The organism is Litorivivens lipolytica, from assembly GCF_014191715.1.
In the GTDB taxonomy this organism is placed as follows: domain Bacteria; phylum Pseudomonadota; class Gammaproteobacteria; order Pseudomonadales; family Spongiibacteraceae; genus Litorivivens; species Litorivivens lipolytica.
Genome location: NZ_JACHWY010000001.1, coordinates 1,495,438 through 1,610,780, shown reverse-complemented (window position 1 = coordinate 1,610,780; position 115,343 = coordinate 1,495,438). Strand labels below are relative to the sequence as shown.

Annotated in this window: 104 protein-coding genes, 4 tRNA genes and 1 pseudogene (2 of these 109 only partly in view); 65 read left to right on the top strand and 44 right to left on the bottom strand. The window is 56.0% G+C overall.

Annotated elements, in window-relative coordinates; all coding sequences use genetic code 11:
• The 4 genes from FHR99_RS07405 to FHR99_RS07390 form a co-directional block, all read left to right on the top strand.
• Positions 1-903: the 3' portion of a cytochrome-c peroxidase gene (locus FHR99_RS07405; protein ID WP_183409867.1), read on the top strand. 294 nt of this gene lie to the left of the window's left edge; 903 of the gene's 1,197 nt are visible here — the last part of the coding sequence; its start codon lies beyond the left edge, outside the window; its stop codon occupies positions 901-903.
• On the top strand, positions 900-2,345 hold the full coding sequence (locus tag FHR99_RS07400) for a parallel beta-helix domain-containing protein (protein WP_183409866.1): 1,446 nt from the start codon (positions 900-902) through the stop codon (positions 2,343-2,345). The genes FHR99_RS07405 and FHR99_RS07400 overlap by 4 nt, the downstream gene beginning before the upstream one ends.
• Positions 2,346-2,421: 76 nt before the next feature.
• The gene (locus tag FHR99_RS07395; RefSeq protein WP_183409865.1) at positions 2,422-4,677 is read left to right on the top strand and encodes a TonB-dependent receptor; all 2,256 of its coding nucleotides are present in this window, start codon (positions 2,422-2,424) and stop codon (positions 4,675-4,677) included.
• 28 nt (positions 4,678-4,705) lie between these two features.
• The gene (locus FHR99_RS07390; protein ID WP_183409864.1) at positions 4,706-6,361 is read left to right on the top strand and encodes an HAD family hydrolase; all 1,656 of its coding nucleotides are present in this window, start codon (positions 4,706-4,708) and stop codon (positions 6,359-6,361) included.
• A 39-nt stretch (positions 6,362-6,400) separates the two neighbouring features.
• On the opposite strand, the gene FHR99_RS07385 is transcribed toward FHR99_RS07390, so the two are convergent.
• Positions 6,401-7,795: a caspase family protein gene (locus FHR99_RS07385; RefSeq protein ID WP_183409863.1), complete on the bottom strand. Its 1,395-nt coding sequence runs from the start codon at positions 7,793-7,795 to the stop codon at positions 6,401-6,403.
• A gap of 203 nt (positions 7,796-7,998) precedes the next feature.
• Here FHR99_RS07385 and FHR99_RS16635 point away from each other — a divergent pair.
• Positions 7,999-8,201, top strand: a pseudogene (locus tag FHR99_RS16635) (hypothetical protein); the annotation flags it as partial.
• On the opposite strand, the gene FHR99_RS07380 reads toward FHR99_RS16635, so the two are convergent.
• Positions 8,146-9,210: an AraC family transcriptional regulator gene (locus FHR99_RS07380; RefSeq protein ID WP_183409862.1), complete on the bottom strand. Its 1,065-nt coding sequence runs from the start codon at positions 9,208-9,210 to the stop codon at positions 8,146-8,148. The pseudogene FHR99_RS16635 and the gene FHR99_RS07380 overlap by 56 nt on opposite strands.
• A 142-nt stretch (positions 9,211-9,352) precedes the next feature.
• On the opposite strand from FHR99_RS07380, the gene FHR99_RS07375 reads away from it, so the two are divergent.
• From FHR99_RS07375 to FHR99_RS07340, 8 genes are read left to right on the top strand one after another with little or no spacing between them, the layout of a single operon-like run.
• Positions 9,353-10,234, top strand: coding sequence for a metal-dependent hydrolase (locus tag FHR99_RS07375; protein ID WP_183409861.1), 882 nt, complete (start codon positions 9,353-9,355; stop codon positions 10,232-10,234).
• On the top strand, positions 10,231-11,046 hold the full coding sequence (locus FHR99_RS07370; protein WP_183409860.1) for an SDR family NAD(P)-dependent oxidoreductase: 816 nt from the start codon (positions 10,231-10,233) through the stop codon (positions 11,044-11,046). The genes FHR99_RS07375 and FHR99_RS07370 overlap by 4 nt, the downstream gene beginning before the upstream one ends.
• Before the next feature lie 25 nt (positions 11,047-11,071).
• Positions 11,072-12,574: a flavin-containing monooxygenase gene (locus tag FHR99_RS07365; RefSeq protein ID WP_183409859.1), complete on the top strand. Its 1,503-nt coding sequence runs from the start codon at positions 11,072-11,074 to the stop codon at positions 12,572-12,574.
• Positions 12,571-13,599, top strand: a complete 1,029-nt coding sequence (locus FHR99_RS07360; RefSeq protein WP_183409858.1) for an alpha/beta fold hydrolase — start codon at positions 12,571-12,573, stop codon at positions 13,597-13,599. The genes FHR99_RS07365 and FHR99_RS07360 overlap by 4 nt, the downstream gene beginning before the upstream one ends.
• Entirely contained in the window at positions 13,596-14,900 is a 1,305-nt protein-coding gene (locus FHR99_RS07355) for an MFS transporter (protein ID WP_183409857.1), read from the top strand. The genes FHR99_RS07360 and FHR99_RS07355 overlap by 4 nt, the downstream gene beginning before the upstream one ends.
• Positions 14,901-14,936: 36 nt before the next feature.
• Positions 14,937-17,294: a TonB-dependent receptor gene (locus FHR99_RS07350; RefSeq protein WP_183409856.1), complete on the top strand. Its 2,358-nt coding sequence runs from the start codon at positions 14,937-14,939 to the stop codon at positions 17,292-17,294.
• A 54-nt stretch (positions 17,295-17,348) separates the two neighbouring features.
• On the top strand, positions 17,349-18,044 hold the full coding sequence (locus FHR99_RS07345) for an SRPBCC family protein (RefSeq protein ID WP_183409855.1): 696 nt from the start codon (positions 17,349-17,351) through the stop codon (positions 18,042-18,044).
• A 58-nt stretch (positions 18,045-18,102) separates the two neighbouring features.
• Entirely contained in the window at positions 18,103-18,423 is a 321-nt protein-coding gene (locus FHR99_RS07340) for a nuclear transport factor 2 family protein (protein WP_183409854.1), read from the top strand.
• Between the two features lie 92 nt (positions 18,424-18,515).
• Here FHR99_RS07340 and FHR99_RS07335 read toward each other — a convergent pair whose 3' ends face one another.
• Genes FHR99_RS07335 through FHR99_RS07325 form a run of 3 tightly spaced genes read right to left on the bottom strand, consistent with a single transcriptional unit; the run spans position 18,516 to position 21,582 of the window.
• Entirely contained in the window at positions 18,516-20,195 is a 1,680-nt protein-coding gene (locus FHR99_RS07335) for a putative bifunctional diguanylate cyclase/phosphodiesterase (RefSeq protein WP_183409853.1), read from the bottom strand.
• On the bottom strand, positions 20,182-21,165 hold the full coding sequence (locus tag FHR99_RS07330) for an ATP-binding protein (protein ID WP_183409852.1): 984 nt from the start codon (positions 21,163-21,165) through the stop codon (positions 20,182-20,184). Before FHR99_RS07330 ends, FHR99_RS07335 begins: the two co-directional genes overlap by 14 nt.
• A 3-nt stretch (positions 21,166-21,168) precedes the next feature.
• Positions 21,169-21,582, bottom strand: a complete 414-nt coding sequence (locus FHR99_RS07325) for an STAS domain-containing protein (protein WP_183409851.1) — start codon at positions 21,580-21,582, stop codon at positions 21,169-21,171.
• 286 nt (positions 21,583-21,868) lie between these two features.
• On the opposite strand from FHR99_RS07325, the gene FHR99_RS07320 reads away from it, so the two are divergent.
• Positions 21,869-22,690: an SDR family oxidoreductase gene (locus FHR99_RS07320; RefSeq protein ID WP_183409850.1), complete on the top strand. Its 822-nt coding sequence runs from the start codon at positions 21,869-21,871 to the stop codon at positions 22,688-22,690.
• Between the two features lie 238 nt (positions 22,691-22,928).
• On the opposite strand, the gene FHR99_RS07315 is transcribed toward FHR99_RS07320, so the two are convergent.
• Positions 22,929-24,050, bottom strand: a complete 1,122-nt coding sequence (locus FHR99_RS07315; protein WP_183409849.1) for a GGDEF domain-containing protein — start codon at positions 24,048-24,050, stop codon at positions 22,929-22,931.
• Positions 24,051-24,537: 487 nt separating this feature from the next.
• Between FHR99_RS07315 and FHR99_RS07310 the strand changes: the two genes are divergently transcribed.
• Genes FHR99_RS07310 through FHR99_RS07300 form a run of 3 tightly spaced genes read left to right on the top strand, consistent with a single transcriptional unit; the run spans position 24,538 to position 28,077 of the window.
• The gene (locus tag FHR99_RS07310) at positions 24,538-25,179 is read left to right on the top strand and encodes a paraquat-inducible protein A (RefSeq protein ID WP_183409848.1); all 642 of its coding nucleotides are present in this window, start codon (positions 24,538-24,540) and stop codon (positions 25,177-25,179) included.
• 59 nt (positions 25,180-25,238) lie between these two features.
• Positions 25,239-25,796: a paraquat-inducible protein A gene (locus FHR99_RS07305; protein WP_183410203.1), complete on the top strand. Its 558-nt coding sequence runs from the start codon at positions 25,239-25,241 to the stop codon at positions 25,794-25,796.
• Positions 25,789-28,077 (top strand): PqiB family protein, encoded by a 2,289-nt coding sequence (locus FHR99_RS07300; protein ID WP_183409847.1) that lies wholly within the window; start codon positions 25,789-25,791, stop codon positions 28,075-28,077. The genes FHR99_RS07305 and FHR99_RS07300 overlap by 8 nt, the downstream gene beginning before the upstream one ends.
• Positions 28,078-28,102: 25 nt before the next feature.
• On the opposite strand, the gene FHR99_RS07295 is transcribed toward FHR99_RS07300, so the two are convergent.
• Positions 28,103-28,513, bottom strand: a complete 411-nt coding sequence (locus tag FHR99_RS07295; protein WP_183409846.1) for a nuclear transport factor 2 family protein — start codon at positions 28,511-28,513, stop codon at positions 28,103-28,105.
• 201 nt (positions 28,514-28,714) lie between these two features.
• On the opposite strand from FHR99_RS07295, the gene FHR99_RS07290 reads away from it, so the two are divergent.
• From FHR99_RS07290 to FHR99_RS07275, 4 genes are all read left to right on the top strand, one after another.
• Complete coding sequence (locus FHR99_RS07290; protein WP_183409845.1) at positions 28,715-29,755, top strand: TIGR03857 family LLM class F420-dependent oxidoreductase; 1,041 nt, start codon at positions 28,715-28,717, stop codon at positions 29,753-29,755.
• 64 nt (positions 29,756-29,819) lie between these two features.
• On the top strand, positions 29,820-30,887 hold the full coding sequence (locus FHR99_RS07285; protein ID WP_183409844.1) for a phosphotransferase: 1,068 nt from the start codon (positions 29,820-29,822) through the stop codon (positions 30,885-30,887).
• A gap of 85 nt (positions 30,888-30,972) precedes the next feature.
• On the top strand, positions 30,973-32,568 hold the full coding sequence (locus FHR99_RS07280; protein ID WP_183409843.1) for an AMP-binding protein: 1,596 nt from the start codon (positions 30,973-30,975) through the stop codon (positions 32,566-32,568).
• A 70-nt stretch (positions 32,569-32,638) separates the two neighbouring features.
• Entirely contained in the window at positions 32,639-32,791 is a 153-nt protein-coding gene (locus tag FHR99_RS07275) for a hypothetical protein (RefSeq protein WP_183409842.1), read from the top strand.
• 16 nt (positions 32,792-32,807) lie between these two features.
• Here FHR99_RS07275 and FHR99_RS07270 read toward each other — a convergent pair whose 3' ends face one another.
• Both FHR99_RS07270 and FHR99_RS07265 read right to left on the bottom strand, forming a co-directional pair.
• Positions 32,808-33,350: an aromatic-ring-hydroxylating dioxygenase subunit beta gene (locus tag FHR99_RS07270; RefSeq protein WP_183409841.1), complete on the bottom strand. Its 543-nt coding sequence runs from the start codon at positions 33,348-33,350 to the stop codon at positions 32,808-32,810.
• Positions 33,347-34,636 (bottom strand): aromatic ring-hydroxylating oxygenase subunit alpha, encoded by a 1,290-nt coding sequence (locus tag FHR99_RS07265; protein WP_183409840.1) that lies wholly within the window; start codon positions 34,634-34,636, stop codon positions 33,347-33,349. Before FHR99_RS07265 ends, FHR99_RS07270 begins: the two co-directional genes overlap by 4 nt.
• A 74-nt stretch (positions 34,637-34,710) precedes the next feature.
• Here FHR99_RS07265 and FHR99_RS07260 point away from each other — a divergent pair, with 74 nt between their 5' ends.
• The gene (locus FHR99_RS07260) at positions 34,711-35,325 is read left to right on the top strand and encodes a TetR family transcriptional regulator (RefSeq protein ID WP_183409839.1); all 615 of its coding nucleotides are present in this window, start codon (positions 34,711-34,713) and stop codon (positions 35,323-35,325) included.
• Between the two features lie 224 nt (positions 35,326-35,549).
• Here FHR99_RS07260 and FHR99_RS07255 read toward each other — a convergent pair whose 3' ends face one another.
• Positions 35,550-36,131, bottom strand: a complete 582-nt coding sequence (locus FHR99_RS07255) for an outer membrane beta-barrel protein (RefSeq protein ID WP_183409838.1) — start codon at positions 36,129-36,131, stop codon at positions 35,550-35,552.
• A gap of 60 nt (positions 36,132-36,191) precedes the next feature.
• The gene (locus tag FHR99_RS07250) at positions 36,192-37,133 is read right to left on the bottom strand and encodes an AEC family transporter (RefSeq protein ID WP_183409837.1); all 942 of its coding nucleotides are present in this window, start codon (positions 37,131-37,133) and stop codon (positions 36,192-36,194) included.
• A gap of 364 nt (positions 37,134-37,497) precedes the next feature.
• Between FHR99_RS07250 and FHR99_RS07245 the strand changes: the two genes are divergently transcribed.
• From FHR99_RS07245 to FHR99_RS07230, 4 genes are all read left to right on the top strand, one after another.
• Entirely contained in the window at positions 37,498-38,178 is a 681-nt protein-coding gene (locus FHR99_RS07245) for an SDR family NAD(P)-dependent oxidoreductase (RefSeq protein WP_183409836.1), read from the top strand.
• Between the two features lie 158 nt (positions 38,179-38,336).
• Positions 38,337-38,657, top strand: coding sequence for a 2Fe-2S iron-sulfur cluster-binding protein (locus FHR99_RS07240; RefSeq protein WP_183409835.1), 321 nt, complete (start codon positions 38,337-38,339; stop codon positions 38,655-38,657).
• Complete coding sequence (locus tag FHR99_RS07235; protein WP_221200393.1) at positions 38,654-39,874, top strand: NAD(P)/FAD-dependent oxidoreductase; 1,221 nt, start codon at positions 38,654-38,656, stop codon at positions 39,872-39,874. The genes FHR99_RS07240 and FHR99_RS07235 overlap by 4 nt, the downstream gene beginning before the upstream one ends.
• A 195-nt stretch (positions 39,875-40,069) precedes the next feature.
• Complete coding sequence (locus FHR99_RS07230) at positions 40,070-41,524, top strand: NAD-dependent succinate-semialdehyde dehydrogenase (protein ID WP_183409834.1); 1,455 nt, start codon at positions 40,070-40,072, stop codon at positions 41,522-41,524.
• A gap of 27 nt (positions 41,525-41,551) precedes the next feature.
• Here the strand turns inward: FHR99_RS07230 and FHR99_RS07225 are convergent, their stop codons facing one another.
• Positions 41,552-42,376: an acyl-CoA thioesterase gene (locus FHR99_RS07225; protein ID WP_183409833.1), complete on the bottom strand. Its 825-nt coding sequence runs from the start codon at positions 42,374-42,376 to the stop codon at positions 41,552-41,554.
• Between the two features lie 219 nt (positions 42,377-42,595).
• On the opposite strand from FHR99_RS07225, the gene FHR99_RS07220 reads away from it, so the two are divergent.
• Positions 42,596-43,723 carry a CaiB/BaiF CoA transferase family protein gene (locus FHR99_RS07220; RefSeq protein WP_221200392.1) on the top strand — a complete coding sequence of 376 codons (1,128 nt, stop codon included), beginning with the start codon at positions 42,596-42,598 and terminating at the stop codon, positions 43,721-43,723.
• 17 nt (positions 43,724-43,740) lie between these two features.
• Here the strand turns inward: FHR99_RS07220 and FHR99_RS07215 are convergent, their stop codons facing one another.
• Entirely contained in the window at positions 43,741-44,811 is a 1,071-nt protein-coding gene (locus tag FHR99_RS07215; protein ID WP_183409832.1) for a PepSY-associated TM helix domain-containing protein, read from the bottom strand.
• Positions 44,812-45,005: 194 nt separating this feature from the next.
• Between FHR99_RS07215 and FHR99_RS07210 the strand changes: the two genes are divergently transcribed.
• From FHR99_RS07210 to FHR99_RS07140, 15 genes are all read left to right on the top strand, one after another.
• Positions 45,006-45,764 (top strand): SDR family NAD(P)-dependent oxidoreductase, encoded by a 759-nt coding sequence (locus tag FHR99_RS07210; protein WP_183409831.1) that lies wholly within the window; start codon positions 45,006-45,008, stop codon positions 45,762-45,764.
• Positions 45,765-45,860: 96 nt separating this feature from the next.
• Positions 45,861-47,117: a glutamate-5-semialdehyde dehydrogenase gene (locus tag FHR99_RS07205; RefSeq protein ID WP_183409830.1), complete on the top strand. Its 1,257-nt coding sequence runs from the start codon at positions 45,861-45,863 to the stop codon at positions 47,115-47,117.
• A gap of 1 nt (position 47,118) precedes the next feature.
• Positions 47,119-47,754: a nicotinate-nucleotide adenylyltransferase gene (gene nadD, locus FHR99_RS07200; protein ID WP_183409829.1), complete on the top strand. Its 636-nt coding sequence runs from the start codon at positions 47,119-47,121 to the stop codon at positions 47,752-47,754.
• A 13-nt stretch (positions 47,755-47,767) separates the two neighbouring features.
• Positions 47,768-48,115: a ribosome silencing factor gene (gene rsfS, locus FHR99_RS07195; RefSeq protein ID WP_183409828.1), complete on the top strand. Its 348-nt coding sequence runs from the start codon at positions 47,768-47,770 to the stop codon at positions 48,113-48,115.
• Positions 48,105-48,572 carry a 23S rRNA (pseudouridine(1915)-N(3))-methyltransferase RlmH gene (gene rlmH / locus FHR99_RS07190; RefSeq protein ID WP_183409827.1) on the top strand — a complete coding sequence of 156 codons (468 nt, stop codon included), beginning with the start codon at positions 48,105-48,107 and terminating at the stop codon, positions 48,570-48,572. Before rsfS ends, rlmH begins: the two co-directional genes overlap by 11 nt.
• A 20-nt stretch (positions 48,573-48,592) precedes the next feature.
• Positions 48,593-50,479, top strand: a complete 1,887-nt coding sequence (gene mrdA, locus FHR99_RS07185; RefSeq protein WP_183409826.1) for a penicillin-binding protein 2 — start codon at positions 48,593-48,595, stop codon at positions 50,477-50,479.
• Positions 50,476-51,621: a rod shape-determining protein RodA gene (gene rodA, locus FHR99_RS07180; RefSeq protein WP_183409825.1), complete on the top strand. Its 1,146-nt coding sequence runs from the start codon at positions 50,476-50,478 to the stop codon at positions 51,619-51,621. Before mrdA ends, rodA begins: the two co-directional genes overlap by 4 nt.
• Positions 51,622-51,649: 28 nt before the next feature.
• Complete coding sequence (mltB, locus tag FHR99_RS07175) at positions 51,650-52,627, top strand: lytic murein transglycosylase B (RefSeq protein WP_183409824.1); 978 nt, start codon at positions 51,650-51,652, stop codon at positions 52,625-52,627.
• Positions 52,624-53,457, top strand: coding sequence for a septal ring lytic transglycosylase RlpA family protein (locus tag FHR99_RS16450; protein ID WP_183409823.1), 834 nt, complete (start codon positions 52,624-52,626; stop codon positions 53,455-53,457). The genes mltB and FHR99_RS16450 overlap by 4 nt, the downstream gene beginning before the upstream one ends.
• A gap of 56 nt (positions 53,458-53,513) precedes the next feature.
• Positions 53,514-54,677, top strand: a complete 1,164-nt coding sequence (locus FHR99_RS07165; protein WP_183409822.1) for a D-alanyl-D-alanine carboxypeptidase family protein — start codon at positions 53,514-53,516, stop codon at positions 54,675-54,677.
• Positions 54,677-54,946, top strand: coding sequence for an HP0495 family protein (locus tag FHR99_RS07160; RefSeq protein WP_183409821.1), 270 nt, complete (start codon positions 54,677-54,679; stop codon positions 54,944-54,946). The genes FHR99_RS07165 and FHR99_RS07160 overlap by 1 nt, the downstream gene beginning before the upstream one ends.
• A complete protein-coding gene (lipB, locus tag FHR99_RS07155) occupies positions 54,946-55,620 on the top strand; it encodes a lipoyl(octanoyl) transferase LipB (protein WP_183409820.1) in 675 nt (224 codons plus the stop codon). The genes FHR99_RS07160 and lipB overlap by 1 nt, the downstream gene beginning before the upstream one ends.
• A 3-nt stretch (positions 55,621-55,623) precedes the next feature.
• Positions 55,624-56,628, top strand: a complete 1,005-nt coding sequence (gene lipA, locus FHR99_RS07150) for a lipoyl synthase (protein ID WP_183409819.1) — start codon at positions 55,624-55,626, stop codon at positions 56,626-56,628.
• A 16-nt stretch (positions 56,629-56,644) separates the two neighbouring features.
• Positions 56,645-56,983 (top strand): HopJ type III effector protein, encoded by a 339-nt coding sequence (locus FHR99_RS07145; protein WP_183409818.1) that lies wholly within the window; start codon positions 56,645-56,647, stop codon positions 56,981-56,983.
• A gap of 130 nt (positions 56,984-57,113) precedes the next feature.
• Positions 57,114-57,521, top strand: a complete 408-nt coding sequence (locus tag FHR99_RS07140; protein WP_183409817.1) for a periplasmic heavy metal sensor — start codon at positions 57,114-57,116, stop codon at positions 57,519-57,521.
• 22 nt (positions 57,522-57,543) lie between these two features.
• On the opposite strand, the gene FHR99_RS07135 is transcribed toward FHR99_RS07140, so the two are convergent.
• Together FHR99_RS07135 and FHR99_RS07130 are read right to left on the bottom strand one after the other, a co-directional pair.
• Complete coding sequence (locus FHR99_RS07135) at positions 57,544-58,779, bottom strand: alpha/beta hydrolase (RefSeq protein ID WP_183409816.1); 1,236 nt, start codon at positions 58,777-58,779, stop codon at positions 57,544-57,546.
• 49 nt (positions 58,780-58,828) lie between these two features.
• Positions 58,829-59,527 carry an EthD domain-containing protein gene (locus tag FHR99_RS07130; RefSeq protein ID WP_183409815.1) on the bottom strand — a complete coding sequence of 233 codons (699 nt, stop codon included), beginning with the start codon at positions 59,525-59,527 and terminating at the stop codon, positions 58,829-58,831.
• Positions 59,528-59,830: 303 nt separating this feature from the next.
• On the opposite strand from FHR99_RS07130, the gene FHR99_RS07125 reads away from it, so the two are divergent.
• From FHR99_RS07125 to FHR99_RS16580, 4 genes are all read left to right on the top strand, one after another.
• Positions 59,831-60,790, top strand: a complete 960-nt coding sequence (locus tag FHR99_RS07125; protein ID WP_183409814.1) for a hypothetical protein — start codon at positions 59,831-59,833, stop codon at positions 60,788-60,790.
• 121 nt (positions 60,791-60,911) lie between these two features.
• Positions 60,912-62,411: an FAD-binding protein gene (locus tag FHR99_RS07120; RefSeq protein ID WP_183409813.1), complete on the top strand. Its 1,500-nt coding sequence runs from the start codon at positions 60,912-60,914 to the stop codon at positions 62,409-62,411.
• Entirely contained in the window at positions 62,408-62,794 is a 387-nt protein-coding gene (locus FHR99_RS07115) for a c-type cytochrome (protein WP_183409812.1), read from the top strand. Before FHR99_RS07120 ends, FHR99_RS07115 begins: the two co-directional genes overlap by 4 nt.
• 3 nt (positions 62,795-62,797) lie before the next feature.
• The gene (locus FHR99_RS16580) at positions 62,798-63,649 is read left to right on the top strand and encodes an EamA family transporter (RefSeq protein WP_183409811.1); all 852 of its coding nucleotides are present in this window, start codon (positions 62,798-62,800) and stop codon (positions 63,647-63,649) included.
• Here the strand turns inward: FHR99_RS16580 and greB are convergent.
• Positions 63,621-64,121 (bottom strand): transcription elongation factor GreB, encoded by a 501-nt coding sequence (gene greB, locus FHR99_RS07105; RefSeq protein ID WP_183409810.1) that lies wholly within the window; start codon positions 64,119-64,121, stop codon positions 63,621-63,623. The two genes, FHR99_RS16580 and greB, sit on opposite strands and share 29 nt — an antisense overlap.
• 53 nt (positions 64,122-64,174) lie before the next feature.
• Between greB and FHR99_RS07100 the strand changes: the two genes are divergently transcribed.
• From FHR99_RS07100 to FHR99_RS07075, 6 genes are all read left to right on the top strand, one after another.
• The gene (locus FHR99_RS07100; protein ID WP_183409809.1) at positions 64,175-64,987 is read left to right on the top strand and encodes a M23 family metallopeptidase; all 813 of its coding nucleotides are present in this window, start codon (positions 64,175-64,177) and stop codon (positions 64,985-64,987) included.
• A gap of 48 nt (positions 64,988-65,035) precedes the next feature.
• Positions 65,036-65,221, top strand: coding sequence for a Trm112 family protein (locus FHR99_RS07095; RefSeq protein ID WP_183409808.1), 186 nt, complete (start codon positions 65,036-65,038; stop codon positions 65,219-65,221).
• Between the two features lie 272 nt (positions 65,222-65,493).
• Complete coding sequence (gene alaS / locus FHR99_RS07090; RefSeq protein WP_183409807.1) at positions 65,494-68,085, top strand: alanine--tRNA ligase; 2,592 nt, start codon at positions 65,494-65,496, stop codon at positions 68,083-68,085.
• Positions 68,086-68,193: 108 nt separating this feature from the next.
• A complete protein-coding gene (locus FHR99_RS07085; RefSeq protein WP_183409806.1) occupies positions 68,194-69,420 on the top strand; it encodes an aspartate kinase in 1,227 nt (408 codons plus the stop codon).
• A 76-nt stretch (positions 69,421-69,496) separates the two neighbouring features.
• A complete protein-coding gene (gene csrA, locus FHR99_RS07080; protein ID WP_183409805.1) occupies positions 69,497-69,703 on the top strand; it encodes a carbon storage regulator CsrA in 207 nt (68 codons plus the stop codon).
• Between the two features lie 132 nt (positions 69,704-69,835).
• Positions 69,836-69,925: transfer RNA gene (locus FHR99_RS07075), tRNA-Ser, on the top strand.
• Between the two features lie 207 nt (positions 69,926-70,132).
• On the opposite strand, the gene FHR99_RS07070 is transcribed toward FHR99_RS07075, so the two are convergent.
• The gene (locus FHR99_RS07070; protein WP_183409804.1) at positions 70,133-72,007 is read right to left on the bottom strand and encodes an amidase family protein; all 1,875 of its coding nucleotides are present in this window, start codon (positions 72,005-72,007) and stop codon (positions 70,133-70,135) included.
• Positions 72,008-72,574: 567 nt separating this feature from the next.
• On the opposite strand from FHR99_RS07070, the gene FHR99_RS07065 reads away from it, so the two are divergent.
• The gene (locus tag FHR99_RS07065) at positions 72,575-74,983 is read left to right on the top strand and encodes a TonB-dependent receptor (protein WP_183409803.1); all 2,409 of its coding nucleotides are present in this window, start codon (positions 72,575-72,577) and stop codon (positions 74,981-74,983) included.
• A 117-nt stretch (positions 74,984-75,100) separates the two neighbouring features.
• Positions 75,101-77,482: a TonB-dependent receptor gene (locus FHR99_RS07060; RefSeq protein ID WP_183409802.1), complete on the top strand. Its 2,382-nt coding sequence runs from the start codon at positions 75,101-75,103 to the stop codon at positions 77,480-77,482.
• An 18-nt stretch (positions 77,483-77,500) separates the two neighbouring features.
• Here the strand turns inward: FHR99_RS07060 and FHR99_RS07055 are convergent, their stop codons facing one another.
• From FHR99_RS07055 to FHR99_RS07040, 4 genes are all read right to left on the bottom strand, one after another.
• Complete coding sequence (locus FHR99_RS07055; protein ID WP_183409801.1) at positions 77,501-78,052, bottom strand: acyloxyacyl hydrolase; 552 nt, start codon at positions 78,050-78,052, stop codon at positions 77,501-77,503.
• A 73-nt stretch (positions 78,053-78,125) separates the two neighbouring features.
• Positions 78,126-79,415: a flavohemoglobin expression-modulating QEGLA motif protein gene (locus FHR99_RS07050; protein ID WP_183409800.1), complete on the bottom strand. Its 1,290-nt coding sequence runs from the start codon at positions 79,413-79,415 to the stop codon at positions 78,126-78,128.
• Positions 79,412-80,521, bottom strand: coding sequence for a peptidase C39 family protein (locus FHR99_RS07045; protein WP_183409799.1), 1,110 nt, complete (start codon positions 80,519-80,521; stop codon positions 79,412-79,414). The genes FHR99_RS07050 and FHR99_RS07045 overlap by 4 nt, the downstream gene beginning before the upstream one ends.
• Positions 80,518-81,600, bottom strand: coding sequence for a DUF2817 domain-containing protein (locus FHR99_RS07040; protein WP_183409798.1), 1,083 nt, complete (start codon positions 81,598-81,600; stop codon positions 80,518-80,520). The genes FHR99_RS07045 and FHR99_RS07040 overlap by 4 nt, the downstream gene beginning before the upstream one ends.
• 143 nt (positions 81,601-81,743) lie before the next feature.
• Here FHR99_RS07040 and FHR99_RS07035 point away from each other — a divergent pair, with 143 nt between their 5' ends.
• The 4 genes from FHR99_RS07035 to FHR99_RS07020 all read left to right on the top strand — a co-directional run bounded on the left by FHR99_RS07035 (position 81,744) and on the right by FHR99_RS07020 (position 88,789).
• A complete protein-coding gene (locus tag FHR99_RS07035; protein ID WP_183409797.1) occupies positions 81,744-83,213 on the top strand; it encodes a RimK family protein in 1,470 nt (489 codons plus the stop codon).
• A 248-nt stretch (positions 83,214-83,461) separates the two neighbouring features.
• Positions 83,462-85,894, top strand: a complete 2,433-nt coding sequence (locus tag FHR99_RS07030; protein ID WP_183409796.1) for a TonB-dependent receptor — start codon at positions 83,462-83,464, stop codon at positions 85,892-85,894.
• 127 nt (positions 85,895-86,021) lie between these two features.
• A tRNA-Arg gene (locus FHR99_RS07025) sits at positions 86,022-86,098 on the top strand.
• Between the two features lie 219 nt (positions 86,099-86,317).
• The gene (locus FHR99_RS07020) at positions 86,318-88,789 is read left to right on the top strand and encodes a TonB-dependent receptor (RefSeq protein WP_183409795.1); all 2,472 of its coding nucleotides are present in this window, start codon (positions 86,318-86,320) and stop codon (positions 88,787-88,789) included.
• Positions 88,790-88,837: 48 nt separating this feature from the next.
• Here the strand turns inward: FHR99_RS07020 and FHR99_RS07015 are convergent, their stop codons facing one another.
• The 18 genes from FHR99_RS07015 to FHR99_RS06930 form a co-directional block, all read right to left on the bottom strand.
• On the bottom strand, positions 88,838-89,173 hold the full coding sequence (locus FHR99_RS07015) for an Hpt domain-containing protein (RefSeq protein WP_183409794.1): 336 nt from the start codon (positions 89,171-89,173) through the stop codon (positions 88,838-88,840).
• A 23-nt stretch (positions 89,174-89,196) separates the two neighbouring features.
• Positions 89,197-89,568, bottom strand: a complete 372-nt coding sequence (locus FHR99_RS07010) for a response regulator (protein ID WP_183409793.1) — start codon at positions 89,566-89,568, stop codon at positions 89,197-89,199.
• The gene (locus FHR99_RS07005) at positions 89,565-90,821 is read right to left on the bottom strand and encodes a two-component system response regulator (protein WP_183409792.1); all 1,257 of its coding nucleotides are present in this window, start codon (positions 90,819-90,821) and stop codon (positions 89,565-89,567) included. Before FHR99_RS07005 ends, FHR99_RS07010 begins: the two co-directional genes overlap by 4 nt.
• A gap of 272 nt (positions 90,822-91,093) precedes the next feature.
• On the bottom strand, positions 91,094-91,882 hold the full coding sequence (locus FHR99_RS07000; RefSeq protein WP_183409791.1) for an SDR family NAD(P)-dependent oxidoreductase: 789 nt from the start codon (positions 91,880-91,882) through the stop codon (positions 91,094-91,096).
• Between the two features lie 152 nt (positions 91,883-92,034).
• Positions 92,035-93,294, bottom strand: a complete 1,260-nt coding sequence (locus FHR99_RS06995; protein WP_183410200.1) for an aspartate aminotransferase type Ic — start codon at positions 93,292-93,294, stop codon at positions 92,035-92,037.
• A 127-nt stretch (positions 93,295-93,421) separates the two neighbouring features.
• Entirely contained in the window at positions 93,422-94,954 is a 1,533-nt protein-coding gene (locus FHR99_RS06990) for a DUF1631 family protein (protein WP_183409790.1), read from the bottom strand.
• Positions 94,955-95,135: 181 nt separating this feature from the next.
• Complete coding sequence (gene cmoB, locus FHR99_RS06985; protein WP_183409789.1) at positions 95,136-96,101, bottom strand: tRNA 5-methoxyuridine(34)/uridine 5-oxyacetic acid(34) synthase CmoB; 966 nt, start codon at positions 96,099-96,101, stop codon at positions 95,136-95,138.
• Entirely contained in the window at positions 96,098-96,826 is a 729-nt protein-coding gene (cmoA, locus tag FHR99_RS06980; protein WP_183409788.1) for a carboxy-S-adenosyl-L-methionine synthase CmoA, read from the bottom strand. The genes cmoB and cmoA overlap by 4 nt, the downstream gene beginning before the upstream one ends.
• Before the next feature lie 47 nt (positions 96,827-96,873).
• The gene (locus tag FHR99_RS06975; protein WP_183409787.1) at positions 96,874-97,437 is read right to left on the bottom strand and encodes an outer membrane beta-barrel protein; all 564 of its coding nucleotides are present in this window, start codon (positions 97,435-97,437) and stop codon (positions 96,874-96,876) included.
• Between the two features lie 257 nt (positions 97,438-97,694).
• Positions 97,695-97,771, bottom strand: a tRNA-Met gene (locus FHR99_RS06970).
• 60 nt (positions 97,772-97,831) lie between these two features.
• Positions 97,832-98,923 carry a redox-regulated ATPase YchF gene (gene ychF, locus FHR99_RS06965; protein ID WP_183409786.1) on the bottom strand — a complete coding sequence of 364 codons (1,092 nt, stop codon included), beginning with the start codon at positions 98,921-98,923 and terminating at the stop codon, positions 97,832-97,834.
• A 2-nt stretch (positions 98,924-98,925) separates the two neighbouring features.
• On the bottom strand, positions 98,926-99,510 hold the full coding sequence (gene pth, locus FHR99_RS06960; protein ID WP_183409785.1) for an aminoacyl-tRNA hydrolase: 585 nt from the start codon (positions 99,508-99,510) through the stop codon (positions 98,926-98,928).
• Between the two features lie 12 nt (positions 99,511-99,522).
• The gene (locus FHR99_RS06955; RefSeq protein ID WP_183409784.1) at positions 99,523-100,176 is read right to left on the bottom strand and encodes a 50S ribosomal protein L25/general stress protein Ctc; all 654 of its coding nucleotides are present in this window, start codon (positions 100,174-100,176) and stop codon (positions 99,523-99,525) included.
• Between the two features lie 92 nt (positions 100,177-100,268).
• Complete coding sequence (locus FHR99_RS06950) at positions 100,269-101,213, bottom strand: ribose-phosphate diphosphokinase (protein ID WP_183409783.1); 945 nt, start codon at positions 101,211-101,213, stop codon at positions 100,269-100,271.
• A gap of 336 nt (positions 101,214-101,549) precedes the next feature.
• Positions 101,550-101,624: transfer RNA gene (locus FHR99_RS06945), tRNA-Gln, on the bottom strand.
• 10 nt (positions 101,625-101,634) lie between these two features.
• A complete protein-coding gene (gene ispE / locus FHR99_RS06940; RefSeq protein ID WP_183409782.1) occupies positions 101,635-102,474 on the bottom strand; it encodes a 4-(cytidine 5'-diphospho)-2-C-methyl-D-erythritol kinase in 840 nt (279 codons plus the stop codon).
• A complete protein-coding gene (gene lolB / locus FHR99_RS06935) occupies positions 102,471-103,022 on the bottom strand; it encodes a lipoprotein insertase outer membrane protein LolB (RefSeq protein ID WP_183409781.1) in 552 nt (183 codons plus the stop codon). Before lolB ends, ispE begins: the two co-directional genes overlap by 4 nt.
• Positions 103,019-104,770: a tetratricopeptide repeat protein gene (locus FHR99_RS06930; RefSeq protein ID WP_183409780.1), complete on the bottom strand. Its 1,752-nt coding sequence runs from the start codon at positions 104,768-104,770 to the stop codon at positions 103,019-103,021. The genes lolB and FHR99_RS06930 overlap by 4 nt, the downstream gene beginning before the upstream one ends.
• Positions 104,771-104,920: 150 nt before the next feature.
• Here FHR99_RS06930 and hemA point away from each other — a divergent pair, with 150 nt between their 5' ends.
• The 6 genes from hemA (at position 104,921) to rhlB (ending at position 111,136) form a co-directional block, all read left to right on the top strand.
• Entirely contained in the window at positions 104,921-106,186 is a 1,266-nt protein-coding gene (gene hemA / locus FHR99_RS06925; protein ID WP_183409779.1) for a glutamyl-tRNA reductase, read from the top strand.
• A 9-nt stretch (positions 106,187-106,195) separates the two neighbouring features.
• Positions 106,196-107,281 (top strand): peptide chain release factor 1, encoded by a 1,086-nt coding sequence (gene prfA / locus FHR99_RS06920; RefSeq protein WP_183409778.1) that lies wholly within the window; start codon positions 106,196-106,198, stop codon positions 107,279-107,281.
• A 13-nt stretch (positions 107,282-107,294) separates the two neighbouring features.
• Positions 107,295-108,140: a peptide chain release factor N(5)-glutamine methyltransferase gene (gene prmC / locus FHR99_RS06915; RefSeq protein ID WP_183410199.1), complete on the top strand. Its 846-nt coding sequence runs from the start codon at positions 107,295-107,297 to the stop codon at positions 108,138-108,140.
• On the top strand, positions 108,130-108,894 hold the full coding sequence (locus FHR99_RS06910; protein WP_183409777.1) for a HesA/MoeB/ThiF family protein: 765 nt from the start codon (positions 108,130-108,132) through the stop codon (positions 108,892-108,894). The genes prmC and FHR99_RS06910 overlap by 11 nt, the downstream gene beginning before the upstream one ends.
• Positions 108,895-108,940: 46 nt before the next feature.
• On the top strand, positions 108,941-109,651 hold the full coding sequence (locus tag FHR99_RS06905) for an HvfX family Cu-binding RiPP maturation protein (protein WP_183409776.1): 711 nt from the start codon (positions 108,941-108,943) through the stop codon (positions 109,649-109,651).
• Between the two features lie 123 nt (positions 109,652-109,774).
• The gene (gene rhlB / locus FHR99_RS06900) at positions 109,775-111,136 is read left to right on the top strand and encodes an ATP-dependent RNA helicase RhlB (protein WP_183409775.1); all 1,362 of its coding nucleotides are present in this window, start codon (positions 109,775-109,777) and stop codon (positions 111,134-111,136) included.
• A 9-nt stretch (positions 111,137-111,145) separates the two neighbouring features.
• Here rhlB and cysZ read toward each other — a convergent pair whose 3' ends face one another.
• Both cysZ and FHR99_RS06890 read right to left on the bottom strand, forming a co-directional pair.
• Positions 111,146-111,880 (bottom strand): sulfate transporter CysZ, encoded by a 735-nt coding sequence (gene cysZ, locus FHR99_RS06895; RefSeq protein ID WP_183409774.1) that lies wholly within the window; start codon positions 111,878-111,880, stop codon positions 111,146-111,148.
• Positions 111,870-112,124, bottom strand: coding sequence for a cysteine-rich CWC family protein (locus FHR99_RS06890; protein WP_183409773.1), 255 nt, complete (start codon positions 112,122-112,124; stop codon positions 111,870-111,872). Before FHR99_RS06890 ends, cysZ begins: the two co-directional genes overlap by 11 nt.
• A 79-nt stretch (positions 112,125-112,203) precedes the next feature.
• Between FHR99_RS06890 and smrA the strand changes: the two genes are divergently transcribed.
• On the top strand, positions 112,204-112,785 hold the full coding sequence (gene smrA / locus FHR99_RS06885) for a DNA endonuclease SmrA (protein ID WP_183409772.1): 582 nt from the start codon (positions 112,204-112,206) through the stop codon (positions 112,783-112,785).
• Positions 112,786-112,881: 96 nt separating this feature from the next.
• On the opposite strand, the gene FHR99_RS06880 is transcribed toward smrA, so the two are convergent.
• The 3 genes in view from FHR99_RS06880 to gatA are tightly spaced (at most 22 nt apart) and all read right to left on the bottom strand, a layout consistent with a single transcriptional unit that may run on beyond the window.
• Complete coding sequence (locus FHR99_RS06880) at positions 112,882-113,172, bottom strand: PA4642 family protein (protein ID WP_183409771.1); 291 nt, start codon at positions 113,170-113,172, stop codon at positions 112,882-112,884.
• Positions 113,173-113,194: 22 nt separating this feature from the next.
• Entirely contained in the window at positions 113,195-114,640 is a 1,446-nt protein-coding gene (gatB, locus tag FHR99_RS06875; RefSeq protein ID WP_183409770.1) for an Asp-tRNA(Asn)/Glu-tRNA(Gln) amidotransferase subunit GatB, read from the bottom strand.
• 10 nt (positions 114,641-114,650) lie between these two features.
• Positions 114,651-115,343: the 3' portion of an Asp-tRNA(Asn)/Glu-tRNA(Gln) amidotransferase subunit GatA gene (gene gatA / locus FHR99_RS06870; RefSeq protein WP_183409769.1), read on the bottom strand. The gene runs 762 nt beyond the window's last position; only the last 693 of its 1,455 coding nucleotides appear in the window; the start codon falls outside the window, past its right edge; the stop codon is at positions 114,651-114,653.

The window sequence follows — 115,343 nt, the reverse complement described above, 5'->3', positions numbered from 1 at the left end:
TGTGCCAGTTGCCACCAACCCGACAAGGGCTTTACGGATGGTCGCGCCTTGAGTCGCGGTATTCATGGTCAGATTGCCGAGCGTTCGGCACCGAGCCTGTGGAATGTGGGCTTTCTCGACACCTTGTTCTGGGATGGTCGAGCCAAGTCGCTTGAAGAGCAGATGTTGGGGCCGCTCTACGCCGAGCATGAAATGGGCAATACCCCTGAACAATTGATGGCCAGCCTGTCGGCCAACCCGACCTACGTGAAGCTCTTTAAACAGGCTTTTCCGGAACGGGGATTGACGCTGGATACGGTGTATATTGCGTTGGCGGCTTTTGAGTCCTCGCTGATTTCTCTGAATAGTCGTTACGATCTTTATGCCCACGGTTTTCATGATGTTCTGAATCAAAATGAAATCGAGGGGATGAATATTTTCCGTTCCTTCGTGGCGCGCTGTGGTGAATGTCATACGCCGCCGCTGTTTACCAATCGGGAATTGGCGGTGCTGGGTACACCTGAGCCGACCGGACGACCGTTGGATATCGGCGCCGAGGGTCCGACTGGTGATCGTTCATTGCGCGGTGGCTTTAAAGTACCAACCCTGCGCAACATTGAACTGACCGCACCCTACATGCACTCCGGCCGCTTCAAAACCTTGCGCGAAACCGTTGAGTTTTACACCAAGGGCCGCGGCCATGCCGTGCCTGAAGGTGAACACCTGAGTATTCACTGGCATATCTGGGAGCCCAAACTCACGGATGCCGAACTGGATCGGCTGGTGGATTTTCTACTGACGCTGACCGACCAGAGCTTTATGCCGGTTATTCCTGAGCGTGTACCCTCCGGTCTGTCGGTGGTCGACGCGCTTAATCATTCCGAAATAACTACTACCCCTGTCGCAATGGGAGACACCCCATGAAGAAAATAACACTCCTGCTCAGCCTGCTGCTGTGCCTGCCTGCTATGGCGAAAGACATTATCGTCAAAGACGGCGATTCCATTCAGGCTGCCGTTAATGAAGCTGTCAGCGGCGATGTGATTCTGATTCACCCCGGCACTTACCGCGAGAGCGTGTATGTCGACAAGGACAACATCACCCTGCGCGGTGTCGTTGTGGAAGGCGAGTGGCCGGTGATGGAAGGCGACCACAAACTGAATGACGCCATCCTTTACTCGGGAAATAACTTTACCGTCGAATGGCTCAAGATCGTGCACTACAAAGGCAACGCGATCATGGGGCAGTCCGGTAACAACTACGTGATCCGCAACAACTGGGTTGTGGATACCGGGGTGTACGGCATCTTCCCCCAGTACGGTAAAAACGGCTTGATCGAATACAACGTGCTGAGCGGCATTGAAGATGCCGCGATTTACGTGGGCATGTGCGACAACGTCGATGTAAAACACAACGAAGTTTTCGACAGCGTTGCGGGTATCGAAATTGAAAATACCCGTCACGCGCTGGTGGAGAACAACTACGCCCACAACAACACTGCTGGCATTCTGGTATTTATCACCCCCGGTCTGCCGATTAAAACGGCTTACGACATCATTGTTCGCGACAACTTTGTGGTGAACAACAACACCCCCAATTTCGGTGCGCCGGGCTCTATCGTGTCTAAAGTGCCGGTCGGGGTTGGTATTGTTGTGATGGCGGCGGACGATGTGAAAATCGAAGGTAATATCATCACCGGCAACCAGACAGCGGGTATCGTTATTACTGACTTGGCCTTTGTAACCGATGTGGCAAGCGACAAGGAAAGCGAACCGAACCCCGACAACATCAAAGTGCTGGACAACCTGATGTTCAATAACGGTTTTGATCCGGTAGCCGAAGTGAAAGCGGCCATGCTGACCAAGTTCAAAACCACCGGGCCGGATATTCTCGCCAACATCGGCAGCGCTCAGGAGCCGGATAACTGCATTCTGAATGCGGAGCGCTATACCTCCTTCGGTATTGGCAAGTGGAGCAAGTGCGAACTCACAACCACTGCCGATGTAACCACCTACCTGTTACCGGCAGATGCAGCACCACGTGAGATTGAAACTGACGCCGATCGCGTGGCGCGTTTGTACAAGGGCATTTGTGCCGGCTGTCACGCCTACAACCTGCGCATGATCGGTCCGCCGGCCATGGCAATTCAGGCGCAGTACTACGACAACCCACAGGGTATCGCCGACTATCTCGCCAACCCGGTGAAGAAGCGTCCGGATTTTCCGCCCATGCCGTCACAGGGGCATCTGTCAGAAGAGCTGCGTTTGAAAGTGGCTGAATATATGCTGTGTCTGTCACCTAAAAACCTTGAAGCCGTTGCGGCGAATCAGGGGCAGGTGGCCAAGTGTGAAAAAATGTCCAAATGATCGACGCGTGAAGGGACTTACCCTCTCCCTGGGGGAGAGGGTCGGGTAAGGGATGCCCGTTGCTGGAGAACTCATAATGAATAAACACTCGGGCAGCATTGCCTTTCTGCTTCTCGCCACCGCCATACCCACCGTCGCTAAAGACCTTTCACTGGAAGAGGTCGTGGTTACGGCCCAAAAGCGTGAACAAAACGCGCAGACGGTGCCGGTCACGGTCGATACTTTTACCTCAACCGATGTGGAAAACACCGGCGCCCTGATTCTCGAGGATATGCAGGATTACATCCCCGGTTTTCAGGTGGGTGATGACGTTCACGGCGGCGGGATAACCCAGTCTCAGCTGATCGTGCGGGGGGTAGAGGGCTCCAATATCAGTACCGGTGGCGACCCATCGGTGGCGACCTTTTACGATGAAGTCTATTTGCCGAAAGCGGCAACTACTGTCGCCTTTTCTGATATGCAGCAGATCGAAGTATTGAAAGGGCCACAGGGAACCTTGTTTGGTCGCAACGCCGCAGCCGGCGTGGTGAATATGATTCCCAACGCGCCGAGTGAGGAAACCGAGGCGCTGCTCAGTGCGCGAATCGGTAACTATAACCTGCAGCGCTACGAAGCCATGGGCAATATGGCGCTGGGTGGTTTGGCGCTGCGCGTTAATGCCTTGACCAATCAGCGCGATGCGGTGGTTGAGAACTTTGGTCCGTCACCCAATGACCCTCGTGAACAGGATAATCAGGCAGCTCGACTGGCCGCCCGCTGGGATGCCCTAGACTGGTTGACGCTGCAACTGGCCTATGACTACGACAAGGTTGATAACGGCCCGAAAGCAGTACTCGGGGTACTTAATGACCGCACGAACTTTCCCGATCCTCAAGAACGTAAACTGAATACCGATGTAATTGAGGGGCGCGAAAGTCGTGGCATGGATGCATGGACCGCCAAGGCCCTGTTCGATATTAACGAGCAGTGGGCGGGTAAATTCATCACCAGTTATCGCCAGTTTGAGACCTTTAATCTGCAGGACGAAGATGGAACCTCGGACTACGACGTCTACGTTGATACCAACAACATCGAAGACTCGGATATTTTTTACAACGAGCTGCAGTTCAACTTTACCGGTGAATATCTCGATCTGGTGTTTGGCCTGAACTACAGCGAAGAGGATACCTTTCAGCGGACCGACTTGCGCTTCAGTACGGCCGCTGCCGCTTCGTTGGCATCGGCCCAAGTCGGTATTCCGCCTACCTTGATCAATACACTGGCGGGTCCTGCCTATGAAGGCACCTACGGTCAGGAGAGCATGATCAACACCGGCAACTTCAAAAACTATGGTTTTTACGGTGATGCAGACTTTACCCTCAACGACCAGTGGAATCTGATTTTCGGCCTGCGTTACTCCAAGGATGAAAAGGCCTTTACCTGGCACGCCCCGCTGTCGGATTTCGTTATTGCTCAGGCGATTGGTGAAAACCTGATCTTCAACACCGAGAATAACGAACCGGAATCCGCCGAGGATGAGTGGAGCAAGGTCACCGGGCGCGCGGTGGTCAACTATCAGATCACTGAGTCGGCCATGACCTACCTTTCCTACTCGACGGGTTACAAGTCTGGCGGCTTTGATTCTCTCAATCCTAATACCGGCAAGGTACCGCTGGAGCCGGAAGAAGTGACCAATATTGAGCTGGGTATTAAAGGTGACTTCTTTGATCGCCATGTGCGCACTCAGGTCGCGCTGTTCTATATGGAAATTGAAGGGCGTCAGGAATCCATTGAATCCCAAGAGCCGGGTTCCGGTGCGGCGGTGCCGACGGTCATTAACACAGACGAAGAATATACCGGCACAGAGATTACGGTTGACTGGCTGATCAGCGATCAGCTGCGCGCAGGTTTAATCTACACCTACCGTGAGCAGGACTCCGAGCGAGAAGCTCATTTCGATTCTCAGGCGCAATTTCAGGGGGCGCAGCAGGTCAATACCACTGCGCCTCAGGATTACACTCTGACCCTCGATTGGTCGCCTGAGTTGTCGTTCGGCTCAATTCTGTTCCATATGGACTACGTGTTTAAAGACAATACCCAGCCGGAAGACGAAGATCATCAGGACCGCTTTTTCCAGGTGCCCGGTTACGGTGACGATTCCAAGCTGCTGAACGCGCGTATTCTGTTTGTGCCGGTAAATACCCGGGTAGAAGTCGCGCTGTGGGGGCGGAATCTGCTGGATGACAAGGGTATTTCCCAGCCGGGTGGGCTCACCGGTGATCTGTTGGGTACTTACCACGTGGGTGTACAGGACCCGACGACCTACGGTGTGGATGTGAAGTGGGTCTATTAATCCGTCGCTTTCACGCTATGCTTGGAATATGAGCAGTGAAATCCCGCGACTGATTCTATTTGACTGGCACGGCACACTGGTGGATACCAGTGATGCCATGTTCAGCGCCATGGCCGATATGCTGCCGTTGCTGGAGGAGCTGGGGCTGGTTAAAGCTCTGCTGCCCGAGGCAGAGTGTGCCACCGAGGCGGATGCCCGGCTGGTGCGCTATATCCGTATATTCCGGCGTTTGCACCCGCGCATTCTCGCAGAGCGAAGAGTGTCGCGCACGGAAATCTTCAACGCCATTTTTGGCGACAACAAAGAAGCCAAACGCATTGCTCACGATGCCTACAATCACTGTTATCGCGATCACTTTGGCAAGGTCAAACCCTTTCAGGAAGGTATTTTTGAATACCTGACAGCCCTGCGTACCGCCGGCATTCGCCTGGGTGTGGCGACCAATCGCAGCCGCGAGTTTCTGGAATATGAGCTGGCAACGGTGGATGGTGGGCGTTGGCAGTCGCTATTTGATACGACGGTCTGTGCTGATGATGTCAGCGCTTACAAACCCGACCCGGAAATGCTACAGCGCGCGATGGCCGATGCTCAAGAGGCGAATGGCGAGCAGGTCTGGTATGTGGCCGACAGTATGGTGGATATGCAGTCCGCCAAGAATGCCGGTGTGCAAGGCGTATTTTACAACGGTGGTTTTTGGGAAGTGCCCGCCCTGCGACTGGCTTTCAGCGGCTACAAGCCCCGTGCAGTGATCGCGAGCTTTGATGAGCTGTTCGATATCCTTGAGCCGCTGGATGCTTCACTGATCAAGGCTGTACGACCGCCAGCGTTCCCGGCGCCTCAGCCGCCGCCACCGCGCATTGAACCGGATTGGAACCCGGCGGTCGCTAAACTGCATACACCCGATGTCATCCTGTTCGACTGGCACGCCACGCTGGTGGATACGCTCGACGCCATGTATCACGCGGTCGACGATATGCTGCCTGAGTTGGCCAGTCTCGGTCTGTTGGAGCGCTTGGTACGCCCGGAAGACAGTCGCTCCCCGGAAGACGCCAAACTGGTGGAGTATGTACAGAGTTTTAATCGCCTCCACCCTAAAGTGCGCGCCGACCGCAAGATCTCACGCACGGATATCTTTGAAGTGCTGTTTGGCAAAGATGAAGAAGCCAAGCGAATCGCGCATAAAGCCTTTAATGCTCATTACCGCAACCACTACGGCGAGGTAGAGCCCTTCGAGCCGAAGGTGCGCGCCATGCTGGAAGGGCTGCGCAAATTACCCTTGAAGATCGGGGTGATTACTAATCGTGACCGGGAGTTTTTCGAACACGAGCTGGCGGCGGTGGAAGGCACGGGCTGGGCGGAATTGTTCGATACCGATGTCTGCGGTGACGATACCCCTCTGCGCAAACCTCATCCCGATCAATTGCTGCTGGCCGCAGAAAAGGTTGGCGCAAAGGCGGATCGCAAGGCCTGGTATGTGGGCGACAGCACCACCGATATTGTTGCGGCCAAGCGGGCGGGCATGACTGCGGTATTCTTCAATGGTGCCCTGTGGGATCTGCCCTGGCTACACAAAATCTTCCCCGGCACCAAGGCCCATCCCCATAAGCCGGATGTGGTGGTTAACGATTTCTCCGAGTTCTGGGCATTGACCCTGGCCTGTGAGCGTCACCGGGGCGGCGAATAAACGATCGCCGCTTTGGGGGAGTAAGGCTGGAGAAGCGGTTTATTGGGCGCGGAAAAATACGAAATCTCCGCCGCTATGTCCGGAGTTCCGTATGACTTTGTATTCCGGGATCTGTTCGGCATTCCCGGCGACCGGCTCGCGGATGCCTCGAGAGAACAATTCGTTGGCGGTAAAGATGGATTCCGACGTTTCATTCATCGCTTTCAAAAACGCATTGGCGAAAACGGAGTGACTACCGCCGCCACCGTCTTTCACCGGTTCCTTTCCACCGCTGGAGATCAAGACTCTGGACGGTCGGCTTTTCATTTTTTGAATATAGCGCGCACGCGTGTCAGCCCCCTCCAGACTTGTGTCTGCGCTGCGGGTGATGGTTCCGGAAAAGCAGCTGTCAGCGACCACCAGAATGCTGCGGGCGGAGATCAGTTTGAGGTGATCCGTGATGGCCTTGGATTCGAGCCACTGGGTATTGTCATCTTTACGTGCGTTGTAGGGCAGCCAATAAGAGGCGTCGGTGGATTCAATAAACTGGCCGTGCCCGGCGTAGTAAATCAGTAAATTGTCTTGGGGAGTCAGGCTTTTGCGTGCCTCGTTTAGTGCGCCCAGTATGGTTTCCCGGCTCGCTTCCTTATCCAGTAGCACACGCGTTTCAAAGTTATATTGGCTGGCAAGGGTTTGGCTGACGGCAATTGCATCGGCAACAGCCGTGTTCAGTGGTTTGAAGTGCTCGTAGTCGTTGATACCAATAATCAACGCGTAGTTTCGACCTTGTAATCCATTGAGCCCGGAGCGGTCAGTTGAGGTGTCTTCCTGTTGGGAAGTGTCCTCATTTGCATCGGTCGAGCCGGACGAGAAGTTGGAGTCGTCCTCGTCCATGATGTCGTTGAGTTGCTGATCGCGAACTGTGCGTTTACAGCCGTAGCCGGTATTGCGGTCGCAAGGGTTGCTACTTCGCTCACCCGTGTCTTCATCCTCGGAACTTGAGCTGTCTTCACTGTCATCAGAGGCAGATGAGAAGTTGGAGTCGTCCTCGTCCATGATGTCGTTGAGCTGTTGATCGCGAACCGTGCGTGTACAGCCGTAACCGGTATTGCGGTCGCAAGGGTTGCCACTGCGCTCACCGGTGTCTTCATCCTCGGAGCTTGAGCTGTCTTCACTGTCATCAGAGGCTGATGAGAAGTTGGAATCGTCCTCATCCATAATGTCGTTGAGCTGTTGATCACGAACGGTACGTTTGCAGCCGTAGCCTGTATTTCGGTCACAAGGGTTGCCACTGCGTTCGGTATCGCTTTCCTTGTCTTCAGGCTTTTCTACGCGGCCTTCGCGTTGTGCTTTGAAGGCTTCTGCTTGTTGCTGTTTGTATCGCTCAAATTCATTCGCAAGACTTACCGAGGGAACCAGTGCCAAGATAAGGCTGATAAGGATTATTGTTCTCATTGTGAGTGTCCGAATCGAGTGAAGTTTTAAGGATACCGTCACTGTGACGAGGAAAACAGCCGCCTGGAATAGTTTCGGCCTGGCTAACGGGAAAGCCTGCGCAACAGGAGAGTATGCTAATAGCGCGGTAAATTGGCTTTGAGGCTCGATATAACGGGTTGGTATGTGGGCAACATGCCGATATTTTTTCGTCAGAAACGGGCGGGATTACCACGGTATTCTTTCTGGTGCCCTGTGGGATCTGCCCTGGCTGCACAAAATCTTCCCCGGCACCGAGGCACATCCCCACAAGCCAGATGTGGTGGTTAACGATTTTTCCGAGTTCTGGGCCTTGGTATTGGCCTGCACATTCAGGTCAGACGCAAAGTCATGTAGTCCTTGGGTGAGTGCCCCGTCCAACCTTTGAAGGCCTTGCTGAAATTGCTGGCGTTGGTATATCCCAATTCCCAGGCGATGCTCTCGACCGTCAGTTTTCCCTCTTCCAACATGGCGATGGCGCGGTTAAAGCGCTCGGAATTTTTGATTCGCTGGAAGCTGGTGTCGTCCTGCCCCAGTTTGCGTTTGAGACTGGTGGGCGACATAAACAACGCAGCCGCCACTTCTTCCACACTGAGCCAGTGCTTGTCGGCTTCGTTGTATAGCAGTTCCCGCACCTGATTACTTAACGTAATGCCCCGCGCTTTCATCGCATCCAGTTCTTCCGCGCACTTGGCCAGCGCTGCCCGGGAGAGTTCCGGATTGTGCAGTGCCGGTTGCAGGTTCAACAATTCAGCGGGACACACAATCGCATTGCAGTCGGCGTTAAATTCGATGTCTAGGGGCGGTTGTAGCGAGCGATTTTTCACACCGCGATCCGGAAAAACAGTCAGTATGCGGATGTCGCGATCATCGTGGAGCCGGCCGATAAACTGTTTCGCCATCAGCGCAAGACAACTGAGCATGGTCAGGGTGAAAAGCTCGGCAATCGCCGGGTTAAGTTCCATAACAGCCTCGGCAGCAGGTTCATCGCTCCCACCCAGAACAACGCGACTTAGCGGCGCATCAAGCTCCGGAATCAGGCGCATGGTTTCCACCCGAATGCCGATATAAACACACAGCAATTCAATGGCCTGGCGCAAATTGCTACAGCTGCTTATGGCGAAACCCAGCGTGCCGTGGCGAGACAGGGTCAGGCGCCGCGCGTAATCGTAAGGTGTAAGAGGGTCGTTCAGCAGAGCCGGACAATTAACGATCACTTGCACCATGGACTCACTGCCGATTTTTACCTGATCACGGATAAATACATCCATCGGCAGGCCTGTGCCCGCCAGCACCTGTTGCGGTTCGATGCCGCGCTCAAAAGCCAGTTCCTGCAGGGCGGCGAGGTATTCCACGGCAATCAGTTTGTCGCCTTTGCCCATGGCGTTTACAGACATTCAGGCATCCCGTTGTTGTTATCCAGCGGCCAGATTGGTCCGAAATCACCACAAGCTGGCACGTATTCATCTGTGTGAGCCCTAATCATCGCTCTAAGATCAGCCTTCAATCAAGGTTAATACCCTGTCGAGGAGAGTCTACATGGAGCAGCGCGATCAACGGTCTGCTGAATTACCGGCAGAAACACCGGAATCCGGGATGGCGAAAATTCTGCCACGCAATGTGCAGTTCGATTTCAATCTGGAGATGGACAAATACTGGTACGGCGGCAACAGCTTGCTGACGGCCTGGATGTGCGCGCTGTCGGCGATGTTTCCGCCGGGCGAAAAGGAATTTATCCGCTCCATCCGCGCCTACGAGAAACTGATTCGCGATCCTCGCCTGAAAGCCGATATCAAGGGTTTTATCGGACAGGAAGGCTTTCACCAGATCAACCACAAGCGTGTAAACGTTTTTATCGAGAAAAAGAGCGGTCTGCGGGTTACGGATCTGGAGCAGGGCGTTGCCGATCATATTGCCGATATGCTGAAAACGGCCAAGCTCAGTGATGCGCAGTTGTTGGCCTCAACCGTCAGCCTGGAGCATATCACCGCCATCATGGGTGATTGGCTGCTGTCGAATAAATCGGCCACCGAACCGGCGCCAAAGATCTTTGGCGATCTGATTCTGTGGCATGCGGTGGAAGAACTGGAACACAAATCGGTGGCCTTTGACGTTTACATGCAGTGCGTAGGCGATCGCAATCTGCTGCGCCGTGTCATGTTTGTAACCACCCTCGGTTTTTGTTTTTCGCTGTTGCGTATGCAGTGCAAGTTGTTGTGGTGGGAGAAAAAACTGCCGTCGCCACGCGATATCTGGGGAATGCTCAAATTCAATTTTGGCAAGAGCGGCGTTATCCGCAACGTTTTTATTCCCTATCTGGCGTTCTACAAGAAAGACTTTCACCCAGACAACACTGACGAATCTCACCTCATTCGAGAGTGGATTCAGGCCTATCCCGAGTTGGCGGGGGCCAGCAAGTGAAGCCCTCGGCACCGGTCGTTGCAATCAGTGGTGCGGCCTCGGGGATTGGTCGTGCTCTGGCGCATCACTACGCCAGTCGTGGGGCCAGACTCTCGCTGTCTGATGTAAGCACACTGGAGGTTGTAGCGGGCGAATGCCGGCTTCGCGGCGCAGCCGATGTGTTATGTGCCACGGTTGATGTGAGTAACCGGCATCAGGTTCAGGCCTGGGCGGAGCGCAGCCAGCGCCACTTCGGTGTGATCAATATTGTGATCAACAACGCCGGAGTCAATCTCAGCGGCTGTTTTGAACAAATGGAACGCGAAGACTTTCACTGGCAAATGGATATCAACTTCTGGGGCGTGGTTAATGGCTGCGAAGCCTTTTTGCCCTGGTTGAAGCAGGCCCCGTGGGGGCATGTGGTCAATGTGTCCAGCCTGTTTGGACTGATCGCGATGCCCAATCAGAGCGCCTATAACGCCTCCAAGTTTGCGGTAAAGGGTTTTACTGAAAGCCTGGCGCTGGAGATGGCGCAAAGCAGTTACAACATTCAAGTCAGTACGGTTCATCCGGGCGGCATACAAACCAATATCGTTAACAGCGCCCGTTTTGGCTGTCCGCAAAAGGGTGTGCTGGATATCGACGAAGCCAAGCAAACCTTCAATACCAAACTCGCGAGAACCACAGCGGCAGAGGCCGCAGCCATCATTGTGAAAGGCATCGAGCAGCGCAAGCGCCGCATTCTTGTGGGCAGGGATGCCCGCGCCCTGGATGTTGTACAGCGATTGTTGCCCGCCCTCTATCAGCGACTCGTGTTGCGTTACGTCCCCTGACTGCTGTTGTCGCAAGGAAAACGTTATGAAAGAAGAGAACGCCAAGGTCATTATCATAGGTTCCGGTTTTGCCGGCCTGGGTATGGCGATCAATCTGAAAAAGGCCGGGGTGGATGATTTCATTCTGCTGGAAAGGGCAGAGGACGTGGGTGGCGCTTGGCGCGACAACCACTATCCTGGCTGCGCTTGCGATGTGGAAAGCTTGCTGTATTCCTTTTCGTTTGAACCCAAGCGCGACTGGACACGCAAATTTGCAGAGAGCGGCGAGATCTACGATTACCTGCGTCACTGCGCGCGCAAGTACGGCATCTATCCGCATATCCGCTTTTCCCGCAGCATGGCCAGCGCCGAGTTTGACGAGCACAAGGCGCGGTGGAATCTTCGCGACGACAACGATAATCGCTATAGCTGCCAGTTTCTGGTGTCTGCGCTGGGCCCCTTGAGTAATCCCGTTATTCCGGATTTCAAGGGTCTGGAATCCTTTGGCGGGCCAGCGTTCCACTCGGCTCACTGGGATCACACAGTCGATCTCACCAACAAGCACGTTGCCATCGTGGGCAGTGGCGCCAGTACCATTCAGTTTTTGCCCAAAGTGGCGGAGCAGGCGGCCTCCGTTACGCTGTTTCAGCGCACAGCACCGTGGGTGATGCCGAAGCTGGATCGTCCGTTTACGGAGCGTGAACATCGGCTGTTCCGAAGGTTTCCGCTGTATCAAAAACTCTGGCGAAGCTTTATCTATTGGCGCGCGGAGTTGTTCCTCAATGGCTTGCTTAACACGGATAACTGGTTGCACAAGCGTGCAGAAAAGCTGATCGGCAAGTATCTGGCGCATCAGATACCCGATGCTCAGTTGAGAGAAAAAGTGCGCCCGAAATTTGCGCTGGGTTGCAAGCGCACCTTGCTGAGCAACGACTACTATCCTGCCCTGATGCGCGACAATGTGGCCGTGGTAGATCGCGGTGTGCAATCCGTGACAGCCACCGGTGTGGTTGATGCAGACGGTGTGGAACACAGCGCCGATGCCATCCTGTTTGGCACCGGGTTTCGGGTAGACGATCCGCTTTCCGGTATCAGTGTGCGAGGTCTGGACGGTCGCAATCTGAACGACGAGTGGCGCAGCAACGCCTTTTCCAGTTACTACGGCACCACCGTCAGCGGCTATCCGAACCTGTTGGTTCTGGCCGGGCCCAATACCGGGATCGGGCATACCTCGCTGGTGTATATGCTCGAACAACAGATCGGCTACGCCATGAAATACATCCGATTGGCGGACTCAGTGGAAAACGGTTATCTGAATGTGAAGCCGGACGTGCAGCAGCTTCACCAGGAGAACCAGCAGGCCAGTTTCAAGGGAACCGCCTGGGCGTCTGGCTGCGATAGCTGGTATCTCACCCAGGGCGGTAAAAACTTCACGATCTGGCCGACCTTCACGTTTCGCTACGCACGTGCGCTGAAACAACTGCGCAGACAGCATTATGTGTTGCACAGCGCGAGCGGCATTACCGGGCAGGAGGCGCTGGCACAATGAGTGTGCTAACGATTGTACGCGTGCTGGCCGCGGGTGTTTTTGTTGTCGCCCTTCTGGCTTCGCTTGCTGTGTGGGGATTACCGCGACAAACCACCGAGGTCCTGGCCAAGGTTCAGCGACTGCAGGCAGGCGCGAAGTATGGTGAGCAAAAACTGGGAAGCGGGGTAACCCTGTCCTATCTGGACAGTGACCCGCTGGCCGAGGCCAAGCCGGTGCTGTTGCTGGTGCACGGTATTACCTCCAACAAGGATATCTGGCTGCCCCTGCTCAAGCGATATCCCGAGTATCGGGTGATTGCTGTCGATCTTCCCGGCCACGGTGACAGCCGCGAGCCCGCCGGATTTGATTACCGGGTGGAAAACCTCGCGGCACAGTTGGCGGGGTTTGTGGAAGCGCTGCAGCTTGGCGATATTCACCTTGTGGGCAATTCACTGGGCGGCCTGGTAAGCGGCTTGTACAGCGCAGACCATCCGGACAAGGTTGCTTCATTGGTATTGATGAATACCGCCGGTATCGATGCCCCGGTAAAAAGCGATTTCATGCAGCAGGCGCTGGGTGATGCCGGGCGTCACTTCAATCCCCTGTTGGTAAAAACCGCAGACGATTTCGATACCAAGCTGGCGGCAGTAGTCGCCCGTCCGCCGGTATTACCGGCGCCCGTGCGGCGGTTGGCCGTTGCGCAGGAACTGGATCGTATCGAGATCAATACCCTCCTGTTCGACGCGGTATTGGCGGACGAGACCAATATGCACAAGCTGGAACCGCTGCTGCCACGGTTGCAGCCGCCGGTGCTGGTGTTGTGGGGCGACAGCGACCGGGTGTTTCACGCATCGACGGTTGAGCGCGCAAAACAACTCGCCCCCGCGGTGCAGACCGAAGTTCTCGCCAACTGCGGGCACCTGCCCATGATTGAAGCCACGGGCCGAACAGCAACAGCTATGCGCGCCTTTTTTACCCTGTCGGCGCACTCTTCACAAACAAGCTCGCCTTCGCAGACAAGTCAGAGTGTCAGGTCGGGTACATGAGCAGGTTTTCATCACCTCTCACGGCAGCGCCGGCGCTGGTTATTTACTGGCTGTCCTGTTACTCCGGCGCCCTGCTCGCGACCAATATGGCTTCGCTGTCGCAGCTGGCGCAAAGCTTCGGGCTGGAGAGCGCGGGTTTGGCGCGGATGTTGTCGGCCTTGGCGCTGGGCGGTGTGCTGGCCTTGTATGGCGCACGGCTCAGTGATCGGTTGGGACGCCGGCGCATGTTGTTAATGTCGGCCTTGCTTTCCTATCCGGTCGCACTCGCAACCGCCTTTGCACCCAGCGTGCAGTGGTACGTGGGTTTGCAAATGATCGCGGCGGGGCTGGTCGGCACTTTGCACATCACCACATTGGTGGCTATTGAGGAGCATCTGCCAGCCTCGCTCAAGGCGAAAGGGCAGGCCTGGGTTGGTGTGTTTTTTGTGGTAGGCAACGGCGGGGGCCTGATGTTTGTTGCCATTACTTCCCACTGGATCGCGGCGGACAGCTGGCGTTACGTGTGGGGCTTTTTCGCTTTGGCGGCTGTTTTACATCCCCTGGCCGCCTTTTTTCTTGTTGAAACACCGGAGTTTGTGGCGAGCCAACAGGCGCAGCGCGGCCATAACTCCGGCGGCAACCGCTGGCGGGATCTGTTATCCCCAAGCCATGCACGGCTTACGCTCTGTCTATTTGCCGCACTGTTTTGCTGGGATCTGGCGCAGGCCGGTGTCAATGCCTGGTTGATCTACCACCCGATGGAAAACCTGGGTATCACCCAATCCTGGATGACCGTGATCTTCATCGTGGGAGGCTGGCCCGCCTTGTTCGGCTTTGCCCTGGGCGTGTGGCTGCGGGATCACCTGGGCGGCTACCGCACGGCGATGCTGGCGAGCTGCCTGATAGCGGCCGCTGGCAATGCCGTATTTTACGGGCTTAAACCGGAGGCTCCGCTACTGCTGGCGCTGCTGACAACGGCGTATATCGTCGGGCTGTTGATGGCCAATGCCCTGATGGTGAATGTTCGTTTGTTTATCAATGAACACTATCCGATACAGCAACGGGCCAGCATGCAGTCGCTGGTTATTTTTGCGAATGCTTTTTCTGCGGTGTTGGCGCAGTTGCTGATTGCCGGCTTGATAGAACCTCTGGGCGGCGTCGCGCTGGCGGTGCTTGGTTTGCTGACGCTGAAGATTGCAGCGGCGCTGTTGTTTGTTGGGCTACCGCGACTGGCGGTGATCAAAAACGCAGAGCCCTGTGCGGTACAGGCAGGTGTCTCACATCTGCACGCGAATGGCGGGGTGAAGCCCCGTCCGGTCTGACTGAAGTAATCCCCCAGTTCGGGGAAGGAAATGAGTATGAAAACCACAATAAAAAAACGTCGCCATGGTCGCAGCGCACCGGATTCTTCCTGCCGCTCCCTTACATTGGCGGGGGTGCTGTTGGCCGCTCCTGCGCTGGGAGATATTCGTGTATTGGAGGAGGTAATTGTTACCGCTCAGAAAACAGCGCAAAGCCTGCAGGATGTGCCCATCTCTGTATCGGCGGTGACCGGGGATACGTTGCGCCAGGCCAACATCAGCACACTCGCCGAGTTGGCGGTGCAACTGCCCAACGTCAACTTTGCCTCTGAAGGCCAGCAGAACAATCAGGTATACATTCGCGGTTTTGGCACCAATCCCTTTAACCCCAGCTTTGAGAGTTCGGTGGGTTTGGTTCGAGATGAGGTGTTTTACGGTCGCAGCGCCTATTTCAGCGAAGTGCCGTTTGATATCGAACGGATCGAGGTACTGCGCGGGCCGCAGGGCACCCTGTTTGGCAAAAACACGGTGGCGGGTGTGTTCAACCTGACATCGCGGGGCGTTACCGAGGAACCGCAGCTCTATTTGGAGATGGGCAGCTCCGAGCACGGTGGCCGCAAAGCCGAACTGGCGACCGGTGCCATGCTGGGTGACAGTGCTGGCGTGCGATTGGCTGCCGTGCACAACAGTACCGATGGCGAGTTATACAACACGGCGCTGGATCGCAATGAAGAGAACCCGGACTACAATGCCCAGCGGGTGAAATTCTTGTGGTTGCCGCACGATGCCGTTGAAGTGGAGCTACTGGCGCAGCGATCCGATACCGAAATGAATCACTGGCCCCAGCAGTTGTGGCAGCTGGACGACGACAGTCGCAACTATCTCGAACAGTTTGATGCTCAGGTGGAAGACGATCCCTACAACGGCACGAGCAGTATGAACACGCCAGGCTTTTTGCAGCGCGATACCTCGACGATTGCCTTGAAAACCGAAGTGGATTTTGGTGCGGCGCTGGGGCTCGAGCAGCTGGATATGACCGTGGTGGCGGCGCGCAGTGAATTGACGCTGGATGTGGTGGCGGATCTGGACGCCTCACCCGCAGATATCGCCACTATGTTTGCCTTTGATGAGCATCTGCAGCACACGCTGGAATGGCGTTTCAGCGGCAGCAACGACGGTCTGTTCGGCCTCGGCAGCAGTCTCGATTTTGTTGGCGGGCTCTTCTATTACAGTGCGGACTACGGTTTTGACGGCGGTTTCAAGCAAGGTGAGGACACTACCGATTACGTATTGACCGAGGATGCAGCCGAACTGGCGGGTGACTTCGCCGTGGCGATTCCGGCCCTCTACGCCCTCACCCTGACGCAGGACAACCAGCGCTTTGATCTGGACTTCACACGGGATACCCGTTCGCTCGGATTGTTCGGTCAGTTCACCTGGTTTGTCACCGATACCTTTCTGGTAACGCCGGGCCTGCGCGTTAACCGCGAAACCAAGCGCGCTGATGTGCGCGGCACTCTGGGCTGTGACCGGGCGATCCCCGAATCGCCGTGTACCTTCGGGTTGGTTCTGGGGGCGCAGACCTATGCGCTGACAGATCAGGAGCGCAGCGTGACGGATATCTCGCCCAAGCTGTCGTTGATGTATGCGCCGAGCGATGAACTCAATGTTTACCTTACCGCGTCGCAGGGCTTCAAGAGTGGCGGCTACAACGCCTTGTCGTTTACCGGAGAGCAATTGACCTTTGACGATGAGCTGGCCCGCAGTGTGGAAATCGGCAGCAAGGGCCGTTTCTTTGACCGCAGTCTGAGTGTCAATCTGGCTTTGTTTCACACCGAGTTTGATGACCTGCAGGTGCTGGCTTACAACGGGGTGTTTTTCGATGTGCGCAACGCTGCCACCGCTACCTCGCGCGGCCTGGAAGTTGACTGGCAATGGCTGACCCCCTGGCAGCCACTGAGCATCAATGGCGCGCTGGGCATCCTGGATAGCACCTACGACAGTTATCCCGGCGCCCCTGCACCCTATGCGGCTGGTCGTGATTCAGAGCAGGATCTGGCCGGTGGCGAAGTTGCCTATTCGCCCGAGCACTCGTTGACTGTCAGCCCCATGTTGCAGATTCCTCTGGGCAATCGTCATGGGCTGCAAGCAGTCCTGGATGTGGTACATACCGGCGATAAATACACGGATACGGATCTTGATCCGAATTCGCTGGTCAAAGCGAACACCAAGCTGAATCTGCGTGTCAGCATCGGCCATATCAGCCAGTTGTGGAGCTTTACGGTAGGCATCAAGAACCTTACCGACGAGAAAACCCTCAACATCGTGACCGATGCGCCTTTCTTCCCCGGCAGCTACTATGCGCATCAGTCGCCGGGAAGGGCCGTGTACAGCGCGGTTCGGCTGGATTGGTAGCCCCCGTGTTTATGCTGGCGGGCACTCTACAGTGCGCACACCAGGATAAAGATGATGAGCAGATTGTTGGTTATTTTGCTGCTGGCCATGGCCTCATGCAGTGCAACCCGGGCGGATGTCGACGGCGGCTGGAAGCTGGAAAAGCAAAAGGATGGCATCAGCGTGTACAGCCGGGAAAGGGATGACTCGGACTATCGGGAGTTTCGCGCCGAAGCCTTTGTTGCGGCGCAGCTGAATCAGCTGATGGGGGTGCTGGACGATACCGCCGCCTGCCCGCGCTGGATGCACAATTGCCTGGCCCCGGTGCTGCTGGCGGAACCCGATGTGCTGGAGCGCTTTACCTACATGCGCAATGATCTGCCCTGGCCCTACAAGGATCGCGCCCTGCTGGTGCGATCCAGCATCACGCCCGGGGATACCGAGGTGCGTATCGCTCTGCAAGGCATCGAACGGGAAGCGTTGCCAGCCGCGGCCCGTGACAAGCTGCCGGATCTCGGCAGCTATCCCTGGGCCGAACGCTTTGCCGGTGAGTTCACCTTTGTCCCGGTAGAGGGTGGGCATCAGGTGTCCTATCGTCTCCACATTGATCTCGGTGGTTCGCCATCGGCGACCCTGGCCAATGGCGTCATTGCGGAAACCCCGCTGAAAACCCTGGCTGGACTACGTGCCATTGTGGAAGAGCAGCGCTATCGCGACTTCGAGATTCCGGCCTGGGAGTCGGTGCCGGCAACCGCTGCCCCAAACAGATAGTGAACAGTAGTGTTGATTTGTTATGGTGGGGCCGATTTCTAAAATTCCGGAGATACCCATGAACAAAGGTTCAGTAGAAGACCGCCTCGCGATTCGCGAGCTGTGTGAAGAATTTGCCGCCGGCGCCATGCGGATCGACGCCGATGCCTGGGGTGAAACCTGGGCGGAAGAGGGTGTGTGGGGTCTGCCTTCCATGGAAACGCCGGTGGCCGGGAAGCAGAATGTGGTTGAAGCCTTCCGCGAAAAGCTCGCCTACGTGGAATTTATGAGCATGATTTCCTTCCCCGCCGAGCTGAATATAGAGGGCGACAAGGCAACCGGCAAATGCTATTGCCGCGAATTGATTTACCCCATGGCGGGGGGCAGGTTGTGGTGGTAGGCTGCTTCGATGATGAATACGTCAAGCGCGATGGCCGTTGGTATTTCACCAAGCGTATCTACGAAGTGATGGGTAAGGGCTAGGAAGCCCTTTTAACTGGCCTGACTCGTCATCGGGTTTCTGCTCTCCGCATAACGTTCTATCGGAATCAATTCCGGTTTGTGTAAGTAGTAGCCTTGCACGAAATCAACGCCGATCTGATCCAGAGTGCGGCACTCTGCCTCCGTTTCCACGAATTCTGCGATGGTTTTCAGGTTCATGGCAGCACCGATATCCTGCATGGATTGCACGATGGCTTTCAGGGTGTCGTCACTTTCGATTCCCCTGACAAATGCGCCGTCAATCTTCAGGTAGCTCACCGGGATGGATTGCAGGTTCTTGAATGAGGAAAAGCCCGTGCCAAAGTCATCCAGTGCAAACTCGAATCCGAGTTCTCGCAAGTAGTTAATGGTTGAGAGGCAGGTTTCCATATTATCGAGCGCCGAGGATTCAGTGATCTCAAACATGATGCGTTGCGTATCGATCGCGTACTTTTCCAGCAATGCATCAACAAATGCCGGGAATCGCTCCTGACATATAGTCTGAGCTGACAGGTTGATGGCGTAGTGATCCGCATCGTCCCCGTTAACGTGGCAGTACTCAAAGACTTTACCTAACACGTAGCGGTCAATCTCCGGCATAAGCTGATAACGCTCGGCAATTGGGAGGAATAGTCCGGGAGAAATGATTCGGCCGCCCACACCTTGCATTCTCACCAGGATTTCCCAGTGATGCAGTGAGTGGTCGCTGGTTGAGCAGATTTTCTGTCTGGCTAGTAGTAGTCGATTTTCCGTCAATGAGCGGTTGATCTCATCCAGCCATTCCGACTGATTCTGCGCGTTGTTGTACAGATGGTGGTCTTTATCCAGAATTTGCACGGTATTGCGCCCGGCGAGCTTGGCCGAGCGGCAGGCGGCATCGGCTGCGCTTAGCACTTCGCTGCTGGAGGAAAACTCGTGGCTCATTGTGGAAATTCCAATAGACGCACTGACGTTAAATAATCGTCCGTCGTGGTGGAATGAGAGCTTCTCAATATCATCACAAATGGATAAGGCTACGCGCTCGCAAACATGTTGCGGGCAATCCTCTATCAGTATGCAAAACTCGTCTCCCCCCATTCGGGCAGCGTGATCCTGCGGTTTGATACGACTTTGGATTAGCGTGGAAATACGACGCAACAGCGCGTCGCCGGCGGCGTGCCCGGCAACGTCATTCACAGGCTTAAAGTGGTCAATGTTGATAAAAATAACGCCGCTTTCGAGGTTCGTAGCTTGGTGTTGTTCAAATGCCTTTTGCAGTCTCTGCTCAAATTCTTTTCGGTTGAGCAAGTGGGTCAGTTCATCATGATTCGCAGTGTTTTTCCCATGATGTATGCCGGCTTTTTCTTCCAGTAGAAACAGGCAGCCGTGCATCATGCTGCGGCACTTAACGACCAGTTCGTAGGGGCCGTTGGGCAGAGAAGGGATGTCAAACTCCTTGCGACGACCACTCAATACCAGATTTTGATACATGTCGCTGATATCGGGCGTTTTGTCAAAAAGCGACGAGTAGTGTTCATCGAGGTAGTCATTGGCCTGGTGACCTTCGCCGTACCCCAGAAGCTCAATGGCTCGTTGATTAACTACCGATACAATCCCTGAGGCCCCAAGCGCAACAACGCCGTGGGAGATGCTTCCCATCAGTCCAAAAAAAAGTTGGTCAATGGAGTCTGCAGTGTCGTTAGCGTGATTCATTGCTGAATCTCCTTACAACAAGCACGGTTGCGTCTTCTTCCGGCACCGCGCTTTGATTAAAAATCTGTGAGGCGAGAGTGTAGGCATCGCTGTCTACTATGGGTTCTGTAACCTGTGAGAGGTCGACGCCGTCTGAGGCAATGACCGTGAATGTGGCTAACTCTCCAGTCGGCTTTTCTGCTTGAAAACAGGCAGCCTGAGCGTTACCGACGACATGGCACTCTGCACCAAAGGGGCTTATTCGGAGTAAGGCAAAATGGACTTCGTCATTGTCGTAGTAGTCGCCGAGGCAACGCTGTAATTCGGTCCCGAGCTCTTCCAGTGAGCTATGTCGATGCGAGATAGAAACTTCTCTCAGTATTTGGCTGGCGTTGTGATCAAGTGATTTGAATGCGCCCAGATCGGCGACCATTACCAACACCGTATCGCCGCGTGATTCTTGTGTTAGGAAGATGTCTTTGTTGTAGGTGCTGTTTTCCGCAGGCAGGGATACCACGTCGTAGTCGATTTCGTTCGTGGGGACATGCAGATACTGTCGCAGTGCGATGGTGGTGCCGCTGCTATCGTTGCGTAGAACGCTAAAATCTTCGCAGGCGCGGTGTGCCGCGCTTAATCCCAGCCCGAGCGTGCCGGCAGTCGAGTGTCCTTCAGTAAAGGCCTGTGCCAGGCTTCCAATACCCGGGCCATTGTCACCGATTACGGCCTCAATCCCGCGCTGATTGTCGGTTAGGTGAACTTCTGCCGCCCCGCCACGGCCATGGACAATGGCATTCATGGCAATTTCGGAAATGGCGTTGGCGAAGGCTGCCGCTTCGAAGGTCATAATCCCCAAAGCTTCTGCCTGCTCCCGGGCATACCGGGACAGGGTGTAGGCATCCGCTTCTTCAACTAAGTTGAAGCGTAGGGTTTCCATGCCGGTTTCAGCGGCGAAAGGGTCCTCGGACTCGGCTGCAGAGATACCATTTGGCACGTTTTAGTGCCCTTCAGCGGTCAGTTTAAGAGATAGTTGCAGGGCGCTCTTAAGGTCTCGAGTCGCGTGGTAACCATTCAGTGTGATGCCGGCGCCAACCATGGTGCGCGCAATTACACCCTTGATGCCGCAAAAAATGGTCTTTACGCCGACAAGCATTAGGGTGTCGGCCAGTCGAACGAGCTGATTCGCTACCGCAGAATCAATGGCGTCAACATTGCCCAGATCTACAATCACGTGCCTTGTCTCTGCGCGCTCTGACGTTGCAGTGAGCTTATCGGAGACCGCCGCCATCCGGGTAGAATCCAGAGAACCAAACAGGCCGGTATACAGGCAGTTGTCTGTGATCTCAGAGACAACCATCGGAGTTTCTCCGCCGATTTGTCGGCGGCTTATTGCAATATCGCTATTGGCCATGGAATTTCCTTTCGTGGGCGGTAGAGCATTCCAGATCTGGTGAGTGCTAAGCCTGAGTTTGGTCGATGCCCGCTATTTCTGCTATACGCGTGACTACCTAGCGGACTAGGGTTTTTAGGCATTGGATAGGCCATGAGTGGCGTGTTGTGACATAGCGGGTGGGTTGTACTTGAGCTGCGCCGATCGGCAAAACATATATTTACCATAAGCGAAATATATATTTACCTAGTGCGATTGGCTATGCTAGCCTTGGATTCAAGGTGTTTATCAATAATCAGGGGGCAGCATGAGCGATATTCTGGGGTACGCCGGTCAAAATGTGGTTATAACCGGGGCAGCATCCGGGATGGGAGCCGCCGCAACAGAGTTGCTGCTTGAGGCTGGTGCGACAGTTTTTGCCCTGGATATTGGTGAGATCAAGGCGCCCGTCGCCGAGGCATTACGGGTAAACATTATGGAAAAAGCGTCCATTGATGCGGCGCTGGCTGAGCTGCCCGACGAGATTTTCGGCTTGTTCAATTGCGCCGGTGTCCCGCATCCTCCAACGCCGGTTTATCAAACGATCATGATTAACTTTGTTGGCCTACGCTATTTAACTGAGTCGCTATTGCCTCGCATCAAACCCGGAGGCGGCGTTATATCGATTGCATCAACCGCCGGCATGGCCTGGAAATCCAACTTGGAGGTTGTTCAATCATTCCTTGAACTGGAGGATTTTGACGCGGCGGCCGAGTGGTTGAAGGCGGAAAACAGCCTGGGTAAAGCCGATGCTTACGGTTTTTCCAAGCAATGCCTTATCGTCTACACCCTGCAACGGGCGGGTGAGCTGGCGAAGCAGCATAAACGTATAAACTGCATTTCGCCTTCACCTACCCAATCCGCCTTTATGGATAATCTGGAATCTGCGGGCATTGGCCGAGACGTATCTGGCCTTTTCTGTCCAAGCAACGGCGAGTTCGCTAGCGGCGCCGATATGGGGCGGGCGCTGGTTGCAATCAACAGCAAACTGGGTGGCTTTATCAGTGGCTGCAATATCCCCGTCGACTACGGCTATTGCGCGGAAGTGGTGCTGGGTCAGCGCGATGACCTGCTGGGTATTGCCGGCTGAATTCGTATTTTTGTAGGGCTATTCGTGTTTGCGCCAAGCCCGGCAGCATCTTCCATACAGGGTGTATAGCCAGCGCAGTGAGCGTGAGATTCGTTCAAACTCAATGCCCCAAGGACTGCTGAGTCGTTCAAACAGTGGAGGCTGCCAGAGGATGTCGAGCCAATAAATTTCATGCCCAGATTTTCCGGAGTCCCGGTTCGAGTTAAGGCCTTAACAGGGGTGGGGCAAGCTAGCTGAATCAATAGTCGCAATGTACGTTATTGCGACCATTGTTTTTTGCCTTATACAGGCACTCGTCAGCGGCGGTAATCACGGATTCCAATTCTTCCGGGGTTTCGGCGATCGACAGTCCGAAGCTGGCCGTTATTCTGCCGCCCGCTTCCTTGGGTTCCAATGCTTCTATTGCCACTCTCATGGATTCCGCAATTCGCCGCGCGGCGGCGATGTCAGTCCTTTGGGTCAGTACCAAAAATTCTTCGCCGCCGACTCGGCTGACCACGTCGCTGCCTCGAACATTGTTGGCGAGGAGGTTGGCAACTTTTTTCAGTACGCTGTCACCCGCAGCATGGCCATAGGTATCGTTGACTTGTTTGAAATGATCGACATCACAAACAATGCATCCCAGCGGAAAATGTTCCTTTGGGCTTGTTTTGCAGGCGGGAAAATAGAAGGTGTCGAGGAAGCGGCGGTTGGTTAATCCGGTCAGTGGATCGGTTGCCGCGTCCACCATTTTGTCCGTGTGCTGAGAACTCATTGCCTCGTGACTACGGCTTCGGAAATGTTCATTGAAATAGCAGAGCGCGGTAAGTGCGAGGGCTCCGGCGAGCGCTTCGGTTGCATGAGCATCCGCGTAGTCTGCGGGGATGATGTCGGGGAAGTACATCTCCAAAATCACAATGATCAGTAGCAGCGATGAAATAAACAAGCCGCCGTTGGCGCCCATAAAAAAGAACTGCATGCAAATCAGGGGCGCAGCCCAGTAGAGGCCGGTGTTGTCTACGCCGCCACCAGCGATGAGTCCGGTTGCCAGCGCTGCAGAGGCAATACTGGCGTAGAACGCGGTTGATCGCAGGTCGCGATTGGTAAAGGCCTTGATCAGCGCTACTACAGTAAAGAGGCCGGCGATGCCGATACTCACAAAAAAGGCGTCGTTGAATTGTCCGGAGACGCGGGCTTTGGTCGCGAAGTTTACGATAATCAGTGCACCAATTACTGCGGCTGATACTAGTACATAACGGAGCCGCTGTAGTTCAACGGCTACAGCGTCGTTGTGACGTTTGAGTAGCAGGATGCCGGCACTGAGCCGATTTCCTCTCTCTGGCTGCAAACCCGCGTCCGGAGCGGTTTGTGTCGTTTGCATGGCGATGCCCGGTTGTACGCGAAGATCCAGTATACGCAGCCAGCTCTCGGAGAAAACCGTTGGCCGATAAGGGATGGTACCTATTACCGACTAATAATCTTAGCCAGGGCGCTTTTGTGACGCGGGCAGGGTGCATTACACGGTCCTTGTAAATATAGCCTTCATTGTAGGACGCTGGCCCGCCCTCCGCCTTGAATTCCTGGCTCTGGCCATCAACGGTAAATACGCCTTCCGCACGACGCGCCTGTTCCAGGCGCCAGCCAATACCCCTACTGGTGGCTTCTTCCGCGTTTGACATTTTCGCGACTTTTTCCGGCGAGTTATCCTGTACCCATACTGGAGTCGCTATGGTCAGTTCGACAACAATAGATTTTTCAGCCAGACTGGAAGTGGCCGGATTTTGGTTGCGGTGGCCCAAGCTACTGAGATTGCGGGATTTTTAATGCCTTGCGGTGCGGCAGAAGGCATTCTTCTCTACAATAATCCGATGACTGAATATTCCACCTTTGCACGCGATTCTCTGCTGGCCTGCCCGGATTGTGACCTGTTGTTGCAGGTCGATTCGGTGCCCGCGGGAAGCGAGTGTCATTGTCCGCGCTGCGATGCGCTTGTGCATGGGGAAAACACCTATCGCAATGATGTGCATCTGGCGGCGGCCATCAGTGGCCTGTTGCTCTTTATCCCGGCGGTCACGGCGCCGGTACTGAAGTTCACGATGGTCGGTCAATGGGGCAGTAATTCGCTACTCAGCGGTGTGTGGCGACTCTGGACAGAAAGCGAGCAACTGCTGGCGTTGTTGGTTCTGCTGTGCTCGGTGCTGGCGCCCTTTTTTCATTTGTTGCTCAGCTTTGGAATTGCGCTTGTGTTGCGCTTTTCACGCTTGCCCAAAACCTTTCCCGACTGGCTCAAGTGGCATCACTGGATGCAGGGGTGGAGCATGCTTGAAGTCTACGCGATGGGGATCATCGTGGCCTATGTGAAAATGCTGGATGATGGCGATGTGTTTGTCGGCAACGGCACTTATTGTCTGATAGGCGTGTTGCTTTCACTAATTCTCTGCAATCAATTCTTTCGCGAGGAATTTGCCTGGCAGCGTTGGGAGCAGCGGCAGCAGGAGCTGCAGACGTGACCGTCACGGCGCGTCAGCAAGGCCTTGCTCGCTGCCTGAGTTGCGGCAAGTTGTGCCGTATGCCAGAACCGCAGGCAAAACACCGCGCGCATTGCCCGCGCTGTAATCGAGCTGTTAGCTATCGCCAAAACGCGAGCCTCACCTATAGCTGGGCGCTGACTATCGCCGCTATCGCTCTGCTGGTGCCGGCCAATATGCTGCCCATCCTGACCGTGGTGAGCTTTGGTCAGGGTGACCCGGATACCATCATGTCGGGGGTTATCAAACTCTGGGAGTCACAGCTGCAGGCGATTGCTGCCGTGGTGTTTATTGCCAGTGTTGCAGTGCCCGTTGCCAAGCTGGTGGTGATGCTGCTGTTGATGGTGGTTGTTCAGTTCAAGTTGCCGCTGAGTAAGCAGCAATGCACGCTGCTGTACCGTTTTATTCATTTTATCGGGCGTTGGTCGATGCTCGATCTGTTTATGATTTCTATTCTGGTCACGGTGGTTCACATGGGCAATATCGCCAATGTAGAAAGCGGCCCGGCGGCGCTGGCCTTTGGCGCCGTCGTAGTGCTGACCATGCTTGCCGCCGATTATTTTGACCCACGTCTGCTCTGGGACCTCGAACATGAATGATCAATCCGTTGCTTCTGCCACTACCCGACCCGAGAAGAAGTTCTCGGCGATCTGGCTGTTGCCGCTGATCGCCGTCGCCCTGTCGGGCTGGTTGATGTACAAGAATTTCATTGAGCACGGTCTGACCGTGACGGTGGCATTTGCCAATGGCAGCGGCATTACCGTAGGTAAAACGCCGGTCATTTATCAGGGGATCGATGTTGGCGAGGTCAAGAGTCTTCAGTTAGACGAAGATCTGGAAGGCGTGACCGCAACATTGGAGCTGAGTCGTCAGATCGAGCCCTTGATTCGAGAGAACACCGAGTTCTGGCTGGTGCAGCCTCAGATTTCCCTGTCGGGCATTTCAGGTCTGGATACGCTGGTAGAGGGCAACTACATCAGTTTCAAGGCCGGTGACGGTGAACCCGCGGATCAATTTACTGCGCTCTACGAACCGCCTCCGCTGGCGGGCAATGTGCCAGGACTGCGGCTGCGTTTGCGTGCAAATGAGCTGGGTTCGCTCGCGGTGGGCGCCCCGGTGCTGTATCAGCAGATTGATGTGGGCGAGATTGAAGGCTACCAGTTGCTGGATGACGGCGTGGAAATTATCGCGCGGATAGAACCCTTGCATCAGCACCTGATCAATTCCAGTACCCGTTTCTGGCGCCAGAGTGGCGTAAAGGTCAGTGCCGGTTTGCAGGGTGTCAAAATCGATGCGGGGTCTATGGCCAGTATTCTGGCTGGAGGCATTACCTTTGAAACACCGGACAAAGAGGCTGGCCCCGCTGAACGCGACGCCGAGTACCGTTTGTACGACAGCCGCGAAAAAGCACAAGGCAGTCGCCGAGTGCTGGTGCAGTTCAAGAATCCTGACGGATTGAGTGAGGGGGCGAGTGTGCGTCTTCGCGGTCAGGAAATCGGTCGGGTGGAGTCCTGGCAATTTACTGATAACGACCCGCAACAGGGTGTAGATGTCAGGCTTGAAATCAAATCGCCGTATCACCGTTTTCTGAATACGGAAACCCAGTTCTGGCTCGTCAAGCCTGAAGTTTCCGCCAGTGGAGTGGCGGGGCTGGATGCACTTATTGGCGGCCCCTATGTGAGCGTCAATATCAGTGGCGAAGGCGGTCCTGTGCCCGAACGTTATACCGCCTTGAGCAAACCACCGCAGGCGCGGATTCAGGCGCCCGGTATGCGTATCGAATTGCGCAGCGATGAGCTGGGTTCGGTCAGCGTGGGCAGCAAGGTTTACTACCGCAAAATTGCCGTCGGCCAGGTAGAGACGGTTGAGCTGGATGCCCGCGGGGTGAGTCTGGGCGTATTTATTCACGAGCGCTATGCCCATCTGGTGCACCGTGAATCCCTGTTCTGGAATGCCAGCGGTATCCATGTCAGCGGGGGCTTGAGCGGGATTAACATTCAAGCCGAGTCGCTGGCCACGATCGTCGCCGGTGGTATTGCCTTCCACACCCCGGACGTTTCGAAACCGCAGGCGGCCTGGGAAGGTTTGCGCTTCAAGCTGCATCCAACCTACGAAAGCACGCTGGTGGATGTTTCAAGAGAAATTACCCTGCAGTTCAGTACCGGCGCGAGCATCAACAAGGGCACAGAGATCAAATACCAGGGCATCAAAGTTGGCGAGGTGTACGCCGTGGAGCTGGATGATGACATGGACGGCGTCAAGGTCAGTGCTCGTCTGTCGCCTTCGGCCAAGGGCTTGGCGCGCGAGGGCAGTCAGTTCTGGTTGATTAAGCCGCAGTTGGGGCTGGCAGGTACCCGCAATCTGGAAACGCTGGTGACCGGAACCTATATCACGGTGCGGCCGGGCCCCGGCAAGGTGCGCAATCACTTTATTGCATTGGAAAAACCGCCTTCGCTGAACAAGCCGACCAGTGGCTTGAATCTGGTACTAAGTGCACCCCAGCGCGGTTCAATCAAGGAAGGGGTCAAGGTGTTTTACCGGGATATTCCTGTGGGTGAGGTCTTTGCCTATGAGTTGGCATTTGACGCGACCCATACCCTGATCCATATCAATATCGAGCAGCGCTATGCGCCGCTGATTCGCCCCGGCACCAAGTTCTGGAACTCCAGTGGTGTGGCGGTTGATGTGGGCTTGTTCAGAGGGGCGAATATTCGCAGTAAGTCGATCGAGTCACTCTTGGAAGGCGGCATTGCGTTTGCGACACCCGATGGCGCCGATAAGTTGCCGACGGTGGAGAGCGGTTCCGTGTTTGAATTGCACCCGTCGGTAGAGCCCAAGTGGCTCAAATGGCAGCCGACGATACCCATTCATCCGCGCTGAGTGGGTATTTCTTAGCAAAAGGCTTTCAGGGGCGCTGGCCACCGCACAGCACGTCGGTGATCTGCTCGGTGTCCATATACTCTTTCAGCTTTAAAACTTTTCCGTCTTTCATCTCAAACAGAAAGTGGTAGAGGTTGCGATAGTGCTTGCCGGAGACATGCTCGCCGTTGGATTCGGCTTCTACCGCGACCCGGTCTCCTTCAGCCGTCATACCGTGAACGGTGAATGTCAGTCCTTTGGGGAAGGCTTCAAATATAGCGCCGGCACCGGCGTTGATCTGGTCCTTGGTCAGCGTGCCGGAGATCAGGGTGTTGCCCGAGGTCCAGACGCTGCCGGCATCGTCGTAGAGTTCGACAAAACCCGGTACATCCCCTCGGTTCATAGCATCGAAAAAAGCGCTAACAACTTCTTTATTTTTACGGGTTTGCTCGCTCATGATGTGTGGCCTTGGCAATCTTGCTTGATGTGTAAACGCTGCTGTCTGTTATAGGGCATGCTACAGGCAGGTGGTGGGTCGTCACTACCCCAAATGTGTTAGGCAGGCCCCACTCAATCATTACGCAATCGTCAGCCACAGACGATCTCCTGCCGGTACAATTCGGCGAATAACCTTTACGACGCTGTGGAGAGACTTTTTATGTCTGCTCAGGAATTTCCGGAACTCGGCTGCTATTTGCTGCCGGGACACACCGAAACGCCCCGCGATGCAATCGCAGAAGCCCAGCAGGCGGAAGCCCTTGGTTTGGGTAAGGTCTGGCTGTCTGAGCGCTTTGATGTGAAGGACGCAGGCGTTATCTGTTCTGCCGCGTTGGCGGTTACCGACCGGATCAAGGTGGCCACAGCGGCGACCAACCTGCACACCCGTCATCCCCACGTGCTGGCGACCATGTGCAGTTCGCTGCACTATCTCTCAAGTGGGCGTTTCGAACTCGGCCTCGCGCGCGGTGTCGCCATTCGCAACCAGTTAATGGGCCTGGCGACAGTGACCAATTCGCAGATGATCGATGGCTTGAAGATTCTGCGCAGCCTTTGGCAGGGAGAGTCGGTTGCAGGTTACGACGGCCCGATGGGTAATTTGCCTTATCTGAAAAGCGGCGATTGGCTGGACGCCAATATCCCAATCCACTTTGTCGGTTTTGGTCCCAAGAGTCTGCGCTTCGCCGGGCAGCATTTCGACGGCGTTCACCTGCACACTTTTATTACCCCGGAGGGCATGCGTCGTGCGCGTCAGCTGGTTGATGAAGGGGCTGATACGGCGGGCCGGGATGAGCGCGTGAAACTCTGTAGTGTGATGGCTACGCTGATTAACCCGAGCCGGGAGGATTACCTGCGTAAGGTGGTAGCCCGCATGGCGACCTACATGCAAGCGCCCGGTTATGCGGAAATGCTGGTTGCACTCAATGGCTGGGATGAAGGTGTTATTGAGGCCTTTCGCAAAGCGCCGGTGGTGGCCAATATGCTGGGCAGTATCGACAGTGTGGCGACACTGGAGCAGTTGGAAGAGATTGCCACCTTGATCCCAGAGGAATGGGTGTCGGCAGTTGCGATGGGTAGCGAGGCCGAGTGTGCAAAACGTCTCCATGAAGAGCTCAGTTACGGCGCCGATGAAGTCTGTATTCACGCGTCCACACCCGATGAATTTGCCGGTGTGCTCGAGCACTATCGAATACTGAAATAACGATCAATCGAAATTGCTCGCATTGGCGGGTGACATGAAGTCTATTTAAATTGCAGGAATCAGCATGCTGGATATTATTACCCACCCCGACAAAATCACGCCTGAGTGGCTGACCCAGGCGTTGAAAACATCGGGGCATCTCTCCACCGGTCGGGTTATTGGCTGTGACTACGCGATAATCGGCACCGGCAAAATGGGTGATAACGCCCGTTTCTCTCTGCGTTACGAGGGTTCCCATGAGGGCGCGCCCGAGTCCGTGATTATCAAATTTCCCGCCGAAGATGAAACCGCGCGCGCCATGGCGGGAATGCAAGGCGCGTATTACAACGAAGTGATGTTCTATCGTCATCTTGCGGCCCGCACGACCATGCGGACCCCGGAAATTTACGCCAATATCATCAGTGAAGACCGCTTGTTGTTTAACACGGTGATGGAAGACATGAGCCCGGCAGCGCCCGGAAATCAACTGGTGGGTGCCACCTATGAGCAGACTCGGGTTGCGCTGCGTGAGGCAGCCAAACTGGCGGCAGCCTTTTATGGGGATGAGACCCTCGGTGATTACGACCATGTGCTCAGTCAGGCGCGAACCGATGGCGGCGCGCTGGCCCAGGATTTCCTCAAGCAGAGCTGGCCGACGTTCAAGGAGCGGTTTGGTTACGGGGTGAACGCGGAGTGTCTCGCCTTTGCCGAGCGGTATATCGACAAGCACGCCCATTTTGCCACCCGCTTTCAGGGTCCGAAGACGCTGGCCCACGGAGATTTTCGCAGCGAAAATATTCTGTTCAATGGCGATGAGGCTTGCACTGTCGATTGGCAGACCACCATAGAAACCAGTCCGTTGGCGGACGCGGCCTATTTCCTCGGGGGCAGCGTGGAAGTGGGCGACCGACGCCAATGGGAAAAGGACTTGGTGGCGGAATATGGTGAGCAGCTGGCGGCCTTGGGTGTGCAGTTGGACGTTGACGAGTGCTGGGCCCAATACCGTGAGCAGAGCATGCACGGCCTGATGATCACTATTCTCGGTGCCAGCTTCTCCTCTCCGGAAGAGCGGGGCGATGCGATGTTCCTGGCAATGATCCAGCGGCATCTGCAGCACTGCGTGGATCTGGACGCTGCGGAATTCCTCCGCTGAGGTAATCCAGCGGTAAGGTAGCGCTGCTGCCTGCCCGCTAGAATGAGCGCACTTTGTTTAACCAATTAGATAAAAGAGAGATGCCATGTCTGACCAAGCCAATAACCCGGCCCTGACTCAGGGTGTCACCATGCCCGATCTGCTGATCGAGGGCCTGAATCGCTACAACGATCGTCCCTGTCTCTTTATGGGTGACGATGAAATCCTGACCTACGCCGATATGCGTGCCATGGTCAGTCGCCTTATGCAGGCCTTGGCCTCGCTCGGGCTGGGTAAGGGTACCCGCGCCGCGATTCTGTCGGGCAACCGCCCCGAGGTGCTGGCCAATACTGCCGCCATGTCCATCTCCGGTTTTGTCGGCACGCCGCTGCACCCGCTGGGCTCACTGGATGATCACGCCTACGTGCTGGAAGATGCGGAAATCGATGTGCTGATTTTCGATCCCGCCCTGTTTTCCGAAGTGGCCGCTGCATTGAAAGAGCGCGTGCCGGGCATCAAACACTTTATCGGCTTTGGCCCGAACGAGATCGGTGAAGACTATCTGGCACTGGCCGACAAGTTTGAGCCCAAACCGCTGGTGAAAGCTGATATTACCCCCGACGATCTGGGCTCTATTAATTACACTGGCGGCACCACTGGCAAGCCCAAGGGAGTTATGTCGACTCACCGCGGCACCGCCTGCATGGCGATGATTCAGGCTGCCGAATGGGAGTTTCCCGAAGAATTGCGCATGCTGATGGCGACACCGCTGTCGCACGCGGCTTCAGCCTTCTTCGTACCGGTGCTGCAAAAGGGCGGTGCATTTTATGTGTTGCCCGGATTCTCGGCCGATCTGTTTTTTGACTGGGTCGAGAAGTACAAGATTACCGCCACCATGCTGGTGCCGGTGATGCTTTACTTCCTCCTGGATTCCCCCCGCGCTACCACGGCGGATATGTCCAGCATGGGCACGATTTTCTACGGCGCCTCGCCGATGAGCCCAGCGCGCTTGCAGGAAGGTATCGAAAAATGGGGGCAGATTTTCTATCAGTTCTTCGGGCAATCCGAGGCGCCGATGGTGCTGACCAATCTTGCCAAGAAAGATCACGACTTGAGTAAGCCCGAGCGTCTGGCCTCCTGTGGTCGCCCGGCACCGTGGATTCATCTCGAGCTGTTGGATGATAACAACGAGCCTGTGGCGCAGGGCGAACCCGGTGAAATCTGTGTGCGAGGCCCACTGGTAATGAAGGGCTATAAGGATCTGCCGGAGCAGACCGCCGAGGCCTTCGCTGGCGGCTGGCTGCACACGGGCGATATCGGTCGCTTTGACGAGGAAGGTTTTCTCTACATCGTTGACCGCAAGAAAGACATGATTGTCACTGGTGGCTTTAACGTGTTCCCGAAAGAAGTGGAAGACGTGCTCTCCGGGCACGAAGCGGTGGCGCAGGTGGCTGTGGTCGGCGTGCCCGATGATCGCTGGGGCGAAGCGGTTAAAGCCGTCGTCGTCGCAAAGCCCGGTGTGGAAACCAGTGATGCGCTGGCAGAAGAGCTCGCAGCGTTTGTGAAGCAGGCCAAAGGCTCAGTGCAGGCGCCGAAGTCAGTAGACTTCGTTCAAAGCCTGCCCATGACCCCGGTTGGCAAGCCCGACAAGAAAGCTCTCAAGGTCCAGTACTGGGGCGACGCCAAGCGTGGCGTTCAGTAATCCATTATTGCGTTAACAGCGGCGGCCCTTTGGCCGCCGTTTTTATTTGCGCGTTTATCACAAGGTCTTCTTGCTGATTCACTTGTCCGGCTTGTGGATTCCCTGCAATCATGTGATGTCTGCGGTGGGGGTCGACGATTCTAGAGACAAGGCGCTGGCCTACCTCAAACTGCTAGTTGAAGCGAGGCGAGTCTGCGATGACCTTTGGTTTCTTCGCGGCTGAGCATGTAGCGTCGGCACTAAAGCAGTAAGCCGAGAGTCGGCACGTTTATATCGGCCATATCCATCACAATTTCGCGGCAACGAATCTGGAAGCTACTGTCTTGACGGATCAAGGTATCGCGCCGCTGGCCTGCGTAGAAAAAATCGCGCAGACCGGGCCGGGCGTAGAACAGATGAAAATTACTGACTACCTGCAGTGTGTCTCCGTCGTCATCGAGGATTTCGATATTGCCGATAATGCGACGAGTGCGAGCCGGTGGGTTTTCCGCCCAGGAATTCATCTTGTAGGCGCGGTCGACACGCAGCCACAGGATGGCATAGTTCTCATCGCGAATGGGTAGGCCATTGGAGTCTAGTCCCTCCAGTTCCCGTTCCACGCTGATCATGTCCTGCTGGCCGCGCTCACGGTTATTCACCATCGGATTTGAGCGACCGGGCATACTGTAGCGTATCTCTGGGTGAATGAGCGCCAACCAACTCTGGTATTCGCGGTTGTCCAGTAGACGGGCTTCGCGGTAGTAAAACTGTTCGACCTGATACTGCCGTTCCAGTGCACTCATCCGTCGACCTCCGCGAGCAAATCCTCTCGCCAGCGCTGAAAGAAGGCGCGGGCATAGTATTCGTTGGCGCCGGTGGTGACAGTGCCGGGCAGATCCGGGTGGGTGGTTTCTTCTCCTAAACCGAGGCCGTAATACAGCATTCGGTCGTCGGCGAAATCGATATTGGCGCCGATATTTTGCTGAATCCAGGCTTCGGAGTCTTCTTGTTCCAGCAGTCCGCCCGGACCAAAAAAGGACGCGTGGTTATTGCGTAGTTGTTGCTTCAAGTGTTCCGGCGCGTCGGCGGGTACGACCGACCAGGACCAGTATTCCACTTTGTTAGGGCCGCGTGGATGCGACACCTTGAAGCCTGCGTTAGACCAGAGGAAGGACAAGTTGGGATAAACCCCATAAGCCAGTCCTTTCATGCGCGCACGCACGGGGCCGACCTGCGCCTCAGCCGTGGCTTGCACGCTGCGGAGGTAGTTCTTGAGCTCGTCGCTACCGAGTTGCCCAACCGGTGTTTCAAAGCCCCATGCGATCTTGTCGGTGGGTGTATCTTCCGGCATCAAGCGGAAGGAAGCGCCGTGGCCTTTGGTGGGGACGACATTGTAGGCGTAGTTATCGATTTCGATCCCGGCCTCTGAATCGGCAGCGATGATGGAAGCGTGAAGGTGTGGGCCGTGATAGACATCGCCGAGCTGGTTTTCTACAGGTAATTTCCAGTTGGTGTCTATGACCCAGCGGTGCGGCGAGCCGATAAATTCAATGCCACCGGGAAACCGGTCGATCCAGGCGCCGAGATAGAACTTCATATCGCCCAGATAGTCTTCCAGAGGTTCAATGGCTTCATTAAATGAGCCGAAAATCAGCCCACGCCAGGTTTCCACTCGAGGTACTTTTTTCAGGCCGAGCTCACGTTTATCGGGCTTGCATTTGATAGCCCTCTCCTGAGGGATGGTCACCAGGCTGCCATCTACGGAGTAAGACCAGTTGTGGTACGGGCAAATAAAACGCTTGGTATTGCCGTGATCGCTGCGGCAAACCGGCAAACCGCGATGGGTGCAACTATTGATTGACGCATGTATGTCTCCGTTTTCGCCGCGCGCGAGAATGATGGGGGTTTCGCACATATAGGCCTGAACAAAGTCACCGGCTGACTTGATCTGGGATTCATGCCCCAAAAACAGCCAGGTTTTGCCGAAGATCGCCCGTTTCTCCAGTTGGTAGACAGCCTCATCGCTCCAGACGCGACGGCTGATGAGAGAGGCGTCGCTATTGACGAGTTCTTTAAGATTAATAGCCATGATGATTCTCCCCAATTGCAAAAAATTATCACTTGATAATAAAATTGGCAATCTCAAATTTTGAAGGCTGCTATGTGGGCGCGAAACTGACGAAAGGGGAAAAGACCCGGCAACGGCTGATGGATGCCGCGGAAAGACTGTTTGCCGAGCGCGGTTGGCGCAATACCAGCCTGCGCGATATCGCCGCAGAAGCCGATATTCGTGAGCCCGGCATCTACAACCATTTCAGCGGTAAAGAGTCGCTTTACCACGAAGTGCTGATACGTGCCCTGCAACCTTTGGCGGATGCGATCAGCGAGACCTTAGCCAGTGATCTAAGCGAAAACGATCTGGTGGGCCTGCCCGCGAAGTTGACCGAGTTGCTGAGTGAACACCCTTCCATGCCGGCGCTGTTTCATCAGGCATTGTCATCATCCTCTGATGACATGGGGCAGCAGGTGATGGAGGTTTGGCTTCAGCGCTTATTTGCGCAAGGAGAAAGTTTGTGGCGCGCGGTGAACTCGAATGATAGCGGCGACAGACGTCGTATCACTCTGCGTATGGTGCTGATGTTTAATGCGGTTACCGGCTATTTTTTGTCGCAGAAAGTGTTGGATCAAGCGGGCCTAGGCCATGTGCTTGATAAGGCTAACTTGGAGGAGCAGCAAAACCTGTTGTCGTCGGTGATGCGAACCTTCGTCAGATCCTGACGTATTAGTTTGTCGAGGGAAGGTGTGGCGCGAGAATTGTTTCTTCCATGATGGCCGCAATCTTTTGAGCAGAAAGGGGTTTAGGCTGCTCCAGCCACCAGGTCAACAAGGCAAGGATATTGCTGGCGAGCGTCGCGTTTGAGGCATCGCTGCCTAGCGACGGCAATCTTTATTGGTGCAATGTCGCGCTAAAGACGGCCCCTCTCGGGGCCGCGGTTGTCACGTCAGAAATTGAATCTGGCGGAGAGAGTCGTGACATCAACGTCGTCGCCAGTCGCATAGTTTAGTGCTAGCGAAATGTCGCGGTTGAGATAAGCCCTGATACCAGCACCAAGCGAAGTTTCACTGTCATCGTCAACATCGCTGTATCCAACGCCGGCATTAAGTTCGACGAAGCGGTTTACCTTGCCCCTTACTCCAAGCGACGCTCCTTTTACAGTTTCCTCATCTTCAAAAACACTAAACTCGACTTCCTGTCTGCCGATACTCAGCTCGCCTACAAGATCGACATTGTTCGCCAGCGGCGTGTGAAAGCCTATGCCCAGTGAAACTTCTGACAGCGAAATTTCATCGGTAAACCCAAATACTGAAAACCGGTCATCTGTTTCAATATCACCATAGCCAATACGTACGAAGGCGATATCGCCAAGTTCAGCTGAGAGATTCAGCCCGAACCCGTCAGCATCGATACCATCGAGGTCAACATCGAGCACACCGGCTTCGATATAACTGTATGAAAGGTCATTGGCATAAGCGCCAAAGGAACTTGCCACCAGCAGGCTTGCGAGCATGGTCTTTCTTATCATGTCCAGTCTCCCTGGAAAACTGACCCGACCGCCGGGTCAGACGAGGCCAGTATAGCGGGGCTAAACCAGTGAGAGGAAGCGGAGCATGAACAAACCAAAAGTGATTGTGATAGGAGCCAGCACGGTAGATAACACGACGATATTGGCCGCCAGTTTCGCATCGCCCCCGCGCGCTGCAACCATGATATGAGAGGCTGCTGCGACCGGTCCGCTAAGCAGTAGAAAATTGACGCCAAGTTCAGTGTCACGAAGACCAAGTAAAAGACAAATACCGAGTGCCAGTGCGGGAGCAACGATAAGTCGCAGCGCGGTTGCGAGGAGCAGGGCCTGGCGTGATTGAAGTGAAGGTTTTAGATCTATTGCGCCGCCGAGAAAAATCAATGACAGGGGGATCACTGCGGCAGTAAAGAATTCTCCCGATCGATAAAACCAATCCGGGAGCTCAAAGGGGCTCAGGGCCACCACGAATCCAAAAGAGATGCCGACTATTAAGGGGTTTCGTACCAGGTTTCTCAGTAGGGGAAGCAAGGAAAACTTGCCACCATAGGCCGCATTTAACACCATCACAGCCAGAATATTGAAGGTCAGCGTCCAGACGGCGACGGGAAGTGCAGCGAGCAATAAGCCTTCCTCACCAAAGGTGCTGGCGCAAAGCGCCAAGCCAATAATGCCAAGGTTTGCTCTATATCCCGCCTGGGTGATGATGCCGGTTTGTTCCCGGTTAAATCCGCGCCAACGCGCAACTGCCCAGCACAGCAGCAATGAGCTGATCGTTGCCGCGATACCGGCCAGTGAGTATGTGGAGGTCAGTGCATTGCCGGGGTCAATGCGTGATGCGGTTATAAACAATATTCCGGGAATGCCGACATAGAAGACAAATTTTTCACCGAGATGGAATAGGTGATGCGTAGACGGCACCAGTCGAATTCCCGCTGCTCCGAGAAAGATCCAACCAAACACTGGAAAGATCGAAGAGAAAGAGAGGAAGAGTAGGGATGCCATTAAACTTCAGTACATTCGGGAGAGTCGCAATTATAGGCCTTTGACTAGGAAAGAAGTATATGCGTGGTTCTGGTTGTGAACGCGAACTAAGAACATTAAAAGCTGATTGTTGTTGTGATGGATCAGAAGTAGGTTTGTTTAGCGCAGACTCGCTATTACGGCTGGCGATCAATATGCCTTCAGGTTTAGTCGCACGGCGACCTTGAATGGGGTTCTTGTTAGTATTCGCCAGGTCTAAAATGCTTTCCGTAGAACGGACCCAGGTATCGCAGTTGCAAGGCGACTGTGTCGGCACTTAAAGTCTGCTGCCGGTGAAGGGAATCCGAGCGAGGCAGTTTGCGTGGCAATTGAGAGGAGAAAAAATATGGATTTAAAGGATAAAGTCATTGTTGTTACCGGCGGGCTGGGTTCACTCGGGCGAGCAGTCAGTGCTGCCGCAGTTTCCGCAGGTGCAAAAGTTTACGCGATTGATGTCGTCGATGGTAAGCCGGAAGCCGGCGTTGAGGCCACTCCGGCACTTGATCTAGGCGACTCGGAGGCGACAAAGAAAGCATTTTCGGATATCGCTTCGAAAGCTGGTCGTATCGACGCACTGGTGAATGTCGCCGGCGGTTTTGCCTGGGAAACCATTGATGAGGGCTCCATTGATACCTGGGACTTCCTGTACAAGCTAAATGTACGCACCGCCGTTAATGCGAGTAAGGCGGTACTGGCTCATATGCCCAAGAGTGGTGGCCGGATCGTTAATATCAGTGCTGCGGGTTCGGTAAAAGCCGATCTCGGGTTGGGGGCTTATGCGGCGTCTAAATCGGGTGTTTCCCGCCTGACCGAGGCATTGGCGGAGGAGCTGAAAAGTCGAAACATTACAGTGAATGCGGTACAGCCCAGTATTATCGACACCAAGCCAAATCGTGACGCGATGCCGGATGCGGATTTTGCCACTTGGGTTACACCAGCGGCCTTGGCTGACGTTATTCTATTTCTGATCAGTCCTCAGGCAGAGGCTATCACTGGCGCCCTGATTCCTGTTGTGGGGCGTGTGTGACATAGCAGTTTAATGCCTAGAGGTGGTTTGGCGCCAAGTAGACATTGCGGGTCAGATTGCTACTATTCCGCGCTTAGCATTTTGATCGCCGAGAAGTTGTCGGCGTTAACTTTTTGGAAGTGGCCATCACGGGTGGCTAGAGCTGGAGAATTTAGCACATGGGTCTTGTAACGTACGTCAGCTTTGATGGTGAGAAAACCACAGTCGATGTCGCCAACGGCGACAGCCTCATGCAGGGCGCTATCGACAACGGTATTGATGGAATTCTTGGCGATTGTGGTGGTGGCTGTGCCTGCGCGACTTGTCATTGCATGGTTGATGAAGCCTGGTACGCGAAAACTGGAGAGCCCGACGACATGGAAGCTGATATGTTGGACGGGGTACTTGATCCCAAGCCTACCAGTCGACTCAGTTGCCAAGTGTTCATGAGTGACGAGCTTGATGGCATCGTAGTGCATCTGCCGGAGAGTCAATTTTGAGTGAAACCACTGTCATTATCGGTGCAGGGCAAGCCGGGGGCGATTTGGCTTCGGCTTTACGGCAGCTAAAATATGAAGGTCGTATTGTCCTGATTGGTGAAGAACCGGCGCTGCCCTATCGTCGTCCGCCATTGTCGAAAGCCTATCTCTCCGGTGAAATGACGGAGCAGCAGCTTTATATAAAGCCAGCGGCTACCTACGAAAAACAAAACGTCGAAGTCAAAACCGGCGTTCGTGTTGAAAGCATCGATCGTTCAGCCAAGACCGTGACGCTTGGCAACGGTGAAACCATTGGCTACACCAAACTGGCCTTTTGTACCGGCGGCCATGCTCGTCGCCTACCGCTGCCCGGTGCGGAAAAGCCCAACGTACACTACGTTCGCACCATTGAAGATATCGAGAAACTGAAAGCCCAGTTCCAACCCGGTAAACGCCTGCTGATAATCGGCGGTGGCTATATCGGTCTGGAGGCCGCGGCTGTCGGTATCAAGAAAGAATTGAAGGTGACCTTGGTAGAAGCCCTGCCGCGATTGCTGGCTCGCGTTACCGGTCCTGAACTGTCCGAGTACTACTACGGTGTTCACACGGCAAAAGGTGTCGACATCAAGCTGGGCGCCGGGGTGGAAGCACTGGAAGGCGGCGACACGGTTGAAACCGTCGTACTGGCTGACGGGACCCGTCTCGAAGCCGACGTGATTATCGTCGGGATTGGTCTGATACCGAATACCGAGCTGGCAGAAGCCGCAGGTCTGGAAGTGGACAACGGTATTCTGGTGGATCTGCAGTGCCGCAGCACTACGGATCCGGATATTTTTGCCGCTGGCGATTGCGCCAACCACGATCACGGTTTTCTGCAGCGTCGCATCCGACTGGAATCTGTGCCGAACGCTTCGGAAGGTGCGCGCGTTATCGCCGCGACCATTTGTGGCAAAGACGCAGAGCACAACGGCGCGCCGTGGTTCTGGTCTGATCAGTACGATCTGAAACTGCAGATGGTGGGTATCAACCAGGGTTACGAAGAAGTGGTGATTCGTGGCTCCATGGAAGAGCACAATTTCTCGGCGTTTTATCTCGCTAATGGCGTGGTGATTGCGGCGGATACGGTTAGCCGCCCGAAAGATTTTATGATGGCCAAGAAGCTGGTAGCCGGCCGCGTGAAATCGGATGCGGCGACGCTGTCGGATGAGTCAGTCGAACTGAAGTCACTGCTGGGCTGAAACACTCCCCTCACCCCGACCCTCTCCCTGTGGGAGAGGGGGCGCACGAAAATAGTTTGGAGCCAATCCTCCGGCATTCGTGTCTGCCAGAGCTCGCTATTGAGTACCCTTTCCCTTAGGGAGACGGACAGGGTGAGGGGGAACATTACCTCACAATGCTGTCAGCCTTCCCTCAGGCTACTACTGGAGATACCCATGCTTTCCCTCGCAAAACCCGACTTGTTGAGAAATCAGGCCTACGCCAACGGCCAGTGGATTGACGGTGATACCGGCGAAGCGACAGAGGTTTTCAACCCCGCCACCGGCGAATTGGTCGGCAGCGTACCGAAAATGAGCGCGGCCCAAACCCAAGCGGTTATTGCTCAGGCCGATACGGCCTACCGCAGTTGGAAAAAACTGACGGCCAAGGAGCGTTGCGCTCTGCTGCGCAAGTGGTTTGATTTGATTACGGCCAATGCCGATGATATCGCCAAGATCATGACCGCCGAGCAGGGCAAGCCTCTGACCGAAGCCAAGGGTGAAGTGGGCTATGCCGCCTCGTTTATCGAGTGGTTTTCCGAAGAAGGCAAACGCACCTACGGTGACGTGATCCCGAGCCCCACCGGCGACAAGCGTCTGGTGGTGGTGAAAGAACCCATCGGTGTGTGCGCGGCGATTACGCCGTGGAATTTCCCGGCGGCGATGATTACCCGCAAGGCTGCTCCGGCACTCGCCGCCGGTTGTTCCATGATAGTGCGTCCGGCCGATGCGACACCGCTGACGGCGCTGGCATTGGCGGTGCTGGCCGATGAGGCCGGTATTCCCGCGGGCGTATTTAACGTGATTACCGGAAAATCCCGGGTGTTGGGTGGCGAGTTGACCACCAGCCCGGTGATCAAAAAGCTGTCATTTACCGGCTCAACGGAAGTGGGCCGTGTGCTGATGGAGCAGTGTTCACCGACCCTGAAAAAACTGTCCATGGAGCTGGGCGGCAACGCGCCGTTTATTGTGTTTGAAGACGCGGACCTCGATGCCGCCGTTGCCGGAGCGATTGCCTCCAAATACCGCAATGCGGGTCAGACCTGCGTCTGCACCAACCGGCTGTATGTTCACGACAAGGTATACGATGCCTTTGCTGAAAAGCTGGCCAAAGCCGTTGGCCAACTGAAAGTGGGTAATGGCACCGAGGAAGGTGTGACCCAAGGCCCGCTGATCGATAACGCAGCGGTGAATAAAGTCGAAGAGCATATCGAAGATGCCCTGTCCAAAGGCGCGCGCACCCTTTTCGGTGGCAAGCGTCTTCCGCTGGGTGATAACTTTTTTGAACCCACTGTTCTCGCCGATGTCACGCAGGATATGTTGATCGCCCGCGAAGAAACTTTTGGGCCGGTCGCTCCGTTGTTCCGTTTCAGCAGCGATGACGAAGTGATTCAAATGGCCAACGACACGGAATTCGGTCTCGCCAGTTACTTCTACAGCAAGGATATCTCACGGGTATGGCGCGTGGCCGAGGCCTTGGAATACGGCATGGTGGGCATCAACACCGGCATTATTTCGAACGAAGTAGCGCCTTTTGGTGGGGTGAAACAGTCGGGCTTTGGCCGCGAAGGGTCTCACTACGGCATTGATGAGTACATGTCACTCAAGTACCTGTGCATGGGCGAGATCTGATCCCGCCTTGCTGTCCATCATTCTTCTTCAGCGCTCAAATACTGTCGCCACCTGTCGGCCAAACATCAGCGGCTGTCCGTCTTCTGTCCACAGGGTGGCGACATTGTTGTAGTAGCCGTCGCCCGCGGCCTGACAGCGGTATTCGTAGTACACAAAATTATCAGCGCTGACGTCCGGAATGTGAGAGGGCAGTTCCACATACCAGCTCAGCGAGCTGCCGACACCCGGCGGCTTGATCATGTTCAGGCCGGGCATGGGCGGCACGTCGCCGAGTGCGATCAAATGGCTTAGGGTTAGCGGCTGGGCTTCGCGAAAGCGCAGCCACATGCCGAAATCCGCGCTGTCTGCGCCGCTGAAAGGCATGGCACCATGCTCCAGGCGCATGTCGTAGTGACGAGTAAATTCCGGGGTGACGCCCTCGATGTAGGGGAAGGGCTCACTGTCATCCGCGGTTTTTAATGGCGGCAATGCCGGGCCAGCCAGTTGAATGCTGGATTGACGGGCCTTGCCGAAGGCGGCGTTGACGCTGACGGCGACCTCGCCATCACACAGCAGTTCACCCTGCATATGGGTAACAGAGCCTCCCTCGCGCAAGACTCGCGTGACAACGCGGTGATCGCCTGCGGGCGCCGGGCCAACAAAACTGACCGACAGCGTGCGGAGCTGGCGACTGGCTTCCACTTGCTGACGCATGGCCTCGAATACGAGAGAAGTACTCAGCCCACCAAAGGCCGTGCGGCCCTGCAGCCAGGAAGCATCAATGCTGGCGCGGAAAATACCGTCTCCCAGGGGCTGGATGCCTGATAGCAATTGATTGAAGGCGGTTTCTTGGGGGGAGGGCGAGTGACTCATACGCGATCTCTGACTTCATGTTGACTATGTTCACATGCTACGAGATTCGACTGTTCGCGGCCAGCATGAGTCGCGCAGATGCTTTGTGCACTTGCAGCGCAGGCGTGAAAGAAACTGTCGATTATTTGATGCAATCTGCCATGGTCAGCGGCGGTGGCAACCGCGACAATAGTTGACTACTAATCCAAAAACCAGAATAGCAAGTTGTAAGGAGTCATCATGGGGCCACTGACAGGAATGCGCATCATCGAGATTGAGGGGCTGGGGCCAGCGCCTTTCTGCGGGATGATGTTTGCGGATATGGGCGCTGAGGTTATTTCGATCTCCCGCAAATCCGGTAGTACCGCCCGCCCGGCTGAAATCAGCGAGCGCGGCAAACGCAGTATTGCGCTCAACCTCAAATCGCCACAGGGCGTAGAGGCACTGCTGAAACTCTGCGAAACAGCCGATGCGCTGATTGAAGGCTTTCGCCCCGGCGTGGCCGAGCGCCTCGGTATTGGTCCGGATGATTGCTGGGCGCGCAACCCCAAATTGGTTTACGGCCGCATGACCGGCTGGGGCCAGACCGGGCCACTGGCACACGTCGCCGGCCACGATATGAATTACATTTCCCTGTCCGGCGCCCTGCACGCGATTGGCCGCGCCGGCGAAAAACCGGTGCCCCCGCTGAACCTGGTGGGTGACTTCGGCGGTGGTGGTATGTTCCTCGCCTTTGGTGTGATGAGCGCCATTTGGGAGGCGGGTCGCTCCGGCAAAGGTCAGGTGGTCGACGTGTCGATGGTGGAAGGTTCCGCCGCGTTGATGCACATGATGTATTCCTTCAAGGCCATGGGCGTGTGGGAAAATGAGCGCGAGCAGAACATGCTCGATGGTGCGGCCCACTTCTACGACACTTACGAAACCAGCGACGGCAAATACGTGTCTATCGGTTCAATTGAGCCGCAATTCTACGCCTTGCTAATTGAACTGGCGGGCCTCGATAAAGACGAGTTTGCCCCGCAAATGGACAAGGCCCAGTGGCCGAAGCTGAAGGAAAAGCTGGCGGCGGTGATTAAAACCAAAACCCGCGACGAGTGGTGCGAGATTATGGAAGGCACCGATGTCTGTTTTGCCCCGGTGTTGTCCATGACCGAGGCGCCGACGCATCCGCACAATGTGGCCCGCCAGTCCTTCGTTGAAATCGACGGCGTAATGCAACACGCCCCGGCGCCCCGTTTCAGTCGCACGGCGCCTGCGACCCCGACCTCCGCCAAGGCGGCTGGCAGTGAAACCGAGGCGGTGCTGAAAGAGGCCGGTTACTCCGAGGCCGAGCTTGCAGCCCTGCGTGAAGCTGGCGCACTGACCTGATTTAATTCGGTTTACATTCAGCCGGCTTTGCGACGCTGTAACCAGTGTACAAAGCCGGTGCCCGCCATCCAGCAAGCTATCAGCCCGCTCATTATCACCAGCCACTGGTAAAGGCTATTCAGCCCATAAGCGGTGTGCAGGGGATACAGGGTTTTCATTAATTTTTTGCCCATGGGTAATGTATCTGCGCTCTTAAACGGCTCGATACTCCCGTCGCCATTAACTTTCACCACCGTCCGCCCGTTAGGATCCCATTCGCCGGCCAATCGAAAGCGCGATCGAAATTGCGGGTCGTCGTGCGACGGTATTCTGAGGTAGCTTGGCCAGGCATTTGGCACTTGAGCGGCAGCCTGTTTGAACAGTGCTGAGGCTGGCAGTGATCCCGGCGTAGCTGCCGCTTCGGGCGCAGCGGGAGGTGAGACAGTGCGGGTGGCGGGAAAAAGGGCGCGCTGCACCCGCTGCTCGATCAGGATGGTGCCGCTCAGCACAACCGTAAGCACCACCGGCAGGCAGAGTGCGCCGGTGTGACGATGATATTGAATCAGGTGTTTGCGGTGCAGGCGACGAGGTAGCAGCCATCGAATCTTGATTCGCCGCCGGGCCGGCCACCATAACCAGAGGCCGCTTAACAGCAGGAAGAGGGTGAGTGCGCTCATCACCAGCAACAGAATTTCTCCCCACAGCCCTGCCAGCAATTCCGTATGAAAAACCCGTAGCCACTCCAGTACCGGTAGTAACCAGTGGTGATCGGCGAGCACCTCTAGTGTTTCGGGTGCCAGCAGCAGGCGCCGCTGCTCGTTCGTGATGATTTGCCAGTACGGCTCGTCGGCATTCGGGGCCTTCACCAGTCCTTGCTGTTCGCTGGGAATTTGCAGCGCGAGGTGGTCCAGGTCGAGAGCGATCTGCTCAATGCCGTAATTCGGCGGCAAGGGGGCAGCGAACAACCACGTCAGCAATAGTGGTTTGGCGGCCAGCAGGCTGCCGCTGATGCCGGTCACCATAAGCAGCAGAGTCGCGCAAAGCCCGGCGAGCTTGTGCCAGCGTCGCAGGGCCTTGCGGGTCGGGTGACTGGGGGATAAAACGCTCATGGTAACTAGGTGCGCTGGGTAACGTTGCTGCGCACCCTAGGGCAAAGTTCGTTTCGAGGCAACGCGTGTCGAAAGGTTTGGCAGTAAAAGCAATTGAACTGACGGCAGAAGTCTATGCAATCGAAAGCTTTTGCCAGTGGTTCGCGCGGCGGTCGGCGTTATGATCGGCCTTCAATTATTGAAGGAGTGGATTCATGTCTCAGCGCTTGTCGGGAAAAATTGCCTTGGTTACCGGGGCCGGTCAGGGCGTGGGGCAGGGCATAGCCTTCGCCTTGGCCTCCAATGGCGCCAGTGTGGCCGTCACCGGGCGCACACTGTCCAAGCTCGAAGCGACGTGTGCCGAGATTGAGCAGCGCGGCGGCAAGGCTTTGCCTATCGAGTGCAACGTCAAAAACCTCGACTCCATGACGGCCTGTGTCGAACAGGTGGTTAAGCACTTTGGCGGGCTGAATATTCTGGTCAATAACGCACAGGAAGTGCCCCTCGGCGATCTGCATTCCATCACCGAAGAAGCCTTTGAGGCGGGCTGGCAGTCCGGGCCGCTGGCAACCCTGCGCATGATGAAATTGTGTCACCCTCATCTGAAGGGCGATGGCTGTATCGTCAATCTGGCGTCTACGGCCGCCAAGCGCTGGGATATGAAGGGCTACGGTGCCTACGCAGCCGTCAAGGAAGCTATCCGCTCCCTCAGTCGCGGCGCTGCCTGTGAGTGGGCCGACGACGGTATTCGCACCAATGTGATTCTTCCCCATGCCCTGTCGCCCGCCCTGAAGTGGTGGACGGAAACCCGGCCGGAGGAAGCGGCGGAGTTTGTGGCGTCCATCCCCATGAAGCGCATCGGTGACTGCGAGCTGGATATTGGGAACTTTGTTGCCAGCCTGTGCAGTGACGACAGTCGCTACGTCAATGGTCAGACCATCGCGCTGGACGGCGGTCAGGCCTCCCTGGGCTGATTCCGGGCCGTTAAGGCGAGCGGGCACAAGCCGCTGACGCGAAGGCCCGCTTCCCGCTATAATGCCCGGCTTGATTTTCCGGGCATTTGGGAACACATGACTATTCAGGACACCATGATATCCATGGGCCGTCAGGCGCGCGAGGCCTCGCGCATTATGGCGGCGTTGGGCACGGGCGAAAAAAACGCGGCACTGCAGGCCATTGCGGAGGCCATTGACGGTGCGCGTGCCGCCATTGCCGAAGCCAACGCAAAGGATCTGGCCGCCGGTCGCGACAATGGGCTCGACGCGGCATTGCTGGACCGTCTGGAGCTGACCCAGAGTCGAATCGACGGCATGATCGAAGGCCTGCAGCAGGTTGCAGCCCTGCCTGATCCTGTCGGCGAAATCAGCGATATGAGCTACCGTCCCAGCGGTATTCAGGTGGGCAAGATGCGGGTGCCGCTCGGTGTGATCGGCATCATTTATGAGTCCCGCCCCAATGTCACAGCCGAGGCGGCCAGCCTGTGTTTGAAGTCCGGCAACGCCGCCATTCTGCGCGGTGGCTCTGAGGCCATTCACTCCAATCAGGCTATCGCCGACTGTATTCGGCAGGGCCTCGCCAAGGTTGGTCTGCCCGAAACCGCAGTACAAGTGGTGGCAACCACCGATCGCGCAGCGGTTGGCGCACTGATTACCATGCCCGAATACGTGGATGTGGTCGTGCCTCGCGGCGGCAAGGGGCTGATCGAGCGTATTTCACGCGATGCCACTGTCACGGTGATCAAGCACCTCGACGGTATTTGCCACGTTTACCTTGATGACGACGCCGCAGCCGACAAGGCACTGGCGATCGCGGTAAATGCCAAAACTCATCGCTACGGCACCTGCAACACTATGGAAACCCTGCTGGTGGCGGAAAGTCGTGCAGCGGAACTGTTACCGCCCATCGCTGAACAAATGCGTGCCAAGGGTGTTGAGCTGCGGGGCTGCGAGCAGTCCCGGGCTATTGTCAGCGATATGCTGGCAGCAACCGACGAGGACTGGAGCACCGAGTATCTGGCACCGATTCTGGCGGTGAAAGTGGTGGCAGGGCTGGACGAGGCCATTGCCCACATCAACCAGTGGAGCTCCCAGCACACCGATGCCATCGTCACCGAGAACTACACCAAATCCCGCCGTTTTCTGCGGGAGGTGGATTCGAGTTCGGTGATGGTGAATGCCTCCACCCGCTTTGCCGATGGCTTTGAATACGGGCTGGGTGCCGAGATCGGTATTTCCACCGACAAGATTCACGCTAGGGGCCCGGTCGGACTGGAGGGCCTGACCTCACAGAAATATATCGTGCTGGGTGACGGGCATATCCGTCAGTAATATGTCCCTCGCGCTCGGCATCTTCGGCGGCACCTTTGACCCCATTCACCGGGGGCACGTGGAGTGCGCCCGGGAATTGCAGCAGCGACTGGGTTTTAACCGGCTCGACCTGTTGCCCTGCCACCTGCCGGCCCATCGCAGTACGCCCAGTTCGACCTCTGAACACCGCCTGGCCATGGCGCAGCTCGCCGTTGAGCCGTTGTCGGGGCTGGGGGTGGATGACCGGGAGTTACGTCGCGGCGGACCGTCCTATACTGCCGACACGCTCGCAGAGGTGCGCGGCGAATTGGGCGATCAGGCCAGTCTGACCTTTGTGATGGGCAGTGATGCCTACAATTCACTGCACCAGTGGGTACGCTGGCAATCCCTGTTTGAATTTGCGAATGTGCTGGTGATGGGTCGCGACGGCGTGGCAGTTGAACCCGATGCGGCAGTGATGGCCTATACTGAGCCGCGTCGGATGGATGCGGCGGAATTGATCAGTAAGCCCAGCGGTGCGTTCGCCCACATTACCCTGCAGCCCTGGCCGCAGTCGGCCACCGAGGTGCGGCGCCGGCTGGAGGCGGGCGAACCTCTTTCGGGCTGGTTGCCTGAGGCTGTGTTGGACTACATCAGCAAACACCGGCTTTATTGTTAAAATCTGGAGACGCATGAAATCTGTTGAATTGGTGGAACTGGTCAAAAACGCGCTTGAGGACATGAAAGCGCGTGATGTGGTGGTGCTCGACGTACGTGAAATGACAGGGGTCACCGACTACATGGTTGTGGCCAGCGGCACGTCCAATCGCCATGTGAAATCTCTCGCCAATAACGTGCTCGATGAGGCCAGACAACAAGGCCTCAAACCGATGGGCATGGAAGGTGACAATGTGGCTGAGTGGGTGTTAGTAGATTTTGGCGACGTGGTGGTGCATACCATGTTGCCCGAGGCTCGCACCTTCTACGACATTGAGCGCCTGTGGTCCGTGCCGGCAAGCAAGCCGAGCGATGCGGATTAAACTGCTCGCCGTCGGCACCCGCATGCCGGGTTGGGTGGAAGAGGGGGTTGCGGAATACCTCAAGCGCCTGCCTGCCGAATTCAGTCTTGAAATTCAGGAAATTCCCCTGGCCAAGCGCGGCAAGAACCCGGATATCCGCCGCGCCCGGCAGCATGAGGGCGAGGCCCTGCTGAAAGCTGTGCCGCGGGATGATCTGCTGGTCGCGCTGGATGTCACCGGCAAATCGCTCAGTACTGAAAAGCTAGCCGAGACTCTGGGTGGCTGGCATAACGAGGGCCACAATGTCAGTCTGCTGGTGGGCGGCCCGGACGGTCTCGATCCGGCTTGCCTGGAGCAGGCCCGGCAACGCTGGTCGCTGTCGGCCATGACCCTGCCGCATCCGTTGGTGCGGGTATTGCTGGCTGAACAGATTTATCGAGCCTGGAGTATTCTTCAGGGTCATCCCTATCACCGCTAAGCAGGCCCGTTAAAACACCGATGCCGCCACTCGACAGACTCAAGGACCCCAATCGCGAACGCCGCCTGTTTGGCCGTCGCTATCTGGTGGCGATTGTGTTGATTGGTATCATGCTCGGCATTATCTGCGGCCGCTATTTTTACCTGCAGGTGATCGAGCATGAGTTGTATCAGGTGCAGTCGGATCGCAATCGTATCCAACTCCAGCCGATTCCTCCCAAACGTGGTCTGATCTACGATCGCAACGGCGTTTTGCTGGCGGAAAATATTCCCAGCTATAGTCTGGTGCTGATCAAGGAGCGGGTACCGGATGTCGACGCAACCCTGAGTGAGCTGGCCGCGATAATCGACATCGACGAGGACGACATACGCAAGTTCAAGCGGCGTTTGCGTCACCGTAGGCCTTATCAGGCGGTTCCGCTCAAGCTGCGGCTCACCGAAGAAGAGATCGCCCGCTTTGCGGTCAATCGCTATCGCCTGCCGGGCGTGGATATCGACGCTCAACTTATCCGCTACTACCCCCAGGGCGAGCTGCTGGCTCATGTGCTGGGTTATGTGGGGCGGATCAATGAGCGCGAGATGGAAGAAATCGACACCGTCAATTACAGCGCGACCAACTACATCGGCAAACTCGGGGTTGAGAAGTTCTACGAGGAATCCCTGCACGGCACGGTCGGCTACCAAAACGTCGAGACAAATGCCCGTGGCCGGGTTTTGCGGGTACTGGAACGCCATCCGCCCATTCCCGGCGCTGATCTGGTGCTTAACATTGATGTGGAGCTGCAAAAAGTCGCCCACGAAATTCTCGGTAATGAGCGCGGCGCGATTGTCGCCATCGACCCAGCGGACGGCGGTGTGCTGGCCATGGTTAGCACACCCAGCTACGACATAAACCTCTTCGTAAACGGGATCAGCAGCAAGGATTACAAGGTGCTGCGCGAATCGCCGGATTTACCCCTGTTCAATCGCACACTGCTGGGGCAGTACCCACCCGCATCGACACTCAAGCCGATCCTTGGTCTCGGCGCGCTCCACTACGGTGTGGTTACGCGCCGAACCACGGTTTACGATCCGGGCTGGTTTCAGTTGCCTAACGATGAGCGGGTCTACCGCGACTGGAAAACCGGCGGCCACGGCAACCGTATCGACCTGCATCAGGCCATTGTCGAATCCTGCGACGTGTATTTCTACGATATGGCGGTCAATATGGGGATTGATCGTATCCATGAGTTCGGCACCCGTTTTGGTTTGGGTGAGCGTACCGGAATTGATATCGACAATGAGCGCGCCGGCCTGTTGCCATCGCGTGAATGGAAGCGTGAAGTCAAAGGGTCTCACTGGTTTCCGGGGGAGACCGTCAACGTCGGGATCGGGCAGGGCTTTATGCTGACAACGCCCATGCAGCTTGCGGTCGCTACGGCGGTCTTGGCCAATCGCGGCGAGCGCAAGGTGCCGCGTATCGTCCGCACTATCGATGGTTTTCCGGTACAGGCGCCAATTAAACCGAAGGTTGAGATCGCCAACGACAGCGACTGGGATTACATTCGGGAAACCATGGAAGGCGTGGTTCACGAAATCCGGGGTACGGCGAAGAATATCTCGAATAATCTGGATTATCGCATCGCAGGGAAGACCGGAACCGCACAGGTTATCGGTATCGTCTCTCACGACGAGCACGACCCGACGCAACTCGCCAAGCGCCAGCGCGACCACGCCTTGTTTGTCGGTTTTGCTCCCGCCGATAACCCGACGATTGCGCTGGCGGTGATTGTGGAAAATGGCGAAGCCGGCGGTCGTGTGGCGGCGCCAATTGCGCGTCGTGTATTCGATGCCTATCTGCGCCCGGACAAGGTCAAGCCTAAAGCGCCGGTTAAGCGCCGCGCGGCTGATGGGAGCGAAGAGGTATGAGCCACTCGGATTTTATCCGCCAGCTGCCGCGCGACCATCACTCCCATGATCTGCAGCGCAATCTCCTGCAGCGCCTGCGCATTGATCTCAGCCTGCTGGTGTTGTTGCTGACGCTGACTGGTTTCGGTCTCTTGATTCTCTACAGTGCCAGCGGCGAAAGTGCTGCCATGGTTGCCCGTCAGGCGCGCTATTTGTTGATCGGTTATGTGGTCATGTTTGCGGTGGCTCAGGTCAATATCGAAAGCCTTAAGCGCCTGGCGCCCGTTGCTTACGTGGGCGGTATCGGCTTGCTGTTGGCGGTCAGTTTTTTTGGCGACGGTGCCAAGGGGGCTCAGCGCTGGCTGTCGATCGGGGGCTTTCGGTTCCAGCCTTCAGAAGTGATGAAGCTGGTACTGCCCATGACACTGGCCTGGTATTACTCGGTGCGCCCCCTGCCGCCACGTTTTAGTGCGGTGCTGAGCGGCCTGGTGATTCTCATGGTGCCGGCGCTGCTGATCGCGCGCCAACCCGACCTGGGTACCGCCATCATTATTGCCTCGTCCGGTATTTTTGTCCTGTTTCTGGCGGGGATGGGTTGGCATATCATCGCGGCCGGATTCGCTCTGCTGGGCGCTGCCGCCTGGCCGATCTGGGAGTTTCTGCTGCACGACTACCAGCGCGGCAGAATTCTGACCATGCTCAACCCGGAGCGGGACAAGCTCGGCGCCGGCTGGAACATTATCCAGTCACAGACCGCAATCGGCTCCGGCGGGATGGATGGCAAGGGTTGGCTGCAGGGCACTCAGTCCCATCTCGACTTTTTGCCTGAAAGTCATACGGATTTCATTGTCGCGGTGCTGGCTGAAGAATTCGGTCTGCGCGGTGTGGTGGCGCTGGTTCTGGTCTACTTGCTGGTCATTCTGCGGGGTTCCTGGATTGCTGTTCACGCAAAACACAGCTTTGGACGACTGTTGGCGGGGAGTATTACGCTGACTTTTTTTGTCTATGTGTTTGTGAATATGGGAATGGTATCGGGATTGCTGCCGGTAGTTGGTGTACCCTTGCCGCTGGTCAGTCAGGGCGGCACCTCGTTGGTTACCCTGATGATCGGATTCGGTATTCTTATGAGTATTCGCGCCGACGAGCGCTTTATCCACCAGTAAGCATAATAACGGAAGGTTTCTGAACACTATGCGTAAAGCCCTGATGTCCCTCGTGCTGTTTCTGTCACTGCCGGCAGCTGCGTGGGCGAGTTATCTGGATCACGAGCAGGCAAAGGCATTCACAGACCGCATGGTCACAGAGCACGGTTTTGAGCGCGCTCAGGTGGAGAAACTGCTGGCTCAGGCCGAGCGCAAACAGAGCATCCTCGATGCGATCTCACGTCCGGCGGAACGCACCCTAGAGTGGAAAGACTATCGCAAGATTTTTATTCAGGATTCACGGATTGATCAAGGCGTGGAATTCTGGCGCGAGCACCGCGCGACGCTGGAACGCGCTTATAAGCAGTACGGTGTGCCACCGCAGATTATTGTTGCCATCATTGGTGTCGAGACCCGTTATGGTCGCCACAAGGGCAACTACCGGGTACTGGACGCGCTGGCCACTCTGGGTTTTGACTATCCCCGGCGAGCCAAATTCTTCAGCAAACAGCTGGAAGAATATCTGCTCATGACCCGCGAGCAGGGACTCGATCCGTTGGAGCTGAAAGGCTCCTATGCTGGCGCCATGGGTTTCGGTCAGTTTATACCCAGCAGCTACCGCGCTTACGCCGTAGACTTTGACGGCGATGGTGTGGTCGATATTGTGAACAACCCGGTGGATGCCATCGGTAGCGTCGCCAATTACTTTGCCCGTCACCACTGGCGCAACGGAGAGGCGGTTACGCTCGCGGCCGAGGTGACTGAGCAGCACGACCCTGAGGTATTTGAAGCCGGTCTGAAGCCCAAGTGGACCGTTGCCGAGCTCGCCAAGAAAGGCGTGCGCAGTTACGCCAAGTTGGACGGTGACGATATGGCCACGGCGATTCGCTTTATCGGCGATGAAGGCGTGGAATACTGGCTGGGCCTCGATAACTTTTACGTGATTACCCGCTACAACCACAGCTCCATGTACGCCATGGCGGTATATCAACTCAGTCAACTGGTGGCCCAGCGTAACGCGCAATGAAACAACGCTCGCTCTATTGGGCGCTGGCCCTCTGTGTGTTGCTGCCGGGCTGCTCCTGGCTGAAGGATTCACCCTCAACCGCCTCTCAGGTACCGCCCTCCGGGCCCGGCAAGGACGGCGCGCCGTCGCGGACCCTGGATCCAGCGATGATTCAGGATGCCGTGCCGCGCTGGGAAGCCATTACCGCGCGTGGCAATGTGAGCCCTTACGTGGTGATGGGGCGCCGTTACGAACTGATGACCGATTACCGGGACTACCGCGAGCGCGGTACGGCCTCCTGGTATGGCACCAAGTTTCACGGTCGCCTCACCTCCAATGGCGAGGTTTACGACCTGTACAAAATGACGGCTGCCCACAAGACCCTGCCGATTCCTGTCTATGTGGAGGTGACCAACCTCAGTAATGGCCGCACGGCAGTGGTTCGCGTCAATGATCGAGGCCCCTTCCACGGCGACCGGATTATTGATCTTTCCTACGCGGCTGCGGTCAAACTGGGCTTTGCGGACAAGGGCACGGCGCCGGTGGAAATCCGAGTCATTGATCTGGATAATAAGCGGCATTCTGCGGGGGTGGCCCGCGAGCAGGCGCCGGAATCGCATTATTTCCTGCAAATTGCGGCCTTTCAGGTCAAGGGGAGCGCCTTGCGTTTGCAGGCTGAACTGGCGGGTCGGCACGAATTGCCGGTGCATATCCACGCCAGTGACGATTCACCACCGTTCTACCGGGTTCGGGTAGGTCCGTTCACGGACTATCTTGAGGCGGAAAGGGTTCGTCGCAAGCTCGAGCAGGACAATTACGGGCTGGCGTCGATTGTCACCCACAGTCGCTAATGTATAGGCACTGGCGACTGACTACAGCACATACTGAAAATACAAAACGGAAGACCATGTCTTATACCAAACATCTGCTTGCCTTGCTGTTTCTGCTGCCTGTTCTGGCTTCGGCCCAGCCTTCGCTGATCCCGGCGCCGCCCCAGATTGCGGCCAAATCCTGGATTTTGATGGATGCTGACAGCGGCGAGATCATCACCGAGCACAACGCGGATGAGCGCCTGCCGCCGGCCAGCCTGACCAAGCTGATGACCAGCTACGTGTTGTCGTATTGGCTGGAGAACGGTCAGGTTACCAATGACGACATGGTCACCATCAGCAAGAACGCCTGGGCGCAGAACCCGGTTTTTAAGGGCTCTTCCCTGATGTGGATTGAAGTGGGTAAGCAAGTCGCGCTCGGCGATCTACACCGGGGCATTGTGGTGTCATCCGGTAATGATGCCAGTGTGGCTGTGGCGGAATACATCGCTGGCAGCGAGAAGTCCTTTGCCGAGGTGATGAATCAGCACGCCTACCAGCTGGGTATGAAGAACACCCATTTTGTTAACTCCCATGGCTTGCCGCACGAAGAACACTACTCCTCAGCCCGTGACATGGCCTTGCTGGCCAAAGGTATTCTGGAGTATCCGAAGGAATATGCGCTCTACAGCGAGCGAGAGTACACCTACAACGGTATTCGTCAGACGAATCGCAACCGTCTGTTGTGGAGCGATCCCAGCGTCGATGGTCTGAAAACTGGTCACACCGAGGCCGCGGGCTACTGTCTGGTATCGTCTGCGGAGCGCGAGGGTATGCGCCTGATTTCTGTGGTAATGGGCGCCAAGAGCGAGTCGGCCCGCGAGCGCGAAACCCAGCGTCTGCTGGCCTACGGCTTCCGCTTTTTTGAAACCCATCATCTCTATACCGCCGGTACCGAGCTGAGCACCAGTCGGGTCTGGAAGGGCGCGGCCGATAACGTCAGCCTGGGCGTTAAGGACGAGGTTTATCTGACAATACCCCGCGGCAAGCACAATGATCTTGAAGCAACCCTCAGTGTGGATGATGTGGTGACGGCTCCGGTCAGCGAAGGTCAGGAGTACGGTGAACTGGTGGTGTCGCTGGAGGGTGAAGAACTGGTGCGCGCCCCGTTGGTCGCCCTGCAGAACGTGGAAGAGGGTGGTCTCGTGAAGCGTTTGTGGGACGCTATTGTTCTGTTTGTACTTAACCTGATTGGCCGCTGATGTCTGACCCTGAAGCCCCCAAAATTGAATTTCCGTGCGCCTATCCCATTAAGGTGATGGGCGACGCGGAGCCGGATTTTCGCGATATGGTAGTGGAGGTCATGAGCGGCTTCTGCGGCCCGATTGACGACCGCGACGTTAGCGTCAAGCTGAGTCGAACCGGCAAGTTTTCCTCCGTAACGGTCACCATTACCGCGACTGGCGAGCGCCAGCTCCAGTCTATTTTCGAAGCTCTCAAGGCCACCGGCCGCGTACAGATGGTGCTTTGATGGCGGCGCCTGCCACGCTGACCGTGCGCTGGCTGGGCCAGAGCGACTACGAACCCACCTGGCATGCGATGCAGGACTACACCGCCGCGCGTGGCCCCGACAGCGCCGATGAGCTGTGGTTGCTGGAGCATCCGGCGGTATTTACCCAGGGGCAGGCCGGTAAGGCGGAGCATCTGCTAGCACCGGGCGATATCCCGGTGGTGCAGGTCGATCGCGGCGGTCAGGTTACTTACCACGGCCCCGGCCAGTTGGTGGGCTACGTATTGCTGGATTTGAAGCGACTCGGCATCGGCGTTCGGGCGCTGGTTACAACCATCGAAGAGAGTATCGTGGCACTGCTGGCTGAACATGGGGTCAGTGCAGCTCCGCGAGCGGATGCCCCCGGTGTGTACCTTGAAAATGGCGCCAAAATCGCGCAATTGGGCCTGAGAGTGCGCCGCGGCTGCAGCTTTCACGGCCTCAGCCTCAATCTGGACATGGATTTGACTGTATTCCAGCGTATCAATCCCTGCGGTCACGTCGGGATGGCGGTGACGGATCTGGCTTCCACCCTCGGAAAACCGGTTGACCTGACTCGCATAGGCGAGCGTCTGGTGGAGATATTTCGCGAGGCCTTCGGTTATTCTGCCTGCGATCACGTGTACAATGCAGAGTTTCCCTGTAGTTCGAGGTAAGTCATGACTGAGCAAACCGACAAAACGCCGGCGGCCAAGCGCGCCCGGGGTCGGGCTGCACAGCGCCCGGTGGTTCAGGGCGAGAAGCTTCGCGGCGCCGAAAAGGTCGCCCGCATCCCGGTCAAAGTGATTCCCACTACCGAGTTGCCCGCTAAGCCCGATTGGCTGCGCGTGCGTATTCCCGCCAGCCCGGAAGTCTCCCGTATCAAGAGCGTGTTGCGTCGTCACAAGCTGGCCTCGGTCTGTGAAGAAGCCCAGTGCCCGAATCTAGGTGAGTGCTTCAGTGGCGGTACCGCCACCTTTATGATCATGGGTGAAATCTGCACCCGTCGTTGCCCCTTCTGCGATGTGGCCCACGGCCGACCCCTCGCGTTGGATGAGAACGAGCCGCGTGAACTGGCAGAAGCCATTGCCGAAATGAACCTCAAATACGTGGTCATTACCTCGGTCGACCGCGATGACTTGAAAGACGGTGGTGCGGAGCACTTTGCCAATTGTATTCGCGAAACCCGCGCCCGTATGGACGGTATTCGCATTGAAGTACTGGTGCCGGATTTCCGTGGCCGCATGGATATCGCGCTCGACATTCTCGCTGCCGAGCCGCCGGATGTGTTCAATCACAATCTGGAATCGGTACCTAGCCTGTACCGTAAAATCCGCCCTGGTTCCGACTACCAGTGGTCACTGGATCTGCTCAAGCGCTACAAAGAGCGTCGCCCCGAGGTGCTCACCAAATCTGGCCTGATGCTGGGTTTGGGGGAAACGCGTGAAGAGCTGATTCAGGTGATGCAGGACATGCGCGAGCACGACATCGATATGATTACCCTTGGCCAGTATATGCAGCCGAGCCGCGATCACCTGCCGGTGGATCGCTTTGTCCACCCGGATGAGTTCGATGAATATGCTGAGATCGCGAAGGAGCTCGGTTTCAAAAGTGTGGCCAGTGGCCCACTGGTACGATCCTCCTACCATGCCGACAAACAGGTCGATATCAGCCTGTTGAAATAAGTTCAGGAATTCCACAATGACTGTAGAACAGCTGCTCGGCGCCCTGCGAGCCGGCCCGGTGGCTTTTGACGATGTGATGGCCGTAATCGACCAAAACTATGCCTTCACGCCCACCGCCTTTCGCAACGGCGAGGCGCAAAACTCTTCGGGAAGCAATAACGGCTCGTGCAAGATTTTCGCCTTTGCGAAACTGCACGGCCTCGATAAAAATTCCACGCTTAATGCGTTTGGTGATTTTTACACTCAGGATGTGCTGCAACACCCGGACGGTGAGGATCACGCCAATATCCGCAATTTCATGCGCACGGGCTGGGACGGCGTTGAATTTTCTGGCGAGGCGCTGACGGCTATTTAGCCTCTCTTTCTCCTAACGACTAGCGCTCCTGTGCAGTATTCACAGGAACCTCGCCTGCCCTGACACTATCCAAACACTCTCACGCAGCAGTATCAGACCCGCGATAAGCGCGGAATAGAGGAGTGTTTTTATGAAGCTAGTGAAATGGATGGGCTTGGCCCTTTTAGTGAGTTTCTCTGCGCTGGTGCAAAGCGCCCCTGCGGGTAATGCGAATGCTGCTGCCGATCAGGTCGCGCGGCTCGACAGCATTGTGCGGTTGAGCGAAGCTCAAGAAAAGGAAATTGAGGCTTTGCTAGTTGAATCAGAGCAGGCCACGACGAAACTGAGCCGCGAAATTCAGTCGATGAAAATCGAGCTGGGGCAGGAAATCGGGCCTGACTTCAATGAAAGGGCAATCCGCAAGCAATCCGCCAAGCTGGGTAAGCTGAGCGGTGAACTGACCGCTGAAACCGCTTTGCTACAGGCCAAGATTCAGAACGTACTGACGGAAGATCAGCGCGCTATTCTGCTTAAGCGGGCCCGGCAGGTACAGCAGTAAGCGCTATTGCATTTGTGTCGGTTCAGCGCTGCTTCAAATAGTCTTCGTGCAACGCCGTAAGAAAATACTCCAGTGCGTAAATCACCTGCAAACTGCGGCGCGAATACCAAAGTTCGAAAGCGTGCTGGGCGTAAGGCAGCTCGGCCAAACCTGCTCTGACGCCCGGCGTTTCGCGCAGCACTTTATACAATGCGCGGGATTCTTCAACGGGAGCCAGTGTGTCGCCCTCGCCATGAATAAGCAGCATGGGCGGCGCAGACTCATTGACGTGAAACAGGGGGGAAGCCTGCTGCCAGCGTTCCGGCTCATCGCTGAGCATGCACTTAAGCACGCGCTTGCCAACCAGATCTTCCAGCCCTTTGTGACGACGTTGGCCGAGGCTATTGGTGAAGTCGTAAATACCGTAGAACGGCACCGCACCCTGTACGCGGGTATCGCGGGATTCAAAGCCCGGTTGGAAAGCGGGGTCATTTGCCGACAGGGTAAGCAGGGCTGAGAGGTGACCGCCGGCCGAGCCGCCGGTCGCAATAATGAAGTTGGGGTCACCGCCATACTCGGTAATATGGTCTTTGACCCACACCAGTGCCCGTTTGCAGTCGATAATGTGATCGGGGAAGGTGGCGCCGGGGCTCAGGCGATACTGCACGGTAACGCAGACCCAGCCGCGACTGGCCAATTGTCCCATCAGGGGTAGGGCCTGTTGATCTTTGTTGCCAATCACCCAGGCGCCGCCGTGAATCTGCAACAATACGGGAGCGTTGGGTGGCAGGTTTTCCTGGTGAAAAATGTCCAGCTTGAGCGCTCGCCCATCCTGCTCGTGATAGGTCACATTGCGAACGCGCTTCACTCCAGGCACCTGAAAGGCGAAAGGATTGATTAGGTCTGGCAGTTCGGGGCGATCCGGAATATCGCGTCGCCGTTCCGGAGGAATGGCGTCAATGAAATTGTCGCCGAGTATCTGGCGGGCAGCTTTGAGCACATCCTGTCGAGCGCCATCGGCCTGAGAATAGAACTGGGCCAGCGCCAGCCAAGATGCGCCGGCAATCAGTACCGCAGAGGCATCAATCAGTCCATAAAGCCCGCCGCTGGCGATCAGGCCAATGGTGATCAGAAACTCCATCACGATAAAGTGCAGAGGCAGTTCGCCCACCAGCAGGCCAAAAGTAAAGCTGATCACACCAAATGCTTCAGGTTTTCCGCGCCAGGGGTGATAGCAATTCCAGGCCAGCCAGGCCCAGAACAGTGACAGGATCAGCATATTACGACTCTTTTGTTTTTATCGGGTTTTATCATCGGTTGTGCGCTGTTCAGGATACAAGGTATTCACTCATGGGTATGCAGTCAATTTTGTCGAAATCGATAAATCGCGCACAGCTCTCCATCATGACCTTCTCTCGTTCCTGCTGAAGTTCGGGCTTGCCCTCGGCATCGTAAAATGCGGCTCGTCCGTGAATAGCAGCCTCCGGAAAGTTTTCTTCGACAATGGCATCGCAGGGCGGTGCATCTGGCGTCAGGGCGCGCGTCACCACATTTTGTCGATAGCCAAAAGTAGATTGGGTTTCGATAGCGATTTTCGTGTGACTGCAGTGCCAGATATCGATCCATTCGTCAAAGCTGAGGCGTTCCGGTTTCTGCAGAAAAACCACCTGATTCATGCCTTCCGTTCGGGCGCCGGGTTTGGCTGGATAGCGGTTATTGAGTAGCGGCTCAGACTCGGTCACCAGATAACCACAGAAGCGTTGGCTGTGTTCAGCAAGGATAGTTTCCAGACGCTCGCGGTACACGCTGCTGTCTACCCAGATGGAAATGATGGCATCGGCAGCGGGAGAAACGCTTTCCAGGCGATAAGGGGCGGCTGCCGCTACGTCGGAGTCCGATACGCAAAGTCGAATGGTATGAGGAGTTTCGCGCCGCAGTTCAGGCGTTACCTTATTGAGCATCGTGTCGCGAAATGCATCGCTGGACTCATTTTCCGGCTTCCAGAGCATGTAGATCAGCTTTTCCATTGTTATCTCTTTAATCGTGGTAAGTGGGGCTTCAGGTTAGCGCAAACCGTACGCGACAAACACCGCACAGGCGGGTGATAAAGAATTTTATCGCGCTGGTTCAAATCTGCAGATCAAGCAATTCCGATCACTATTTTTACGGACTCATGAGAACGTGAGAGCAGGTATTTTAAAGGGTGAAACCATAAAACTGTGCGTCTGATCACGCGTGCTTGGCGCTGTTAATATTCACCGAAACTTGAAGCACTAATACCTATCTCAACGCGTAAGGATGGCCAATACGAGAAGCAAAAGGAGGAGCAGATGTTTGTTAAAAAAACACTTGTAGTCAGTTTGCTTGCCGCAAGCGGTGCCGCCGTAGCGCAAGGCCCTGTGGGGACTGGCATCCTGCCCGGAGGCTTGGGAGATTCCCTGCCGCTGGGTGTGAATGGTCAGTCGTCATTGGAGACCGAACCGCTGACTAGCGCAGCAACACCGGAAGGTGACGCAGGTGTGAATTTTAACGTCACTGAATTTCTTGCCGGTTCAATTGTTGCCCAGACCAATTCAGCGTCGCTGCCCGGCTTGGGTCAGCAAACTGCTGAGTTTGTGCAAAACCAAGGTGGTTCAGGCGGCGGTGGAACACCGCCAGCGCCGAGTGCCCCGTCAACGCCTGACGGATCATCAGCGCCCGATGGCTCAGCGGCGCCTGGCGCGCCATCGGCTCCGAATGATCCAACCGCGATGGGCGGAGGTATGGATGAACAGTCAACGCCGGATGCTGAAGGTTTTGTAACGGCCGTTTCCAACGCTGAGCCACCTAGCCAGAGCGAGCTGGAAAATCGGGTATCGGCGATTGAGACTCAGGTAACGAGTCTTCCCGATACTCTGGCGGCGGCTCAGCAGTCCAGCGCACCGAGCGCTCCGTCAGGGTCGTCTGCACCGTCGCAGCCTTCAGCACCCAGTGCTCCGTCAGCACCTGATGGGGGTGGCAATGTCGAGCCCACTGCGCCGCAGCAGCCAGATGCCCCTGACGGTGACGGTAGCAGTGCGCCTGACAGTGATGGTGTAAATATCGCCGTAGGCGTGCCTTCTGACGCAGAGGAGCAATCACCTTTGCCGCAGCCTTTTCAGGTTTCTGAGATCGTCAATGTAACGGTTTCGCTGCAGGCTGAGAGTCCGTCATCCGGCGGTGGCCAAGCGCCTTCTGTGCCGGCGGCGCCGTCTGCCCCCGATGAAGAGCCTGCCGCTCCGGCAGGGCCGGATGATCTTCCCGAGGCCTGAAGGAGCACCCTGAAGCAGGTTTAACAACTTGAGCCTGCTTCGTGATTTATCCCAGCCCGCCCAGTAGAGGCGGGCTTTTCGTGTAAGCTTTCTGCACTTTCCCGGTGCAGGACGACTCTAGGTGACTACTCATTTATCCCGACGTTCCTTGGTCGCAGGACTCGCTGCTGCGCCACTTGCTGCCTCTGCCTTGCCGTCGAGTACGGTTAAAAGCTGGTTTGCCAGTGTTGACGTTATTGTCGTTGGTTCGGGGGTGGCTGGTACGTCAGCGGCTATCGAGGCGGCGTCAGCAGGATCCAAGGTTTTGGTGCTGGAAATGCTGCCGAAGCTAGGCGGATCTTCAGCCATGTCGGGTGGCGTGGTGTACTGTGGCGGGGGCACTGCGCTGCAAAAGGCGTGTGGTGTTGAGGATACAGTCGAGGCCATGCGCGATTACATTCTTACCGCCAGTGGTCTTTACGCACAAACTGACAAGGTTGAACTCTATTGCGAACAGTCGGTTGCGCACTTTGACTGGCTGGTCGCACAAGGTGTGCACTATCAACCTTCGTACACGCCGGCCAAGGGCTTGCCCGGAACCAGCGATTCTCTCTATTACTCAGGTTCTGAGCAGGTGTCGGAGTTCGCCGATAAAATCCCGGCCGCGCCGCGCGGTCATGTGCCGGGTCATTCGGGATGGACGGGCGGCCGCAGTCTGATGGAGGCTTTAATCCCTGCGGCCCGACGGGCCGGAGTCCAGTATCTGACGGGTGTTACCTGTCAGCGTTTAATTGTGGAGTCCGATGGTCGCATCGGCGGCATTCAGGTCGAGATGGACGGTGCAACCCGGCAGTTGCGTGCCAAACGTGGCGTTGTTCTCGCCGCGGGTGGTTTTATCCACAATCGTGAGATGTTGCAGGTTTATGCACCGGAATTAGCCCAGTGTTCAGTGCCGTGGGGCAACATGGGCGATCAGGGGCTGGGTATTCAGATGGGCGTCAGCGCGGGCGGCGCCACTGCGCAGATGCATCATGGCTTCGCCATTATGCCGCTCTATCTGCCGGACCATGTATTGAAGGGCATTGTAGTGAATGACAAGGGCCAGCGCTTTATTACAGAAGACCATTACCACGCCTTTCTCGGTCACGATATTGCTTTTCATCAGCGCGGCAAGGCTTGGCTGATTACCGACAAAACCAGTCAGTATGGCTACGACGACTACCGGGTTACCGAAGTTGTACGCGCAGCTACCGTGAGCGAGTTGGCCGAGAAGCTGCCCATGCCCAAGGATGCGCTGCTAGAAACACTCGGATACTACAATCGACATGCGCGGGCACAACAAGATCCGCTCTTCGGCAAAAGCCGGGAGTATCTGAGTCCCATTGGAGAGGCGCCTTTTGTGGCCTACGACCTGAGCGTTGATAAGGCTTTTTTCCCCGCTCATACCTTCGGCGGTTTGCGCACTAATCTGAACGCACAAGTTCTCAATGGTTTTGGTGAGGCGATTCCCGGTCTCTATGCCGCTGGCCGCACCAGCGCCGGGTTGCCCGTAGCGCCTTATATCGCCAGCGGTATTTCCCTTGGGGACGGCAGTTTCTTCGGTCGTCGCGCCGGGCGTCATGCAGCGGAGAGTCGGGTATGAAAGGCGTATTCCTTGTCCTGTTAATGTTGTCGTTTTCAGTGAATGCTGAAATGCCGGTAGGCGACGCCGAAAGGGGGCGGCTGAAGTTTGGGCCCTGCCGAACCTGTCATTACCCCGAGCAGGGGGTGGGGCATAATAATGGCCCCAGCCTGTGGAATATTTTCAATCTCCGCGTTGGTAGTCAGCCGGGCTTCGATTACTACAGCGATGCGCTAAAACAGGCAGATTTTGTTTGGACGCCGGAGTTGATGAACGTTTGGCTGGCTGATCCAAAGCGGTTTTTGCCGGGCAATATGATGATGAGTTTGGGGATTGAGGATGCTCAGGATCGCGCCGATGTGATTGAATACCTCAAGACTTTTTCCGAACCCGAAACGCCCTGATCTGTGAGTCACCAACCTCTTAAAGCGGCGGCCTGGATGGCCGGCGCCATTGCCTCCTTTTCTGCCATGGCGGTGGCCGCGCGCATTGTGCTGGGCGATCTGACGCCCCTGCAGTTGATGTTCTACCGCAATATTCTGGCAGTGACGATTCTGGTCTGTTGTTTTCCGCTTATGGGCGTGCATCGCCTGAAGGTGCGTCAGCCCTGGGTGCAGTTGTTGCGCCACAGTGTGCATTTTCTCGCCCAGTACGCCTGGTTTGTGGCCATCGCTCTGATCCCGCTGGCGCAGGTATTTGCGCTGGAATTTACCGTACCGATCTGGTCGCTGTTATTTGCGGCAGTGATTCTCGATGAAAAAATCACCCCGCCGCGAGTCACGGCCGTGGTGCTGGGCTTTCTCGGGACGCTCTTGATCGTCAAGCCGGGGCTGGTAGAGCCCGAGTTCGGCACGCTGGTCATGCTGGCAGGCGCCTTTGCCTTTGGTATTGCCCACACGCTGACCCGCAAAATCACTCTTACGGATTCACCGCTGTCTGTGCTGGTGCTGATGAACCTCTTGCAGCTGCCGATGGCGGCGGTGGCTTTTATTTTCGATCCGGCTTGGCCGCCGGGCTGGCAGTGGCCTTGCCTGATATCCATTGCCGTTACCGCGCTAACGGCCCACTACTGTCTGACCAAGGCCCTGTCGCTGGCGCCGGCCAATGTGGTGATTCCGATGGATTTCCTGCGCCTGCCGCTGATTGCTTTGCTGGCGTGGGTAATTTTTCAGGAGGCGGTGTCGGTGTGGGTCTTCGCCGGTGCGGCACTGATGCTGGCCGGGGTGTGGATTAACCTTCGTAGCGAATCGCGACGATAAAATAATCACGTTCACCTTCCGGGGTGCGAACCACGAATTCATCATCCAGGCGTTTGCCCAGCATGGCGCGGGCCATCGGTGAATCCATCGACAGCTTGCGCTGTTTCAGGTCGAATTCATCAGGGCCGACGATGCGGTATTCCACGGTCTCGCCGTCCTCGTCTTCCAGCGTGACCCAGGCGCCGAAAAACACTTTCTCGCGATCACTGGGTGGGCGATCCACCACGGTTAGCTCTTCCAGTCGCTTGGTCAGAAAGCGCACCCGGCTGTCGATCTCGCGGAGCCTGCGCTTGCCATAGATGTAGTCACCGTTCTCCGAACGATCCCCGTTTTTCGCGGCTTCGTGCACGGTGGCGGTAACCTGCGGGCGTTCAACCTTCCAGAGTTGACGAAGTTCTTCGCGCAAGGTTCTTTCGCCCTCGGCGGTAATGTAAGCTGACCCTTTCTGGCGCGGTGGACGGTAGCGGCTCATGCTGACTCCTTGAAAACCGCCCGCATTGTAATGCTTTCTGCATGAGGGACACTATGCGTAGAGGTTTGGCGCTGCTGGCGCTGATAATGGCAACGGGTTTTGCTCAGGCCATTGAGCTGAGCGGCGAGCTGGCTCAGGGTGGACTGTTGATTGGCAAGGCGCAGCCGGGCGAGCGGGTCTGGCTTGGTAAAAAGGAATTGCAGCAGACGCCGGATGGGCGCTTTGTCTTCGGTTTTGGGCGCGATGCCAAACCCACCAAGGTGCTGAAAATCTGTAAGGGCGAAGCTTGTCGGGAACAGGTGCTGACGATCCGCCAGCGCCAGTACGACATTCAGCGCATTGAGGGCGTGCCGCAGAATACGGTTAACCCGCCTCCTGAGGTGCTGGAGCGCATCCGTCGGGAAAACGCTCAGGTAGCTCGCGCACGGCGTGTGGTCAGTGACAGTCTGGCCTTTGCCGGCCCTTTTATTTGGCCGCTGGAAGGCCCCATCACGGGTGTATTCGGCAGTCAGCGTGTTTATAATGGCGAGCCGCGCCGCCCCCACTTTGGGGTGGATGTTGCTGCACCCACCGGCACCCCGGTGGTAGCCCCGGCCGATGCCACCGTGACTCTGGTCCATCCGGATATGTACTTCTCCGGCGGCACCTTGGTGATGGATCACGGCTATGGCGTGTCTTCGACCTTTATCCACCTGAGTGAAGTGCTGGTCAAAGACGGCCAGAAGGTCAAACAGGGTGAGGTGGTCGGCAAGGTCGGAGCTACTGGACGCGCCACCGGGCCGCATTTGGACTGGCGTATGAATTGGTACAAGGTCAGGCTGGACCCTGTATTGCACGTAGGGCCAATGCTGTCGGCGAAGCAATAAGGTCTGCTACCAAGAATTTTTAGGCCGAGATGGCCCCGTGAGAGACTGATGATCGATAAAAAACTGCTGGAAATCCTGGTCTGCCCCGTGAGCAAGGCGCCGCTGGAGTACAACGAAGAGAAAGACGAGCTGGTGTGCAAGGCCAGCGGTCTGGCCTACCCGGTTCGCGATGGTATTCCGGTGATGCTGGAGAGCGAGGCCCGGCAGCTGACAGCCGACGAAAAACTGGGGTAAAAGTGCTGTCATTGCGAGCCTTGCGAAGCAATCTCATGATTGTGGCAGAGGCTGCTGGGGATTGCGTCGTCGCAGGGCTCCTCGCAATGACCAATCGGGGTCGAGCTATCTTGGCTGAAACCCGCAAATAGCAAGGGCTGCAGGCGATACAAGCGCCGCAGCTTCCGTTATACTCCCCACCCTTTGAATGTACCCAGATACCTGCCGGACGATGCGTAATCGCCTGGCAGGGTTTTTGTGTCTGACTTTGAACGAGAAAAACGGGATTTTTAATGAAGAGCGCTGAGATTCGCGACGCCTTTCTGAAATACTTCGAGAGCAAGGGCCACGCTCCGGTGGACAGCAGCTCGCTGGTGCCGGGTAACGACCCGACCCTGCTGTTTACCAATGCCGGCATGGTTCAGTTCAAGGATGTTTTTCTGGGTGACGACCAGCGCCCCTATTCCCGCGCCACCAGTTCCCAGCGTTGTGTGCGTGCCGGTGGCAAGCACAACGATCTGGAAAATGTTGGCTACACTGCCCGCCACCACACCTTTTTTGAAATGCTGGGTAACTTCAGCTTCGGTGACTACTTCAAGCGCGAAGCAATTCAGTTTGCCTGGGAATTGCTGACCGAAGTTTTCAAACTGCCGCCGGAAAAACTGTGGGTGACCGTTCATGTGTCTGACGATGAAGCCGCTGACATCTGGTTGAAGGAAATGGGCGTCAGCGCTGATCGCTTTTCCCGTCTGGATGAAGACAACTTCTGGCAGATGGGCGACACCGGCCCCTGCGGTCCCAGCTCCGAGATTTTCTACGATCACGGAGAAGACGTGTTTGGTGATCCGCCCGGCGGCCCGAACGATGACGGCGATCGTTACATCGAAATCTGGAACCTCGTGTTCATGCAGTTTAACCGCGACGAGAGCGGTGAATTGACCCCTCTGCCGAATCCTTCTATTGATACCGGCATGGGGCTGGAGCGGATTGCCGCCGTGCTGCAGGGCGTTCACAGCAACTACGAAATTGATTTGTTCCAGAATCTGATCAATGCCGCCGCCGAGGTCATCGGCACTCAGGATCTGGAAAGCAAATCCCTGCGCGTGGTGGCCGACCATATCCGCTCCTGCGCCTTCCTGATCAGCGATGGCGTGATGCCCTCCAACGAAGGCCGTGGTTACGTACTGCGCCGCATCATTCGCCGCGCCGCCCGTCACGGCAACAAGCTGGGTGCCAACGAGCCTTTCTTCCACAAGCTGGTGGCGCCGCTTGCCAAGGAAATGGGCGAGGCTTACCCCGAGTTGGTGAAAGGTCAAGCCCGCATTGAAAAGACGCTGTTGAACGAGGAAGAGCAGTTTGCCAAAACCCTCGATCAGGGTATGCGTATTCTGGAGCAGGATCTGGAAGGCCTGAAAGGCAGCGTCATTCCCGGCGAAACCGTTTTCCGTTTGTATGACACCTATGGTTTTCCGGTGGATCTGACCGCGGATATTGCCCGCGAAAAAGACCTGTCGCTGGATATGGAAGGTTTTGAAGCCTGCATGCAGCAGCAGCGCGAACGCGCCCGTGCCGCCAGCTCTTTCAAGATGGCTTCCGGTGAAAAACTGGAGATCGACGGTGAGACCGTTTTCTGCGGTTACGACTCGCTGGTGGGTGATGCGTCAGTCGTTGCGCTGTTTAAAGACGGCGAGGCCGTGAGCAGCCTGAGCGAAGGTGAGAAGGGCATCGTTGTACTCGACAAAACGCCGTTCTATGCCGAGTCCGGTGGTCAGGTCGGTGATGCAGGTGTTATTTCTGCTGGCGCTGCTCGCTTTGAAGTACTGGATACCCAGAAAAACGGCAGCCATCACCTGCACCACGGTAGCGTTGCTGGTGGCGAACTGAAAATCGGCGATACCGTTAGCGCTGAAGTCAAAGCGGATATCCGTCAGGCGACCGTCCTGAATCACTCTGCCACTCACCTGATGCACGCAGCCTTGCGCAAGGTCTTGGGCGAGCACGTGGCGCAGAAAGGTTCACTGGTAAACGCCGAGCGTCTGCGTTTTGACTTCTCCAACCCGGAGGCCGTGAGCCCGGAGCAATTGGCAAAAATCGAGGCGCTGGTAAACGCCGAAGTGCGTCGCAATACCGCTGTTGAAACTCGTGTGATGGATATCGACAGCGCGAAACAGGCGGGTGCCATGATGCTGTTTGGCGAGAAGTACGGCGATGAAGTGCGCGTACTGAGCATGGGCGGCGATTTCTCGGTAGAGCTCTGTGGTGGTACCCACGCTGAACGCACTGGCGACATCGGCTTGTTCCGCATTACTGCAGAGTACGGTGTGGCCTCGGGTGTGCGCCGTATTGAGGCGGTCACCGGCGAAGCGGCCCTGAAAGATATGAAAGCGGATCAGCAGCGTCTGGGCAGTGCCATGGCGGCGATCAAAGCCACGCCGGAAAATTTTGATAGCAAGTTAAGTCAGCTGGTCAGCAGCAATCGTGAATTGCAGAAAGAAATTGATCGCCTTAAAGCGAAGCTGGCAACCGCGGGCAGCCGCGACCTGACGGCAGAGGCTGTCGAGGTGAATGGCGTCAAAGTGCTGGCAGTACAGATTGAGGGTGCGGATGCCAAATCCCTGCGCGACAGCATGGACCAGCTGAAAAACAAATTACAGTCCGGCGTGCTGCTGTTGGCCGCAGTGACCGACGGCAAGGTCGCCCTAGCGGCCGGTGTCACCAAGGATCTGACCGATCGCTTCAAAGCTGGCGAGCTGATGAAGCAGGCTGCTCAGGCAGTCGGCGGCAAAGGCGGTGGTCGCCCGGATATGGCGCAGGGCGGCGGTGATCAGCCCGAGAATGTAGAAAAGGCTCTGGCGCTCGCTACCGAGTACGTAGCTAGTCTCTGATTCACTCGTGATTGCGAGGAGCGCAGCGACGAAGCAATCTAGGCCTCGGCACAGTTTGGAATTTACCTGCAGCGCAGGTAAAGATTTTTGATATTTGGAAAAGCAGAAATGAGTCTGATAGTTCAAAAGTTTGGTGGAACCTCGGTGGGTACGGTCGAGCGCATCCAGTCTGTTGCTGAAAAAGTTGGAAAATTCCGCGCAGAAGGCCATGACATTGTGGTCGTGGTGTCCGCAATGAGCGGTGAGACCAATCGCCTGATTGATCTGGCCAAACAGATAAGCAACAAACCGAACCCCCGTGAAATGGACGTGCTGGTTTCCACGGGCGAACAGGTCACGATTGCGCTGCTCAGTATGGCATTGGAAGAGCGTGGTCTTGAAGCGCGCTCCTATACCGGCGCCCAAGTGAAAATTCTGACGGATAACGCTTACACAAAGGCGCGAATTCGTGAAATAGATAACGACAATATTCGCGCTGATCTTGCCGCCGGTCGCGTTGTTGTCGTCGCTGGTTTTCAGGGTGTGGACGAGCAAGGCAATATCACAACGCTGGGTCGCGGTGGTTCAGATACGACGGCGGTTGCCATTGCTGCGGCGTTGAAAGCCGATGAGTGCCAGATTTATACCGACGTTGATGGCGTTTACACCACAGACCCGCGCGTGGTTGAAAAAGCACGTCGACTCGACCGAATTACCTTTGAAGAAATGTTGGAAATGGCCAGTCTGGGCTCAAAAGTCCTTCAAATACGGGCAGTTGAGTTCGCCGGCAAATTTAATGTACCCCTGCGCGTATTGCACAGTTTTCAGGAAGGGCCTGGAACCCTGATCAGCCTTGAGGAACAAACGGAAATGGAAACACCATCAATTGCAGGTATCGCGTTCAATCGCGACGAAGCCAAACTGACTGTGGTTGGCGTGCCGGACAGCCCCGGTGTTGCCTCGCAGATACTGGCGCCCATAGGTGACAGCAACATCGAAGTCGATGTTATTGTGCAGAACGTTGGCGAGGATGGAAAAACTGATCTAACATTTACGGTAAACCGCAATGACCTCGCGAAAGCGGAAGCGGTATTGCAAGGTATCGCCAAAAACATCGGTGCCGAGCAGGTGAAAACCGACGCAAAGATCGTCAAGGTGTCACTGGTCGGTGTAGGCATGCGCTCCCACGCGGGCATTGCCAGTAAGATGTTCAAGATCCTTGCTGCTGAGGGGATCAACATACAGATGATCACAACATCAGAAATCAAGATCTCTGTAGTGGTTGATGAGAAGTACCTTGAGTTGGCAGTAAGGGCTCTCCACGACGGCTTTGAGCTAGACAAAGAACCGGCCTGATAGTAGTCTTGCTGCTCTAACACGCCTTGTTAGGCGCGCAGTACTACCTATGGATAGGTAGATATGGAGGTGCAGCATGTTGATTCTTACTCGCCGGATCGGTGAAACTCTGATGGTTGGGGATGAGGTCACCGTTACGATTCTTGGTGTTAAGGGTAATCAAGTTCGTGTAGGTGTAACCGCACCCAGGGATGTCGCGGTACACCGACAGGAAGTGTATGAAAAGATACAGAAAGAGTCAGAAGTTGAAGAATCGGATATGGCGCAAGAAGACGCCGGCTGACCACTGATTTCCTCATTACCCCTTTGCATATTCTCTCAGTATGTTATCATGCCGCGCGTTTTTGATGAGCGTAGCTGTATGTTTTTCAAGCAGTTAGCGCGGTCTTATCAAAAGCTGACAATCTGATAGCACGGAGAGGTGGCCGAGTGGCTGAAGGCGTGCCCCTGCTAAGGGTATATCTGGGAAACTGGATCGAGGGTTCGAATCCCTCCCTCTCCGCCACATACAAAAGACCCGGCTAAATGCCGGGTTTTTTGTATGTGGCGAACAGGGCGGGCAAGAACCCTCGCGGGTTCGACAAGTTGCATGCAACTTGATACAAGCGGCTGCAAGCCGCGCCGCCCGAAGGGTCAAAACAGCCCCAAAGGCTGTTTTGATGAATCCCTCTCCCCCGATACGTACATCTCCTCATACGTGCCAATAAGCCAATCAAAACCCCGTAATCCCCAACAAAGCCTCCTGATAAACCTCAAGCGGCAATTCCTCCGGTGCCGCCGTAGCTGCGTCCATCAAGCCCTGCTGCATACGCGCATTAAAACCGGCAATGTTTTCATCCCCGGAGAGCGGAGACGGCGTCAGCGCCGGTGGCTTTCGGTGCAGCGTCGCTTGCTCATAGTCATAGGCAATGCCCAGGCCGGTTCCTTCGTCGTATTGGCGTACAAAAATTTCCATGCCCCTCGGTACGCCAATAGACTCGTCAAAGCCCACAGGAACGACGATAGAGCCCATCTGGGTGCTTGAGCCAAAGTCGCAGGTTCTGCCTCCCGTCGGTCCGGGGCTGAGAATAAGCGCATCGATTCGCACTGGTTCATTATTTTCATCAAAGACCGGGTCGTCATTTTCATCGCGTAATGCATCCATGATGGATGTTGTGTAGTTGCGAACATCCACAATGCCATTAAGTTCGTCTTCGCTGGGGGCGCGGTTAGGATCATCGGTGGCGACCAGCGCAAATAATGCTGCAGTTCTCGGCCCGACGCGGCCGGTCTCTACGATCCCTTCAATGCCGGTGCAGTTTTCACGGTCGTGGGCAACGCTGTCGCGGTCTGCAAGCAGATCAAGCGCAGCACTGCTGACGCAAGCTCGCGGGCTGCTGCCGCCTTCCCGCTCGAAGGTGACAAAGTATTCGTTCATATCATAGTGGCGTGAACCAGCGCCGCGGTTGCTGAAGTCGGGCAGGTAGACGTCATAGATAGTGGCGCCCATCGACGCCATAAGCTGAACGGCCTCGGCGATCAATTCGCCCTGGCGGCCGGTGCCCGCCGCGTTGCTGTTGCTGCCCAGCTGACGCACCACGCCGATGTTCTTGCCGGCGATACCGTGCTTGTTCCGATCAAGAAACTGGGTGTAGTTATCCGGGCGCAGCTCCTGCGGGTACAGCACCGTCTTCGGATCACGTGGATCGACGCCGGCCATGGCTTGAAGCATCAATGCGGCGTCTGTGACAGTGCGCGTCATCGGACCGCCAGTATCCCGGGCGTGAGTGAGTGGGAAAATGCCGTGCTGGGAAATCACGCCGAGGCTGGGGCGGATGCCGACCAGGCCGTTTACCGACGAGGGGTGTCGTATGGATTGGCAGGTGTCGCTGCCGGTGCCACCGAGGGCGAAATTGGCGGCAATAGACGCCCCCGTGCCGGAAGACGACCCGGCAGGACTTTCGCTGGTGTTGTAGGGATTACTGACCTGAATGGCGCGATTGGAAAAGCCGGTGGTGAAGAAGGCGAACTCATCCTGATTGGCTTTGCCGAGAATTAATGCCCCCGCTGCGCGCAAACCGGCAACCGAGTGAGCGTCTACGCCGGCCTGATGACCGAGCATGCTGTAGGAGCCCTGCGAACTCGGATAATCAAAAGTGTCGTAATTGTCCTTGAGCAGAACTGGCATGCAGTGCAGATAGCGTTCGCCAATGCCGCTATCGCGGGCATAGAGGGCGTCCAGCTCACGAGCCTGTGCCAGGCTGGCAGGGTTGATGGCCAATACGCCGCGAATAGGCAGGCCGCCATTCGCCTGAGGATTATCGTTATAAGTATAAATACGGTTCATATAAAGCTTTGCCAGACCTTCGCAGGTCAGTGTTGAGCCGTCGTCCAGCAGCAGTTGCCCCGCCAGCGCCTGGTGAACCTGCTCCATGGTGGTCTCTTCAATAGTGAAGACGCCGGGAGTCACCGGCGGGTCTTTCGGCTCGTCGGGGTTTTCTACAGCCTCGCTACTGGGCGATGGGCTGGAACTGCCGGAGTCGTTGCAGGCCGTCAGAACAAATAGAAGCGGGAGCAAGGATAGTGGGTAGAGCAAGCTGCGATTCATAAGGTGACCTCGTACTACACAAAAAGGTGTCAGTGGTTTTTACCTGAGTTGTGTAGCAATCGCCGGGCCAGTGTTACCAAGCGTAACGCCGAAATTGTAGGTCTATGAAATGTAAGCAATTAATACATTGTGTGGGTTTTACGGTGTGTGACATTGCTTTTTGGTGAGGCATGCGTCGGTGAATTGCGCACGCTTTCGGGGCAAAGCGGGGATTTGAAAGCGGGAAAGTGTCACATTTTTGTGTGGTCGAGCAGTTTTTGCTCTTTGTTGGGTTCGTCCAAATGGATTATCCGGAGATCGGATATCTTCTTCGGTTAGGTGTCGGAAAAGCCGGAATCTTCCCTCTAAACAAAGGTTTAACGTTTTTTGTGTTTTCGCCGTGCCTGCGGGGATAGGTAAATACCCCTATAGGTGGTTCCTTTTTGGTGCATCACCATAAAAATGGTCTATAACTAGTTGAAAGAATTAAGACAGTTTAGACAGCCGGCCAATCTGCTCCGGGGGGAGACGAGGGGCGGCGTTTACAAGCTCGTTTAGAGGTTCATTGGCTCCAGGAGCAGAAGCATTATGAAGAAAGCCGATACAAAGGCACTATCCGTTCTCACCGCAGTACTTTCCTCCGCCTCGCTAACCGCGATAGCGCAACCTGCAGATAACCGCTCCGCCACGATTGAGGAGGTTATAGTAACCGCCCAGAAAGTTGAGGAGTCGTTGCAGGATACGCCTGTGTCGGTATCGGCCTTCGGTGCAGAAGATCTACAGCAAATCGGGGTGTCTGAGGCTAAGGACGTCGCGAACTTTACGCCGGGACTGACGATGCGTAAGCAGTCAGCCAGCCAGGATAACTATGCGATTGGCATTCGCAGTGTGGCCTCTGGCGAGACGGCTTTGGCGATTGACCCTACGGTGGGTATTTATCAGGACGGTGTTTATATTGCTCGAAGTACCGGTGCCGCATTCGATATTGTGGATTTGAAGCGTATTGAGGTCCTGCGTGGTCCGCAGGGCACATTGTTTGGCCGAAATACAATTGGTGGTGCGATTAATGTAGTTACTGAAAAGCCCAAAGGTGAGTTCGCCTTTAGGCAGGCGGTGACTTACGCCGCTCGTGATTCTCGCAGTTATCACACGACTGTTGATACACCAGCATGGGGCAATGTGGCGGCTAAGTTCTCCATGAGAACCGCCAAGCATGATGGGCAGAATGAAAGCATTTACACGGGCGAGCAGCTCGGTAATGGTGAGTCTCAGGCTTATCGCCTAGCCGTAAACTGGGTGCCTTCCGAGACGGTGATGGTGGACTATGTGTATGACAAGTCTGATCGTCAGAGTAATACGGCAACGACCCAATTGGTTCACGTTCGACCCACTTATGCCAGCCCGTCGAGCCCAACCTACGGTGGACAATACTATGTCGATGCTGCAGCGGGAGCGAGTGCGGATAGGCTAAGCAAACTTTATATGACTAGCTCAGACGTTGATGAAACGGCTTCTGATATTGATGGTCACGCCGTAACCGTAAGCTGGGACTGGGCTGAAAATTCTACTGTTAAGTCAATCTCCAGCTACCGTGACTGGACCAGCCTGTCCCGCGCCACGGAGTTTGGGTCTTTTCCGGTCACGTTTGGTACGGTGTATGACTTGAGTGGAACCTACGGTCCGGTATTTACGCCGGTGCCAGGCGGGACTCTGCTACCGATCTTTGCAGCTCAACGAAATAGTTTTCAGAAACAGTTGACGCAGGAGTTTCAGGTAGTTGGAACTATGTTCAGCGAATTCCTGAACTACAATGTCGGCTTATATTATTTCGAAGAGCAGGCGGACGAAGATAATCCCCAGTCCTTTATTTTGCCGACATGCCTTGCGGCCAGTGCGGTATGTACGCCTGGGAACCCCGGTTTCAACGCTACTCTAATCGGTACTGCGTCGTTAATTGGCCGTCCTGACTTTGCGTATTCGACGGACAACAAATCGCTGGCGCTTTATGGCCAGTTCACCTTGAACGTAGCGCCTGACTTGGATCTGACGTTCGGCTATCGCTGGACCAAGGATGACAAGGAAACAACGTTGACAAATGGCTTCGGCAATCCATCAACGGTTCAAACCTTTGTCGATGATAATGACTGGACGAAATTTACGCCAAGCTTTACAGCCGATTATCGCTTCAGTGATGAAATCAGCACCTACTTTCGTATCGCGACAGGGTACCGTTCCGGTGGCTATAACGTCCGCGCGTCAACAGAAGCCGACTTCCGCACACCCTTTGACGAAGAAAATATTCTTTCTTACGAGCTGGGTGTGAAGTCTGATCTTTTTGATCGCAAGTTGCGACTAAACGCTGCGGTTTATCATACCGAGTATGAAGATCGTCAGGTAGCTCAGTTCTCTGCGGGCAGCGGTGGTGCTTCAACCAATATTGTCAATGCGGGTGAAAACGTCGTTGATGGTTTTGAGATCGAAGCCGTGTACCTGCCGTTCATTGGTGCTCGGGTGATCACAACTTATAGCTATATTGATGTTGATCATAAAGAGTTCATTACGACCAAAGTGAATCCGGTGACCGGCTTCCCAGTTGGTAATAGCAATGTCGATATCGCAGGTAATGGTGCTCTTGATAATACCTATGCCCCCCAGCATCAGGCATCACTGGCACTGGAGTACACCTTTGCGCCAAAAGAGTGGGGGCAGCTGACATTGCGTGTGGATACTACCTTCACCGATGAGATCAGCTTCCATCCCCAGCTGAATCTTTATGATGAGTCTAACGAACACCAGTTGGTTAACGCTCGCGCAACCATCACAGAAATTCCAGCCTTTATGGATGGGACCCTAACCGTTGCCGCCTGGGGGAAAAACCTCGAGAACAAAGAGTATCGCGACTTCGGTATCGATTTTGGTCAGCTCGGTTTCGCGGTCTCTAACTGGGGTGAATTGCGCAGCTGGGGCTTGGATTTTATCTACCAATTCAACCGCTGAAACGACTCCACGTAGCAGAATTGGCCAGCTCTAAGCTGGCCTTTTTTGTTTACAGATATCGGTCAGGAGCATAGAGTGTAAGTTACGCCGTAATAACTATTAAATTCAGGTGTGACAATGAAGTGTACTTACCGCCTCGCGGTTGGTTTAAGCGCCAGCCTATTAATGATCCCTTCTGCCCTCTCACAGGTTGCCGACAAGCGCTTCGTTACGATTGAGGAGGTCATTGTCACCGCCCGAAAAGTCGAGGAATCTCTGCAGGATACGCCGGTATCTGTGGCGGCCTTCTCGACCAGCGACCTTGAGCAGATGGGAGCCAGTGAAGCGAAGGATGTTGCCAATTTTACCCCCAATCTGCGGATGCAGAAGCAAAGCGGTAGTCAGGACAACTACGCGATGGCGATTCGTGGTGTGTCCTCGGGTGAAACGGCCCTGACCATCGACCCCACCGTGGGTGTCTACATGGACGGTGTCTATCTCGCGCGCACGACGGGCTTGGCATTCGATATTGTCGATCTGAAACGTATTGAAGTTTTGCGTGGGCCACAAGGCACGTTATTTGGGCGCAATACCATTGGTGGCGCCCTGAATATCATCACTGAAAAGCCCACCGGTGAGCCCGCCTTCAAATTGGCATTGGGAGGCGGTGACCACGGTTACAGCCGGGTTATGACGAGCGTCGATTCACCGGATTTAGGGCCGGTAGCACTGAAGTTCTCCTATTTGAGAAATACATCGGAGCGGGAGTTGGAGAGTCTCTATAACGGAGAGTCTCTGGGTGATAGCAAAGGCGAGTATTTCCGTTTAGCTGCGCGCTGGAAGGCCTCGGATAACATTGCGTTGGATTATATCTACGACAAATCGGATCGCGAGAGCAATGCCAATACCCAGCAGTTGAGTCATGTGCGGGCAGTATATGCCGATCCATCAAGCGCCTTTTACGGAGGTCCTTACTACGAGCAGGCTGAGGCCGCTGCCAGTGAAGACCGGCTGAGTGTGTTGCCGTTTATCAATACTGACCCGGGTGAAAGTAATTCCGATATCGACAGCCATTCCATCACTTTGGAGTGGGATGCGATGGACAGCCTACTTGTGAAGTCTATTTCCAACGTCCGTGAATGGGATAGTTCAGCACGCGGTACGGAGTTTGGCGCGTTTCCCGTGCAGAACAATGGGGATGTTGTGGATCTGCGTGACAGGTCCTCGCCGTCCAATGTGCCGGTGGGAACGCTGGTGCCACTGTTCTCGGCTACCCGCGACAATTTCCACCGTCAGATCACGCAGGAATTTCAGCTAACCGGTAAAGCGTTGGATGAGCGCTTGAGCTATACCGCAGGCATTTATCTTTTTCATGAAGAGGCGACGGAAGATAATCCTCAGCAGTTTGTTTTGCCTACCCGCTTTATTGCAGCTGCCGCTGGCGGAGTCACTTTGCCGCCCATCGGCGTGGCCTCGAATGCAACGTGGCTGTCTGCTCCCTTTGCCTACGAGTTGGAGAATGAATCGAGGGCCATCTATGGGCAGTTCACTTACAACCTGTTTACCGACTTTGATGTGACGCTTGGGCTGCGTTACACCGAAGATGAAAAAGAGAGCACCTTGCAAAACAATCTGGACGGTGCCAGCGGCGCAGTGCGTGTTACCAGTAGCGATTCCTGGAATAACTTTAGCCCGAGTTTCAGTTTAGATTACCGGTGGTCCGATCAAGTCAGTAGTTATCTACGTGTTGCCAACGGCTATCGTAGCGGCGGTTACAATGTGCGCGCACAAACTAGCAGTTCCTTTAGTACCCCGTTTGACCCGGAAGAAATCACCTCCTATGAGATTGGCATAAAATCGGATCTTCTCGATCGTCGCTTGCGATTAAACCTGTCGGTTTTTCAGATGGATTATACCGACCGTCAGATTGCTCAGTTTGAAGCGGGAAGCGGTGGTGCATCCAGTGTGATTGTAAATGCCGGGGAATCAGTGACTCGCGGGCTGGAAATCGAATCGGTGTTTATTCCAACACCGGGGCTGCGGTTGATCGCTAACTACGGTTTTCTGGATGTGGAGTACAAGGAGTTTATCTCGGGGCCAGTGGATCCGGTGACGGGCTTTTCCAGCGGCTCAAATCGCGATATATCGGATGAGGTAACGGAAAATTTGTATGCGCCAGAGCATTCAGGCGCTGTCGCCATTGAATTCCAGAGTGCGCCCTGGTCCTTTGGTCAGCTAACACTGCGACTCGACGCGACCTATGTGGATTCGATCAGCTTCCATCCACAGCTCTTTTTGTACGATCAGACTGAGGCCTATACCTTGGTTAATGCCCGCGCCACACTGGCAGATATCCCGCTTGCAGATGGTCGCCTGAGGGTGGCGCTGTGGGGCAAGAACCTGACCGACAAGGAATACCGCGAGTTCGGGATTGATTTTGGCCTGCTGGGTTTTGCGGTTAACAATTACGGTGTGCTGGCTCGTGTAGGGATTGATCTGGTCTATGAGTTTGGCGACTGATGTTAATTGGCGAGGTGGCTAGAACAGCCACCCCAGACGCAGACCGTAGGTATCGAGCCCGCGATTATTGTCATCGTGCAATATGCTGCCGTGGCTAATGTGGTCAAACACAAAGGACAGCGACAGATCGGGGTTGAACTGATAACCCAGGCTGGTTTCCAGCCGAAATAAAGTCCGGTTGCCCAGTTCGCGGCGATCGGGTGATTCCTTTTCCAGATCGCCATCGTGCACGGCAATGCCGGCACCGATGGTATAGAACCAATCTGACTGACCAATTTGCGCGAGTGTATTCAGGCCCGCATAGACATAACTTGTGCCATTAGAGAGGTTAATCACTGCGCCGCCGTGGCCGTAAAGCCCCCAGGGTGTATCGCCCCATTGCCAGTCGGTTAGAAGGAGGTGGTAAGCGAGGTTAATGTCTGGGCCGTCTTCCGTCTCGCTGGCAATGGGCCCTTTGTTGTGAGCCAGAACGCCGAAATAGGCTTCTTTGGATGGCATTTCAAATGCGCTGGCGGTGTGGCTCAAGGTGATCAATGCAGCGCCTAGCAGTGCAACTTTTTTATTCCCCATTGAAGGCAATTCCCCTAGCAAAAAATGGAGTATAGCCTGCGTTGGGGAACCAGGGTGGGAAAGTTTCAATTCCTTAGTGAGAACGCAGAGCGGTAAACATATCTTTGAAATGTTGCTGAATACTATTCAGGTCTATCGACGACAAACCACTGGCAAAACCAAACCACACATAGAGACCGTTAAGGTCTCTAAACATGGGGGGTAGAAAGGTCGGTGCTTCAATAATGCCTTCCAGATGGTACTGATACAGTACCGGAATATCGTCGAGCGTCACCTTGCCGGCAAATAAAAAGGGTAAAACCTGTGGAGCATCCGAGAGAATGGCAGACTTGATAAAGTTAACCGTCTCGATAAAACCACGCACATAAGAAAGATCCTTGGTAAAGCAGGATCCGCCGGTCACATCGCCGCCGCGGAAAGTGCGTTGGGCAATCGTATAGGCGTCACCTTCACTGAGGCCCTTTTCAGTAAAGTAGCTGTAGACCTCGATAAAATCCGCACCGCGCTCAGCCATATCAATAGCCACCACGCGATCTGAAATCCGTCGTGCGCGATTGGGAAAGGAGCTGAAGGTCAGTGTTTCGATGAGTACCGCCAATCCTTCCTGTATCGCGGTAATGCGGGGTGATCCCACACTTAGCCAAGTCGCCCAGGGTTGTGCTCTTCCGTTAAGGGTTGTACCCAGATGTACCCAGCCCTCGTGTACTTCCAATACCTGAATATCCAACGCTGAAAAGTGTGCCTGACTGTTCACCTTGAGGGTGTCACCGCCGGCGGAGGCATCGGACACAATGCCGTCTGACAGGGCAACCTTGATCGCGCCCGCTGGAAAGTAGGGTTCCAGTCGCGAGCGCAGCTGGGCAACGGCCGTTTCAGCATCGATGGTTTTTGGGTAGGCCGTATTCAGTTTGAGCGCGGCCGGTAGCGAAAAAATATGGGTGAGTCGCTCACTGAGCTCTAGCAGGGTTTTGCGGTCACCGCGCAGGTGATCGCTGGCAGAGCCGTAGAGCTTCTGGGAGTTGTGCATAAAGCCCGGTTTGCCGCGGTGCTGCAGCATATCGACAACGAGCTGATACTGCTCGGCGGTCTGTTGCAGCATCAGGCCCAGTGGATCGCTGGCGCCGAGACTGTTGCGGATGCGCTGCTGCAGATCCCGCAGCGCTGCTTGGGTGCTGGCGGCGTCGAAGTTTAGGCGCTGTTTTTCGTAAAAGGCAGCATCAACCGGTGGCAGGCGCGTGCCACCGTGCGCGAGAAAGTCGACTTTGTATTGATAGGGCCATTTGATGGCATCGAGTACCAGAATGGGTTTCTGCAGAGCCAGCAGTTCATTGGACAGGGCTTTCAGTTGTTCGCGGTAGGTCACGCGGTCTCCTGTTCAGGTTTGTCGAGCACCAGAAAGGCGCGGAGTTTACGCCGCCCAAAGGCTGCCATTCGCACAAAGTTTTCTACCGGAATCGGCGCCCGCCGGTAGTCTGCCGTTTGCCACGGCGCATCCGGTGGATCGGGGTCGTTGATGTAGACAAAGTCCTCATTGGCATTGCTAACAAACACCCAGTGGGGCGCCTTGTTCCGGTTTAGCATCCAGGTGCTGATCAGGGCAACTACTGGACGCTTTAATGACAGTATGGCCTGAATTTCCTGCGCGTTGAGGTTTTGTTGGCGAACGTCCAGCCCGGCAGCCTGCATCTGCTCTTCAAACGTTTTGTGCACGAGAGTAAGTACCCGCTTCTTGTCTTCGCCGCGCACTGAGTCTAGAAAGGGGATCTCGTCGGTATTGATATAGAGCACCGGGCGGTAGCCGCGCGCATGGGCGCTCAAGGCCAGTCCGTGGGGTGAACAACCGCCGTGGCCGGCGGTCATGAAAATGGTGGTGGCTTCGCGCCAGATCTGCAGCTCTTCCTGTGTGGCCGGCACATAGCTTTTGTCGAGGGCCTGCATGGCCATCATAAGAGACGCCGGACCGCAGGTGAACTCGGTGGTCTGCTGGTAGTAAGGCGCGGGTGCGGTAGTGGGTGGCACAGGCAGCAAACGCTTTTCCAGCTGCTCGGCATCGCCACCGTCTTCGTAGTACTGCTTGATATGGGCAAAGGGCTGGTAACCGAACTTGCGGTAAAGCTCCAGCGCGGCGGTATTGCCCGTAGCGACCTCGAGGCGGATAAACAGGCAGTAGCGGCGAGCTGCAATCGCCTCAGCCTGCTCCAGCAGCTTGCTGGCGATGCCTTTGCCCCGGGCCTCCGGTGAGACCGCAATAGAGTAGATGCGCGCCAAACTGGTGCCAGAGCGGAACAGCACCAGCGCATAGCCAAATAAGTTGCCTGCTTCATCGGCTACCAACAGGTTGTGGGCACCCTTGCTGACAAAGCGCATGAAACTGCGGCGCGACAGCTTGTCGGTCGCGAAGCAGGTGTTTTCCAGCTGCAGCAGCTTGTCCACATCAAACTTTGTACCTGCGCGAACAACGACACTCACGAGTTTGCCATTCCTTCCAGAGCAAGTGTAATGACCTGACGGGCGCGCAATAGCACCGATTGTTGCCAGTTCGTATCCTGAGGGTAAAAGAAATCACGCAGGGCTGCCACGGCAGGGTGGTTCTGATCCCGGTTGATGTGCCCATCACGGCATTGTCGATGGTAGCGCTGTTCATCAATGAGGACATGCAGCATTTCATCGGCTGCATAGGTGCCGAATTCCAGCGTGACAAAACTGCCGCGATCGCCCATCAGTCGGTGCCAGAAGTAATCCAGCAAACCAATCTTAGGTGCGGACACCGATTCGCCCAGTGCGCTCGACATGGCGTTGGCGCCATACCACTGGCGGGCTAGTTCAAAACCGGCCGTATTTTGCGGGTGGTCGCTGATAACCTCACCGTAACCGTAGGGGCCGAGGCCGGTATGCAGATCTATTACCGCAATGTGCCGGGCTTTCTGAAACAGGCTGCTCTGTTTGCGCGACTCCAGCCATTCTCGAGACCAGCTCGGACCGTGCCCGCCGAAGTACAAACCGTTCGGGTACTGGTATTGGCCGCGGGTAATACCGTCGAGGGCTGCGTTGTCGAAGCCGTTCAGTCCTTCATCTGCGCGACTGAGCAGGCGATGCATGCTGGCGTAGGCACCGTTGTTGGGCAGGCCGGCTTTGAAGTCGATAAAGTTGCGGTTCAGGTCGATGCCTTCGTGGTCGCAGCGGCGCAGCCACGCAAAGCCCCAGGGGTTCAGGGCGTGAATCATGAGAATGCCGAGCTTGGGGTTTTCCAGCAGTGAGGCCGCTTCAGCGAGAATATCACTTTGTACCGCCGAGCCGACAAAACCTTCAACACCGTGGGTGCCGGAGATCAATACCAGAAGCTGTTCGGGGTTTGGGGACTGCGACAGCAGCAGCCAATCCGAGTGCAGGGCCGTGCCGTCCGGGCCGGCCTGTGGGTGGCGATGCTGAATCCAGTCAAAGCCCGCTAGTGAGCGCAGGTTTTCGGCTCGATTGAGAAAGGTTTTGCGTGCCTGGCGGTAGTCGCTGGCAAAGGCGCTGAGATCGAGAGCGGGCAGAAGAGCGGCCATGGCCAGATACCTGCACAGGGTGGAAAAGTAGCTGAATCATACGCCGCTTTTCGGGTCTGTAAATAAGTATTGCAGGCCTATTGTGAATTCCCTATTTTGGGCTGACAATTCGCCCGATTTCAACGCTTCCCGAGTGAGTGTTCATGCCCCGTTTTTATGTTGTTGTCGACGACCTTTCCGACTGGTCACCCTACTACCCCAGTCAGGATGTGATTACCTTTGAGGACTACCTTGGTGAGGTCGGCAGCCGTGCGGCAGAAAGAGTGCGGGTGGTCAATCTGTGCCGTAATTACAAATACCTCGGCAGTGCCTGGTACTGCGCTCTGCTGGCAGAGGCCCGCGGTCATCACGCCTTTCCTTCGGTGCGAACCTTAAGCGATTTTCGCTCCCGCTCGCTGTCTGATATCCAGCTCGATGGTATCGACCCTTCGCTGCGAAAATTGCCGGCCGGTGACAAGAAAGAAATGAAAGTGCGTATCTGGTTTGGCGAATGTCTGCGCCCGGAATTTGCGCCGCTGGCCAAGAACCTGTTTGAGCGCTTTCCCTGCCCCTTGATGGAGGTGTCACTGGAATTCGACAAACACTGGGAAATCGAGCGCATTCGCCCCATTTCGCTGCGCGACTTGAAGGACAGTGAAGAGCAGGAGGCGTTTGCCAACGCCTTTGAACGCTTCAGTAACAAGCTGTGGCGCAAGCCGCGTGCGGGCAAGCGCTTTCGTTATGACCTGGCGATTCTCGCCAACCCGGAAGAGGATATGCCGCCCAGCGACAAAGTCGCCTTGAAGAAATTTATCAAGGCCGGTGAAGAGCTGGGTATTGCGACTGAGCTGATCACGCCGCGCGATTACATGCGCATCCCGGAATACGATGGGCTGTTTATCCGCGAGACCACCTCAGTGGGTCACCACACCTATCGCTTTGCCAAAAAGGCGGAGGCCGAAGGCATGGTGGTTATCGACGATCCCACCTCGATCCTGCGCTGTACCAATAAGGTGTATCTGGCGGAGCTGCTGAACAAGCAGAATATTCCCACGCCTCAGACCCGCATCCTGCACAAGAGTGACGCGCCAGTGCTGGCGGAAAAGCTGGCCGACATGGAATTTCCGTTGGTGCTGAAAGTGCCGGACGGTTCTTTTTCCCGAGGTGTGGTGAAAGTCGCCAACCGTCAGGAGCTGGAAGAGCAGGGCGGCATGCTGCTGAAAAGCTCGGCCCTGCTGCTGGTACAGGAATATATGTACACCGAATACGACTGGCGCATTGGAGTGATCAACAACAAACCCCTCTATGCCTGCCGATACTACATGGTGAAAAACCACTGGCAGATCTATAAACACGGTGCCGACAGCAGTGTGAAATCCGGCGGCTTTGACGCCATGCCCACCTTCGAAGCCCCGCGTGCGGTTGTGGACGCCGCGCTGGCGGCCTGCAAACTGATCGGCGATGGTTTTTACGGGGTAGATCTGAAGCAGGCGGGCAACCGGGTGGCGGTGATCGAGGTTAACGACAACCCCAGTATCGATTCCGGGGTCGAGGATCAATACCTCGGCAATCAGCTCTACACCTCCTTTATGGAAGAGTTTCTGCGTCGCCTGGAAGACCGTCGTCGCAAGTAGGCTTGGACAGATTTGTTCTAATTTATAACCAAAGGGCATAGCGCTGCGCTGTACTGCCGGCCTGTGCCTCTTCAGCCTTGCGAAAAACCTCTTTATTTTCTTTGGGTTAGCTGGCCTGGCGGTGCCAAGCCCTGGTTTTTGTTTACACCACTGGCGCGGTTCAGCGTGCAGCAGCCTATGTCGCAAATGTTCATTTGTGCCACCTTTCACTACAATGCGCGCACTTTTAATAAGCAGGAAGCGGTGCATTGTCTTTTCGACCTCATTCCCTTGGCAGCGCGTTGGCGCTCACTAGCCTACTGGTGGCCGGCGCAGCTTACGGCCAGAGCGCGGCTGATCCCGATCGTCAGGGTGGTTTTCGCAGCAGACTGGTAGTCGAAGAAGTCGTCGTTCGCGCTCAACGTCGCGAAGAGGATGTGCGCGACGTGCCGATTGCGGTGACGGCTCTCTCCGGTGAGCAACTGAAAACGCTGGGAGTGGCCGACGCGCGTGAGCTCGGTGGCATTGTGCCGGGGCTGGTGGTTTCAGAAGGCGGGCAGGGCGCACCGGTGTATACCCTGCGCGGTGTTGGCTTTACCGACAGCAGCTATTTCGCCACACCGACCACGGCGGTGTATCTGGACGAGGTCAACCTGCCGTATTCCATCATGTCTAAAGGCGCTATCTTCGATGTTGAACAAGTCGAAGTGCTTAAAGGCCCGCAGGGCACCCTGTTTGGTCGCAGTACCACCGGCGGGGCCATTAACTTTATTGCCAACAAGCCGACCACCGAGTTGAGCGCGGGCCTGACGAGCACCTTCAGCCGCTTTGAAACTCGTGACATTGAAGGTTTTGTCAGTGGGCCGCTGTTTGACGGCTTTAACTACCGGTTGGCGGCGCGGGATATCGAGCGGGAAGAGGGCTGGCAATACAGCAATACCGACAAATCCCGCGAGCATGGTCAGCAGGATCGAAGCGCTTTCCGGCTTGCGCTGGAATGGGAGCCCAGCGCAGCACTGAGTTTCTATCTGGTCGGGTCGCGCTGGCGCGATCGCAGCGACGCGCAGGCCGGCCAGCCTATCGCGCTGGTGCCCCAGAATCCGTACGCCGAGGATGAGAATTCCCCGCTGGTTGCCGATAGTGTGCGTGACTACCCCTACGTGAGCCGCGATACAGAAAATAACCGTTCCGCCGAGTGGTGCAGCGGCCACCCGGACTGTGTGCGCTCCGATGGTCGACCGATGGACTTCCAGCTGGATGAAACCTTTGAGCAAATCTCCTTGCAGAGCCGTTGGTATATCAGCGAGAACCTGCAACTCGATCTGCTGGGCTCCTATACCGAGCTTGTCAGCGACGATTCTGAAATCCCGACCGGAGCCTTCAATCAGCGTCATGCGGAGTTGGGCGTTGATGTTGTCATGGAGGTGGTGGACTTTGAGGCCCGCCTGAGCGGCAGCAACGACAGCGAAAGCCTGCGCTGGCTGCTCGGCTACCACAGCACGCCGCGCGACGAGGTCGACGAGTACCTGCACTTGATCATGAGTGGCACGGCCAGTGTAGTTTTCCCGGCGCCGGTGGTGGAGCAGAGCCTGCTCGGCACCGAGTACTACTTTTCGGTCGCCGAATTGGATTACGAATCTCGCGCACCCTATGCCAACGTTGAATGGCAGTTTGCGGAGACGCTTAAATTGGTTGTGGGTGCACGCTACACCGAAGAAGAGCGCTATTTCTCTGGTTGCTCGGGTGCGAAGGAACCGACAAGCGGTATGTACGTTTTATTCCAGTCACTGGCGACCCAGCGCGCGGCCGAAGCCGGCACAACACCTGAAACCGTCGATATCAACGGTTGCTTCAGCGTAGGCGAAGGCGGTGAAGTGGGGGCCTACGAAGAGACCTTGGAAGAGACCAGCCTGTCGTACCGCGCTGTATTGGACTGGACGCCCGCCGACGAGGCCCTGCTGTACACGTCCTATACCCGCGGCTTCAAATCCGGTTCCTTCCCCCTGTTCCAGACCTCTGATCACGCTCAGCTGGAAGCCGTAAAACAGGAGCAGGTGGATGCCTACGAATTGGGTGCCAAGGTTGATGTCTGGGATCGCAAGGCCCACATCAACAGCGCCATCTTCTATTACCGCTACCGCGACAAGCAGCTGTTGTCCCGTTTTAATGATGCGGTCTTTGGTCCGCTGCCAGCCCTGCGCAATGCGCCCAAGTCCAGAGTAAAAGGCGTCGAGTTGGATTTTACTCTGACACCGGTGAATGGCCTGTATCTGGCCGGCGCCATTGCCTATCTTGAAACCGAGATCAGGGAATTTCAGGCGATTAATAATCAGGGGGAAGAGGTCAACCTGGCGGGGCGTGAGTTCAACTACTCGCCCAAGCTGTCTTACTCCCTGACGGCGGATTACAGCCTGCCCGTGTGGGATCAGTATGAGCTGGGCCTTGGCGTGGACTACCACTACGTGGATGAGACCAATTCCAGTATCGAGGGCGACCCCATATTCGCTCACCCGGACTACGGCGTCACCAATGCCCGCATTCGTTTTGGCCGCATCACCAACGACTGGATGCTGACCCTGTGGGGCAAAAACATCCTCAATGAGTACGTGGTGAACAGCGTCCATCAGGGGGTCGGCGACATTAAATACCGGATTACCGGTATGCCCCAGACTTACGGCCTGACACTGGCGCTGAACTACTGAGGCGAGCTTGTTCAAAAAGCGTTCTAAATCAGGCTCAAGCACCTGAAAAACCACAAATTCGCGTCGGGGCGGTTGACACTCAGGGGGCGCTTCCCTATAGTACGCGCCTCGGCAGAAATGCCCCAAAGCGCCTGTAGCTCAGCTGGATAGAGTACCTGGCTACGAACCAGGCGGTCGCACGTTCGAATCGTGCCAGGCGCGCCATACAAACAAAAAGGCCCCGCTCGCAAGAGCGGGGCCTTTTTGTTTGTATGGCTTGTCTAGCCTACAGGCCGCCCCCCGCTTGCCCATTGTGCCTGAACGGAAATGCGCATGAATCTGACAATTTCCGTCGTTTTCCTGTTTACACCCTTTCGGTACGCTCCCTAGCCATCAAAGAACTCATCCAATAAGAACGAACCCATGGCAGGAGATGTTTGAAGCATGAAGTCCATAAAGATACTCCGTAAACCCTGGCTGCTGGCGCTGGGTTTGCTTGCGCCCGCTGTGTTGGCGCAGCAGAAAAACCTGGTGCTGGAGGAAGTCGTTGTTACGGCCCAGAAAAAAGAGGAATCGCTACAGGATACCCCGATCGCGCTGGACGCCTTCGGTGAAGAGGCACTGGAGCGAGAGGGCATTGGTAATGTCGGTGACCTAGCCAATAATGTGCCTGCCCTGAATATTCAGCCCTTTCCCATCAATACCACCACCTTGCGCATTTACATCCGCGGCATCGGCTTGATTGACGCCCAGATTACTCAGGATCCTCCTGTGGGCGTGTATATCGATGGTGCCTACATCGCGCGGTCTTCGTCGCTGGCCACAGAAATTGCCGATTTGCAGCGAATTGAAGTACTGCGGGGCCCGCAGGGTACGCTGTACGGCCGCAACTCGACCGGCGGCGCAGTCAATCTGATTACTCGCCGGCCGAACCCGGATGAGCTACAGTTCAAACAGAGCCTGACCTTTGGTGACCGCGATCTGTTCAACAGCCGGACGATGGCCAATCTGCCGCTGTGGCAGGGTGCTGCTGTCAAGTTTGCTTACCTGACCAAGCAGGTGGATGGTTACATCGAGAATACCGGTTTGGGCGGCGATTTTGGTGATTCGGACACTACCGGCTACCGCTTTGATTTCGGGTGGGATATTAACGATTCCGTCCGGCTGGATTATGCCTACGACAAGGCAGAGGTCACCAATACCAACATGACCTATTCTCACATCCGGCCCTCTGACCCCATCCCCAACCCGAATGGTAACTCGGGTATCGCGTTTACCAACCTGATTAATTCGGGTGCGCGCCAGTTCTATGATTTCAACCTGAGCGGAGATCGTCCGGATGAAATCTTTTCTGCGATTCCGCTCATCGAGGCCGAAAACGATATTTCCGGTCATCAGCTGACGCTGAGCTGGAGTGTCAGTGACTCACTGGAAATTAAATATATTGCGGCACAACGTGATTTGTACGACGCCACACCTACCGTACTGGCAACCGGTGCTCGCAGTGATGGATACCGCCTGGACAATGATCCGATTCTTGGCTTCCCCATTGCGCCGACGCCCGGCGCTGCGGCTATCTGTTCGCCGGTGTGTGTGGGGCGAAGTGTTTACTACGACGGTTTTACCCCCGATATCGATCAAGAGCAGCTTTCTCATGAACTACAGTTCTCGGGCACCTTGTTTGAGGACCGGGTGAGCTATATTGCCGGTTTGTACTACTTCGAGGAAGAAGCGCGTCAGAGCCCGGGTGAAATCGGTCACTTGCTGTCTGGTCCCTTGGGCAGTGATGAGAGCGGTGACAACACGGGAAATCGCATTGAGGTGATGACGCAAGCTCGCTATGACATTGAGAACGAGGCGCGTGCAGCCTTTGCTCAACTGAGCTGGCGGCCGCCTGTACTGGAAGATCGGCTGAACCTGACTCTTGGTTTGCGCCACTCGGAAGATTCGCGCTATGCCCGTTCATTCCGGCGCCAGATTACCTTTGTGGTCATTCCCGGTGATGGTGACAATACCGATCGCGATAACAATGACGCGGCAACACAGTTGTCAGAAGTGTTTTACGACATTGTCGGTGATCGCGACTTTGAGGATTTTTCCTACAGTGTGATTGCGGAGTTTGAGGCAACTGATTCCATTAATCTCTATGCCAAGCGCAATGAGGCTTATAAAAGCGGCGGTTTTAACACGCGGGAGCCGATTAATGACGGTGGTGCGGAGCGCTTTATCAATGGTTTTGATCCGGAGAAAGTTATCGCCTACGAGCTAGGTTTGAAATCACGCCTGTTTGAAAATCGGGTGCAGTTAAATGCCAACGTATTCCAACAGAAGTTTGAAGATCAGCAGCTGAACTTTTCCGTGCCCAATGCGGTTAGCGATACCACGGTAGCTAACGCCGGTGAGTCCACCCTCAAGGGTTTTGAAATGGACACCACCTGGCTGGTTTCTGAAAACCTGATTCTGGTGCTGAACTACGCCTACTTGGATGACTCGATCGAGCCGAGCCGCAACCCGCTGTCGGGTGAGGTTGACGATGGTTTTGTGTTTGATTCAGCCCCTCAGCACGCCTATACGGCGGCGGTAGACTGGACGCTCTGGACGGGCGGTTACGGTCAGCGTCTGGGTTTTAATGCAACCTACTCCTTTACCGATGAGCGCAACGGCGGTGGTCGCGAAGAGTTTGCGACCTTCGATGCGGATCGACAGGATGATTTTGCTGTGCTGAATGCACGTCTCGGACTCTACGATCTTAGCTTGTTTGACGGTGTACTGGATATGGCGCTGTGGAGCAAGAACCTGCTGGATGAAGAGTACAGCATCAACAACGTGCACAACCTGCCGCAGGCGGGGCGTTCGGTTATGTTTGGTGAGCCGCGCAGTTACGGCCTCGATCTGATCTACCGCTGGGGTTATTGAGCTGGGTGAGGTTGAAAGCTCATAGAGGCCGCTTTCGAGCGGCCTTTTTTATGCGCTGAGGTTTTCGCGTATTATTTTTTGTAGTGCTTGGGCGCAGGCTGGCAGTTGCGTGCGAAAGTCGGCGAAACGGCTACTATCGTTGGCTCGCCCTGCTGCCTCAATCTCTTGGCAGAGTGCAGCCACCGCCATAGCGCCCACGGATTGACTGGCACCTTTCAGGCGGTGACTGCTTCTGACAACGTCGGCTAGTGCGATATCACTCAGCCCGCGATCAAGCTCGGTTAAGCCGCAGTCGAGCACCTGCAGGTAGTCCTGCAGCGTTTCTGCCTGCAGGTCGGGGCAGTCCGGCAGGATTTCATTGAGTACCGATGGGTCAAAATCCATTGGCGTGTTTGCTTTATCGGCTGTTACAGCCATTTCTCAAGCGCTTGTTTGATCTCGGGAAGACGCAGCGGTTTGGTGAGAAAGTCATCAATGCCTGAGGCCTGGATGTCGTTCTGCGCTTCGCCGAAAGCATTTGCGGTCAGCATGACGACGGCGGTGCGCGGCCTATTGTCCGTTTTTTCCAGCTCACGGATGGCCTTGCACAAATCGTAGCCATCCATATTAGGCATATGCAAATCGGTAATAACCAGATCGTAGGCCTGCTCCTTCCAGAGCGCCAATGCCTTGCTGCCATCTTCCGCGAGGTCGGCGCTGTAGCCAAAGCGCTTGAGTTGGCGCATCAGAATGTTCTGGTTGACCTCGTCATCTTCGGCGATAAGTATGCGTTGTGTCACGCTGGGTTGTTCTCCGTACTGGGCTCGATATTTTGCAGGAGCTTTTCAAACTCGTCGGCCGGTAGTGGCTTGGAGAACAGGTAACCTTGGGCGTGGTGGCAGGTGGCGGCACTTAGCATGGCTCTCTGTTCTTCAGTTTCAACGCCCTCGGCGACGGTGGTCAGGTTGAGTCGGTTGGCGATTTCGATGCTGCTTTGGACAATCGCGAAGCTCTCTTTTTCTTCCAGCATGGTAGACACAAAACTGCGATCTATCTTCAGTTCCGTGAGTGCAATGCGGCGCAGTTGCTCCATACTTGCAAAACCGGTCCCAAAATCATCAATCGAGATGCCAAAGCCACGCATACGCAACCGAGTGAGATTTTCCAGTGCATAACCCAGATTGGCGATGGCGGCCGATTCTGTGACTTCCAGCGTGACTGCGGAATTAGGTAGGCCAGAGGCTTCCACGATGCTACAGATGCGCTCAGACAAGGCTTTGTTCTGCAGAGAAACGGTAGAAAGATTGACGGCGAGACAAATGTTATAACCCTGTTGGTACCATCCTGCGGCGATCTGGCACGACTGCTCCAGTATTGAAAGCGTCAGCTGGTCAATGTTGCCACTTTGTTCAAGCAGGCCGATAAAACTGTCGGGCGGAATAAAGCCGTTGGTTGGGTGTTGCCAGCGTGCCAGCGCCTCGGCTCCCACTATGCGGTTATCCCGAAGGCAAAATTTGGGTTGGAAGAACGGAATGATTTCTCCACGCTCAATAGCACTCAGCACTTGGCTTACGCTGAAGGCAGCGTCTTCGGTTGATGGTGCTGATTGGGCGCTGATCGCCAGGACTTTGGCTTGCCGTGTAATGGAATCAAGCTGCTTTTGTGACAGGGGTTTTTGGAAGGAGCCGAGTGTGGGCATCGTGAAGGCTTCACACATTAGCTCTACAGAGTGGATGACTCGAATTTCGCGTGCACTCATTAAGGCGATGGGTATCAGTAAGTTGTTATCGCTCAGGTTGCGAATGAACTCCATCCCATCCATCGTCGGCATATCGAGGTCACACAGTATGAAGTCTACTGCATGGCCCGAATGTCTAATAATGTGTAGCGCTTCTGCGCCGTCGCCCGCTTCGAGAACCTCAAGCTGATTGCTTTGCAATTGGCGGGTGATGATTTTTCGCTGAAAATCGTCGTCTTCTACTATTAGCACACGAGCTTTATCGATGGTCGTTCCGCTGGGATACTTCACTTCACGCATTGCGATTCCCATCATTCAGGCACCTCGCCCCGTTTGCTGACCCTAAATCCGTGGGCTTAAGCGCGCGTGGCTTATTGTAGTTTATATGGTCTGCCTTCCCGCTACCAAAGCTGAATAACTGATTAAGTTGGAGTGTAACGTAACTAATAGGCGACATTCTGTTGCTGTGGGGAGGTAATATTCACATTTAATCGAGATTTAGTGTGCAGCCAACAGAAGTCGTTAGAAGCGGTTCACATTCTGTAAATTCTGTGTAGGCAAAGCGAGTTTTGCCTACTTTCTGCGGATTAGCCCATAGTGCCGAACAGTTTGGGGAGATTGGGTTGGTTGTTGCTGCTGCCCATGCCACCGTCAATCACGATCTCGGTGCCTGTGATATAACTCGCTGCTGGCGACAATAAAAAAGCGGTGAGGAGGGCGACATCTTCGGGTTGCCCGGCGCGACCCAGCGCGATCGCATCGAGCCAATCCTTGCGAACTGCATCGATGGATCCGGGAATGGCGGTTAGCGGCGTTTCGATAAAGCCTGGGCACACGGCAACGGCGCGAATATTTTCGGGGCCGTGATCGAGTGCCAGCGTGCGAGTGTAATTGATCACCGCAGCTTTGGCGGCGTTATAGGCGGCGAAGCCATGGTCACCGCGCACACCGCTGAGTGAGGCGATATTGACGATATTGCCACCACCACGTTGACGCAGGTGCGGGATTATCGCTCGGCAGGCGTAGAAAACACCGTGCAGATCGATGTTGATCACTTTGTGCCACTCTTCCAGTGGCATATCGGTGGTGGTGCCGAGGCTGCCTAGTCCGGCGCTATTCACGGCGCCGTCGAGTCCGCCAAAGGCATCGGCTCCCAGCGCGCAGGCGGCTTCTAACTGCGTCAGTTCGGTAACGTCAGTGTGGTGGAAGCGGAGCTGCTCGGGAAACTCGGCGACCAGCGCCTCGCCCGCTTCGGTATTGATGTCTGCGATAACGGCCTGCCCAGCGTGTTCGGCGATATAGCGCACGGTCGCGGCGCCAATGCCAGAGGCGCCGCCGGTGACTAAATAGGCTTTGCCGGAAAAATCGATCTGCATGATAGATGCTCTTGTCAGTGTGTTATTGGATGTCGACAAACTTATTGAGCGTAGCGTGAGGAGTCAATCAGGGGCAGATTACAGGCTGTCCAGAAAGGCGGAGTAATAAGGTGGGGTTGCAGCCGCTGTGCGGGGCAGCGGCTGCAATGAGGTCAGGCGCTTTTCAGCCAGTGGCGGACGGTTGCGAGTTTGACGCAAGTGACGAACACATCCGTCGCTGCTTCGATGTCTGCCACGCTGGGTACACTGGGAGCAATACGAATGTTCTTGTTGTCCGGGTCCTTACCGTAGGGGTAGGTCGCACCAGCCGGGGTCAGTTTAACGCCGGCATCGGCCGCCATGGCGACAACCTCGGTGGCGAGCCCGGGCAGCGTGTTAAACGAGATAAAGTACCCGCCTTCTGGCGTGATCCACTCACCCGCACCGGTGCCGCTCAAGCCGTTCTCGAGACCTCTCAAGACTGCATCAAATCGGGGTTTGAGCATGTCGGCGTGTTGCTTCATGTGCGCGACCAGATTGTCGTAGGTTCTGAAAAACGCGACATGACGGAGCTGGTTAATTTTGTCCGGGCCTATTTGGGTCATGCCCAGATGTTTGCTGAAGTTGGCCAGGTTGCGCTCTGACATGCCCATAAAGGCGACGCCGGCGCCGGCAAAGGTGATCTTGGAGGTGGAGCCAAAAATATACACGCTGTCTTCGGTGCCAGCTTTACGGCAGGCATCCATGATATTGCCGAGCTGGGGGGCGTTTTCACTCAGAAAATGCAGCGCGTAAGCGTTGTCCCAGAAAATTCGGAAGTTGGGCCCCGCGATTTTGCCGAGCTGGGCAAAGCGCTCAACAACGGCGTCGCTGTAAACATGTCCGGTGGGGTTGCTAAAACGAGGCACACACCAGATGCCCTTGATCTTCGGGTCGGCTTTGACGAGGCGCTCAACTTCATCCATGTCGGGACCGTCATCCATCAAGGCCACTGGGATCAGTTCAATACCGAGGGTCTCGGACACGCTGAAGTGGCGGTCGTAGCCGGGAACCGGGGCCAGCATCTTGATAGAGCCTTCCTTCATCCACGCTGAATCCGGGCCATCGACACCGAGATGCATGGCGAAGTGAGCGGCGAAATACATCAGGGTCAGGCTGCTATTGCCACCGACCAGTGTTTCTTCAGGTTTGACGCCGATGACTTGAGAGAAAAGGTCACGCGCTTCGGGAATGCCCAGTAGGCCGCCGTAGTTGCGCAGGTTGGGGTCTTTCAGCGCTTTCTCGCTGATGTCAGCGAGCAGACCATTGGAAAGATTCAATTGATCGGTGCTGGGTTTGCCGCGCGTGAGGTCAAGGTTGAGGCCACGTTGCTTGATGGCGTCAAATTGCTCGCTGAGCTGGCTCTCGAGACTGCGTAGTTCTTCAGCATTCATGTTGGCGTGCAAAACAAATCCCCTTCCGCAAAAGATCAATGGCGCTGGCCGGTTGTCGGCGGCCAATTATACGCAATTCAGGGAGAGAAAAATATGAAGGAGGTGTGCGGTCAGTAAGCTGAATGGCTTATAGACCGGCTGATAGCGCGGTTCGCCGGCTCTGTTGCTGCAGGCGCTCGCGAAGCTGGCGCAGGCTGGAAATCAGCTCGATGCCTTTGTCTTGGTCAAAGTCGATCAGTTTGAGGCCATTCAACAGGTCGCGCTCGATTTGCTGGCCGAGGAAATCGGTATTGGTGTGAATGAGCTTTTCGTCGTCGCAGTGGAGATACCAGAGAATATCGTCTACCAGTGAGAGCGCCTGCTGGGTGGCTATGCCTTCACGGCCGTATTCGAGCCAGATTTTTGCGATGACGCGATTCCATAGGGAATAGATCAGCTTGTATAGCAGCGGTGGGACATCTCCGGCGTTATGGAGTTTTTCGTCGAGCAGGGCGTTGACCTGATCGATCGGATCAGTCGTGGTTGAAGCCGTGTTGGCCTCTGGCTGGTTTTCGCTGTCCACTCTATGCATCTGGTAGGCCAGATAATCGGTCAATTCCTGATGCAAGGCTTTCAGCAAGGTGCGGTCACCGCGATGGCCATTGTCCAGCGTAATGCCGGTGTCGATGGACTGCTTGACGTTGATCAGCATTTGCCGACGCTGATCGGGCGAGCTTTCTACCCACTGGGCAACTGTCGCTGTGACTTGATGAATCAGCTGCTTGGCCGGATGCAGGGCTTGCATGAAAAGGTTGCGGTCACTGAGTGCGACGCTGTCTACGATAGGGCGAATCCGTTCCGACAGCTTTTGCAGCGAGCGGGGTACGTGCTCCATCGTATTGAGGGGCTGGAATAGCTTGTCGACGTCAGACAGTAACTCGTCGTCGCTGTACACCTTGTGCTCAAGTTCATCGTGCGGATGGAGCCAGCGATCACGGAATTGTCGGGCCGATTGACTTAGCGAATCCAGATCATTCAGCTTGGACCTCAGTTCCTCAAGTCGCTTCTGGGTCATGGAGCGTGTGGACGCGTCGATAGCCGGGTTTCGCAGCTTGGTCTCGAGATGCTGAATCCAGGCTTCGATATTGGCGCGACGGTCAATATTCGACGTGTCAGGGGAGTCGATCAGTTTACTAAGAGCGGCGTACAGAGAGTCGAGCTGGCTGTTGAATTCAGCGTCGAACACGCTGCGGGCGGTCTGACTCGCTGGTTGGGCCGGATCGATCAGATTAAAGGCCCGCTGAAACAAGGTGGTGAGAACCTCGGGGCGGAGAACCAAACAGAATGAATACAGATCATCGTCGTAGCTGGTCGCGCTGAGTAGGGTCTTGAAGTCGGGAGAGGTTCGTTGCGCAGGAATGACGGCAACAGAGGTGTCTTCGCCAAACAGGGCTTTGCTGAGCAGATGTTGGAAAGACGCGGAAATCTTCCCGCTGTGATTTTCAAGGTACTTATGGTGCTTGAAAAACATCAGGGCGGTTTCACGATTTGAATTGCTCATGGCCTTATCGAGCAATTTTTGCGATAGAGCATCCACACAAGGTGAAATATGCCTTTCTACCCACTGAGCCACTTGCAGATGAAAGGATTCCAGCGATGCATGCCCCCCAGCAACTTGCATAGCCTGATCTCCGGCTTCAGAGTCACAATCCGTTGTGTGACACAATGCGAAATTATTAGTGGTGCTGCCTTGATCATACTTTGATCAAATTGACACTGTAAAGTTTTAAATGGTCCCAAATTCGGCAAACAAGCTCTTAAAGTGTGATGCAGGGCATAAATTTTGCGTATTAGGCTATATCTTAGGGAGCTTCTGCTAACACGATGGCGCGCTTGGGGGCGGGATACCCTTCGATAGTTAGCTCTGGCTGCTCAGAGTTAATAAATTGCGCCAGTGAGTGAAATTGCATCCAGCCGGTGCGGCGCTGTTCGTCGGTGCTGGTAGTGGTAACGTCGACGGTTCGCACGTTCTTGAAGCCGGTTTTTCTGAGCCACAGTTCCAGCATATCGGTGCTGGGCAGGAACCAAACATTGCCCATCCGCGCGTAGCGCCCTTCCGGGACCAGGCAGTCGCTAGGACCGCCATCGATGACAAGTGTTTCCAGTACCAGCTCGCCGCCGGCGCGAAGCGTGTCGCGAAGTTGCAGCAGGTGGTCGATGGGCGAGCGACGGTGGTAGAGAATGCCCATGGAAAAAACGGTATCAAATGCCTTGAGTCCGGCCGGCACGTGTTCAATGCCGAGTGGCAGTACGCCCACACGCTGGTCCTGAATGAAGTGCTGTAGGGCTTGGAACTGCACAATAAATAGCGGCGTCGGATCGATGCCCAACACCAAGTCCGCGCCTGCACCCCGCATGCGCCAGCAGTGATAGCCGCTGCCGCAGCCCACGTCTAGTACAGTGCGCCCTTCCAGCGGCGCAATATGAGGGGCCAGACGCTGCCATTTCCAGTCGGAGCGCCACTCGGTATCAATAAAGGTATCGAAAACCTGAAAGGGGCCTTTGCGCCAGGGGTGCAGACCGCGCAGGGCCTGTTCGATCTGTTGCTGCTGTGTTTCGTTGGTCGGGCCGTCGACAGTGATCGTATCGCTGTCCAGATTTATTAGGCTTGGTTTGAGTTCTGGTAGCGCGTGCAGGCTTTCCAGCCAGCGGGGCAGATCGCCGTATCGCTTCAGGCTGAGGCCTGCCTCGATATCGGCCTCAATAGTCGCGAGCCAGGGTTCCAGCGCTGTGCCGCGAAAGCCGGAGAGGAATGCATCAAAATTCACGACTTTATGGCCACCAGCGAAGCGAAGTTAAAGCACTGAAACCAGACGTCTACGCTGCTGAAGCCAGCGCGGGCCAGTCGCTGTTCGTGGGTATCTATGGTTTCCGGTTGCAGTACGTTTTCCAGTGCGCTGCGTTTCTGGGCGATTTCCAGATCGCTGTAGCCGTTGGACTTCTTGAATGCGTGATGAAGGTCAGTGTTCAGTTCCTGCAAGTGGTCATCGGCGAAACGAATTTTCTCAGAGAGGATTAGCACTCCGCCGGGCACCATGCCTTGATAGATGGCGTCGAGCAGTGTGTCACGGGTTTCTGGCTCAAGGAACTGGAGGGTGAAGTTCAGCACGACGACCGAGGCATTTTCTATCGCAATATCGCGAATGTCGGCGCAGACCGCGTCTACCGTCACCGGGAAATCCTGCAGCCGTTCTGTCAGTCGTGTCAGCATGGCTTCGGAGTTATCGACCGCGACAATGGTGCAATTTCGATCACCCAGATATTGGGCCATGGAAAAGCTGCTGGCGCCTAGTGAGCAGCCGAGATCGTAGCAGCGGGTTCCTGCTTTGGCATAGCGATCGGCCATTACCCCGGTCATGGCGACAATGGTGCTGTAGCCGGGCACCGAGCGCTGGATCATATCGGGAAATACGGCAGCCACCCGGTCGTCAAAGGCAAAGCGATCAATGGCTTCGCGCGGGGTGGCGTAGATGTTGTCTCGTGAATCAGTCATGACAGCGGCGCGGTTTAACACGCCGCGATTTTAGCACAGCATAGCGTTCAGTTTCGGAAGAACCAGCGCAAACCGATTTCGTATTCGGTCAGATCGAGATCGTCGTAGTCGCGCAGGGTGGCTGAGAGACCGAGGGAGGAGTGGAAGTTGTAGACGGTTTCTACGACGAAGGTGGTGTCTCTGAAGACCACGTCGGTTTCGCCTGCTTCCAAAGCAAATTGCCACTGAGGTGTTGCTTGATAGCGTGCGCCGACATAGTTGTACCAGCCTCGCTCGGTCGGTCGGTTACGAAGTTCAAGTTCGTTGTGATCGCCGCCGATGTAAAGCCACAGTGATTCGGAAACGGGATAACGAAATCCAACGCCGTACGCCGTCCAGGTTTCTTGTTGGACGTTCGGAGGCATTTGCACGTTTCCGTCGTGGTAGCGAGCGCGAAATTGCACGTAGTCCCCTGCCGATACTCCAGTTTTGACAGTCGCTGAGCTGCTATCTGTGTAGTTGTGCCAGTCGGTGTTTTGTTGAGAGTAGGCGAGGTCGATATAGTCGAAGGGCTCTGAGGCGAAGGCGGCATTGGTGAAAAGCAGGGTGAAGAGAGTTAGGGCTTTTTTCACTGTGAACAATCCGGGGGCTATTTTTGTGTGGGAAGAATAGCGGAAAAATCTGGAGGTGGCGATGTCTGGAGATTGTGGCGAGTTTGGCGGGGCGGATGAATCACAACAGCCTTTGGGCTGTTGTGACCCTGCGGGCTCGCTGCGCTCGTTCTAAATGCTCCTATGGTCGCATTTGGTCGAACCGCTTCGGCGGTTCTCGTCCGGCCACAATGCACCAGACATAAAAAACCCACCGCGAGGGTGGGTTTTTTTATGTCTGGTAGCAAGGGGCGGATTCGAACCGCCGACCCCAACATTATGAGTGTTGTGCTCTAACCAACTGAGCTACCTTGCCGCAAAGAGGCGCGCATTTTCCTGGGCTGACGGTGGTTTGTCAAGCTGAACAGGGGCGCTTTTACACGTTAAATCGGAAATGCACCACGTCGCCGTCTTTGACGATGTAGTCCTTGCCTTCCAGTCGCCACTTACCAGCGTCCTTCGCGCCTTGCTCACCCTTGTACTGGATGTAGTCGTCGTAGGCGATGACTTCGGCTCGGATAAAGCCTTTTTCAAAATCTGTATGGATTTTGCCGGCGGCCTGGGGGGCGGTGGCGCCGACGGGGATAGTCCAGGCACGGACTTCCTTGGGGCCGGCAGTGAGATAGGTGTGCAGGCCGAGCAACTGATAGCCGGCATGGATCACGCGGTCGAGGCCTGGCTCTTCCATGCCGAGATCGGCGAGGAATTCAGCTTTCTCGTCGTCTTCAAGCTCGGCGATTTCGGCTTCCAGCTTGTTGCAGATAGGAACAACCACGGCGTTTTCAGCGGCGGCGATTTCGCGTACGGCATCGAGGTAGGGATTGTTTTCGAAACCATCCTCGTTAACGTTAGCGATATACATGGTGGGCTTGGTGGTCAGCAGGTGGAGCTGTTTCACCAGTGCTTTTTCATTGTCGTTCAGTGTCAGAGAGCGAACCGGCTTGCCTTCGTCGAGGTGGGGCTGGAGCTTTTCCAGTACCGCCTTCATGGCAATGGCTTCCTTGTCGCCGCTCTTGGCGGTGCGAACCACTTTTTGCAGTTGTTTCTCGACGCTTTCAAGGTCGGCCAGTGCCAGTTCGGTGTTGATTACGTCAATATCTTCGGCGGGGTTTACTTTGTTCGCCACATGAATGACGTTGTCGTTGTCAAAGCAGCGGACTACGTGGGCGATGGCGTCCGTTTCGCGGATGTTGGCGAGGAACTGGTTGCCGAGGCCTTCACCTTTGGAGGCGCCCGCCACCAGACCGGCGATATCTACAAACTCCATCGTTGCCGGAATCACTTTTTCCGGTTTAACGATGTCCTGAATTGCCTTCAGACGCGGATCAGGTACGGCAACGATGCCGGAGTTGGGCTCGATAGTGCAAAAGGGGAAGTTCTCCGCGTCGATACCCGCCTGTGTCAGCGCGTTAAACAGGGTGGATTTGCCCACATTGGGAAGGCCAACAATGCCGCAGTTAAAACCCATGCTTAGGATTCCTTGAAAGTGTGTAGCCGGTTCATGGCTTTGCTCATATCGCCGGCGATGACATCGGGCAATATGCGCAGGGATTCGTCGATAGCCGCCATAATGCGCTCGCGATCGTCCTGGCTGGGTTTGTTCAGTACATAGCCGGAGACCTTGCTGGCGTGGCCGGGGTGGCCGATGCCAATGCGCAGGCGGTGAAAGTCTTTCTGGTTGCCCAGCGCTTTTACAATATCGCGCAGGCCGTTGTGCCCGCCGATGCCGCCGCCGGTTTTCAGGCGCGCAGTGCCGGGCTCGATATCCAGCTCGTCGTGGACGATGAGTACCTCGTCGAGGGGTATCTTGAAGAAATTGATAATGTTGCCAACCGCCTGACCGCTGAGGTTCATATACACCGAGGGGATCAGCAGACGAATATCGCTGCCGCCAAGGCGGATTTTTGCAGTGCGGGCGTTAAATCGGCTTTCGCCAGATAGCGCAACGCCGGATTGCCTTGCCAGTTCTTCAACCAGCCAGGCTCCGGCGTTGTGGCGTGTCTCTTCATATTCCCGGCCCGGGTTGCCCAGGCCGGCTATGAGTTGAATTGCCATCGCAGAAGAGAATTAGTCTTCAGACTTCTCTTCGGCTGCGTCGTCGCCACCTTCCTCAGCAGCGTCGTCTTCCTGGACGCCGCCACGTGGAGTTACCACGTTGGCAACCGGCAGGTCGTGATCTTCGCCGTGCGACAGAGCAACGCTCTCAACGCCTTCGGGCAATGTCAGGTCAGAGATGTGCAGAGTCTGGCCGACTTCGACGTTGAGCATGTCAACTTCGATGAATTCGGGCAGGTCTTTCGGCAGACAGGTTACTTCCAGCTCGGTCATGGCGTGGGCCACGATACCGCCCTGCATTTTCACGCCGTGGCACTTCTCTTCGTTGATGAAGTGCAGCGGAACACGCATGGTGATCTTGGTGGTGGCATCAACACGCAGAAAGTCAGCGTGAGTGATCTGGGCCTTGGAAGGGTGGCGCTGAAGGTCTTTCAGTACAACCTGCTCAGAGCCGGCACCGTCGATTTCCAGAGTGATCAGGCTGGTGTAGAAAGACTCGTCTTCCAGATCCTTGATCAGATCCTTTTGCAGAACAGAGATGTTCATCGGATCTTTTTTGCCACCGTAAACAATGGCTGGAACTTCATTCGCCAGACGACGCAGGCGGCGGCTCGCACCTTTCCCCGCGTCCTGACGCACTTTTGCGTTCAGAGTATATTCGCTCATCGTATGTCCTCCGATGTGGGCGATTCACTGTCTTACCTGCGACCGGTTTGACAGCGGATTTTTAAATGTCCGTCAGTGCCTGTTGCTGGGATTTAGCGGAACAGCGCGCTGATGGACTCTTCATTGCTGACCCGGCGGATGGATTCCGCGAGCAGCGACGACAGGGTGAGCTGTCGAATTCGTGTGCAGGCTTTCGCTTCCGGGCTGAGCGGGATGGTGTCAGTAACCACCAGCTCGTCCAGTTCGGAATTCTCAATGTTTTCTACCGCCTTGCCAGACAGCACAGGGTGAGTACAGTAGGCCACAACCTTGGCGGCGCCGTTGGCTTTCAGTGCGCCGGCGGCTTTGCACAGGGTGCCGGCGGTGTCGACCATGTCATCGACCATGATGCAGGTGCGGTCTTTGACTTCACCGATAATGTGCATCACTTGAGTTTCGTTGGCCTTGGGGCGGCGCTTGTCGATAATTGCCAAGTCGGCGTCATTAAGTTGTTTGGCAATGGCGCGGGCGCGCACCACACCGCCGATGTCAGGAGAAACCACCATGGCATCGGCATGGAACTGCTTGGCGATATCGTCCAGCAGTACCGGAGAGCCGTAGACGTTATCCACCGGGATATCGAAAAAGCCCTGAATCTGTTCCGCGTGCAGATCAACAGTCAGTACGCGGTTGATACCTACGCGGCTCAGAATATCGGCGACGACCTTGGCGCTGATCGGTACGCGCTGCGAACGCACTCGGCGATCCTGGCGGGCGTAACCGAAGTAGGGCAATACCGCTGTGATGCGGCCGGCGGAGGCGCGGTGCAGGGCATCGGCCATCACCGCGACTTCCATCAGGTTGTCGTTGGTGGGAGCGCAGGTTGGCTGGAGAATAAAGACGTCGGCGCCGCGTACGTTCTCGTTGATTTCCACCATAATTTCGCCGTCGCTGAACTTGTCGACGGTGGCATCACCCAGCGGGATGTGCAGGTGGTCTACGACTTTGCGGGCCAGTTCCGGGTTGGCATTCCCGGTGAAGATCATCATTTTTGACACGGTTTTGCGGTCCTGTCTTTCTGATCGCCTGGAGTATGGAAACACATGCGGCGTTAAATTCCCCAAGGCTCTGCCCTGAGCCCTGACAGCTATCACGCCGCCGGAAAAATCGCGGGGCCTGAACGAAAAATAGCTGCGGTTGCAGCTACATCACTATATAGAACGATGTCGGTAAGGTTGGGTGGGTAGCGTCAGGAGGCGGGCTGCGTCGCTGTCGCTCCTTGTCCCAACTGTTGCACAGTTGGTCGAACCTCTTTCGGTTCGAACCCCCCCCCGCCGGGGAGGATTTTGCCAAGTGCGCAATAAACCGCAGACTTGTGCGGTCTTTCCGAGTAATGGCTGGGGCGGGAGGATTCGAACCTCCGAATGACGGGATCAAAACCCGTTGCCTTGCCGCTTGGCGACGCCCCAGCAAAACTGGTTAAATCTGGTTCAGGGCCGTATGACTTGGCGAAACGTTGACGCCGCGTGCTACAAAACCGCTGTAACTGGCCGGTCTACTTGAGAAAACGTCTCTTGCTGATGCTTCATCAGCGAACCGGGCAAACAAGCACGAACCGGTGCCTGTTAGTTGAGCGGGGGCGAATTGGTTTAGCCAATCGAGGGCGTTTTTGACCTCTGGATACAGGCTTTTGACCACGTTTTCGCAGTCATTTCCGGCACCCTGCTCAAGAAAGGCCGCTATTCTGATGGGTCGACTGTTACGTGTCAATTCCTGGTGCGAAAAAATTTCTCGGGTCGACACACTGACGCCGGGGTGAATGACGACAAACCATTCTTCCGGCATTTCAACGGGCGTGAGTTCCTCGCCGACACCTTCTGCCCAGGCAGTGCGACCGCGCACAAAAACCGGCACATCGGCGCCGAGGTCGAGCCCGATGGCGCTGAGTTCGTCGTCATTGAATCCCGTCTGCCAAAGCTTATTGAGTGCCAGCAGGGTGGTGGCGGCATTGGAACTGCCGCCACCGATGCCGCCGCCCATGGGCAGGCGTTTGTCGCAGTGAATGTCTACGCCCAGCTTGCTGTCACTCGCACGCTGTAAGGCTGTGGCGGCACGAACAATTAAATTGTCTTCGGATGGAACCCCGTCAAACGGTGTGTGGAGCACGATTCTGGCATCGTTGCGCACTGCAAAATGCAGGGTGTCCCCTGCATCCAGCAATTGAAACAGGCTCTGCAGTAGGTGGTAGCCGTCATCCCGGCGGCCGGTGATTTTCAGGCAGAGATTCAGTTTGGCTGGCGCCAGCAGGCTCAGTGTCATGACAGGGGGCAGGTCTCAAAGGTTTGCCAGTCGCGCAGCAGCCATTTCAGGCGGGCACTGTGGTGGGTCATATTCACCTTGGTTGGCAGCAGGTCGCCGGCGGCATATTCCACCAGCCAGCCATGTTGCTCCAGACTGGGGTAGTTGTTGCTGGAGGTGAGTTGGCGTGAGGGCGCACGGGGGTCGGGATCGCCGTGCAGCCAGTAGCGCAGGGCAGAGACTGGCATGATCCAGCCGAGGGCGGCCAGGAGTTCTTCCGGGGTGTCGGCATACACGGTGGCTTCGCCGCCGCGCTGCAGACTGACTTCCTGGTCGTTGCCTTCAATAATCGCCGCTCCCATGCCGAGGGGCCCGCTCAAGCGTATGCGGTAGCGCTGGGCGCAGTTCTGCCAGTCAAAGTTGGCGGTTTCGCGCTCGCCGTTGGCCCAGATGCCCACTTTGCCACTGACCGACCAGTGGGCGGAGTCGGTATCCGTTGGCTGGCTGTCGGGTGTGGTGCTGCAGGCCGCGAGCACGGTGGCGGCGACGAGAAGTAAAAGAGGCTTCATTCGGAATCCGGCAAGTTGACCTGCAGGCGTTGCAGGGTTTCCTCAATGATAGTGCTTGAGGGCTTGTTGTTAAGCCCCTGCTGCCAGACCGAGATGGCCTGTTCCCGTCGGCCAAGGCGCCACAGCACTTCGCCCAAGTGAGCGGCAATCTCATGATCTTTGGATTGGGAAAAGGCCCGGCTCAAATAGTTTTCGGCGACTTCCAGATCGCCCAGTCGAAAGGCGATCCAGCCATAGCTGTCCTGAATTGCGGGGTCATCCGGGCGCAGTTTCAGGGCTTTACTGACCAGCGTCTGCGCCTCGTTCAGGCGATCTGTCAGAATCGCAAGCGAATAACCCAGAGCATTAAGCGCGGTGGCGTTATCCGGGTCATTGCTCAGAATCTGACGCAGATCCTGCTCCATCAGGGCGACGTTTTTCTGGCGCTCGCTGAACAGGGAGCGTGCATACAGCACATTGGTGTTATCCGGGTGCCGCTTCAGTGCACCGCTAAGCAGGGCGAAGCCTTCTTTATACAGGCGGTGTTCAAACAGCAGATCGGACTCAATCAGGTAGATTTGAATATCCTGGTCGGGGAATCGCAGGCGGGCAGCCGCCAGATCGGCTCGCGCCTGAGGCAAGCCGTCCTGTTCGCTGCGCAGCACCGCGAGCCGGGTCAGGGCCGCAATTAACTGATCCCCGCCGCTGACCTGTCGGTAGTGATCCATTGCCGCATCCCACGCTTCTTCCTGTTCGGCAATGCGGCCGAGAAAATAATGGGCGTTGTCGCGTTGATCACTGCGCGCAAGCAGGTCGCGGAGCAGTTCCTTGGCGGACTCATAATCGCCGATTTCGCGATTTACTAACGCCAGTGCCAGGCGGATCGCGTCGTCTTCAGGGTGTTGGTTGTGCAGCACGGTGTATTGGGCTTTGGCCTGAAAAATATCACTGCGCGTCAGCAGCTGTGCCAGATTCAGACGCAGGCGTTTGTGGTAGGGGTACTCATCGACTGCAAAGCGCAGCCGGTCGATCGCTTCGTTGATCCGACCAAGTTGCTGCAGTACGCGTGTCTCTATAAGCAGGGCGTGCATATTGCTGGGGTCGGCGGTCAGGACTTCGCGTATCAGTCGTAGGGCCTCCTCTTCCTGATTTCGGTATTGCAGAGTGAGGGCGACGCCGGTTTTCAGGTTGAGGTTGTCGGGGTGGCGTTCCAGCAGATCGCGAATGGCAGTTTCAAACGCCTGCTGATCCATTTCCGATTGGGCTAGAGCGCTGGCCGCCAGTGTAGCGAAGTTGCTTTCCTGGTCGCTGCCGATGACCGCTTCCATATGTTGCAGGGCTTCGAGCGGGCGGCGCGAGCGTGCCAGTGCCGTGGCGCGGATAAAATGCGCCTCGGCTGCATCGGGTTTCAGAGTCAGCCAGTGGGCGGTGGATTGCAGGGCGGCGGCCTCGTTATTCACAAACTGTGAGAGGCGAGCGGCCGTCGCGATCACCCCGAGGTCACCGGTCTGTTTGGCCTGCTTCATATACAGTTGCAGGGCGAGGTCGTACTGCTGACGGCGAATGGCGAATTCTGCCACCAGCAGGTCATGAAAACTGTTCTCAGGGAAGGGTTTTACGATGGTGACGAGCCCGGTCTCCGGCTCATCGGCCTGAGCCGGTTCAAGGCCGGTTTGCTCCGGCGTCGTGCTGCAGGCTGCGAGAACCAGCATGGCTGCGGGAATACTCAGTTGCAGCAGGCGGTAAAAATAGGGTTTTGTACGTCTCATGTCTTAAATTCTAGCACGGCCTCTATCGAGCGGCGTAGGGCAGCGTTTGCCGGCAGAAAGGATGGAGTGAGTGCGCCTGCGGCATCCACATTTTGCGGCCATCTTGCTAGAATTGCCCCCCTTTTTTCTGTTCGGCTGTCGCTCCTGCGCATGAATCTTCTGGTTTTGGGCATCAATCACAACTCCGCACCCATTGCGGTGCGTGAGCGCGTGGCGTTTGTGCCCGAGGCTATGGAGGCTGCACTGCAGAGCCTGGTAGGCATCGACGGCGTTGACGAGGCGGCTATCCTCTCAACCTGCAATCGCACGGAACTCTATGTGGTAGACGATGGCGGCAGCGAGGATCTCGCTAGGCAGATTACGAGCTGGCTAGCTGATTACCACCGCATGCCACTTACCGATTTTGACGGTTGCGAGTATTGCCACACCGGTGATGACGGCGTGCGTCATATGATGACGGTCGCTGCCGGGCTGGATTCGCTGGTGCTGGGTGAGCCGCAGATTCTGGGGCAGATGAAATCCTGCTATGCCGTGGCGAAGGAGGCTGGTTCACTCGGCCCTAGCCTTGAGCGCACCTTCCAGCACACTTTTGCCACTGCCAAACGCGTGCGTACCGATACCGCTATTGGCGAAAACCCGGTGTCGGTGGCCTATGCGGCAGTCAGCTTGACTCAGCACATTTTCAGTCGTCTGGATCGCTGCCGGGCCTTGTTGATCGGTGCCGGCGAGACCATTGAGCTGGTCGCTACGCATTTAAAAGAGAAGGGGGTGCGTCAGCTGGTCATCGCCAATCGCACGCTTGATCGTGCCCGCGAACTGGCAGAACGCTTTGACGCGGAAGCCGTGCTGCTCTCGGATATCCCGGAGCAGTTAAAAGACATTGATATCGTGGTGGCGTCCACCGCCAGCCAGCTACCCATTTTGGGGAAAGGCTCGGTTGAATCTGCGCTCAAAAAACGCAAGCACCGGCCGATGCTGATGGTGGATATAGCGGTTCCGCGAGACATAGAAGCCGAAGTGGCGGAACTGGCTGACGTCTACCTGTATACCGTCGATGATCTGAAAGAAATCGTTGATGAAAACCGCAAGGCGCGCGCCAGTGAGGCCCGCAAAGCCGACCAGATTATTCTGCGGGCGGTGGAGGAATGGCAGCGCCAGTGGCGTTCGCTAGACGCGGTCGATACGGTCAAAGACTATCGAGCGCAAGCGGAAGCCATGCGACTCCATGAAATTGACAAGGCGCTGCGAGCATTGTCGCGCGGCGCCGCGCCGGAGCAGGTGATTGAACAGCTGGCTCGGGGGCTTACCAATAAATTGATTCATCATCCGAGCTCGCGTTTGCGCGAAGCGGCGGCCAACGGAGAGACTGACACCCTGATGGTGGCGCGGCGTCTGTTGGGGCTGGATGACCACTGAAGGCAGAGCATGAAAGCGTCTATAGCGGCAAAACTCGACAACCTCCTCGACCGGTTTGAGGAACTGGAGGCTCTGCTCAGTTCACCGGAAATCATTTCCGATCAGGACAAATTTCGCGCCCATTCAAAAGAGTACGCCGAGATCGAACCGGTTGTGCTCTGTCATCGCGATTACAAAAGAGTGGAAGCAGATCTGGCCTCGGCGCGTGCCATGCTGGCCGAAGAAAGTGATCCGGATATGCGCGCCATGGCCGAAGAAGAGGTTGAGGAAGGCGCCGAGCAACTGGCCGCGCTGGAAACGCAACTCCAGACCCTGTTGTTGCCTCGCGACCCAAACGACTCTCACAACGTTTTTCTCGAGATCCGCGCCGGTACCGGTGGCGATGAAGCGGCCATCTTCTCCGGCGATCTGTTTCGCATGTACAGCCGCTACGCCGAATCGCAGGGGTGGCGCATTGAAATTCTCAGTGAGCGCCACGGCGAACACGGCGGTTACAAGGAATTGATTACCCGGGTTGAGGGCAAGGATGTCTACGGTCAGTTGAAATTCGAATCCGGTGCACATCGGGTGCAGCGAGTGCCTGAAACCGAGTCTCAGGGGCGCATTCATACCTCGGCCTGCACCGTGGCGATTATGCCCGAGCCCGATGAGATGGATGAGGTCGAGCTCAACAAGGGCGACCTGAGAATTGATACCTATCGCGCCAGCGGTGCCGGTGGGCAGCACGTTAACAAAACCGATTCGGCGGTCCGCATTACCCATATTCCCACCGGTATTGTGGTGGAGTGTCAGGACGAGCGTTCCCAGCACAAGAACCGGGCTCGCGCCATGTCGCTGCTGCAGGCGCGCTTAAATGATGCCGCGCAAAGCGCTCAGGCCAAGGAGCAGGCGGAATCGCGCCGCTTGCTGGTGGGCAGTGGTGATCGCTCTGAGCGTATTCGCACCTACAACTTTCCCCAGGGGCGCGTGACGGATCACCGTATCAACCTGACACTGTACAAACTCGATGAAGTGATGGCCGGTGATTTGCAGCATGTCATTGAACCTCTGCGGCAGGAATATCAGGCCGACCTGTTAGCGGCTCTGGCGGAGTAAAGGCGGGCTCGTGATGCAGATCGCCCGGTGTCGACAACGACGCAGTGAGCTGGATTCGCCCTCGGCCGAGCTCGATGTGGATCTGTTGCTGTGCCACGTGCTGGACCGGCCCCGCTACTACCTCTATGCCCACGACGATATTGAACTGACAGGTGCTCAGTTGCGAGCTTTCGAGGCGCTGCTGGCGCGTCGGGCCGCGGGCGAACCCATCGCTTACCTTACCGGCGTGGCGGAATTCTGGAGTCTGCCGCTGAAGGTAGCGCCCTCTACGCTCATTCCTCGCGCCGATACCGAATTGCTGGTGGAATGGATTCTCGAAAAGTTCTCGGCGCAGACGGTATTGAGGGTGTTGGATCTCGGCACCGGCACCGGGGCCATAGCGTTAGCCTTGGCCAGCGAGCGGCCCAAGTGGCAGATCACGGGAGTAGACCTGCAGTCTGCGGCGGTTGAGCTAGCTCAGGCCAATGCCCAAGCCCTTCAACTGCCGGTGGAGTTTCTGCAGTCTAATTGGTTTGAGGCGGTCAGCGGTCGCCAGTTTGATGTGATTGTCTCCAACCCTCCTTATATAGAAGCCGATGATCCGCATTTAATTGGCCCCGGCGTGGCCTTTGAGCCGCACACGGCACTGGTGTCCGGTGATGACGGACTGCAAGATATTCGGCAGATCGCTAATGATTCGCCGGCACATCTTGCCGCTGGCGGGGTTCTGCTGCTGGAACACGGCTATCGTCAGGCTACCCCGGTGGCGGCTATACTCCGCGATGCCGGATTTTCCGGGGTCGAAAACCGCCGCGATTACGGTGGCAACCCGCGTGCCACGTGGGGGCGACTGGGCGAGGGGGAATGCGATGCACGATGAACAGCTACTGCGCTACAGCCGTCATATTCTCCTGCCGGGGATGGATGTCGAGGGGCAGGAACGACTGCTCAAAGCCCGTGTTCTGGTGCTGGGCGTCGGTGGTCTCGGCAGCCCGGTAGCCTTATATCTGGCTGCCTCCGGCGTCGGTCATTTAGTGCTGGTCGATGATGATGTGGTGGAACTCAGCAATCTGCAGCGCCAAATTGCGCATCAGAACGCTGATGTGGGGCGGCTGAAAACCGAGTCCGGGCGTGATGCAGCCCTGGCGCTGAATCCGGATGTTTGTGTGGAGCTTATCTCTGAGCGTTTACAGGGAGAGGCTTTAAACCGAGCGGTGGCATCTGTCGATCTGGTGGTGGATTGCAGTGACAATTTCAGCACCCGTTTTGCGCTGAACGAAGCCTGCGCGGCGGCGTGTATACCCTTGGTGAGTGGTGCAGCGATACGCGGCGAAGGCCAATTGAGTGTGTTCGATTTCCGCGACCCGGCCTCGCCCTGTTACCGCTGTTTGTACAGCCCGGATACAGGAGATGAACAGCTGAATTGCTCGGAAGCGGGGGTGCTGGCACCCATTGTCGGTGTTATTGGCAGTCTGCAGGCGCTGGAGGCAATCAAGGTGTTAAGCGGGTTTGGTGAGCCACTTGCAGGTCGCCTGATGTTGCTGGACGGTGCTACCATGGACTGCAGAACATTGAAGTTGGGAAAAGACCCGAGCTGTCCGGTATGCGGAGCCACTGCCGGCAAGAAGACGTAACGCGACAGAATTTAAAAACTATAAAACATGGGATGTGGAGAGTGCGATGGGCATTCTGTTGAAAATCTATTACGCCATTCATGACAACCTGTTTGGGTTTTTGAAACATCTGGACGGCCTGGCGCTGCTGGCCATCCGGCTGTTTCTGGCCCCGGTGATGATTACCGCGGGAATGACGAAGTGGCGAAATTTCGACAGCACCGTACAGTGGTTCGGTAACAGCGAGTGGGGGCTGGGGCTGCCAGCGCCGGAGCTGATGGCGGGTCTGGCAACTGGCACAGAGCTTATCGGCGGATTCCTGTTGCTGTTCGGTCTGGCCGTGCGCTGGGTGAGTGTCCCGCTGCTGGTGACCATGTTTGTGGCGGCAACGGAAGTGCATCTGGAAAATGGTTGGTTTGCCATTGCCCCTAGTGACCCGACGACCAGCAGCGCGAAGCTGCTGGCTGATATCGGCATTCCAGGTGCCGAAGAAAGTTTGAAGAACAGCCTGGAAGTGGATACGCGGCTGGAGCGAGCAAAGGATATCCTGCGTGAGCACGGCAATTATGAATGGCTAACCGAGAAAGGCTCCTTCGCCATTCTCAACAACGGCATAGAGTTTGCGGCCACCTATTTCATTATGTTGTTGGTGCTGTTTTTCTGGGGTGGCGGGCGCTATTTCAGCCTGGATTATTATTTTGATCGCGCGGCTCGCAAGGCCCTGGCGGATCTCGGTCCACCGCAGCGCGACCTGGATGATCTGAACGTACCCGACTGAGTTTATTGGTCGCACCTGCCTGGCGATAGGGCGGGTGCAATCCCAGTCTGGGCGGGATTGCAAGCTAATCCCGCCCAGTTTTGCTAGAATGCCGGCCTTCTGAAACCGAACTGAGGTTAGGCATTGCTAAAAAAGCTATTTTCACGCAAACCGCGAGAATCCCATTCCGATCCTGTTGAAGCCAATCCGGCGGCTGCCGAAGCGCCCACTCGACAGGAAAAGCCAGCGGCGAAACCCAAGAGCCGCGCCGGGGGGAAGCGCAAGCCCAAGCCTGAGGCCAAGCCGGCTCCGGCCTGGTCGGTGGAAGATTTTGTGGTGCCCGAAGAGCCCGGCAAAGTGCGGTTTCATGATCTGGGGCTGGATGACGGGCTGATGCATGCCATTGCCGACCTCGGTTTTCAGTATTGCTCCCCCATTCAAGCGGCCGTTTTGCCCCATACCCTGCGTGGCCACGACGCCATCGGTAAAGCCCAGACCGGTACCGGTAAGACCGCCGCCTTCCTGATCTCTGTCATCAACGACCTGATCAATAATCCGATTGAAGAAGAGCGCTATCAGGGTGAGCCCCGCGCGTTGGTCATTGCGCCGACCCGTGAGTTGGTGCAGCAGATTGCTGAAGATGCGATCGGGCTGACCAAGTACACAGATCTGAATGTCGTCACACTGATTGGTGGTATGGACTACCAGAAACAGCAGAATCAGCTGGCCCGCGATCTGGTGGATATCGTGATTGCTACCCCGGGCCGCCTGCTGGACTTTACCGGTCGCGGAGACTTGTATCTGGATGGGGTTGAGCAGTTGGTAATCGACGAAGCCGACCGTATGCTGGATATGGGCTTTATTCCTCAGGTGAAGCGCATCATCCGCCTGACCCCGAAAAAGGAAAGCCGCCAGACCCTGCTGTTCAGTGCGACCTTTACCGAAGATATTATTCGCCTGACCGAGCAATGGACCTATCAGCCGGTCAATATTGAAATTGAGCCGGAAAACGTTGCGACCGATAACGTTGATCAGCGCGTCTTTCTGGTGGAAGAGCGCGACAAGTTCAATATCCTCCAGCGCATTATTCGTATGCCAGAAGCGGAAAGCGTGATTGTGTTTGCCAACCGTCGCGACCAGACCCGCCGACTGCATGAACGCCTGCGCAAGAGTGGTATTCGCTGCGGCCTGCTGTCGGGTGAAATTCCCCAGAACAAACGCACCCAGACGCTGGCTCAGTTCAAGGAAGGCAAGATTCAGGTGCTGGTGGCAACGGATGTGGCAGGGCGCGGTATTCACGTCGATGGCATCAGCCATGTGGTGAATTTCACCCTGCCGGAAGATCCGGAAGATTACGTGCACCGCATCGGTCGCACGGGTCGTGCCGGCGCTAAGGGTACCTCGATCAGCTTTGCGTCTGAGGATGATGCCTTTCTGTTGCCGGAAATCGAGAAATTGCTCGGCAGCAAGCTGGCCTGTGAACAGCCGCCGGAGGAGTGGAGCTAAACGCTCCGCTCAGCCTTTTCCTTCCAGTTTTTGCAATTTCTCCACCCACAGCATCGTCCCGCCACACACGGCGGCGGGCATGATAAAGAGATTCAGAATCGGCACCATGGTGCCCGCCATCACCATCATCCCGAAGGGCAGGGTGCTGCTGCGCTGGGCCTTGATGCGGCGCTTGCTCTCCTTAAAGCTTAAGCCTCGGTTATCCATCGCGTAGTCACAATATTCCAGTGACAACATCCAAGCCCCGAGCAGAAACCACAGTACCCCGGAGAAAGGGGAGATCGGTGGAATGAAGCTCAAGATCAGAACGATCACCGCAAAAATCAAGTAGTAGGTCAGTTTCTGAACCTCCCGCCAGATGCTGCGAGGGAAGCTGGCCAGCGCGCTGGCGAAAGTCTCTCGGCCTTCCACTTCTTTGCCCGTGAGCTTTTCTTCCACTTTCTCCGCCAATAAGCCGTTAAAGGGCGAGGCGAGGATGTTGGCCACGGTGCTGAAACTGTACATGACGATCGCCAACACCAGAATTACGGCCAGAGGCCAGAGTATCCAGCTCAGAAAGGACAGCCAGTCGGGCAGCCAGGCCAGAATGGCGGCAATGCCGCTGCCAATCAATTCAAAGCCTACAAACATGAAGCCGCCAAAGATCAGTACGTTGACCAGCAGGGGCAGAATCACAAAGGGGCGAATGCCGGGTTCGCGCAGCATTTTAAAACCGCGCATGAGATAGCTCAGATCACTGTCCATGGGAATCCTTGCGGTGTGACGTTTGGGAGATGTGTTGGACGGGGTTTGAACTGTTGAGTTCAGTGCCGCAGCGCTCGCAGAGGCAGCGGTTCAGACCGCGATACTCGGCGACCCGCTCCGGATTAAAACTGGCACCGTGGCACCAGCACTGGTTCGCATCCTGCCCGAGCGCAATGGCGCAGCGATTTTCCTCTTTGCAGCGAGGGCAAAGGCGGGCGTCTGCGGTGGTATTGAGTGGGGCCATGGCCGCATTGTAGTGGGAAGCGCTGATCCGCGTCAGCCTTTTTGCCCTATGAAAGGTATACTGTCGGCGGAGGTAAACCATGCAGGACGAAGACTGGTTCGCTCAGGAAATGGGCGACGTCAAACCGCTGAAAGTGGAAAAACGGGTCGCCATACGCCGTGAAGATATATCTGAGTTGGCGGTCAAGGCCCGTCGTGAGGCGGCCCAGCGGGAGCCGACGGTGGATACCAATCCACTGTCTGACTCAGAGGTGCCGCTACTGGATGCCCATTATATTCTGGAGTGGCAGGGGCCCGGGGTGCAGCACGGGGTGTTCCGCAAACTGAAGCAGGGTGCGTACGAGCCGGAAGCGAGACTCGATTTACACCGAATGACAGTGGAGAGAGCGCGGCAGGAAGTGTTTTCCTTTATTAACGAGGCTCAATCGCTCAACCTGCGTAGTCTGATGATCGTGCACGGCAAAGGTTTTAGCTCCAAGGCTGAAGGTGCGGTGCTGAAAAGCTACCTGAATGTCTGGCTGCCGCAATTGGGGCCGGTGATTGCCTATTGCAGCGCCCAGCCGCGACATGGTGGTGTCGGTGCGGTGTATGTCTTGCTGAAGAAGAGTGAAGAGAAGAAGCAGGAAAACCGGATCAAGTTTAATCGGGGGCGGGTGGAGTAAATATTCCCTCACCCTAGCCCTCTCCCAGTGGGAGAGGGAATTACCCAGTTCGCAGTATGCGCCCCTCTTCCTTTGGGAGAAGGTTGGGGTGAGGGCTTACTTGGCGCCGTTGTTTTTCAGAATTTCTACAAACTCACCCGAATTGCGATGCTCGCTGGCAAAGCTCAGTACAGTGCGGCCATCGGCGTTGGTGGCGTTTACATCGTGGCCCTTCTCCAGAAACATGCCGATAAAAATTTCAAAATCATCGGCACGCATGCTCTGGTAAGCCTTGAGCAGCATGTGAAAGTCGGCGTTCACACCCTTGGGCGGTTGTACATCCAGAAACTCGCGAACCCGGTCTTCTGTCCAGACTTCGTCGAGTACCTTTTCTTTATCTTTACGCATCGTGTATTCCTTTCTGGCTGAATTAGCCTAGTTTCTTGTTCAGTAACTGGTTGACCATGCCGGGGTTGGCCTGGCCTTTAGAAGCTTTCATGATCTGGCCGACGAAGAAGCCCAGCATTTTCTTGCGTTTGCCTTCATCGGCGGCTTTGTACTGTTCCACCTGGTCGGGATTGTCGGCCAGCACCTGATCGACCATCTTTTCCAGCTCGCCGCTGTCCGACATCTGCTTCAGGCCCTTGGCCTCAATCACCGCGTCGGCGCTGTCGCCTTCGCCGTTCCACAGGGCTTCGAAGACCTGTTTGGCGATCTTGCCGGAGATGGTGTTATCGCGAATGCGCTGGATCAGGCCGCCGAGCTGTTCGGCGCTGACCGGGGTTTCGCTGAACTCGATACCTTCTTTGTTCAGGCGGCCCATCAATTCCACCATCACCCAGTTGGCGGCGAGTTTGGCATCCCCGGCGGCTTTGGCGACGGCTTCAAAGTAATCCGCAATCGCACGCTCACTGGTGAGAATGCCGGCATCGTAGGCAGAAAGTCCGTACTCGCTTTGGAAGCGTTCCTGTTTGGCGTCCGGCAGTTCCGGCAGGGTGGCTTTCAGTTCATCGATCAGGCTTTGCTCGATCGCTACGGGCAAGAGGTCGGGGCAGGGGAAGTAGCGGTAGTCGTTCGCTTCTTCCTTGCTGCGCATGGCGCGACCTTCGTTGCGCTCGCTGTCGTAGAGGCGGGTTTCCTGGGTGATGCTGCCACCGTCCTCAAGCACATCGATCTGGCGCTGGGCTTCCAGCTGAATCGCCTTCTCGATAAAGCGGAAGGAATTCAGGTTTTTGGTTTCGGTGCGGGTGCCGAGCTCGTCGGTGCCCTTGATGCGTACGGATACGTTGGCATCACAGCGCAGGGAACCTTGCGACATATCGCCATCAGAAATGCCGAGATAGGTGACGATGGAGTGAATCTTTTTCAGATAGGCCACGGCCTCTTCGGCGCTGCGCATGTCCGGTTCAGAAACGATTTCAATCAGTGGCGTGCCGGCACGGTTCAGGTCGATGCCAGACATGCCGTGAAAGTCTTCATGGAGTGACTTACCCGCATCTTCTTCCAGGTGGGCGTGGTGAATACGAATACGCTTGGTTTCACCGCTTTCCAGTTGAATGTCGAGCCAGCCGGGGCCGACGATGGGTGCGTCCATCTGGCTGGTCTGATAGCCCTTGGGCAGATCCGGGTAAAAGTAGTTTTTACGCTCGAACACGGACTCGCGACAAATCTCTGCATTCACGGCCAGGCCAAATTTGATCGCGCTTTTGACCGCTTCTTCATTCAGCACCGGCAGAGTGCCGGGCAGGGCCAGATCCACCGCGCAAGCTTGCGTGTTCGGTTCCGCTCCGAAAGCTGTGCTGGCGCCGGAGAATATTTTTGATTGAGTCGAAAGCTGCACATGCACTTCGAGGCCGATAACTGTTTCCCATTCCATGTCGGTCTCCTTATGCGAACGCTGCCGGGGTTTGTTGGTGCCAGTCGGTGGCGAGCTGGAAGCGGTGGGCCGCGTTTAGCAGTTCGGCTTCGCAGAAGTCCTTGCCAATCAATTGCAGACCGACGGGTTTTCCGTCCACCAGCCCAGCCGGGATCGACAGGCCGGGAATGCCCGCCAGATTTACCGCGATGGTGTACATATCTTCAAGATACATGGTCAGCGGATCGTTAACCTTCTCGCCAATGCCGAAAGCGGGGTTGGGTGAGGTGGGGCCGGCAATAATATCGACCTCCTTAAAGGCCTCGATAAAATCCTGCTTGATCAGGCGGCGGATGCGCTGGGCCTTGCGATAGTAGGCGTCGTAAAAACCTGCAGACAGAGCGTAAGTGCCGACCAGAATGCGGCGTTTGACTTCGTCGCCGAAACCTTCTTCGCGGGTGCGAGTGTAGAGGTCGGCCAGATCCTGCGGGTTTTCACAGCGGTGGCCGTAGCGCACACCGTCATAACGAGACAGGTTAGTCGAAGCCTCTGCCGGCGCGATCACGTAATAGCAGGGGATCGATAGGTGACTGTGGGGCAGACTGATTTCTTTCAGGGTTGCGCCCTGTTTTTCAAATTCCGCAAGCGCGTCGCGCACTTTGGTGGCGATCTCGTCGGACAGGCCCTCGGCAAAGAATTCTTTCGGTACGCCAATGACCTTGCC

Coding starts and splice junctions, on each gene's coding strand:
- FHR99_RS07310 (WP_183409848.1), top strand. CDS start 24,538: ATGACTGAATATTCCACCTTTGCACGCGATTCTCTGCTGGCCTGCCCG.
- FHR99_RS07095 (WP_183409808.1), top strand. CDS start 65,036: ATGATCGATAAAAAACTGCTGGAAATCCTGGTCTGCCCCGTGAGCAAG.
- FHR99_RS07375 (WP_183409861.1), top strand. CDS start 9,353: ATGGAGCAGCGCGATCAACGGTCTGCTGAATTACCGGCAGAAACACCG.
- pth (WP_183409785.1), bottom strand. CDS start 99,510: ATGGCAATTCAACTCATAGCCGGCCTGGGCAACCCGGGCCGGGAATAT.
- FHR99_RS06880 (WP_183409771.1), bottom strand. CDS start 113,172: ATGCGTAAAGATAAAGAAAAGGTACTCGACGAAGTCTGGACAGAAGAC.
- greB (WP_183409810.1), bottom strand. CDS start 64,121: ATGAGCCGCTACCGTCCACCGCGCCAGAAAGGGTCAGCTTACATTACC.
- FHR99_RS06955 (WP_183409784.1), bottom strand. CDS start 100,176: ATGAGCGAATATACTCTGAACGCAAAAGTGCGTCAGGACGCGGGGAAA.
- FHR99_RS07145 (WP_183409818.1), top strand. CDS start 56,645: ATGACTGTAGAACAGCTGCTCGGCGCCCTGCGAGCCGGCCCGGTGGCT.
- FHR99_RS07015 (WP_183409794.1), bottom strand. CDS start 89,173: ATGGATTTTGACCCATCGGTACTCAATGAAATCCTGCCGGACTGCCCC.
- FHR99_RS06905 (WP_183409776.1), top strand. CDS start 108,941: ATGGGCATTCTGTTGAAAATCTATTACGCCATTCATGACAACCTGTTT.
- ychF (WP_183409786.1), bottom strand. CDS start 98,923: ATGGGTTTTAACTGCGGCATTGTTGGCCTTCCCAATGTGGGCAAATCC.
- FHR99_RS07165 (WP_183409822.1), top strand. CDS start 53,514: ATGTCTTATACCAAACATCTGCTTGCCTTGCTGTTTCTGCTGCCTGTT.
- lipA (WP_183409819.1), top strand. CDS start 55,624: ATGACTGAGCAAACCGACAAAACGCCGGCGGCCAAGCGCGCCCGGGGT.
- FHR99_RS07380 (WP_183409862.1), bottom strand. CDS start 9,210: ATGTCTGTAAACGCCATGGGCAAAGGCGACAAACTGATTGCCGTGGAA.
- lolB (WP_183409781.1), bottom strand. CDS start 103,022: ATGAAGCCTCTTTTACTTCTCGTCGCCGCCACCGTGCTCGCGGCCTGC.
- FHR99_RS07215 (WP_183409832.1), bottom strand. CDS start 44,811: ATGAGCGTTTTATCCCCCAGTCACCCGACCCGCAAGGCCCTGCGACGC.
- rodA (WP_183409825.1), top strand. CDS start 50,476: ATGAGCCACTCGGATTTTATCCGCCAGCTGCCGCGCGACCATCACTCC.
- prmC (WP_183410199.1), top strand. CDS start 107,295: ATGCAGATCGCCCGGTGTCGACAACGACGCAGTGAGCTGGATTCGCCC.
- FHR99_RS07005 (WP_183409792.1), bottom strand. CDS start 90,821: ATGATGGGAATCGCAATGCGTGAAGTGAAGTATCCCAGCGGAACGACC.
- FHR99_RS07220 (WP_221200392.1), top strand. CDS start 42,596: ATGGGGCCACTGACAGGAATGCGCATCATCGAGATTGAGGGGCTGGGG.
- FHR99_RS07390 (WP_183409864.1), top strand. CDS start 4,706: ATGAGCAGTGAAATCCCGCGACTGATTCTATTTGACTGGCACGGCACA.
- prfA (WP_183409778.1), top strand. CDS start 106,196: ATGAAAGCGTCTATAGCGGCAAAACTCGACAACCTCCTCGACCGGTTT.
- FHR99_RS07230 (WP_183409834.1), top strand. CDS start 40,070: ATGCTTTCCCTCGCAAAACCCGACTTGTTGAGAAATCAGGCCTACGCC.
- FHR99_RS06995 (WP_183410200.1), bottom strand. CDS start 93,294: ATGAATGCTGAAGAACTACGCAGTCTCGAGAGCCAGCTCAGCGAGCAA.
- FHR99_RS06890 (WP_183409773.1), bottom strand. CDS start 112,124: ATGGCCCCACTCAATACCACCGCAGACGCCCGCCTTTGCCCTCGCTGC.
- FHR99_RS07340 (WP_183409854.1), top strand. CDS start 18,103: ATGAACAAAGGTTCAGTAGAAGACCGCCTCGCGATTCGCGAGCTGTGT.
- FHR99_RS07130 (WP_183409815.1), bottom strand. CDS start 59,527: ATGGAAAAGCTGATCTACATGCTCTGGAAGCCGGAAAATGAGTCCAGC.
- FHR99_RS07115 (WP_183409812.1), top strand. CDS start 62,408: ATGAAAGGCGTATTCCTTGTCCTGTTAATGTTGTCGTTTTCAGTGAAT.
- FHR99_RS06910 (WP_183409777.1), top strand. CDS start 108,130: ATGCACGATGAACAGCTACTGCGCTACAGCCGTCATATTCTCCTGCCG.
- ispE (WP_183409782.1), bottom strand. CDS start 102,474: ATGACACTGAGCCTGCTGGCGCCAGCCAAACTGAATCTCTGCCTGAAA.
- FHR99_RS07065 (WP_183409803.1), top strand. CDS start 72,575: ATGAAGAAAGCCGATACAAAGGCACTATCCGTTCTCACCGCAGTACTT.
- FHR99_RS07240 (WP_183409835.1), top strand. CDS start 38,337: ATGGGTCTTGTAACGTACGTCAGCTTTGATGGTGAGAAAACCACAGTC.
- FHR99_RS07360 (WP_183409858.1), top strand. CDS start 12,571: ATGAGTGTGCTAACGATTGTACGCGTGCTGGCCGCGGGTGTTTTTGTT.
- FHR99_RS06990 (WP_183409790.1), bottom strand. CDS start 94,954: ATGCAAGTTGCTGGGGGGCATGCATCGCTGGAATCCTTTCATCTGCAA.
- FHR99_RS07315 (WP_183409849.1), bottom strand. CDS start 24,050: ATGCAAACGACACAAACCGCTCCGGACGCGGGTTTGCAGCCAGAGAGA.
- FHR99_RS07035 (WP_183409797.1), top strand. CDS start 81,744: ATGCCCCGTTTTTATGTTGTTGTCGACGACCTTTCCGACTGGTCACCC.
- FHR99_RS07295 (WP_183409846.1), bottom strand. CDS start 28,513: ATGAGCGAGCAAACCCGTAAAAATAAAGAAGTTGTTAGCGCTTTTTTC.
- gatB (WP_183409770.1), bottom strand. CDS start 114,640: ATGGAATGGGAAACAGTTATCGGCCTCGAAGTGCATGTGCAGCTTTCG.
- FHR99_RS07225 (WP_183409833.1), bottom strand. CDS start 42,376: ATGAGTCACTCGCCCTCCCCCCAAGAAACCGCCTTCAATCAATTGCTA.
- FHR99_RS07100 (WP_183409809.1), top strand. CDS start 64,175: ATGCGTAGAGGTTTGGCGCTGCTGGCGCTGATAATGGCAACGGGTTTT.
- FHR99_RS07210 (WP_183409831.1), top strand. CDS start 45,006: ATGTCTCAGCGCTTGTCGGGAAAAATTGCCTTGGTTACCGGGGCCGGT.
- alaS (WP_183409807.1), top strand. CDS start 65,494: ATGAAGAGCGCTGAGATTCGCGACGCCTTTCTGAAATACTTCGAGAGC.
- FHR99_RS07345 (WP_183409855.1), top strand. CDS start 17,349: ATGAGCAGATTGTTGGTTATTTTGCTGCTGGCCATGGCCTCATGCAGT.
- FHR99_RS07335 (WP_183409853.1), bottom strand. CDS start 20,195: ATGAATCACGCTAACGACACTGCAGACTCCATTGACCAACTTTTTTTT.
- FHR99_RS07400 (WP_183409866.1), top strand. CDS start 900: ATGAAGAAAATAACACTCCTGCTCAGCCTGCTGCTGTGCCTGCCTGCT.
- FHR99_RS07245 (WP_183409836.1), top strand. CDS start 37,498: ATGGATTTAAAGGATAAAGTCATTGTTGTTACCGGCGGGCTGGGTTCA.
- FHR99_RS07365 (WP_183409859.1), top strand. CDS start 11,072: ATGAAAGAAGAGAACGCCAAGGTCATTATCATAGGTTCCGGTTTTGCC.
- FHR99_RS16450 (WP_183409823.1), top strand. CDS start 52,624: ATGAAACAACGCTCGCTCTATTGGGCGCTGGCCCTCTGTGTGTTGCTG.
- FHR99_RS07250 (WP_183409837.1), bottom strand. CDS start 37,133: ATGGCATCCCTACTCTTCCTCTCTTTCTCTTCGATCTTTCCAGTGTTT.
- FHR99_RS07055 (WP_183409801.1), bottom strand. CDS start 78,052: ATGGGGAATAAAAAAGTTGCACTGCTAGGCGCTGCATTGATCACCTTG.
- FHR99_RS07205 (WP_183409830.1), top strand. CDS start 45,861: ATGACTATTCAGGACACCATGATATCCATGGGCCGTCAGGCGCGCGAG.
- FHR99_RS07125 (WP_183409814.1), top strand. CDS start 59,831: ATGTTTGTTAAAAAAACACTTGTAGTCAGTTTGCTTGCCGCAAGCGGT.
- FHR99_RS07270 (WP_183409841.1), bottom strand. CDS start 33,350: ATGAGTGCACTGGAACGGCAGTATCAGGTCGAACAGTTTTACTACCGC.
- mrdA (WP_183409826.1), top strand. CDS start 48,593: ATGCCGCCACTCGACAGACTCAAGGACCCCAATCGCGAACGCCGCCTG.
- FHR99_RS07135 (WP_183409816.1), bottom strand. CDS start 58,779: ATGCTGATCCTGTCACTGTTCTGGGCCTGGCTGGCCTGGAATTGCTAT.
- hemA (WP_183409779.1), top strand. CDS start 104,921: ATGAATCTTCTGGTTTTGGGCATCAATCACAACTCCGCACCCATTGCG.
- FHR99_RS07255 (WP_183409838.1), bottom strand. CDS start 36,131: ATGATAAGAAAGACCATGCTCGCAAGCCTGCTGGTGGCAAGTTCCTTT.
- FHR99_RS07300 (WP_183409847.1), top strand. CDS start 25,789: ATGAATGATCAATCCGTTGCTTCTGCCACTACCCGACCCGAGAAGAAG.
- FHR99_RS07350 (WP_183409856.1), top strand. CDS start 14,937: ATGAAAACCACAATAAAAAAACGTCGCCATGGTCGCAGCGCACCGGAT.
- cmoA (WP_183409788.1), bottom strand. CDS start 96,826: ATGACTGATTCACGAGACAACATCTACGCCACCCCGCGCGAAGCCATT.
- nadD (WP_183409829.1), top strand. CDS start 47,119: ATGTCCCTCGCGCTCGGCATCTTCGGCGGCACCTTTGACCCCATTCAC.
- rlmH (WP_183409827.1), top strand. CDS start 48,105: ATGCGGATTAAACTGCTCGCCGTCGGCACCCGCATGCCGGGTTGGGTG.
- FHR99_RS07385 (WP_183409863.1), bottom strand. CDS start 7,795: ATGAGAACAATAATCCTTATCAGCCTTATCTTGGCACTGGTTCCCTCG.
- rsfS (WP_183409828.1), top strand. CDS start 47,768: ATGAAATCTGTTGAATTGGTGGAACTGGTCAAAAACGCGCTTGAGGAC.
- cysZ (WP_183409774.1), bottom strand. CDS start 111,880: ATGGACAGTGATCTGAGCTATCTCATGCGCGGTTTTAAAATGCTGCGC.
- FHR99_RS07060 (WP_183409802.1), top strand. CDS start 75,101: ATGAAGTGTACTTACCGCCTCGCGGTTGGTTTAAGCGCCAGCCTATTA.
- FHR99_RS07140 (WP_183409817.1), top strand. CDS start 57,114: ATGAAGCTAGTGAAATGGATGGGCTTGGCCCTTTTAGTGAGTTTCTCT.
- FHR99_RS07265 (WP_183409840.1), bottom strand. CDS start 34,636: ATGGCTATTAATCTTAAAGAACTCGTCAATAGCGACGCCTCTCTCATC.
- FHR99_RS07160 (WP_183409821.1), top strand. CDS start 54,677: ATGTCTGACCCTGAAGCCCCCAAAATTGAATTTCCGTGCGCCTATCCC.
- FHR99_RS07355 (WP_183409857.1), top strand. CDS start 13,596: ATGAGCAGGTTTTCATCACCTCTCACGGCAGCGCCGGCGCTGGTTATT.
- FHR99_RS07290 (WP_183409845.1), top strand. CDS start 28,715: ATGTCTGCTCAGGAATTTCCGGAACTCGGCTGCTATTTGCTGCCGGGA.
- FHR99_RS07000 (WP_183409791.1), bottom strand. CDS start 91,882: ATGCAGATCGATTTTTCCGGCAAAGCCTATTTAGTCACCGGCGGCGCC.
- FHR99_RS07020 (WP_183409795.1), top strand. CDS start 86,318: ATGAAGTCCATAAAGATACTCCGTAAACCCTGGCTGCTGGCGCTGGGT.
- FHR99_RS07280 (WP_183409843.1), top strand. CDS start 30,973: ATGTCTGACCAAGCCAATAACCCGGCCCTGACTCAGGGTGTCACCATG.
- FHR99_RS07305 (WP_183410203.1), top strand. CDS start 25,239: ATGCCAGAACCGCAGGCAAAACACCGCGCGCATTGCCCGCGCTGTAAT.
- FHR99_RS07040 (WP_183409798.1), bottom strand. CDS start 81,600: ATGGCCGCTCTTCTGCCCGCTCTCGATCTCAGCGCCTTTGCCAGCGAC.
- FHR99_RS07085 (WP_183409806.1), top strand. CDS start 68,194: ATGAGTCTGATAGTTCAAAAGTTTGGTGGAACCTCGGTGGGTACGGTC.
- FHR99_RS07325 (WP_183409851.1), bottom strand. CDS start 21,582: ATGGCCAATAGCGATATTGCAATAAGCCGCCGACAAATCGGCGGAGAA.
- FHR99_RS07070 (WP_183409804.1), bottom strand. CDS start 72,007: ATGAATCGCAGCTTGCTCTACCCACTATCCTTGCTCCCGCTTCTATTT.
- FHR99_RS07395 (WP_183409865.1), top strand. CDS start 2,422: ATGAATAAACACTCGGGCAGCATTGCCTTTCTGCTTCTCGCCACCGCC.
- FHR99_RS07320 (WP_183409850.1), top strand. CDS start 21,869: ATGAGCGATATTCTGGGGTACGCCGGTCAAAATGTGGTTATAACCGGG.
- FHR99_RS07285 (WP_183409844.1), top strand. CDS start 29,820: ATGCTGGATATTATTACCCACCCCGACAAAATCACGCCTGAGTGGCTG.
- lipB (WP_183409820.1), top strand. CDS start 54,946: ATGGCGGCGCCTGCCACGCTGACCGTGCGCTGGCTGGGCCAGAGCGAC.
- csrA (WP_183409805.1), top strand. CDS start 69,497: ATGTTGATTCTTACTCGCCGGATCGGTGAAACTCTGATGGTTGGGGAT.
- mltB (WP_183409824.1), top strand. CDS start 51,650: ATGCGTAAAGCCCTGATGTCCCTCGTGCTGTTTCTGTCACTGCCGGCA.
- smrA (WP_183409772.1), top strand. CDS start 112,204: ATGCAGGACGAAGACTGGTTCGCTCAGGAAATGGGCGACGTCAAACCG.
- FHR99_RS06930 (WP_183409780.1), bottom strand. CDS start 104,770: ATGAGACGTACAAAACCCTATTTTTACCGCCTGCTGCAACTGAGTATT.